The 115343-nt window shown below is 66.0% G+C and carries 101 protein-coding genes, 2 tRNA genes and 1 other RNA gene (1 of these 104 running past the window's edge); 72 read left to right on the plus strand and 32 right to left on the minus strand.

Translation table 11 applies throughout. From position 1 onward, the window contains the following. Positions 1–370: 370 nt before the first annotated feature. Positions 371–447 (plus strand) — tRNA-Met (locus Q7514_RS08665). A gap of 52 nt (positions 448–499) precedes the next feature. On the opposite strand, the gene Q7514_RS08670 is transcribed toward Q7514_RS08665, so the two are convergent. The 4 genes from Q7514_RS08670 to hisN all read right to left on the minus strand — a co-directional run bounded on the left by Q7514_RS08670 (position 500) and on the right by hisN (position 5951). Beyond that, a complete protein-coding gene (locus tag Q7514_RS08670) occupies positions 500–2089 on the minus strand; it encodes an acyl-CoA synthetase (protein ID WP_330133087.1) in 1590 nt (529 codons plus the stop codon). Positions 2090–2382: 293 nt separating this feature from the next. After that, positions 2383–3594: an acyl-CoA dehydrogenase family protein gene (locus tag Q7514_RS08675; protein ID WP_330132844.1), complete on the minus strand. Its 1212-nt coding sequence runs from the start codon at positions 3592–3594 to the stop codon at positions 2383–2385. 29 nt (positions 3595–3623) lie between these two features. Further along, entirely contained in the window at positions 3624–5015 is a 1392-nt protein-coding gene (locus tag Q7514_RS08680; protein ID WP_330132845.1) for an acyl-CoA dehydrogenase family protein, read from the minus strand. Between the two features lie 147 nt (positions 5016–5162). Beyond that, the gene (gene hisN, locus Q7514_RS08685) at positions 5163–5951 is read right to left on the minus strand and encodes a histidinol-phosphatase (protein WP_330132846.1); all 789 of its coding nucleotides are present in this window, start codon (positions 5949–5951) and stop codon (positions 5163–5165) included. Between the two features lie 39 nt (positions 5952–5990). On the opposite strand from hisN, the gene prfB reads away from it, so the two are divergent. From prfB to ssrA, 8 genes are all read left to right on the plus strand, one after another. Continuing rightward, on the plus strand, positions 5991–7109 hold the full coding sequence (prfB, locus tag Q7514_RS08690) for a peptide chain release factor 2 (protein WP_330132847.1): 1119 nt from the start codon (positions 5991–5993) through the stop codon (positions 7107–7109). 126 nt (positions 7110–7235) lie between these two features. Then, the gene (locus Q7514_RS08695; RefSeq protein WP_330133088.1) at positions 7236–8054 is read left to right on the plus strand and encodes a mechanosensitive ion channel family protein; all 819 of its coding nucleotides are present in this window, start codon (positions 7236–7238) and stop codon (positions 8052–8054) included. Beyond that, on the plus strand, positions 8051–8497 hold the full coding sequence (locus Q7514_RS08700; RefSeq protein ID WP_330132848.1) for a hypothetical protein: 447 nt from the start codon (positions 8051–8053) through the stop codon (positions 8495–8497). The genes Q7514_RS08695 and Q7514_RS08700 overlap by 4 nt, the downstream gene beginning before the upstream one ends. A 31-nt stretch (positions 8498–8528) precedes the next feature. Next, entirely contained in the window at positions 8529–9218 is a 690-nt protein-coding gene (gene ftsE / locus Q7514_RS08705) for a cell division ATP-binding protein FtsE (RefSeq protein WP_330132849.1), read from the plus strand. Positions 9219–9274: 56 nt separating this feature from the next. Further along, positions 9275–10180 (plus strand): permease-like cell division protein FtsX, encoded by a 906-nt coding sequence (ftsX, locus tag Q7514_RS08710; protein ID WP_330132850.1) that lies wholly within the window; start codon positions 9275–9277, stop codon positions 10178–10180. A gap of 68 nt (positions 10181–10248) precedes the next feature. After that, positions 10249–10722, plus strand: a complete 474-nt coding sequence (smpB, locus tag Q7514_RS08715) for an SsrA-binding protein SmpB (RefSeq protein ID WP_054717540.1) — start codon at positions 10249–10251, stop codon at positions 10720–10722. An 8-nt stretch (positions 10723–10730) separates the two neighbouring features. After that, the gene (locus tag Q7514_RS08720) at positions 10731–11573 is read left to right on the plus strand and encodes an EamA family transporter (RefSeq protein ID WP_330133089.1); all 843 of its coding nucleotides are present in this window, start codon (positions 10731–10733) and stop codon (positions 11571–11573) included. Between the two features lie 124 nt (positions 11574–11697). Further along, positions 11698–12068: a transfer-messenger RNA gene (gene ssrA, locus Q7514_RS08725) on the plus strand. A 237-nt stretch (positions 12069–12305) separates the two neighbouring features. On the opposite strand, the gene Q7514_RS08730 is transcribed toward ssrA, so the two are convergent. Next, positions 12306–13004 (minus strand): excalibur calcium-binding domain-containing protein, encoded by a 699-nt coding sequence (locus Q7514_RS08730; protein ID WP_330132851.1) that lies wholly within the window; start codon positions 13002–13004, stop codon positions 12306–12308. A 240-nt stretch (positions 13005–13244) separates the two neighbouring features. Between Q7514_RS08730 and pgm the strand changes: the two genes are divergently transcribed. The 8 genes from pgm (at position 13245) to Q7514_RS08770 (ending at position 21034) form a co-directional block, all read left to right on the plus strand. Beyond that, the gene (gene pgm, locus Q7514_RS08735) at positions 13245–14873 is read left to right on the plus strand and encodes a phosphoglucomutase (alpha-D-glucose-1,6-bisphosphate-dependent) (RefSeq protein ID WP_330132852.1); all 1629 of its coding nucleotides are present in this window, start codon (positions 13245–13247) and stop codon (positions 14871–14873) included. 70 nt (positions 14874–14943) lie between these two features. Further along, the gene (locus tag Q7514_RS08740; RefSeq protein WP_330132853.1) at positions 14944–16179 is read left to right on the plus strand and encodes an MFS transporter; all 1236 of its coding nucleotides are present in this window, start codon (positions 14944–14946) and stop codon (positions 16177–16179) included. Between the two features lie 25 nt (positions 16180–16204). Next, positions 16205–16735 carry a MauE/DoxX family redox-associated membrane protein gene (locus Q7514_RS08745; protein ID WP_330132854.1) on the plus strand — a complete coding sequence of 177 codons (531 nt, stop codon included), beginning with the start codon at positions 16205–16207 and terminating at the stop codon, positions 16733–16735. Then, positions 16732–17481: a DsbA family protein gene (locus tag Q7514_RS08750; RefSeq protein ID WP_330132855.1), complete on the plus strand. Its 750-nt coding sequence runs from the start codon at positions 16732–16734 to the stop codon at positions 17479–17481. Before Q7514_RS08745 ends, Q7514_RS08750 begins: the two co-directional genes overlap by 4 nt. Positions 17482–17606: 125 nt before the next feature. After that, positions 17607–17679: transfer RNA gene (locus Q7514_RS08755), tRNA-Ala, on the plus strand. 145 nt (positions 17680–17824) lie between these two features. Then, a complete protein-coding gene (locus tag Q7514_RS08760; RefSeq protein WP_330132856.1) occupies positions 17825–18778 on the plus strand; it encodes a LysR family transcriptional regulator in 954 nt (317 codons plus the stop codon). A gap of 232 nt (positions 18779–19010) precedes the next feature. Continuing rightward, entirely contained in the window at positions 19011–19982 is a 972-nt protein-coding gene (locus Q7514_RS08765) for a putative oxygenase MesX (protein WP_330133090.1), read from the plus strand. A gap of 26 nt (positions 19983–20008) precedes the next feature. Continuing rightward, entirely contained in the window at positions 20009–21034 is a 1026-nt protein-coding gene (locus tag Q7514_RS08770; RefSeq protein ID WP_330132857.1) for a methionine synthase, read from the plus strand. Here Q7514_RS08770 and Q7514_RS08775 read toward each other — a convergent pair. Then, positions 21031–21966 (minus strand): SDR family NAD(P)-dependent oxidoreductase, encoded by a 936-nt coding sequence (locus Q7514_RS08775; RefSeq protein ID WP_330132858.1) that lies wholly within the window; start codon positions 21964–21966, stop codon positions 21031–21033. The two genes, Q7514_RS08770 and Q7514_RS08775, sit on opposite strands and share 4 nt — an antisense overlap. Before the next feature lie 87 nt (positions 21967–22053). Between Q7514_RS08775 and Q7514_RS08780 the strand changes: the two genes are divergently transcribed. Next, a complete protein-coding gene (locus Q7514_RS08780; RefSeq protein ID WP_330132859.1) occupies positions 22054–23061 on the plus strand; it encodes an AraC family transcriptional regulator in 1008 nt (335 codons plus the stop codon). On the opposite strand, the gene Q7514_RS08785 is transcribed toward Q7514_RS08780, so the two are convergent. Then, positions 23056–23931: a LysR family transcriptional regulator gene (locus Q7514_RS08785; protein ID WP_330132860.1), complete on the minus strand. Its 876-nt coding sequence runs from the start codon at positions 23929–23931 to the stop codon at positions 23056–23058. The genes Q7514_RS08780 and Q7514_RS08785 overlap by 6 nt on opposite strands. 70 nt (positions 23932–24001) lie before the next feature. On the opposite strand from Q7514_RS08785, the gene Q7514_RS08790 reads away from it, so the two are divergent. Further along, positions 24002–24367 (plus strand): YybH family protein, encoded by a 366-nt coding sequence (locus tag Q7514_RS08790; RefSeq protein WP_330132861.1) that lies wholly within the window; start codon positions 24002–24004, stop codon positions 24365–24367. On the opposite strand, the gene Q7514_RS08795 is transcribed toward Q7514_RS08790, so the two are convergent. Then, positions 24346–25875, minus strand: a complete 1530-nt coding sequence (locus Q7514_RS08795) for an AMP-dependent synthetase/ligase (RefSeq protein ID WP_330132862.1) — start codon at positions 25873–25875, stop codon at positions 24346–24348. The genes Q7514_RS08790 and Q7514_RS08795 overlap by 22 nt on opposite strands. A gap of 63 nt (positions 25876–25938) precedes the next feature. Between Q7514_RS08795 and Q7514_RS08800 the strand changes: the two genes are divergently transcribed. Then, positions 25939–27216, plus strand: coding sequence for a helix-turn-helix transcriptional regulator (locus Q7514_RS08800; protein ID WP_330132863.1), 1278 nt, complete (start codon positions 25939–25941; stop codon positions 27214–27216). 43 nt (positions 27217–27259) lie between these two features. On the opposite strand, the gene Q7514_RS08805 is transcribed toward Q7514_RS08800, so the two are convergent. After that, positions 27260–29044 carry a cutinase family protein gene (locus Q7514_RS08805; RefSeq protein WP_330132864.1) on the minus strand — a complete coding sequence of 595 codons (1785 nt, stop codon included), beginning with the start codon at positions 29042–29044 and terminating at the stop codon, positions 27260–27262. 244 nt (positions 29045–29288) lie between these two features. On the opposite strand from Q7514_RS08805, the gene Q7514_RS08810 reads away from it, so the two are divergent. The 3 genes from Q7514_RS08810 (at position 29289) to Q7514_RS08820 (ending at position 32163) form a co-directional block, all read left to right on the plus strand. Further along, a complete protein-coding gene (locus tag Q7514_RS08810; RefSeq protein WP_330132865.1) occupies positions 29289–30374 on the plus strand; it encodes an S-(hydroxymethyl)mycothiol dehydrogenase in 1086 nt (361 codons plus the stop codon). Beyond that, positions 30371–31009 (plus strand): MBL fold metallo-hydrolase, encoded by a 639-nt coding sequence (locus Q7514_RS08815; RefSeq protein WP_330132866.1) that lies wholly within the window; start codon positions 30371–30373, stop codon positions 31007–31009. The genes Q7514_RS08810 and Q7514_RS08815 overlap by 4 nt, the downstream gene beginning before the upstream one ends. 131 nt (positions 31010–31140) lie before the next feature. Continuing rightward, positions 31141–32163 carry a CobW family GTP-binding protein gene (locus Q7514_RS08820; protein ID WP_330132867.1) on the plus strand — a complete coding sequence of 341 codons (1023 nt, stop codon included), beginning with the start codon at positions 31141–31143 and terminating at the stop codon, positions 32161–32163. Between the two features lie 46 nt (positions 32164–32209). Here the strand turns inward: Q7514_RS08820 and Q7514_RS08825 are convergent, their stop codons facing one another. The 4 genes from Q7514_RS08825 to Q7514_RS08840 all read right to left on the minus strand — a co-directional run bounded on the left by Q7514_RS08825 (position 32210) and on the right by Q7514_RS08840 (position 36537). Next, positions 32210–33652 (minus strand): DEAD/DEAH box helicase, encoded by a 1443-nt coding sequence (locus Q7514_RS08825; RefSeq protein WP_330132868.1) that lies wholly within the window; start codon positions 33650–33652, stop codon positions 32210–32212. 284 nt (positions 33653–33936) lie between these two features. Next, a complete protein-coding gene (locus Q7514_RS08830; protein ID WP_330132869.1) occupies positions 33937–34353 on the minus strand; it encodes a molybdenum cofactor biosynthesis protein MoaE in 417 nt (138 codons plus the stop codon). Then, positions 34346–35347 (minus strand): bifunctional molybdenum cofactor biosynthesis protein MoaC/MoaB, encoded by a 1002-nt coding sequence (gene moaCB, locus Q7514_RS08835; protein ID WP_330132870.1) that lies wholly within the window; start codon positions 35345–35347, stop codon positions 34346–34348. The genes Q7514_RS08830 and moaCB overlap by 8 nt, the downstream gene beginning before the upstream one ends. Then, entirely contained in the window at positions 35344–36537 is a 1194-nt protein-coding gene (locus Q7514_RS08840; protein ID WP_330132871.1) for a molybdopterin molybdotransferase MoeA, read from the minus strand. The genes moaCB and Q7514_RS08840 overlap by 4 nt, the downstream gene beginning before the upstream one ends. Before the next feature lie 88 nt (positions 36538–36625). On the opposite strand from Q7514_RS08840, the gene moaA reads away from it, so the two are divergent. Beyond that, positions 36626–37684 carry a GTP 3',8-cyclase MoaA gene (moaA, locus tag Q7514_RS08845; RefSeq protein WP_330132872.1) on the plus strand — a complete coding sequence of 353 codons (1059 nt, stop codon included), beginning with the start codon at positions 36626–36628 and terminating at the stop codon, positions 37682–37684. After that, a complete protein-coding gene (locus Q7514_RS08850) occupies positions 37677–37952 on the plus strand; it encodes a MoaD/ThiS family protein (protein WP_330132873.1) in 276 nt (91 codons plus the stop codon). Before moaA ends, Q7514_RS08850 begins: the two co-directional genes overlap by 8 nt. Positions 37953–37955: 3 nt before the next feature. Here Q7514_RS08850 and nadE read toward each other — a convergent pair whose 3' ends face one another. Further along, positions 37956–38795, minus strand: a complete 840-nt coding sequence (gene nadE, locus Q7514_RS08855; protein WP_330132875.1) for an ammonia-dependent NAD(+) synthetase — start codon at positions 38793–38795, stop codon at positions 37956–37958. 144 nt (positions 38796–38939) lie between these two features. Here nadE and Q7514_RS08860 point away from each other — a divergent pair, with 144 nt between their 5' ends. Then, on the plus strand, positions 38940–39488 hold the full coding sequence (locus Q7514_RS08860) for a nucleosidase (protein ID WP_330132876.1): 549 nt from the start codon (positions 38940–38942) through the stop codon (positions 39486–39488). Between the two features lie 23 nt (positions 39489–39511). Here Q7514_RS08860 and Q7514_RS08865 read toward each other — a convergent pair whose 3' ends face one another. Together Q7514_RS08865 and Q7514_RS08870 are read right to left on the minus strand one after the other, a co-directional pair. Further along, positions 39512–40306, minus strand: a complete 795-nt coding sequence (locus tag Q7514_RS08865; protein WP_330132877.1) for an META domain-containing protein — start codon at positions 40304–40306, stop codon at positions 39512–39514. A 92-nt stretch (positions 40307–40398) separates the two neighbouring features. After that, positions 40399–41022 carry a TetR/AcrR family transcriptional regulator gene (locus tag Q7514_RS08870; RefSeq protein ID WP_330132878.1) on the minus strand — a complete coding sequence of 208 codons (624 nt, stop codon included), beginning with the start codon at positions 41020–41022 and terminating at the stop codon, positions 40399–40401. A gap of 108 nt (positions 41023–41130) precedes the next feature. On the opposite strand from Q7514_RS08870, the gene Q7514_RS08875 reads away from it, so the two are divergent. Next, entirely contained in the window at positions 41131–41694 is a 564-nt protein-coding gene (locus Q7514_RS08875; protein ID WP_330132879.1) for an NAD(P)H-dependent oxidoreductase, read from the plus strand. Between the two features lie 111 nt (positions 41695–41805). Here the strand turns inward: Q7514_RS08875 and fepB are convergent, their stop codons facing one another. Further along, on the minus strand, positions 41806–42840 hold the full coding sequence (gene fepB / locus Q7514_RS08880) for a Fe2+-enterobactin ABC transporter substrate-binding protein (RefSeq protein WP_330132880.1): 1035 nt from the start codon (positions 42838–42840) through the stop codon (positions 41806–41808). A 181-nt stretch (positions 42841–43021) separates the two neighbouring features. Here fepB and Q7514_RS08885 point away from each other — a divergent pair, with 181 nt between their 5' ends. From Q7514_RS08885 to nrdF, 7 genes are all read left to right on the plus strand, one after another. Next, the gene (locus Q7514_RS08885) at positions 43022–43600 is read left to right on the plus strand and encodes a 2Fe-2S iron-sulfur cluster-binding protein (RefSeq protein ID WP_330132881.1); all 579 of its coding nucleotides are present in this window, start codon (positions 43022–43024) and stop codon (positions 43598–43600) included. Continuing rightward, positions 43597–44598, plus strand: coding sequence for an FAD binding domain-containing protein (locus Q7514_RS08890; RefSeq protein ID WP_330132882.1), 1002 nt, complete (start codon positions 43597–43599; stop codon positions 44596–44598). The genes Q7514_RS08885 and Q7514_RS08890 overlap by 4 nt, the downstream gene beginning before the upstream one ends. Further along, complete coding sequence (locus Q7514_RS08895; RefSeq protein ID WP_330132883.1) at positions 44595–46685, plus strand: xanthine dehydrogenase family protein molybdopterin-binding subunit; 2091 nt, start codon at positions 44595–44597, stop codon at positions 46683–46685. The genes Q7514_RS08890 and Q7514_RS08895 overlap by 4 nt, the downstream gene beginning before the upstream one ends. A gap of 328 nt (positions 46686–47013) precedes the next feature. After that, positions 47014–47244 carry a redoxin NrdH gene (locus Q7514_RS08900; protein WP_054714035.1) on the plus strand — a complete coding sequence of 77 codons (231 nt, stop codon included), beginning with the start codon at positions 47014–47016 and terminating at the stop codon, positions 47242–47244. 80 nt (positions 47245–47324) lie between these two features. After that, complete coding sequence (nrdI, locus tag Q7514_RS08905) at positions 47325–47777, plus strand: class Ib ribonucleoside-diphosphate reductase assembly flavoprotein NrdI (RefSeq protein WP_330132884.1); 453 nt, start codon at positions 47325–47327, stop codon at positions 47775–47777. A gap of 94 nt (positions 47778–47871) precedes the next feature. Continuing rightward, positions 47872–50028, plus strand: a complete 2157-nt coding sequence (nrdE, locus tag Q7514_RS08910) for a class 1b ribonucleoside-diphosphate reductase subunit alpha (protein ID WP_330132885.1) — start codon at positions 47872–47874, stop codon at positions 50026–50028. Positions 50029–50075: 47 nt separating this feature from the next. Next, positions 50076–51077, plus strand: coding sequence for a class 1b ribonucleoside-diphosphate reductase subunit beta (gene nrdF, locus Q7514_RS08915; protein WP_330132887.1), 1002 nt, complete (start codon positions 50076–50078; stop codon positions 51075–51077). Positions 51078–51166: 89 nt separating this feature from the next. On the opposite strand, the gene Q7514_RS08920 is transcribed toward nrdF, so the two are convergent. The 3 genes from Q7514_RS08920 to Q7514_RS08930 are packed head-to-tail and all read right to left on the minus strand — an operon-like array spanning position 51167 to position 53802. Next, a complete protein-coding gene (locus Q7514_RS08920) occupies positions 51167–51643 on the minus strand; it encodes an NUDIX hydrolase (protein ID WP_330132888.1) in 477 nt (158 codons plus the stop codon). A gap of 19 nt (positions 51644–51662) precedes the next feature. Then, the gene (locus Q7514_RS08925; RefSeq protein ID WP_330132889.1) at positions 51663–52760 is read right to left on the minus strand and encodes an HtaA domain-containing protein; all 1098 of its coding nucleotides are present in this window, start codon (positions 52758–52760) and stop codon (positions 51663–51665) included. Then, positions 52744–53802 carry an iron-siderophore ABC transporter substrate-binding protein gene (locus tag Q7514_RS08930; RefSeq protein ID WP_330132890.1) on the minus strand — a complete coding sequence of 353 codons (1059 nt, stop codon included), beginning with the start codon at positions 53800–53802 and terminating at the stop codon, positions 52744–52746. Before Q7514_RS08930 ends, Q7514_RS08925 begins: the two co-directional genes overlap by 17 nt. 324 nt (positions 53803–54126) lie before the next feature. On the opposite strand from Q7514_RS08930, the gene ctaD reads away from it, so the two are divergent. The 3 genes from ctaD (at position 54127) to Q7514_RS08945 (ending at position 58074) form a co-directional block, all read left to right on the plus strand. Further along, positions 54127–55896, plus strand: coding sequence for an aa3-type cytochrome oxidase subunit I (gene ctaD / locus Q7514_RS08935; protein ID WP_132470877.1), 1770 nt, complete (start codon positions 54127–54129; stop codon positions 55894–55896). A 188-nt stretch (positions 55897–56084) separates the two neighbouring features. After that, positions 56085–57317, plus strand: coding sequence for a phosphoserine phosphatase SerB (serB, locus tag Q7514_RS08940; RefSeq protein WP_330132891.1), 1233 nt, complete (start codon positions 56085–56087; stop codon positions 57315–57317). Beyond that, positions 57292–58074, plus strand: a complete 783-nt coding sequence (locus Q7514_RS08945) for a peptidyl-tRNA hydrolase (protein WP_408016060.1) — start codon at positions 57292–57294, stop codon at positions 58072–58074. The genes serB and Q7514_RS08945 overlap by 26 nt, the downstream gene beginning before the upstream one ends. 76 nt (positions 58075–58150) lie before the next feature. On the opposite strand, the gene glgX is transcribed toward Q7514_RS08945, so the two are convergent. After that, entirely contained in the window at positions 58151–60373 is a 2223-nt protein-coding gene (gene glgX / locus Q7514_RS08950; protein ID WP_330132892.1) for a glycogen debranching protein GlgX, read from the minus strand. 42 nt (positions 60374–60415) lie between these two features. On the opposite strand from glgX, the gene Q7514_RS08955 reads away from it, so the two are divergent. From Q7514_RS08955 to Q7514_RS08975, 5 genes are all read left to right on the plus strand, one after another. Beyond that, complete coding sequence (locus tag Q7514_RS08955) at positions 60416–61249, plus strand: ABC transporter ATP-binding protein (RefSeq protein WP_330132893.1); 834 nt, start codon at positions 60416–60418, stop codon at positions 61247–61249. Positions 61250–61292: 43 nt separating this feature from the next. Beyond that, positions 61293–62129 (plus strand): NUDIX hydrolase, encoded by an 837-nt coding sequence (locus Q7514_RS08960; protein ID WP_330132894.1) that lies wholly within the window; start codon positions 61293–61295, stop codon positions 62127–62129. Between the two features lie 68 nt (positions 62130–62197). Next, positions 62198–62977, plus strand: coding sequence for an enoyl-CoA hydratase-related protein (locus Q7514_RS08965; RefSeq protein ID WP_330132895.1), 780 nt, complete (start codon positions 62198–62200; stop codon positions 62975–62977). A gap of 52 nt (positions 62978–63029) precedes the next feature. Then, on the plus strand, positions 63030–64007 hold the full coding sequence (locus tag Q7514_RS08970) for a class I SAM-dependent methyltransferase (RefSeq protein ID WP_330132896.1): 978 nt from the start codon (positions 63030–63032) through the stop codon (positions 64005–64007). Next, positions 64008–65165 (plus strand): THUMP-like domain-containing protein, encoded by a 1158-nt coding sequence (locus tag Q7514_RS08975; RefSeq protein WP_330132897.1) that lies wholly within the window; start codon positions 64008–64010, stop codon positions 65163–65165. It begins immediately after the preceding gene. Positions 65166–65189: 24 nt separating this feature from the next. Here Q7514_RS08975 and Q7514_RS08980 read toward each other — a convergent pair whose 3' ends face one another. Then, positions 65190–66497 (minus strand): outer membrane protein assembly factor BamB family protein, encoded by a 1308-nt coding sequence (locus Q7514_RS08980; protein WP_330132898.1) that lies wholly within the window; start codon positions 66495–66497, stop codon positions 65190–65192. A 117-nt stretch (positions 66498–66614) separates the two neighbouring features. On the opposite strand from Q7514_RS08980, the gene Q7514_RS08985 reads away from it, so the two are divergent. Both Q7514_RS08985 and Q7514_RS08990 read left to right on the plus strand, forming a co-directional pair. Further along, the gene (locus Q7514_RS08985) at positions 66615–67379 is read left to right on the plus strand and encodes an acyltransferase (protein ID WP_330132899.1); all 765 of its coding nucleotides are present in this window, start codon (positions 66615–66617) and stop codon (positions 67377–67379) included. Positions 67380–67404: 25 nt separating this feature from the next. Beyond that, on the plus strand, positions 67405–68910 hold the full coding sequence (locus tag Q7514_RS08990) for an amidase (RefSeq protein ID WP_330132900.1): 1506 nt from the start codon (positions 67405–67407) through the stop codon (positions 68908–68910). 21 nt (positions 68911–68931) lie between these two features. Here the strand turns inward: Q7514_RS08990 and Q7514_RS08995 are convergent, their stop codons facing one another. Genes Q7514_RS08995 through Q7514_RS09005 form a run of 3 tightly spaced genes read right to left on the minus strand, consistent with a single transcriptional unit; the run spans position 68932 to position 72583 of the window. After that, positions 68932–70179, minus strand: coding sequence for a glycosyltransferase family 4 protein (locus Q7514_RS08995; protein WP_330133092.1), 1248 nt, complete (start codon positions 70177–70179; stop codon positions 68932–68934). 20 nt (positions 70180–70199) lie between these two features. Next, positions 70200–71723: a glycoside hydrolase family 57 protein gene (locus Q7514_RS09000; protein WP_330133093.1), complete on the minus strand. Its 1524-nt coding sequence runs from the start codon at positions 71721–71723 to the stop codon at positions 70200–70202. Between the two features lie 26 nt (positions 71724–71749). Beyond that, a complete protein-coding gene (locus Q7514_RS09005) occupies positions 71750–72583 on the minus strand; it encodes a class I SAM-dependent methyltransferase (RefSeq protein ID WP_330133094.1) in 834 nt (277 codons plus the stop codon). A 175-nt stretch (positions 72584–72758) separates the two neighbouring features. Here Q7514_RS09005 and Q7514_RS09010 point away from each other — a divergent pair, with 175 nt between their 5' ends. The 8 genes from Q7514_RS09010 to ligA all read left to right on the plus strand — a co-directional run bounded on the left by Q7514_RS09010 (position 72759) and on the right by ligA (position 81927). Beyond that, the gene (locus tag Q7514_RS09010) at positions 72759–73544 is read left to right on the plus strand and encodes an electron transfer flavoprotein subunit beta/FixA family protein (protein ID WP_054718638.1); all 786 of its coding nucleotides are present in this window, start codon (positions 72759–72761) and stop codon (positions 73542–73544) included. A 48-nt stretch (positions 73545–73592) separates the two neighbouring features. Further along, positions 73593–74549, plus strand: a complete 957-nt coding sequence (locus Q7514_RS09015; protein ID WP_330132901.1) for an electron transfer flavoprotein subunit alpha/FixB family protein — start codon at positions 73593–73595, stop codon at positions 74547–74549. 136 nt (positions 74550–74685) lie between these two features. After that, complete coding sequence (locus tag Q7514_RS09020) at positions 74686–75507, plus strand: GNAT family N-acetyltransferase (RefSeq protein ID WP_330132902.1); 822 nt, start codon at positions 74686–74688, stop codon at positions 75505–75507. Then, positions 75504–76370, plus strand: a complete 867-nt coding sequence (locus tag Q7514_RS09025; RefSeq protein ID WP_330132903.1) for a lysophospholipid acyltransferase family protein — start codon at positions 75504–75506, stop codon at positions 76368–76370. The genes Q7514_RS09020 and Q7514_RS09025 overlap by 4 nt, the downstream gene beginning before the upstream one ends. A 42-nt stretch (positions 76371–76412) precedes the next feature. After that, positions 76413–77648, plus strand: a complete 1236-nt coding sequence (locus tag Q7514_RS09030; RefSeq protein WP_330132904.1) for a cysteine desulfurase family protein — start codon at positions 76413–76415, stop codon at positions 77646–77648. Further along, entirely contained in the window at positions 77645–78763 is a 1119-nt protein-coding gene (mnmA, locus tag Q7514_RS09035) for a tRNA 2-thiouridine(34) synthase MnmA (RefSeq protein ID WP_330132905.1), read from the plus strand. The genes Q7514_RS09030 and mnmA overlap by 4 nt, the downstream gene beginning before the upstream one ends. Positions 78764–78798: 35 nt before the next feature. Further along, positions 78799–79788: a uroporphyrinogen decarboxylase/cobalamine-independent methonine synthase family protein gene (locus Q7514_RS09040; protein ID WP_330133095.1), complete on the plus strand. Its 990-nt coding sequence runs from the start codon at positions 78799–78801 to the stop codon at positions 79786–79788. A gap of 36 nt (positions 79789–79824) precedes the next feature. Further along, positions 79825–81927, plus strand: a complete 2103-nt coding sequence (ligA, locus tag Q7514_RS09045) for an NAD-dependent DNA ligase LigA (RefSeq protein ID WP_330132906.1) — start codon at positions 79825–79827, stop codon at positions 81925–81927. A 12-nt stretch (positions 81928–81939) separates the two neighbouring features. Here the strand turns inward: ligA and Q7514_RS09050 are convergent, their stop codons facing one another. Next, entirely contained in the window at positions 81940–82581 is a 642-nt protein-coding gene (locus tag Q7514_RS09050; RefSeq protein WP_330132907.1) for a hypothetical protein, read from the minus strand. Between the two features lie 186 nt (positions 82582–82767). Between Q7514_RS09050 and Q7514_RS09055 the strand changes: the two genes are divergently transcribed. From Q7514_RS09055 to Q7514_RS09080, 6 genes are all read left to right on the plus strand, one after another. Then, positions 82768–84048: a metal-dependent hydrolase family protein gene (locus Q7514_RS09055; RefSeq protein WP_330132908.1), complete on the plus strand. Its 1281-nt coding sequence runs from the start codon at positions 82768–82770 to the stop codon at positions 84046–84048. 61 nt (positions 84049–84109) lie between these two features. Beyond that, positions 84110–84892 (plus strand): P-loop NTPase family protein, encoded by a 783-nt coding sequence (locus tag Q7514_RS09060; RefSeq protein ID WP_330132909.1) that lies wholly within the window; start codon positions 84110–84112, stop codon positions 84890–84892. 3 nt (positions 84893–84895) lie between these two features. Next, the gene (locus Q7514_RS09065) at positions 84896–86881 is read left to right on the plus strand and encodes a YhgE/Pip domain-containing protein (protein ID WP_330132910.1); all 1986 of its coding nucleotides are present in this window, start codon (positions 84896–84898) and stop codon (positions 86879–86881) included. A gap of 87 nt (positions 86882–86968) precedes the next feature. After that, a complete protein-coding gene (locus Q7514_RS09070; protein ID WP_330132911.1) occupies positions 86969–88351 on the plus strand; it encodes a glutamate decarboxylase in 1383 nt (460 codons plus the stop codon). Positions 88352–88580: 229 nt separating this feature from the next. Then, positions 88581–90803, plus strand: a complete 2223-nt coding sequence (locus Q7514_RS09075) for a helix-turn-helix transcriptional regulator (protein WP_330132912.1) — start codon at positions 88581–88583, stop codon at positions 90801–90803. Positions 90804–90931: 128 nt separating this feature from the next. Continuing rightward, on the plus strand, positions 90932–91891 hold the full coding sequence (locus Q7514_RS09080) for an iron-siderophore ABC transporter substrate-binding protein (RefSeq protein ID WP_330132913.1): 960 nt from the start codon (positions 90932–90934) through the stop codon (positions 91889–91891). A 52-nt stretch (positions 91892–91943) separates the two neighbouring features. On the opposite strand, the gene Q7514_RS09085 is transcribed toward Q7514_RS09080, so the two are convergent. After that, positions 91944–92594, minus strand: coding sequence for an ACT domain-containing protein (locus tag Q7514_RS09085; protein ID WP_330132914.1), 651 nt, complete (start codon positions 92592–92594; stop codon positions 91944–91946). Between the two features lie 348 nt (positions 92595–92942). On the opposite strand from Q7514_RS09085, the gene gatC reads away from it, so the two are divergent. Both gatC and gatA read left to right on the plus strand, forming a co-directional pair. After that, positions 92943–93242, plus strand: coding sequence for an Asp-tRNA(Asn)/Glu-tRNA(Gln) amidotransferase subunit GatC (gatC, locus tag Q7514_RS09090; protein ID WP_330132915.1), 300 nt, complete (start codon positions 92943–92945; stop codon positions 93240–93242). Beyond that, positions 93239–94714, plus strand: coding sequence for an Asp-tRNA(Asn)/Glu-tRNA(Gln) amidotransferase subunit GatA (gatA, locus tag Q7514_RS09095; protein WP_330132916.1), 1476 nt, complete (start codon positions 93239–93241; stop codon positions 94712–94714). The genes gatC and gatA overlap by 4 nt, the downstream gene beginning before the upstream one ends. A gap of 76 nt (positions 94715–94790) precedes the next feature. Here the strand turns inward: gatA and Q7514_RS09100 are convergent, their stop codons facing one another. Next, entirely contained in the window at positions 94791–96197 is a 1407-nt protein-coding gene (locus tag Q7514_RS09100) for an alpha/beta-hydrolase family protein (protein ID WP_330132917.1), read from the minus strand. Further along, positions 96194–96937 (minus strand): hypothetical protein, encoded by a 744-nt coding sequence (locus Q7514_RS09105; protein ID WP_330132918.1) that lies wholly within the window; start codon positions 96935–96937, stop codon positions 96194–96196. The genes Q7514_RS09100 and Q7514_RS09105 overlap by 4 nt, the downstream gene beginning before the upstream one ends. 152 nt (positions 96938–97089) lie before the next feature. Between Q7514_RS09105 and Q7514_RS09110 the strand changes: the two genes are divergently transcribed. From Q7514_RS09110 to Q7514_RS09140, 7 genes are all read left to right on the plus strand, one after another. Further along, entirely contained in the window at positions 97090–98277 is a 1188-nt protein-coding gene (locus Q7514_RS09110; RefSeq protein ID WP_330133096.1) for a sensor histidine kinase, read from the plus strand. Positions 98278–98464: 187 nt separating this feature from the next. Beyond that, on the plus strand, positions 98465–99610 hold the full coding sequence (locus tag Q7514_RS09115; RefSeq protein WP_330132919.1) for a carboxylate-amine ligase: 1146 nt from the start codon (positions 98465–98467) through the stop codon (positions 99608–99610). A 99-nt stretch (positions 99611–99709) separates the two neighbouring features. Continuing rightward, complete coding sequence (locus Q7514_RS09120; protein WP_330132920.1) at positions 99710–102049, plus strand: glutamate--cysteine ligase; 2340 nt, start codon at positions 99710–99712, stop codon at positions 102047–102049. A gap of 84 nt (positions 102050–102133) precedes the next feature. After that, entirely contained in the window at positions 102134–102829 is a 696-nt protein-coding gene (locus Q7514_RS09125) for a response regulator transcription factor (RefSeq protein WP_330132921.1), read from the plus strand. Positions 102830–102999: 170 nt separating this feature from the next. Continuing rightward, positions 103000–104031, plus strand: a complete 1032-nt coding sequence (locus tag Q7514_RS09130; protein WP_330132922.1) for a 6-phosphofructokinase — start codon at positions 103000–103002, stop codon at positions 104029–104031. 27 nt (positions 104032–104058) lie between these two features. Next, positions 104059–105570 carry an Asp-tRNA(Asn)/Glu-tRNA(Gln) amidotransferase subunit GatB gene (gene gatB / locus Q7514_RS09135; RefSeq protein WP_330132923.1) on the plus strand — a complete coding sequence of 504 codons (1512 nt, stop codon included), beginning with the start codon at positions 104059–104061 and terminating at the stop codon, positions 105568–105570. Positions 105571–105595: 25 nt separating this feature from the next. Further along, a complete protein-coding gene (locus tag Q7514_RS09140) occupies positions 105596–106825 on the plus strand; it encodes a cation:proton antiporter (RefSeq protein ID WP_330132924.1) in 1230 nt (409 codons plus the stop codon). Here the strand turns inward: Q7514_RS09140 and Q7514_RS09145 are convergent. After that, complete coding sequence (locus tag Q7514_RS09145) at positions 106792–107937, minus strand: PQQ-dependent sugar dehydrogenase (protein ID WP_330132926.1); 1146 nt, start codon at positions 107935–107937, stop codon at positions 106792–106794. The genes Q7514_RS09140 and Q7514_RS09145 overlap by 34 nt on opposite strands. Before the next feature lie 76 nt (positions 107938–108013). Between Q7514_RS09145 and Q7514_RS09150 the strand changes: the two genes are divergently transcribed. Next, positions 108014–108757 (plus strand): DoxX family protein, encoded by a 744-nt coding sequence (locus tag Q7514_RS09150; protein WP_330132927.1) that lies wholly within the window; start codon positions 108014–108016, stop codon positions 108755–108757. A 67-nt stretch (positions 108758–108824) separates the two neighbouring features. Here Q7514_RS09150 and ilvD read toward each other — a convergent pair whose 3' ends face one another. Beyond that, complete coding sequence (gene ilvD, locus Q7514_RS09155; RefSeq protein WP_330132928.1) at positions 108825–110666, minus strand: dihydroxy-acid dehydratase; 1842 nt, start codon at positions 110664–110666, stop codon at positions 108825–108827. 99 nt (positions 110667–110765) lie between these two features. Next, a complete protein-coding gene (locus Q7514_RS09160; protein ID WP_330132929.1) occupies positions 110766–111284 on the minus strand; it encodes a PH domain-containing protein in 519 nt (172 codons plus the stop codon). Between the two features lie 263 nt (positions 111285–111547). Between Q7514_RS09160 and Q7514_RS09165 the strand changes: the two genes are divergently transcribed. The 4 genes from Q7514_RS09165 to Q7514_RS09180 form a co-directional block, all read left to right on the plus strand. Continuing rightward, positions 111548–113485: an acetolactate synthase large subunit gene (locus tag Q7514_RS09165; protein ID WP_330132930.1), complete on the plus strand. Its 1938-nt coding sequence runs from the start codon at positions 111548–111550 to the stop codon at positions 113483–113485. Next, complete coding sequence (gene ilvN / locus Q7514_RS09170; RefSeq protein WP_330132931.1) at positions 113482–113985, plus strand: acetolactate synthase small subunit; 504 nt, start codon at positions 113482–113484, stop codon at positions 113983–113985. The genes Q7514_RS09165 and ilvN overlap by 4 nt, the downstream gene beginning before the upstream one ends. 50 nt (positions 113986–114035) lie before the next feature. Then, positions 114036–115037: a ketol-acid reductoisomerase gene (ilvC, locus tag Q7514_RS09175; protein WP_330133097.1), complete on the plus strand. Its 1002-nt coding sequence runs from the start codon at positions 114036–114038 to the stop codon at positions 115035–115037. 105 nt (positions 115038–115142) lie between these two features. Next, on the plus strand, positions 115143–115343 hold the 5' end (the start) of the coding sequence (locus Q7514_RS09180) for a SulP family inorganic anion transporter (RefSeq protein WP_330132932.1). It continues 1581 nt past the right edge of the window; only the first 201 of its 1782 coding nucleotides appear in the window; the start codon lies at positions 115143–115145; its stop codon lies beyond the right edge, outside the window.

Below are 115343 nucleotides of genomic sequence, written 5' to 3' on the forward strand. Positions count from 1 at the left end.
GTCGTGATGGGTCGCGCGTGCCTCTGCCCCTCCGAAGGTCTTCGTAGGCACCGGATCCCGCGGGGCAGACTCGGCGGCGGCGGGCCGGTGGTGGTCCGGTGAATTCGAACCGGGACCGACCGTACAAGGGGAGTGGGGAGTCGTCATCCTGCAGAGTTCAACTATCAATGTCCAAAATATGAGATTTCGAGATGGGTTTCCGCAGGTCATCTCCAGAAATCACCTACTCGTCACAAACATGTTATTCATTCGTTATGTGTTGGGGATCATGGCCGAAAAGTGTCCCAGGTCACCGAATGCTCCTTCAAAACCGCGGCCGCCCAGGCGATTTGCCTTTCGTTTCCCCGGTCGTGTAACTTTGTTCCTGCAACGCGGGGTGGAGCAGCTCGGTAGCTCGCTGGGCTCATAACCCAGAGGTCGCAGGTTCAAATCCTGTCCCCGCTACCAATGCGAAGGCCGGTCTTCCGAATGAGGAGACCGGCCTTCGCTTTTCGTTGTTCTAGTCCTGCTCGTCGGGGGAGGAGATCGGGTCCATCTCCTCGAGTGCACGCCGGAGCAGCTTGCCGGTCGCATTGCGGGGAAGCTCGTCGAGGAACACCACCTCGCGCGGCACCTTGTAGCGTGCGAGGTTCGACTTGACAAACGCCTTGATCTCGCCGGGAGCGGGGGTGGCACCGGGAGCCGACACCACGAACGCCCGCAGACGATGACCGAAATCGGGATCCGGGATACCGACTACTGCAACGTCGAACACATCGTCTCGCTCGGCCAGGAGGTTCTCGACCTCCAGTGGATACACGTTCTCGCCGCCGGAGATGATCATGTCGTCGTCGCGGCCGTCGACGAACAAGTAGCCCCGCTCGTCCCAGTGTCCGACGTCTCCGGTCGACAGAAGCCCGCCGATACGTTCTTTGTCGTGACCGTCGGTATAGCCGGCGAAACTCAGCCCGCTCTTGACGAAGATCCTGCCGACCTCGCCCGGTGCGGTGATGCGCCGACCGTCGTTGTCGAACAGTTCGACGTGGCAGGTCACCGGTGCCCGACCCGCGGTGCCGGGCGCGTGCTGGATGTCCTCGGGCATTGCGACGGTTACCACCGCGCATTCGGTCGAGCCGTACAGGTTGTGGAGGACAGGGCCGAACGATTCCTGGGTGCGACGGCAGACGTCGGGGGACAGCGCCGAGCCGGCCGAGAAGATGATCTTCAGACTCGATGTGTCGAACTCGGCGATCGTCGCCGCGCCGAGCTCGAGGATCCGCTGAAGCATTGTGGGCACCACCACCAGGACGTTCGCACGGTGATCCTCGATCGCACGCAGAGCATCGATGGGGGAGAATCGGCGCACCATCACTACGGTCTGCCCGAGTGCCAGAGCGAGCGCCAGCTGTGAGACCCCGGTTCCGTGGAACGCCGGGGCTGCCATCACCATCGTCTGACCCTCGCGCAAGGGCACTCGATCGAGGAACTGCGCCGAGGCGATGGGCGAGGTGCGGCCCCGTGGGGCGCCTTTGGGTGTGCCGGTCGTGCCACTCGTGAGCAGGACGAAGCCGCCGAAGTCCTCCGGAACGGGGACGGCGGATCGATCGAGCCCTTCGATTGCCGCGTCGAGTGTCGGTACGTCGAGAGCCGGATCGTCCTGCCACGACAGGTATCTGCGGACATTCCCAGGGAGTGTCGCGGTGGCGTCCGCGAATTCCGAATCGAAGACCAAGGTCGAGATGCTCTCGCGGGTGGCCACATCGACGAGTTGTCGCGACGCGAACCCGGTATTCATCAGGACCAGCCGGGATCCCAGTTTCGCGGCGGCCAGCATCGTCAGCACGAGGCCTCGGTGGTTGCGCGCCATCACGCCCACAACGGATTCGGCAGTCACTCCGGCAGCACTCCATGCACGTACGAGCGCGTTCGACAGTGCGTCGAGTTCGGCGTAGGTCACGTCGCCGTGTTCGTCGGAGATCGCTACAGCATCGAGACCGCGGACAGCGTGGGCATGGACCGCGCCGGCGAACGGTCCGTACTTGCGGGTGGCGGCCAAGGTCGCCAGGCTCCGATCGACGCGTGGGAAGTGCAGCAGGCCGGAGCGCAGCATGACCGCGACTGCACCGAGCGTGTCGGTGATCTGCCGCGTGCTTGCTCGCCCGCCGGTGATCCGTTCCAGGATGTCCAGGTCGAGCAATGGGCCCCCTCCGTTGCTGTGCACTCGACCACACAGTAGTGGCGAGACAGAGTCCCGGGCAGGTGTTTGCCCGAAGTGGGTGCTCGCCGGTTCGGATCCGATTCGGTGAAGCCCGGCCGGAATCGGCGAAGCCCCCGCCGCACCTGAGTGTGGCGGGGGCTTCGCTCCTCCCCGATGGGCCTCCGAACCGTATTCGAGTATGGCTACTACTTCAGTTCGGAGGACGATTTGCCGAGCACGCGGCGGGCCACGATCAGCTGCTGGATCTGCTGTGTGCCCTCGAAGATGTCGAGAATCTTCGAATCACGAGCCCACTTTTCGAGCAGCGGACGCTCCGAGTAGCCGTAGGTGCCCGCGAGCTCGACGGCCTTGAGTGACACAGCGGTACCGGTGCGACCGGCCTTTGCCTTGGAGATCGACGCCTCGAGCGAATTGGGCTTCTTGTTGTCGGCCATCCACGTCGCTCGCAGCGCGAGAAGGTAGGCGGCTTCCCAATCTGCCTCGAGTGCAAGGAATTCGGCGGCGGCCGCATGCTGGTTGTTCGCCGGAACGTCGTAGTCGACCTCGACACCCGCCTCGGACAGGATGCCGCGCAGTTCTTCGAGCACGGCGCGACCGAGACCGATCGCCATGCCGGCGACGATCGGGCGAGTGTTGTCGAAGGTCTGCATGACCCCCGCGAACCCCTGCTCGACGTTGACCTCGGGCGAGCCGAGGATGTTGTCCTTGGGAATGCGGCAGTCCTGCAGCAGCAGTACCGCGGTGTCGGACGCCTTGATGCCGAGCTTGTGCTCGAGCCGGGCGACGCTCAGCCCGGGGGCGTCGCGCGGGACGACGAACGACTTGATCGCGGCGCGGCCCTTCGACTTGTCCACCGATGCCCACACGACGACGTGCGACGAACGCTCGCCGGAGGTGACGAAGATCTTCTCGCCGTTGAGGACCCACTCGTCGCCGTCGAGAACGGCGGTGGTGGTGACGGCGGCCGAGTCCGAGCCGAAGCTGGGTTCGGTGATTGCCATCGAGGCCCACACCTTGCCGAACCGTTCGAGCTGCTCGTCGGTCGCGACCGCGGCGATAGCCGAGTTTCCGAGGCCCTGGTACGGGATGGACAGCGTCAATCCGACGTCGCCCCAGCAGGTTTCGATGACATTGAGGAGACCGGCCATGTTGCCGCCGTTGGCATTGCTGCCGTCGGAGTCCTTGACCTTGCCTTCGCGGCCGAGCGTTGCGCCTGCCGCGCCCTGGCCGGAATCGTTGAGCGCCTCGACCATGGCCGCCATCGTGTCGAGCTCGACGGGGTACTCATGTTCCGCGAGGTCGTACTTGCGGGAGACGGGTCGGAAGATCTGGGCGGCGACCTGGTGGGCCTGATTCGCGGAAGCCTTGAGCTTCTTGGGAAGTTCGAGATTGATCATCACAGGTTCCTTGTGTGTGTCCGGGCCGCTCAGACGAGGACGACGCCCTCGGCCACGCCGATGGCGCGTAGGTCGCGGTACCAACGCTCGACGGGATGTTCCTTGGTGAAGCCGTGGCCACCGAGCAGCTGGACGCCGTCGAGACCGATCTGCATCCCCTTGTCCGTCGCGAGCTTGCGGGCGAGCGCGGCTTCGCGGGCGAACGAAAGACCCTGCTCGGCGCGTGCAGCACCGCGGAGGGTGACGAGACGGAGGCCGTCGAGCTCGATCTTGATGTTCGCGACCATGAACGCAACCGCCTGACGGTGGCTGATCGGCTCACCGAATGCCTCGCGCTCGTTCACGTACGGCACGACGTAGTCGAGCACGGCCTGGCCGGTGCCGATGGCGAGCGACGCCCAGCCGAGGCGCGACAACCGCACCGCGTCGGCGTACTGCACTGCGCGGACATCCGGGTTGTCGTCGCCGAGCAGTGCCGACTGCGGCACTGCCACATCCTCGAGCAGGAGGCGGCCGAGGCCGGCGGCGCGTAGGCCCATGCTGGGATCGGCTTCGATGACGACCCCCTTGCTCTTCGCCTCGACGATGAAGAAGGACGGCTTGCCGTCGAGTTCTGCTGCCACGATGAACAGTTCGGCGCTACCGGCGGCAGGGACAAGGGCTTTGACCCCGTTGATCCGATATCCGCTCGGGGATCGGACGGCCTTCGTCCGGAGCGCGACCGGATCGAACAGTGCGCGAGGCTCGGCGATGACGACGGATGCCTGCGGAACATCTTCGCCGGCGAACGCGGGCAGATAGGTCTTCTGCTGCTCGTCGGTGCCCCACTCGGTCAAGGCCACGGCGACGCCGCTCGGCGCGAGGATCGGCAACGCAAGACCCATGTCGCCGTGCGCGAGGGCCTCGGCGACGAGGCTGTTGGTGACGACTCCGCGCTCGGCGGCGGCACCGTCGAATGCCTCGGGGACGTTGACGAGCGTGATGCCGAGTTCGGCGGCGCGTGCGAGCAGGTCGGCGGGGGCCGATGCGGCCTCGTCGGCGTCGTCTGCGGCCGGACGCAGAATCTCGGCGGCGAAGTCGCGCACCGTCTCCGCGATCATCTGCTGGTCGTCGGTCGGAGTGAGGTCGAAGTAGTCGGCGTTCTTCGCGGTCGCGAGACGTTCGGGCCCATTGCCGCCGGACACCTTCTTGAACGTGCGGGTCGCGGCGCCGAGGGTCTTGAAGCCGGTCTTGGTGGACTCGTACGTCACTCGGTCGATCGCCTGGCGGAAGTTGTAGCGGTCGGCGAGTTCGGAGCCGGTGATCCGCGTGAGCACGCGCATCGCTGCTCCCATCGCGTCCCGCTTGATCGGGTTGAGGCCGACGGCGGATGTGTCGCGGGGGGTGTTCCGGGCCACACTGTCTTGCTTGCTCATGATCACCAGAAGTTTCTTGTATCGGAGCGGACGGGATCTACCTTACTCCCGAGTAAGGTCGGTGTCTACTTTCAAGTAAGTTCTGGGTGAACGGGTGTGACAACGCTGCCCGCGCCGCAGGTGAACCGCGGCGCGGGCAGCGTCGGACGAGCGTCAGGAGTTCAGCCGCGTGAGGACCTCGTCGTGGAACGCGCCGTTCGTAGCGACAGCACTTCCGCCGTGCGGTCCTGCCGTGCCGTCGAGGTTCGTGAATTCGCCACCCGCCTCGCGGACGAGCACGTCGAGCGCCGCCAGGTCCCACAGCGACACCTCGGGTTCGAGCGCTATTTCGAGCGCGCCCTCCGCCAGGAGGCAGTAGGAGAAGAAGTCGCCGTACGCGCGCACGCGCCACACTTCGTCCGTCAGGTCGACGAACCGGTCGCGGATGTTGCGGTCTTTCCAGCCGGACAGACTCGAAAAGCTCAGCGACGCCGACCCCAGTGAACGGACGTCGGACACCGTGATCAGGCGCGGCTCACTGCCGTCGTGCGACGTCCACGCGCCGAAGCCCGCACAAGCCCACCACCGGCGGTTCAGCGCAGGGGCGCTGACCACGCCCACGACCGGTACTCCGTCGACGAGAAGTGCGATGAGGCTCGCCCACACGGGCACACCCCGCACGAAATTCTTGGTGCCGTCGATCGGATCGACCACCCACTGGCGTCCTTCGAACACCGGATCGCCGCCGAATTCCTCGCCCAGGATCGCGTCGCCGGGTCGCTCGGAGGCGAGGGTGCCGCGGATCAGCCGTTCCACTGCGAGATCGGCGTCGGACACCGGTGTCAGGTCGGGTTTGTCATCGACTCTCAGGTCCAGCGCGCCGAAACGGTCGCGGGTGAGCGCGTCGGCGGCGTCGGCGAGACGCAGAGCGAGGTCGAGATCGGCGGTGTAGTCGGTGGCCATGCGTCAGACGCTAGCGCTTAGCCGGTAGCCTAGAGAATCGTGCATCCTGATGTTTCCGCAGACCTGGCCGAGCTCGCAACGACCCTCCGGACGGTGGAGTCGGTTCTCGATGTGGAAGAGCTGCGTCGCCGTATCGACGAGCTCGAACATCAGGCGGCCGACCCCGACCTGTGGAACGACCAGGAGCATGCCCAGCAGGTCACGAGTCAGCTCTCCCACGCGCAGAGCGAATTGCGCCGTGTCGAAGAGTTGCGGCAGCGTCTCGAGGACTTGCCCGTGCTCTACGAGCTCGCCGAGGGTGAAGAGGGCGACGCCAAGACCTCCGCGCTGGCCGATGCCGACTCCGAGCGCGAGACCCTGCGCATCGATATCGAGGCGATGGAGGTGCGGACGCTGCTGTCGGGTGAATACGACCAGCGTGACGCCCTCGTCAACATCCGTGCCGGTGCCGGGGGTATCGACGCCGCGGACTGGGCCGAGATGCTCATGCGCATGTACATCCGCTGGGCCGACAAGCACGGCTACGGCGTCGAGGTCTACGACACCTCCTACGCCGAAGAAGCCGGCATCAAGTCGGCGACCTTCGCGATCAAGGCGCCGTACACCTACGGCACCCTGTCGGTCGAGATGGGCACCCACCGACTCGTCCGCATCAGCCCGTTCGACAACCAGGGCCGACGCCAGACCTCGTTCGCCGAGGTCGAGGTGCTGCCGGTGGTCGAGACCACCGACCACATCGATATCGATGAGAACGACGTCCGCGTCGACGTCTACCGGTCGTCCGGCCCGGGCGGTCAGTCGGTCAACACCACCGATTCCGCGGTACGACTGACACACGTTCCCACCGGGATCGTCGTCACCTGTCAGAACGAGAAGTCGCAGCTGCAGAACAAGGTCTCGGCGATGCGCGTCCTCCAGGCGAAACTCCTCGAGCGCAAGCGCCAGGAAGAGCGCGCCGAGATGGATGCGCTCAAGGGCGACGGCGGCAGTTCCTGGGGCAACCAGATGCGCTCCTACGTGCTGCACCCCTACCAGATGGTCAAGGATCTGCGTACCGAGTTCGAGGTCAACAACCCGTCCACCGTGCTCGACGGCGATATCGACGGCTTCCTGGAAGCCGGCATCCGCTGGCGGATGGGCGAAGAGCAGAAGGCGTGATCGGGTAGACCCTGCGCGCGTATAGGTTCCCGGCACGGTTCCACCTGCGGGAGAGGAGGAGCCCTGTTTCCCACCGATGTTCTGCTCGACTGGTTGTCTTCCAGTGGGCTCCTGATCGCCCTGACGGTGCTGGGTGCCGTGATCATCGCGCGGTTCGTGACCTGGATGGGCGGCCGGGTCACCCGGCGTATCGACAACCGCTACCAGCAGTCCGACGACCTGGTGCGCTCGGAGGCGACCAAGCATCGGCATTCGGTGGCGCAGGTTGTCACATGGATCGGGATCGCCTTCGTCTACATCATCGCGACGCTCAAGATTTTCGACTATCTCAGCTTGCCGATCGGCTCTCTCGTGGCGCCGGCAACTGTCCTGGGTGCCGCGCTCGGCTTCGGCGCGCAGCGCGTGGTCCAGGACATCCTCGCCGGCTTCTTCATCATCACCGAACGCCAGTACGGCTTCGGCGACACGGTGCAGATCTCGGTGACGGGGTCGTCCGAGGATGCTGTGGGGACAGTCGAAGACGTCACGCTCCGTGTGACGCAGGTACGAAGCGCGGCCGGTGAAGTGATCACGGTGCCGAACGGTCAGATCAACAAGGCCATCAACCTCTCGAAGGACTGGGCGCGTGCCGTGATCGACGTGCCGATCCCGGTCACAGCCGACATCACCGCGGTCAACGAGATTCTCCGAGACGTCGGCGTCGCCGCCTACAACGAGCCGCGTGTGCGTGAACTGCTGCTCGACGAACCGACCGTCATGGGTGTCGAGAGCCTCGAGGTCGACCAGGTCAGCATGCGAATTGTGGCGCGAACCCTGCCGGGGAAGCAGTTCCAGGTCGGCCGCTTGCTTCGCGCCCGCATCGCCGGCGCCCTACGTGCCAAGGGGATCACGGTGAGCCCGCAGCTCGACACCGCGAGCGTCGTCGAACGGTCGGAGGAGCCATGACCGACGATCAGCGCCGTCGCAGGATTCGGATCCCGAGTCACCTGCTCCACGGACGCGTGCGCACCAGCACCCTCGCGCTGTGCACTCTCTGGCTCGTTATGTGGGGGGCGTACCTCACCCTCGGTCAGGATGACTCGAACGCGGGCTCGCCCGCGGGAGCCGTCATGATCTCCGAGACGCCCTATGTGCCGTATGTGCCGCCTGTGCAGACCACCGAGCAGTCGTATCCGACCACCACGACCGAGATCACGCCGACCGAAACGCCGACCGAGACGCCCTCCGTCACGACGACACCGCGCGACACGCCCGCTCCGACGACCGGTACCGAGCAACCCACTGTTACCACGACCGACTCGAATCCTTTCCGATTGCCGCAGATCCCGGGACTCCCGGGATTCGACGGGGAATCGGGTTCGGAGCAGACCGGCGAACCGGGGCAATAGGTCACCATCCGGTAACGGCTAGCATGGCGTCGTGATCCGCCTGGAAAATGTGTCCAAGTCCTACAAGACGTCGACCCGGCCCGCCCTCGACGGTGTGTCCGTCGAGGTGGGCAAAGGCGAGTTCGTCTTTCTCATCGGACCGTCCGGTTCCGGCAAGTCGACGTTCATGCGGCTCCTGTTGCGGGAGGACACACCCACCAGCGGTGAGATCCACGTTGCGGATTTCCATGTCAACAAGCTGTCGGCGCGGCGGGTACCGAAACTGCGGCAGAACCTCGGCTGCGTGTTCCAGGATTTCCGTCTGTTGCAGCGCAAGACCGTGGCGGAGAACATCTCCTTCGCGCTCGAGGTGATCGGTAAGCCCCGTTCCGTGATCGAACGGACCGTGCCCGAGGTCCTCGAACTCGTCGGATTGTCCGGCAAGGCGGGGCGCCTGCCCACCGAACTGTCGGGTGGCGAGCAGCAGCGTGTCGCGATCGCGCGGGCGTTCGTGAACCGTCCGCTGGTGCTGCTGGCAGACGAGCCCACCGGCAATCTCGACCCCGAGACCAGCCAGGACATCATGTTGCTTCTCGAACGGATCAACCGGACAGGAACCACGGTGCTCATGGCCACGCACGATCACCACATCGTGGACGCAATGCGGCGCCGCGTCGTCGAACTCGACCTGGGTCGGGTCGTCCGCGACGAAGCACGTGGTGTGTACGGCGTGGGTCGCTGACCCGGTCGCCCGTTCCGAGACCAGTCCATCCGGCAACCGAAGGACCTTGACTCCCCATGCGCGCCAGCTTCCTGTTCAGCGAGGTCACCACCGGCCTGCGCCGAAACCTCACCATGACCGTTGCGATGATCCTCACCACCGCGATCTCGCTTGCTCTGTTCGGCGCGGGTCTGCTCGTCGTCCAGATGGCAGACAAGACGCAGAAGATCTTCCTCGATCGTGTGGAGATCCAGGTGTTCCTCACCGAGGACATCTCGTCACTCGACCCGGAGTGCGAGCAGGAGCTCTGCAGCACCCTGCACACTGACCTCGAGAACACCGAGGACGTGGTGTCCGTGCAGTACCTCAGCCGCGACGACGCCGTGGCAGACGCGACCGAGCGTGTCTTTGCGGACCAGCCCGAGCTGGCCGAACTGGTCAGCCCCGAGAGCTTCCCGGCATCGTTCAAGGTGAAGATGTCGGATCCGTCGAGCTTCGCGATCATTCAGACCGATTTTTCGGAGCGGCCCGGGGTGGACAGCATCCTCAACCAGCAGGACCTGGTGGAGCGCCTGTTCGGTGTGCTCGGCGGCATCCGTAATGCGGCGTTCGCGATCGCGACCATCCAGGCCGTAGCGGCGATCCTGCTCATCGCCAACACGGTGCAGATCGCTGCGTTCACCCGCCGCACCGAGGTCGGAATCATGCGGCTCGTGGGCGCCACCCGCTGGTACACCCAGCTCCCGTTCCTTCTCGAAGCCGTTGTTGCTGCGATCGTCGGTGCAGCCCTTGCCATCGGCGGGTTGTTCGCTGCGAAGTCCCTGTTCGTCGACGACATGCTCGCCGAGGTCTACGGCGCGAACATCGTCGCGAGAATCACCGACAGCGACATCCTGCTGGTCGCGCCGTTCCTGGTGCTCGTCGGCGTGGGCATGGCTGCGATCACTGCGTATGCGACGCTGCGCCTCTACGTGCGTGAATAACGATTTGTGTGGGTTCCTATGCTGGACTGTGTTCCTCTTCGACCGCTGTGAACCTGAAAGGCCTGCACGTGAAGGAAAAGGGCCGGAAGGTCATCGCCACGAACCGTAAGGCGCGGCACAACTACGCCATCCTCGACACTTACGAGGCGGGTATCGCGCTTGTCGGTACCGAGGTGAAGGCCCTACGGGAAGGTAAGGCGTCACTCGTCGACGCGTTCGCGACGGTCGACGACGGAGAGGTCTGGCTGCGTGGGTTGCACATCCCGGAGTACGGGCACGGCACCTGGACCAACCATGCCCCGCGTCGAACCCGCAAGCTGCTGCTGCACCGACGCGAGATCGATGCACTGGTCGGCAAGACCCGCGAGGGCAACCAGACGTTGGTCCCGCTGTCGATGTACTTCTCCGACGGCAAGGTCAAGGTCGAGCTGGCGCTCGCCAGGGGTAAGCAGGACTACGACAAGCGACAGGATCTCGCACGACGTACCGCCGAACGTGAGGTGACCCGCGAGCTCGGCAGGCGCGTGAAGGGAATGCGCTGACCGCGGTACTGCTGGCCCTCGTGGCCGCGGTCGGCTACGGCGTCAGTGATTTTCTCGGCGGTGTGGCTTCGCGACGTGCCACGGCACTGTCGTTCGTCGTGGCGTCCTATCCGCTGTCACTCCTGATCGCCCTGGTGATTGCGCCCTTCGCGGGCGGTGAGGTCACCGCTGTGTCCGTCGGATGGGGTGCCGCGTCAGGCCTCTTCGGGGGATTTGCGGTCTGGTGGTTCTATCGGGCCCTCGCATCCGGTCCGATGTCGGTGGTGTCGCCGGTGACTGCGCTGCTCGTGGCCGGCATCCCCGCTCTCGCGGGCATCGGGGCGGGGGAGCGGCCGGGGCTGCTCGCGGTGGTCGGAATCGTCGTCGCACTCGTGGCGGTCGTGCTCGTCAGCCGGGAGTCACAGGAGACCGTCGGTGGCGACGACCACCCGGCCTTCACCGTTCGTGTCGCGGGACTCACCGTTGCGGGCGGTGTCGCGTTCGCGCTCACGTTCATCTCGCTCGACCAGATTCCCGAGGGGACGGGTCTCTGGCCGCTGGTGATCCAGCGCCTGTCGGCGAGCGCGGTCGTGTGGGTGGCGGCCGTGGCCGTGCGGCAGTTCTCGGGTCCGCCGCGGATGCTGTATCCGCATGTCGTGGCCGTCGCGTTGCTCGACGTGGTGTCCAACGCCGCGATGATGTTCGCATTCCAGGGTGGGATGCTCTCACTGGTCAGCGTCGTCGGGGCGCTCTATCCCGCGGCCACGGTGCTGCTCGCGCTCGTCGTGCTGGGGGAGCGGCTCGGTCGCGGCCAGTACGCCGGCATGGTGCTCGCGCTTGCGTCGGTCGTGTTGATCACCGTCGCGACCTGAGCTACCCCCACCGGGTCGTCGGGGCATTGTGAGCGGCGTCATCCGGACAATCCTGGAAAAGGGAATGACATCGGGTGCACGTGACGTTAATGTAGGTAGTCCTGCGAACGTCGCAGGCGCGTACGGGGCTGAACGGTTTCGACTACGTACGTTGAGTCAAGGGAAGCGTGTCGGTGCAGGCAAGAGACCACCGTAAGCGTCGCTGCAACCAATTAAGCGCCGATTCCAATCAGCGCGACTACGCTCTCGCTGCCTAAGTAGCGAAGCGTGTCTGTCAGTCCGATCTCGCCCTCGGGTCGGGTACTGGCATCAGCTAGAGGGCTTTACCTACCGGCTCGGTCACGGAGTCGGATGGGACATCCAACAGTGACTGGGATCGTCATCACGGCTTGTTCGCGAGACCGGGAGATCCAAGTAGAGACATAGCGGACTGCACACGGAGAAGCCTTGGCAAGGCGGCGGAGGACCCGGGTTCGATTCCCGGCAGCTCCACCGAAACCCCGGGTGAGAGACCAGATCAGGTCTTTCACCCGGGGTATTTTCATGTGTTCGCGAGGTCGCCGGGTATGGAAGCGACGTGACGGTCGCAGTTGTCGTCGGTGACACCGAGCTCCGTACCAGGGCGGAACGATCGATCAGTTCCGGGCCGCCTTCGCGTTCGATTGGGTGATCTGCGTGCTGATCCCGAACTGGCCGAGGTGCACGTGATCGGTAGTTGCGCTTGTGGCCGCGTCACTCGCAGCCGACACCATCGCCGTCGCGATCGAGATGAGTGCCGTAACCCGGCTGGCCGATCCGCACCGGTGCGGCTCCCGCATTCCGTGCCGCCGTGCAGTTCTTGTAGTACACGCTGGAGGGAGTGTCGGCGACCGGCGGTGGCGTGTACGCGGGCGGCGCTGTGTAGGCGGGTTCGGGTGGCGGCGTGTACGCGGGTGCCCGCTCGGTTGTCGCGGGAGGTGTGTAGGCCGGTTCCGGGGGCACATACGGAGACGCGGTGGTTGTTGTCCGAGGTGCCGCCGGTGCGAGCGCCGGAACTGTCGTGGTCGAGTCGGGCGCGAGGGATGTGGTGGTCGGCGCAGGCGTGGTGGTGCGAGAGGTGGTGGTCGTGCGAGGGGCTGTCGTGGTGGGCGTCGCTTCGGACGTCGTTGTCACTGCGGTCGTGACAGGGCCCTGTTCGTCGGAGGTTCCGCCGGTCAGGGCTGCGACACCGAAGACTCCGACGGCTGCGGCCCCTGCGATCCACGGCCACCGGCGACGTTTGGAGGCGGACGGGGGCGCCGGGTTACCGGGTCGAGCGACGGCGTCGAACATCGTGGTGGGGTCGTCGCTTCCGATGGGACGGGTTTGTTCGGTCCACTGCTGCCCGTCCCAGTATCGTTCGATACGCGGATCGAAATAGGGGTCGGGATGCCAGCCGGCGGGTGGGTTCACGGTTGTTTCCGATCTCGAAAGGTCACTTGGCGAGCTTGTCGTCACTCCCAAATGAACTGTTACAACCGTGGCCACCGGTTACAGGCACGGTCACGGTCTCGGATTCGCCGTGCGACTACCTTCACCGCCTGCGGATGGCGAGCCGACCCACGGTTCCGACGTGAACGACTCAGGATGGCCGCGCGTACCCAACCTCCCGCGGGCAAGATGGTCACCACACACGCTCGACGAGGAGGACCCATGGCGCACGAACGAGCGGGGCAACCCGCAGCACCCGACGATCTGGTCGACCTTGCGCACCTGGTGACTGCCTACTACACGATCCGGCCGGATCCCGAGAACCCGCTTCAGCAGGTGGCGTTCGGCACTTCGGGGCACCGTGGGTCGAGTCTCGACGCGGCCTTCAACGAGCAGCACATCCTCGCCACCACCCAGGCCATCGTCGAGTACCGCGCAGCACAGGGCACGACCGGGCCGCTGTTCCTGGGCCGCGACACACACGCGCTGTCCGAGCCCGCGTGGACGACCGCGCTCGAGGTTCTGATCGCCAACGATGTCGCGGTGGTGATCGATTCGCGCGACCGATACACACCGACCCCCGCGATAAGCCATGCGATCCTGCGCCACAATGCCGGCGACGGCGCATCCGCGGACGGAATCGTCGTCACTCCGTCGCACAACCCGCCCCGCGACGGGGGGTTCAAATACAATCCGCCGCACGGTGGACCCGCCGACGCCGACGCCACCTCCGTCATCGCGGCCCGCGCCAACGAACTCCTCACCGCGGGCCTTTCGGGCGTCACGCGTGTACCGGCAGTCGATGCACTGGCAGCGGCCGGTCGCTACGACTTTCTCGGCACGTACATCGACGACCTTCCGAACATCGTCGATCTCGACGCGATCAGGGCGGCGGGTCTGCGCATCGGCGCCGACCCGCTCGGCGGCGCGTCCGTCGATTATTGGGGCGAGATCGCCGACCGGCACCGCCTCGACCTCACCGTCGTGAACCCGCTCGTCGACGCCACCTGGCGATTCATGACGCTCGACTCCGACGGCAAGATCCGGATGGACTGCTCGTCACCCGATGCGATGGCCTCGCTCATCGGCACCCGCGACAAGTACGACCTCGCGACCGGCAACGATGCCGACGCGGACCGCCACGGCATCGTCACCCCCGACGGCGGCCTGCTCAATCCCAACCACTATCTCGCGGTGGCCATCGACTATCTCTTCCGGAACCGTCCGGGCTGGCCCGAGGGGAGCAAGGTCGGTAAGACACTGGTGAGTTCGTCGATGATCGATCGCGTCGCGTCCGGGCTGGGACGCGACCTGCTCGAAGTGCCGGTGGGCTTCAAGTGGTTCGTGCCGGGCCTGCTCGAGGGCAGTCTCGGATTCGGGGGAGAAGAGAGCGCGGGTGCCTCCTTCCTGCGTCGAGACGGGTCGGTGTGGTCCACCGACAAGGACGGCATCGTGCTCGCGTTGCTGGCCGCCGAGATCACCGCGGTGACCGGTACGACGCCCTCTCGGCGTTACGCCGAACTCGCGGGCCGTTACGGCAATCCGGCCTACGCGCGGGTCGATGCGCCGGCCACGCGAGAACAGAAAGCAATTCTCGCGAAGCTGTCGCCCGAGCAGGTGCGCGCCACCGATCTTGCGGGCGAGAAGATCACCGCGACACTCACCGAGGCACCCGGCAACGGAGCGGCGATCGGCGGGCTGAAGGTGACGACCGAGAACGCGTGGTTCGCGGCGCGTCCGTCCGGCACCGAAGACGTGTACAAGATCTACGCAGAATCGTTCAACGGCGCCGAGCATCTCGCGCAGGTGCAGGACGCGGCGCGCGAACTGGTGTCGTCGGTGTTGGGCTGACCGCTGACGGCGAGGCGCACCGCGGGCTCGAACCGATCACGGTCGTGCGCATCGCTAACATTGCCGCATCATGCGTACACGTGGCGTGGCTCTGCCGCGCGAAATCTGGGTACTCGTTGCGGCGAGCTTTGTCATCGCCCTCGGCTTCGGTCTCGTCGCTCCCGCGTTGCCGCAGTTCGCGCGGAGCTTCGACGTGGGTATCACCGCAGCCACGGTCGTCATCTCGGCGTTCGCGTTCATGCGACTCGCGTTTGCGCCGGCCAGCGGACTGCTTGTGCAGAAGCTGGGCGAGCGGCCCATCTACATCACCGGTGTGCTCATCGTCGCCGTGTCGACCGGCGCGGTTGCATTTGCCCAGACCTATTGGCAGCTCCTGGTCTTCCGCGGACTCGGCGGCATCGGCTCGACGATGTTCACCGTGGCTGCGCTGGGGCTGCTCGTACGCATCGCGCCGCCCGATGCGCGCGGTCGCGTGTCCGCGCTGTATGCGACGAGCTTCCTGCTCGGAAACATCACCGGGCCGCTGCTCGGTGGAGCTCTCGTCGGACTCGGTCTGCGCGCACCGTTCCTCATCTATGCGGTGGCGCTGCTCGTCGCGGCCTCCGTGGTCTGGGTCAGCCTGCGCAAGTCGCACCTTGCGCAACCGGCCTCGGGCGACGGTGCTCCGGTGATGCGTCTGGGCACCGCCCTCCGGTCGTCGACGTACCGCGCGGCACTCACTTCCAACTTCGCCAACGGCTGGGTGGTGTTCGGCGTCCGCGTCGCGATGGTTCCGTTGTTCGTCGTCGAGGCCCTTAACCAGAGCGAAGGAATCGCGGGTGTCGCGTTGACCGCGTTTGCCGTGGGCAACGCGCTCGTGCTGGTCAAGTCGGGCTCATGGTCCGACCGCTACGGGCGGCGCCCGTTCGTCCTCGCAGGCCTCGTCGTCTGCGGTGTGAGCACTGTCGTGATGGGCCTGTCCTCGGACCTCGTGGTGTTCCTGATCACGTCCGTTGTGGCTGGGATGGGATCCGGCCTGATCAACCCGTCGCAGCAGGCCGCGATCGCCGACGTGGTGGGCAGCAAGGCACGCGGGGGACCGGTGCTCGCCACGTTCCAGATGACCTCGGACGTCGGGGCAGTGATCGGGCCGATCGCCGCGGGGATGATCGCCGAACGCTGGTCGTATTCGGTGGCGTTCGGTGTGACGGGGGCAATCATGCTGGCGGCGGTGATTCCGTGGGCCCTGGCACGGGCTCCGCGTCAGGATGCTCCCGCCACAGAACCGGTTGTCGAGAAGCCTGTGACCGGCGAGACGGATCGCTGACCGGTGGGTCTGTAGTGTCGTTGCCGTGTGGATTCGTCTTGTCTCCGCAGCGGCGCGGCTCGGTCTCGCCGCGGTGTGGCTGATCTCCGGCTGGATCAAATTCTCCGACCCGACGCAGACCGTCGTGGCAGTGCGTGCCTATCAGCTTCTTCCCAACGACCTCGTACGACCCGTGGCTGCGGCGCTCCCGATGGTCGAACTCGTTCTCGGCGTCCTACTGCTGGTGGGGCTCGCGGTGCGACCTGCCGCGATGCTGTCCGCAGTCACGCTGGTGATACTCATCGGTGCGATCGTGTCGGCCTGGGCTCGGGGGCTGTCCATCGACTGCGGATGCTTCGGAGGCGGCGGTGTGGCGGAGGGAATCGACGGCGGCGACTACGCCCGGGAGATCGCCCGCGACGTCGGGTTCCTCGCGCTGTCTGTGTGGCTGGTGATATTTCCGCGCGCACCCCTTGCGCTCGGACCGCGTTCCCGGGCCGCTCTCAGGACGAACTCAGACCCCGGTGGCATAGTGCAGCCGGACAATTCACCGATGAACGAAGGACAGCATTCGTGAGTGCGAAGAAGGTCAAGCCGGTCAAATACTCGCCGGAGCCGACGTCGAACAAGTCCACCTACATCCTCGGCGGTATCGCGGTCGTCGTCATTGCGGTGCTTGTGATCGGCGGAGTGCTGTGGCAGTCGGGGAGCACCGATTCCCGCAATGACGGGTACGGCGGTGTCAGCAACGCCGCAGTGGAGGTAGCCCTCGACGACGACGGCACGATCCTGCTCGGGCTGCCGGACGCTGCCACCACCATCGACGTCTTCGAAGATCCGATGTGCCCCTATTGCGCCGAACTCGAACACAAGCACGGCCAGGAACTCGCCCAAGCGATCGACGAGGGCACGGTCGCGGTTCGATACCACATCCTCGCGTTCCTCGACCGGTTGTCGAGCAGCGGCGACTACTCGACGCGAGCGGTCGCGGCGAACCAGTGTGTCGCCGAGACGGGCGACGCAGTCGCATTCTCGGCCTTCCACGCCGCGGTCTTCTCCCCGGACAACCAGCCGGGCGAAGGTGGCGACAGCGACCACAGCAACGAGCAACTCGCGCAGATGGCCCGAGACGCCGGAGCATCCGACGACGCGGTGTCCTGCATTGCCGATGGTGCTCGCGTCGAGCAGGCCGCAGAGTCCGCAGAGGCGGGCCGTCAACTGCTCGCCACGACGGGCGCAGCCGGCACTCCGGCCGTCATCCAGAACGGAACCGTCATCGATGCGCTGGGCAACGACAACTGGGTGGCAGAGCTCGCAGGCTGACTGCAAGGCGGTGACGAGCACTCGAGCTCGTCACCGCCTTGACCAGGCGATTTGTTGGCTCAGAGACCGATGGTGTAGTTTTTCTTTCAGCGCGAGGGGCTCCCCGGACGCCGCAAAGTGAATATGGGGCTATGGCGCAGCTGGTAGCGCACCACACTGGCAGTGTGGGGGTCAGGGGTTCGAGTCCCCTTAGCTCCACAATTGCGAACCCGCTCCGACTCGGTCGGAGCGGGTTTCGTCATCGTTGGGGCGATCTCGAGCGGGTCGTGGCTGACGCGCCCATGGACAGCACACCGGTTGTCCGGAGCATTGGCGAGGTGTACAGGTGCGATAGGTTTTTGCTATGGCACGGGACATCGCGGGAACGGTGCGGGGAATCACCCTTCAGCAGTTGCGGTACTTCGTGGAGGTGGCCGCCGAAGGATCCATCAGTGCCGCGGCGGACCTGCTTTATGTCGCGCAACCGACCATGTCGGCCGCGCTGAAGGACCTCGAAAGTCGCGTGGGACGTACGCTCTTCGTTCGCTCGACCCGTGGGGTGAGGCTCACCGAAGACGGGGCGGAATTTCTCGGGTACGCGCGCCAGGTGGTCGAGCAAGCGGAACTCCTGGAACAGCGGTATCTCGGCCGCGGACCCTCGCGCCGGCTCCTGGCCGTATCAACTCAGCACTACTCCTTCGTCGTCGATGCCTTCGCCCGCATGGTGAAAGCGTCTGAGGCTGCGGAGTACGCGTTCAGTCTTCGAGAGACCCGCACGTGGGACATCATCGAGGATGTTCGCACGCTGCGAAGTGAGCTCGGTGTGCTCTATCGCAACGAGTTCAACGCAAACGTGATCAACAAGCTGATTCGCGAAGCAGGGCTGGTCTTCACGCCGCTGTTTCTGGCGTCGCCGCATATCTTCATCGCCCGCACGAACCCTCTTGCAGGGCGAAAGAGTGTGACGCTGAGTGATCTTGAAGATTTGCCTCGGCTCACGTTCGACCAGGGTGTGAACAACTCCTTCTACCTCGCTGAAGAGATCCTCTCCACCCGCTCATCGAAGCAAGACATTCGGGTGAGCGATCGAGCGACCATCTTCAACCTCATGATCGGTCTGGGTGGGTACACCATCTCCACCGGCATCGTCTCGGACGATCTCGATCCGTCCATCGTCGCTGTTCCGCTCGACGTGGACGATCGCATCGAGATCGGTTGGATCGGTCATGCCTCGGTGACTCTGACCGGCCAGGCTCAGCGATTCGTGGCGGAGATGCGCGACGTCGTTTCGGGGTTTGGAGTTGATCTGCTGGCATAGGGATTACCTATATCCAGCTATCGCAAAAGGTAATTAGGCTATGGCGTCGGGTCTACTTACACTGACTTCCACGCCACTTCGGACAGTCGGCTCCCGGGTGTTCTCGGCCCGAAAGATCGGCCCTGGACGATCGGGGGATTCGGTTGAAGTGCTGCGAAAACTCAGGCAGTGAACTCGTGCGGTGACGCGCTCGTCGCTGCACTCACCGCAAGTATTGGGGCAACTGATCAGCATGACGAACGAGTGTGTTTTCAGTATTGGCACGACGCGCTTCAATGAGGACTACTCCCCGTCGACCAACTCGCGCGGCACGACAAACTTTGCGAATCTCGCACGCGGCGAGAATCGTCGGCAGAATCTGTGCAACGCGGTGACGATGATGAACACCCGTGTCAACGAGTTGGTGCACTGGGACAATCCGCGTGGTGACCGCTACGCACTCGAACTCGACATCGTCTCGGTGGACCTGCATCTCGCGTCGGCCGGGGATGACGCCGCGTTTCCGGTGATCGAAGTGCTCGACGTCGACATCGTCGATACCACCACGGGCGCCCGCACGGAAGGCATCGTCGGAAACAACTTCTCCTCATACATTCGCGACTACGATTTCAGCGTTCGACTCCCGGGGCACCGAGCGACGGGAATCCCCAGCGACTTCGGTGATCTGCACGGGCAGGTCTTTCAGCGTTTTGTCGAATCGGACGAGTATCGCGAACGGTTCTCGCAGCCTCCAGTCATCTGCATCAGCGTTTCGACGTCCAGGACGTACCGTCGGCTCACGAATTGCCACCCGATTCTTGGGGTGGAGTATGTGGCAGATGAGAAGTCGCTCACCGATCAGTACTTCGGGAAGATGGGGCTCAGGGTTCGCTACTTCATGCCTCAGGGGTCCGTCGCTCCATTGGCCTTCTACCACCGTGGTGACCTGCTCAACGACTATTCGTTCCTCGCACTCGCGGGAACGATCGCGACGATGGAGACGTTTCAGAAGATTTATCGTCCCGAGATCTACAACGCGAACACTGCGGCGTCGGAGGTGTACCAGCCGAGTCTCGACAACGGCAACTATTCACTTCCGCAGGTGAGCTACGACCGTGTCGAGCGCACTCGGCTCGCGACCACACAGGGAAGGTTCACCGAGGTGAATCTCATGAAACCGTATGGCGCTGTTCTTGAACGGTGGGCTACCGAGCAATCCGCCTGACCGTCCGAGACCGAAAGGTACCAAAGATGAACACGTTCCTGCCCACCTCGATCGTCGGTAGCCTGCCCAAGCCCTCGTGGCTTTCGGAGCCGGAGAAGCTCTGGTCGCCGTGGAAGTTGCGAGACGACGAACTGCGCGAAGGGAGACTCGACGCCCAGACGCTCGCAGCACATGAGCAGCGTCATGCCGGGCTCGATATCATCAGCGATGGTGAACAGACGCGTCAGCATTTCGTGACCACGTTCATCGAGCACCTGAGTGGCGTTGACTTCGACCGGCGCGAGACCGTGCGAATTCGTGAACGCTACGACGCGAGCGTCCCGACGGTTGTCGGTGCGGTGAGCCGCGAAAAGTCAGTGTTCGCAGCGGATGCGACGCGTCTGCGAGCAGCGACCGACCAGCCGATCAAATGGGCCTTGCCTGGCCCTATGACAATGATCGACACGCTTTACGACGACCACTACAAGAGTCGCGAAATGCTCGCATGGGAGTTCGCAACCATCCTGAACCAAGAAGCAAAGGACTTGGAAGCCGCCGGCGTCGACATCATCCAGATCGATGAGCCCGCGTTCAACGTGTTCTTCGACGAACTGAAAGACTGGGGCGTAGCGGCGCTCGAGCGTGCGACCGAAGGGCTGAGTTGCGAAACTGCCGTTCACATCTGTTACGGCTACGGCATCAAAGCCAACACCGACTGGAAGGCAACGCTCGGGGCCGAGTGGCGCCAGTACGAAGAGTCGTTCCCGCTGCTGCAGCAGTCGTCGATCGACATGGTCTCGCTGGAGAGCCACAATTCGCGGGTGCCCGTCGACCTGATCGAACTGCTTCGGGGCAAGAAGGTCATGCTGGGAGCGATCGATGTGGCGAGCGACACCATCGAGACGCCCGAAGAGGTCGCAGCAACCCTTCGTCGCGCACTCCCGTTCGTTGACGCAGACAAGCTCTACCCGAGTACCAATTGCGGTATGGTGCCACTCGGCCGACGCGTCGCACGAGACAAGATGGTCACGCTCGCCGCTGGGGCCGAACTCCTGCGACGTGAATTGTCCTAGCGACTCCGCCGACCTGGCGTCCCGACGCTCTGATCGACCGTCAGCCCGACCATCCGCGCACTGTCGTTCCACAACGCGCGCGCCACGTCGTCCCTGCGCGCGAGCGTCGACGGATCCGGAAATGTCAGGTGTCCGCTGCGCAGCGCCGCGTAACAGCGGCCGGGTGGAGGAGTGGTCCTGCCGGAGACGAGAGATGCCAGGGCCATTCCCGCAGCGACGCGTGTGTTCATCGTGCGGTCGAACCGTCGCAGTGGAGCGCCGAGGACCGTCCCGAACACCGACCATGCGATACGTCGTGGACGCGGCAGGCTTCGAACCAATCCGGTGCCGAAGACCTGCCCGGGGTCGTACGCCAGCGCCGTGATGTGCCGGGCACGGATGTCGGGATACACGCGCAGCGCTCGGACGGTGAGTACGTTGCACAGTTTCGACGCGCTGTAGGCATGCTGTCCGGCCCGCTGCGGTGTCAGGTGTCGCTCGGGGTCGCGGTCCGGGTGCGCGAGCAGGTCGGCGTCGGCGTGCCGCGGCGCCTCCAACCCGGTGCGGAGGGCCGGGTCGTGTGTTCCACTCGTGGTGATCACGATGCGGGCTTCCTCTGAGAATGAAGGCATCAACAGGCGCACCAGCAGATAGTGCGCGAGATGGTTGACGGCGAAGGTCGCTTCTATGTCGTCGTCGGTGCGCACCGCGTCGGACGGGAGTATCGACCCGGCGTTGAGTGCGAGTACGTCGATACCGGTGTCGCCGAGGCGCTCCTGAACCGCCTCGGCGAATGCACGGACCGAGTCGAGGCACGCGAGATCCACCGGAATGAAATCCGGCGATGCCGTGCGTGCGCCGATGAGCAGGTGCACGTCCGACTCGCGGGACAGTAGATCGACGGCGACCGCCCCGAATCCCGCACTGCCGCCGGTCATCACGATGGTGGTCATAGGATTCTCCTGTCCGTGGTGGGTCGTTCCATGACCAGTCGACGTCGCCTACCGCCAGCGATCCATCCCTGCAGCTCTCGTACCGATGTGCGTGCGTCCACGGAGTCGACGGGCCCGGCGTTCTATGCTGGTCACATCGACCTTCTGACCGATCTGCTCGACGGGGTCCGGGCCCGCGGCGCGGTGCTCTACCGGGCCGGGATGGACCGTGGCTGGTCGATCCGCATCGCCGACGGCGCACCGCTGATGCTCGTCGCGGTGATCGAAGGTCACATGTGGGTGCTCATCGACGACGCCGAGCCGGTTCGAGTCGGGCCGGGCGACGTCGCGATCGTCAGCCTTCGGTCGCCGTACACGGTGGCTGATGAGCCGGGAATCGCGCCGCAACTCGTCGCGCTGCCAGGCGATCGCTACACGACACCCGGCGGGGTCGACGTCACCGAAAAGCTGCAGACCGGTCGGCGAACTGCCTCGGCGACACCGGGCGCGGACACGACGGTCGTCGTGTACGGCACCTACCAAGTTGCAGGGGACGTCGACGACAGGTTGCTCGCGGCTCTGCCGGACGTGCTGGTGGTGCCCGCCGGTGAGGTTCCGGATTGGGTGGTAGGTCGACTCGAGGACGAGGTCGTGCGGGACGAGCCGGGCCAGCAGCTCGTGCTCGACCGGCTGCTCGACCTGACGCTCATCGTCGCGTTGCGAGTCTGGTTCGCGCGGCCGGGCGCCCCGGTGCCCGGGTGGTACCGCGCGCAAGCCGACGCGGTCGTCGGGCAAGCGTTGACGCTGATCCACGAGAACCCCGCTCACCCGTGGACCGTCACGGACCTCGCTGCCGAAGCGGGGGTGTCGCGCGCGTGGTTCGCTCGGCGCTTCACCGAACTGCTCGGCGAATCCCCGATTCGGTATCTGACCGGGCGTCGCATGGCCATCGCCGCAGATCGGCTTCGCGGCACCGACTCCACGATCGCCGGCATCGCCCACGAGGTCGGCTACGCAGACGCGTTCTCCTTCAGTGCGGCCTTCACGCGGACCGCGGGCGTCCGGCCCTCGGACTACAGGAACGCGTACCGCACGGGTCATATCGTGGAGTCATGAGCCGAAGGCGTGTCGCAGATGCGTGAGCAGGACTCCCAGCGCGGGACTTGCCGGGACCGACCAGATCAGCGACAACGTCGCAGGGACCTCGACGTCGTCGATGACAGCGATCGAGAGCCCTGGTCGAGGTGTCACCATCGACTCGCTCAGGATCGCCACGCCGAGGCCCCGCGCGGCGAGATCGACGACCGCATCGGGTGCACTCGCCTGCATCGCCATAGCAGGTTCGATGCTGCGAGCACGGCATGCAATGTCGAGGACCGATCGGATACCGGTTCCGGTGGGCAGGCATACCAGCGGGTGGGACGTGACCTCGGCGAGCCCGATGCCCGGCCGTCGCGCCAGCGGATGATTGTCGGGTACTGCCGCGACCAGCCGGTCCTGGATCAAGAGGATCGACTCGAGGTCGTCGGGAGGGCCGTACGCCGTGCCGACGAGCGCAACATCCATCACGCGTGACCGCACTCGCTCGACGAGGCGATCGGACGAGTCCTCCAGCAGGGCGACCTCGACGCGGGGGTGGGCGCGGTGGAACAGCGACAGTGCGTCGAACAGGGGCGTTACCGTGCACGCGGTGACCATTCCGACAGTCAACTCGCCTCGGATCACCACCCCGACCTCATCGACCGCGGTCTTCACCGACTTCGCGGAATTCAGTGCTGCCCGGGCATGTTCGAGCGCGGCCTTGCCCGCGGTGGTGAGGGTGGCGGTGCGCGCGGAACGCTCGAACAGTTGTGCGCCCAGTTCGCGTTCGAGCCGCCGGATCTGCGCGCTCACGCCGGACTGGCTGATGTGAACCCGTTCTGCAGCGCGGGTGAAATTGCATTCCTCGGCGACCGCGACGAAGTACTCGAGCTGCCTCAGTTCCATAACCGGAGATTCTAGTTCCGATAAGAACAATCTGTTGGACTTCTCGATCGGAGTGCTCGACGCTGGAGGCATGACGCAGAAGATGCAGTACGAGAAGGCTTACCGGCCAGAGGACCTCACCAGGTTCTTCGTCGAACGGTCCAACGCGGGCGACGCGGACGGCGTAGCAGCGCTCTACGAAGAGAATGCAGTGATGGCGTATCCGCCGGGGCAGACGACCGTCGGACGGGCTGCGATCCGGGACCTGTGGGCTGCGGTCCTCGCGAACCGGCCACGATTCGAACCGGAAGAGCCACTTCCGACGCTGGTCAGCGACGATATTGCGCTTACGAGCACGCCTCCCGGCGACGGTGCCGGGGCGCGAGCCCAGGTGGTGCGTCGACAGCCGGACGGCAGCTGGCTACGCCTGCTCGATCAACCGGAATTCCGGAACTGACCGCGCTCGTACAGGCCGGAGACGACCGCGGCGTACCGTGCGAGCACCCGATCGCGGATCGGCCTCCCGGCCTCGTCCCGGTCGTGCGTATCCAACGGCGTGCGGATGACCGCGAACCGGCGGACCTTTTCCCAGCGGTTCAGGGTCGCATTCAACCGGTCGAGGGCGGCATCCACCGCAGGATCCGAGAGTGCGGTGAACACGAGCCCCACACAGTACGGGCGTAATTCGCCGTCGACGACGAGTTCGGCACCCGGCAGCACCGCGCGACACCGTTCGGAGATTGCTGCCGGGCACACGTACTTTCCGGTGCTGGTCTTGAAGACTTCCTTCTTGCGTCCGGTGACCGTGACGAACCCGTCGGCATCGATTCGAGCGAGATCTCCTGTGTGGAACCAGTATTCGGAGTCGAGTGCCGCGGCTGTCTCTGCCGGGTCGTGGTCGTACCCGGTCATCACTCCAGGGCTTCGGATGAGCAGTTCGCCGGCCGCGTCGATGCGAATCCGTGTTCCTGGCAATGGAACACCGACAGTACCCACACGCCGCCTCCCGGGAAGGTTCGCGCATGCGGGTCCGGCGGTCTCGGTGATCCCGTAGCACTCGAGGACGGGGACCCCGCGGCGATCGAAGAGCTCGATCACGTCGCTGCTCAACCGTGCAGAACCTGAGATCACGAAACGCAGTCGGCCGCCGAGATCCTCACTGTCGAGGGCGCAGACCTTGCTGAGCACGTGCGGAACCGATCCGAGAAATGTCGGCCGGGTAACCCGCAGATTGTCTGCCACGCGGTCTGCGCGACCGTCGACTGCGGTGGGGAAGCCGACCTGTATCCCCATCAGCAGCAATGCACGACCGAACACGTGCGCAAGGGGGAGCCACAGCAGCTGGCGGTCGGCTGGGGAGACGATGCCGGTCTGTGCCACCGCGACGGCGCCGTAGGTCGCGGCGCGGTGGGTCAGACACGCACCTTTGGTCCGACCGTCGTCGCACGCCGTATAGATCAGCCAGGCCGGATCGTCCGCGGTCAGTCCTGCGATCCGGCGTGACACCGCTTCGGGGTCCGACGCCAGCAGTGCTCGGCCTTCCGCCGCGAGAGCGTCGAGCCGATCGAGTCGTTGAACGGGACTGCTGAGAACCGGCCGGTCGGCGAACGTGAGCGCAGCGCCGGCCCGGTGGATCTGTGTACGGGCCTCATCGTCCCGGGTCGCCGGATAGATCGGGACCGTAACGGCGCCGGTACAGGCGATGGCGAGATCGGCGAAGATCGCACGGTAGCTCGTGGCGGCGCACATCGCGACCCGTGTGCCAGGAGAGACACCGCGGGCGATCAACCCCGCTGCCAGCGGCACGACCGCGGCGTACACATCGGACCACGTGACGGGGTGCCACCCGTCGCCCTCCGGGTACGTGTAGGCCTCCGTGTCGGGAGAGCGACGCACGCGCTCGAGGAGTAGGTGCGGCACCGTGTCGGGCCCGTTGTGGGTGTTCGTCGCGATACCGGTGCCCATACCCGAACGCCTCCTACCGCGACATGGGATGAATCGGATGATACCGGCCGATATCGTGGGTGCGTGAGTACTGCACCGCCTCGTCCCGACATTCTCATCACCGACACGAGGGACGTACTGGTGGGCCCGTTGACCGAGATCGGTCAGCGCTTCTCGGTATTGATCGATGCCCTCGTTCCGCACAGCGCACTCGTCGTGTTCACACGGGAATGCACAGGGCGGCCCCGCAAGGTGGCGGGCGATCCCACAATCGTCGATCGAGTCACGATCGCGGAGCTCGACCGGATCCGTACAGAGTTGACAGCAGGGGAGATCCGGCGCGGTCCGGCACGGGTTGCGGGGCGAGACCGGGACGTATGCGTGATGCTGGATCGCACCGACACCCTTCTCGTCCTGGTACCACGCGGAGCGCGGGCCTCCGCTGCGTCTCTCGAGCTCGTGCGGTCGCTGTTCACGATCGTCGCGACCGGCATCCAGCTACAGGTACACAGTGCGAGCCCCGCGTACCTTGCGGAATCGAGGGCAGCGTCCGCGGAGCGTGCGCGTACCGTCGCCGAACTCACGGAAGCGCACGCGGTCACCCTGGAAACGATCCTGGCGACCCTGCGTTCGAAGGATCTCGACGACGGTCGTGCCCGCGCCACAGCACGCGAAACCGCGACGGGCGCATTGATCGCATTACGCACGGCCGTCGACGCGCACCGCGAGCTGGCCGAAGAAGCGGTCACGACAGCGTTCGCCCGGATGCACGGCGAATTGCGCTCTCTCGTCCGCCACCGCGACCTCGAATTGGAGATGGCGGCCCCACCCGTCCACGGACGAGCGCTGCCCGGCGAGGTCGCGCACGCCGCCCGCGCGCTGGCCCGCGGAGCGGTCCTCGCCATGTCGGCGCAGAGCGAGGTCACGCGTATCCGGGTCGCGTGGAGCTGCGACGGCGCGCAACTCTGCGTCGATATACGTGACGACGGACGAGGGGAGGTCGACGCAGCAGAACTGGAACGTCAACTACGTGACCGGGTCGAAACCATGGGCGGCACCATCGAATCCGAGTCGACGGACGGATGGGGGTGCCGCGTGAGCGCGGCACTGCCACTGGACCTTCCGGTCCTCGCCACGGGTGGCGCCGCGGCCGATGCGCTGGCCGGGCTCGGCGCTCGCGAGATCGAGGTACTCGAACACCTCGTCGCAGGACGACGTAATAGGGTGATTGCAGAGCGCTTGGGGGTCAGCGAATCCACCGTCAAGTTCCATGTCGCGAGCCTCATGAGAAAACTCGACGTCAGTACCCGCGGCGAGGCAGCGGCGCTCGGTGCGGAGGCCGGTGTCAAAGCCGCGGGCTGACGTCGAGTTCGTGACTCGGGCTCTCTATCTCACAGATCGCAGCTCAGGCCGCTGCGGGTTGCTGCGCAGTTGTGGTGGTCGTCGGCTTCGGTGCCTTGGTTGTCGTAGTGGAGCCCGAGACCTGCTGCTCGGGCGAGGTCACGCTGCCGTCGCCCGCCGGCGGAGCGGGCGTGGTCGTCGTGGGCGCCGGTGTCAGCTCGGGTGCCGGGATGTCGAGTCCTTCCGCCGGCGTGGTCGCGCCGGGAGCAGGGACAGCGAGCGGATCCACCGGTGTTGTGCCGTCGACAGGTGCTGTGCCCTGGGCCGGTGCGGGGACCCCGGCGCCTGGCAACGGTGCGGTGCCCTCGGTCGGGACGGTGCCTTCGGTGGCGCCTGTCGCGGGCACCTCGATCGACGATGTGGTGGTCGTGGTCGGCGTGGTCCCGACCGCGAGAGCCTCGTCACTTGCGATACCGAGTTTCGCGGTGTTCGGGTCGACGTCGGTTTTCACGGTCTCACCGTTCTTCGCTTGCTCGGCGAGATGGGTCAGCCACGCGGCCGCGTACTCGGCGGAGGTCAGCGGCTTACCTTCACCGTTGTCGCGCCAGTAGTCGAAGTGGTGCCCGGTACCGGGACCGAGGGTCTGCTGGTAGGGATCGCTCAATGCCACCTGGAGAGTGTTCTGGTTGTCCTCGATGAAACCGACGACCTCCTTGAGCAGCTTCTCCGGCAGGTACGCCAGGTTGGCGAGCCGGTCGGCCGGGATCGGCTCGTCGGTGCCATCTGTGTCGCCCGCTGAAACATTCTTCACGGCAGGCTCGTTCGGAACATACGCCGGGTCCGACACCTTGATCAGCACGTCGAGGAACGTCTCGTCCGATCGCATCCACTCGTCGTTCGACGAGATGTCCGCGAGGGCTGCAAGAGCCACACCGCTGAGCACCTGGGCGACGTTCATGCCGGTTTCCGGGGTGAGCCCGTCACGCTGCATTGCGTCGATGTTGAGCTGCCGGCCGACGTTGATCGCGAGCTGCAGGAGCGCGATGTTCTCGGGAGCCGAGCAGGTCAGGTCGCCTTCGGAGCAGAACGACGCGACCTTGCCGTCGAGCGCACCGAATCCGCCGCCGGTGCCGGGCAGTGCACCACTTCCTGACGCGCTGTCCTTCCCGTCCTGGTACTTCCGGTCGAATCCGTCAGGGTTGCCGTACTCGTTCTCGGCACCCGGGAACGGTCCTTCACCTGCGCCGCGTCCGGCATCGGCGAGGATCACCACACCGACGACCGAATCAGGATCGATGATGTCGTACGACCCGTCCTCGTTCCGTTGCTGATTACCGATCTCCTGGGCGGCCCGACGTGCGACGTCGGCGCCCTGGCTGTAGCCGACGATGGCGAACTTCGTGTCGGGGCACGAGACCTGGATGGCCTGGATGATCGTTTTGGTGTTCTCGACGCCGCCGTCGACAGCTTCCTCATATGAGTCCATATGAGCCGGGTAGTCGACGTAGACGGCCGCGTAGGATTCGTCGCCCACTGTGTTCCGCGGTGCGTTCACGACCGGGTCGACCCAATGGCTGTGGTAATCGTCCGACAGCGCTGCCGGCAGTACGGTGCCGTCCGGCGTGACCAGCATCTTACTCTGGTCGCGCGGTGCGTCGCCTCTGCCACCGAGTGAGATGGTCACCATGTCGTAGCAGTCCTGCGTCGACGCGACGAGTGCCGGATCGGCAGTGGTCGGCACAGTCGGCTGGGCCACAGCGACCGCGACGATGGCCGCGACGCCGAGCGTGACAGGAGCCAGTACGCCGGCGAGGATCCGGCGTCGGGACGACGAGTTACGAGTTGCCATGGGCAATTACCATTCCGTTCACACCATTCGGAAGAATCCGGGCGGGAATTACGAGCGGGTCACCACACACGTCGCGGAAACTTACTGCGGCGTTACATATCGACGAATGTTCGCAGAAACTTCCGGCTGGTCGTTCGGGTAGGTAGGTCCCGTCCTTCGAACAGGTCCCGAGAGTCGCGGCGGTGGATAGGGTCGTGGAGGAGCCCGATCAGGCTTCCGCCACAGTCACGAAGGAGACATCACCATGTCGCAGACAGTCCGGGGAGTTGTTGCACGCGCGAAGGGTGCTCCCGTCGAGGTCGTGCCCATCGTCATTCCGGATCCGGGACCGGGTGAGGTCGTCGTCGCGATCGCCGCGTGCGGCGTGTGCCACACAGACCTGCACTACCGCGAGGGCGGCATCAACGACGAGTTCCCGTTCCTGCTCGGCCACGAAGCGGCCGGTGTCGTCGAATCCGTCGGCGCGGGCGTCGACTCGGTGCAGGTGGGAGACTTCGTCGTCCTGAACTGGCGCGCCGTGTGCGGTCAGTGTCGCGCGTGCAAGCGTGGCCAGCCGCAGTACTGTTTCTCGACGTTCAACGCCACCCAGAAGATGACCCTCGAGGGTGGCACCGAACTGTCGCCCGCGCTGGGCATCGGTGCGTTCGCCGACAAGACGCTGGTCCACGCGGGTCAGTGCACCAAGGTGGACCCGACCGCCGATCCCGCCGTCGTGGGACTGCTCGGCTGCGGTGTGATGGCAGGCCTGGGTGCCGCAGTGAACACGGGCGGAGTCACGCGTGGTCAGTCCGTCGCCGTGATCGGCTGCGGCGGTGTCGGCGACGCCGCGATCATGGGCGCGCGGCTCGCGGGTGCCGGCACGATCATCGCCGTCGACCGCGACGACAAAAAGCTCGCGTGGGCCACCGACCTCGGTGCGACTCACGTGATCAACTCGACGAGCGTCGACCCCGTCGAGCGCATCCAGGAGATCACCGGTGGCTTCGGCGCCGACGTCGTCATCGACGCGGTCGGGCGTCCCGAGACCTACAAGCAGGCGTTCTACGCCCGCGACCTCGCAGGCACGGTCGTCCTCGTCGGTGTGCCGACCCCCGACATGACCCTCGAGCTGCCGCTGATCGATTTCTTCTCGCACGGCGGGTCGCTCAAGAGTTCGTGGTACGGCGACTGCCTGCCCGAGCGCGACTTCCCGACCTACGTCGATCTCTACCAGCAGGGACGTCTTCCGCTCGAGAAGTTCGTCACCGAGCGCATCGGCATCGACGACGTCGAGAAGGCGTTCGAGACGATGCACCGCGGTGAAGTTCTGCGTTCGGTGGTGGTGTTGTGAGCGCGACGAGTCCCATCAGAATCGATCGGGTCGTCACGTCGGGTGTGTTCGCGCTCGACGGCGGCGAATGGGAGGTCGACAACAACATCTGGCTCGTCGGCAACGACGACGAGGTGGTGGTGATCGACGCCGCGCACACCGCGCAGCCGATCATCGACGCCGTCGGCAATCGCAGGGTCGTGGCGATCGTGTGCACGCACGCGCACAACGACCACATCACGGTGGCGCCCGAACTGTCCGAGAAGCTCGACGCGCCGATCCTGCTGAACCCGGCCGACAACATGCTGTGGGAAGCCACTCACCCGGGGGTCGCGCACGGCACGCTCGAGGACGGCGATCGAATCAGGGTTGCAGGTACGGACATCCAGGCGATCGCGACGCCCGGCCATTCGCCGGGCTCGACCTGCCTGTACGTGCCGGAGGCCGGGGAGTTGTTCACCGGCGACACCCTGTTCTCGGGTGGGCCCGGCGCGACCGGACGCTCGTTCTCGGACTTCCCGACGATCATCGGGTCGATCCGCGACAAGCTGTTCGTCCTGCCGGCGGAGACGACCGTGCACACCGGGCACGGCGACGGCACCACCCTCGGTACCGAATCGCCGCATCTCGAGGAGTGGATCAAGAGAGGTAGCTGACACCCCCGTGCGCGGTTCCGGTAGCACCCGCTACCGGAACCGCGCACCAGTGTGTCGAGGGTGGGTGACTCGGCCGGCGGCGGCACGTCCTAGCATGGGTTGCCCGGGCGAACGACGGTCGAGGAGGACACATGGCGAAACGGAAGATCCCGGTCGTCGTTGTCGCCGGTTTCCTCGGGTCGGGAAAGACCACGTTGCTCAACCATCTGCTGCGCAACACCCGGGGCGCCCGAATCGGGGTGATAGTCAACGACTTCGGTTCGGTCAACATCGACTCGATGATGGTTGCCGGTCAGGTCGACTCGATGGTGTCGCTCAGCAACGGATGTCTGTGCTGCGCGATCGATGTCAGCGACATGGACGCGATGCTCGACAAACTTGCGCACCCGAAATCCGATCTCGACGTCATCGTCGTCGAAGCGAGTGGGCTGGCGGAACCGCGCAATATGATCCGGCTCGTCGTGAGCTCGGAGAACGAGCACATCACCTATGGGGGACTGGTGCTCGTCGTCGACGCATACGAGTTCGACACCACGCGGGAGCGGCATCCCGAACTCGACCAGCACGTTGCGATGGCCGATCTGATTCTGCTCAACAAGACCGATCGCGTCGACACCGACACTCACGACGACCTGCTCGGTCGCCTGTGTGGACTCAATGCGCGCGCGGCCGTGGTCTCGACCGACCACAGTCGGGTCGACCCGGGACTGCTGTTCGATTTCTCCGAACGCGCCGAGCCTCGGCCGGGTGAACAACTGACCCTCGACGACCTCCTGCGCGAACACGACGAGCACGACCATCGGCACCTGCACGACGGGTACGACTCGATCACGTTCGAAAGCGACGCACCGCTGCATCCCCGCGCGCTCGTGGACCTTCTGGAGAACCAGCCCGCGGGAGTCTTCCGGATCAAAGGCTATGTGACGGTCACCGCGGGCCTGCGCTCCACGAGATACCTGGTGCAGACGGTCGGCGACCACATCCGATTCGAACCACCGGGTCGCGGCGACGACGCTCCGGGTACCACCCGGCTCGTCGTCATCGGCGCCGATCTGGATTCCGACGCCGTGCGCGAACAGCTGGGTCGGTGCGTGGCGGATGAACCGGTGTCGGCGGACGCGATGTACGCCGTCCACCGGTTCACGCCACGCTGAAGCATCTTCGCGCGAGGGTATTTCTCGTGCGGCTGCGCTGCGGTGTCTAACGTGCAGCTGCGCTGCGGCGCGGTGCACGACGCTGGCCGCTCCCTGCGGCGCCGCCCTGGCCGGCCGCGGTACGACGACCACCCGTGCCGCCCTGACGTGCAGCGGAACCGTTGCGTGCACCCGAGCCCTGCCGGCCCGAACCGCCCTGGCGTGCGCCACCTTCGCTGCGTACACCGGCGCCCTGCCGGGATCCGCCGGTGCGGCGTGCGCCACCGGAACGTGACGGCCGGTTCGAACCGGACGACGCAGCCTGCTTGGGAGCGGGTGACACGTGCGGTGCGATCTCGCCGACGAGCGCGAGGACGTGCTCGGAGCTGGCCGTGGACTTGACCGGAGTGACGTTGATCGATGCCTTGCGCATGATCGTCGCGAGGTCCTTGCGTTGATCCGGGAGCACGAGGGTCACCACATCACCGGCGCTGCCGGCGCGGGCGGTCCGGCCGGACCGGTGCAGGTAGGCCTTGTGCTCGGCGGGCGGGTCGACGTGCACGACGAGCTGTACATCGTCGACGTGCACACCGCGTGCCGCGACGTCGGTCGCGACAAGGACGCGTGCCTCGCCCGACGAGAATGCCGCCAGGTTCCGGTCGCGTGCGTTCTGCGACAGGTTGCCGTGCAGATCCACCGCCGGGATACCGGAATCGGTGAGCTGCTTGGCGAGCTTGCGGGCCTGATGCTTGGTGCGCATGAACAGGATTCGGCGACCCGTACCCGAAGCGAGGGTGCGGACGAGGTCCTTCTTCGCGTCGACGCCGGCGACGTCGAACACGTGGTGGGTCATCGCGGCGACGGGGGAGTTGGCCTCGTCCACCGAGTGGAGGATCGGGTTGGTCAGGAACTTCTTGACGAGCTTGTCGACTCCGTTGTCCAGTGTCGCCGAGAACAGCAACCGCTGCCCGCCTTTGGCGGTGGCATTCAGGATGCGGGTGACGCCGGGGAGGAATCCGAGGTCGGCCATGTGGTCGGCCTCGTCCAGGACGGTGAGCTCGACTGCATCGAGGCTGACGAAGCCCTGACGCATCAGGTCCTCGAGGCGACCGGGGCAGGCGATGACGATATCGACGCCGCGTCGCAGGGCCTCGACCTGACGGTTCTGGGACACGCCGCCGAAGATGGTGGTGACACGCAGGCCCGCGGTGTGAGCGAGGGGCTCGACCACAGCAGCGATCTGCGTTGCGAGTTCGCGGGTGGGCGCGAGCACGAGGCCGCGGGGGCGCCCGGCAGCACGCGTCGAACCTCCGGAGAGGCGAGCGGTGAGCGGGATGGAGAACGCGAGGGTCTTGCCGCTACCGGTCCGGCCGCGGCCGAGGACGTCGCGACCCGCAAGGGAGTCTGGAAGGGTGTCCGCCTGGATGGGGAACGGGCTGGTGATGCCCGAGTCACTCAGTGCGGCGACGAGAGGACGGGGGACCCCGAGATCGGAAAAGGATGTGGTCATAGAACAGCGCTGCCTTTCACTGCGGCGTGTGTGCACGCATACGGGAGCGATCCCGAGATGGTGCGGTGTGATCGCCGCGAGGAAAGCCGATGCTTGTTCTTGCTTGCGGGCCGGGCACGATCCCGAGCCGCCGGTATCCCACGACGGTGGGTGTCGTCGTGACACCCGAACCGGATCAGCTTACCTCACCCGTCGTCGAATCGGCGTCACCGCATACGAGCAAACGGCACCGTCGCCCCGTCCGAGGCGATGAAGGTGCCGTTCGCGCGGAAGGGAACGGGCGGTCAGCAGACCCCGACCCACTCGGAGATTCCGTCGGCGAACTGCTGCCGCTTCCAAATGGGCACTTCATGTTTGATGCGTTCGACGAGTTCGGCGCATGTAGCGAAAGCCTCTGCTCGGTGCGGCGCGGCGACTGCCGCGACGATGGCGAGATCGCCGATGGTGAGTTCGCCCACCCGGTGGACCGCGGCGACCGGAAGACCGGATTCTGTGGCCACCTCCTCGCAGACCCGCCGCAGGAATGCCTCGGCGTCCGGGTGCGACTTGTACTCGAGCGCTGTCACCGCCTGGCCGCCGTCGTGGTTACGCACCGCACCGGTGAACACCACCACTGCGCCGTGCTCGGGGCCGGCAACCGCATCGTCCACCGCGACGGGATCCAACGGCTCCGACGAAATTCTTGCCAACAGGTCACTCATGGGCTCCGCCTCCGGACACTTGCGCCAACAGATGATCGAGGATCGGGTCGAGTGCGGCGAGCCCGTCCTCGACGCCGCCCGGCGATCCGGGAAGGTTCACCACGACGGTGGACCCGGCCAGACCGGCGACACCGCGGGAGAGCACCGCGTGCGGGGTGACATCGAGCCCGCGACGGCGGATCGAATCGGCAACACCGGGCAGTTCGCGGTCGAGCACCGCAAGGGTGGCCTCGGGTGTGCCGTCGGTGGGGGACGCGCCGGTGCCGCCGGTGGTGATGACCAGGGCAGGGCTGCCGGTGAGTGCGTCGGCCAGCCCCGAGGAGATTCGCGCGTCGGCGTAGATCAGTGGCCCTCGTACCGCGAACCCTCGCTCGGTGAGCCACCGTTCGATGGTCGGGCCTGTCCTGTCGTCGCGCGTGCCCGCTGCCACGCCGGTGGAGGCCACCACGACTACAGCGGAACGCGCTGACACCGGATCGGTTAGCGACGCGTCGGTATGCGCGGATGCCTCGTCCTCGGATGCCTCGTCACGGAACCACCGTCCGCGCTTGCCGCCTTCCTTCGATACCAGACGTACACCGTTGAGTACCGCGGCGGGATCGACGGCCTTGACCATGTCGTGCAGCGTGAGTCCGGCGACGGCCACCGCAGTGAGCGCCTCCATTTCGACCCCGGTGGGGCCGGTGGTCTTCGCGACGGCCTCGATCGTGATCGTCGTGTCGGTGAAACCGAAGGTCACCTTCACGGTCGACAAGGCCAGTTGATGGCACAGGGGAATGAGTTCCCACGTGCGCTTGGCGGCACCGATGCCTGCGATGCGGGCGGTGGCCAGCACGTCTGCCTTGGGCATGTCGTCGGCACGGACGAGTGCGATCACCTCGGCGGTGGTCGCCAGCTCACCTGCGGCGACGGCGACTCGATGGGTGTCGTTCTTCGCTGAGACGTCGACCATGCGAGCGCGGCCCTGATCGTCGAGGTGGCTCAATTCGCTCACAGTGGAAGCACTTTCACGAGATCTCCGGATTCGAGGGTGGTGATGTCGGGGTCGATGTCGAGGAGTGCATCGGCGGTGGCCAGGCCCGCGACGAGGTGGGAACCGTGCCCGGGAAGCGGCGCCACACCGTCACCGTCGAGGCGGGCTCGCAGGAACTGACGACGGCCCGGGATGGATTCGAGCCCGATCGTCAGCGGTCGTGTGCCGGAGGCGATTGCCGGCAGGCCCGCGATCTCGCGCAGCAGCGGGCGGGCGAACACCTCGAACGAGACGAGTGCGCTCACGGGGTTACCCGGGAACGTCAGGATCGGTACACCGTCGACGACGGCGGTTCCCTGCGGTCCGCCGGGTTGCATCGCCACCGACACGAAGGTGCCGCCCCGCGGCTCGAGGGTGTCCTTGACGACCTCGAAATCCCCCTTCGAGACTCCGCCGGAAGTGAAGACCACGTCGGCGACCGCCACCGCGTGGGCGATCATGGCGGCGAACTCCTCGGGATCGTCCTCGCAGTGCGCGATCGAGGTGACCTCGGCGCCGTTCGCGGCGGCGCTGGCCGCAAGAGCGGGACCGTTCGAGTTGTAGATCTTCCCCGGCCCGAGTTCTTCGCCAGGGGTGACGAGCTCACTACCGGTGGAGATCACCGCGACCCGGGGGCGACCCCGAACGGGTACGTCGGTCAGGCCCACCGCGGCGAGGACCGAGATGTGCCGGGCCGCCAGGAGAGTGCCGGCGGGGAGCAGGAGTGCACCGGCGTGCACATCACTGCCGGCTTCGCGCACATACATGCCGGATGTGGTCGTGTGATGCACGGTCACGGTGCCCGCAGCCTCGTCCGTCTCGGTGTCCTCGACCGGAACGACCGCATCGGCGCCGTCGGGGATCGGAGCGCCGGTCATGATCTTGAGAGCGGTGCCTGCAGTCAGGGTGGACGCGGCGTCGCCGGCGGCGATGACGGCCTGCACGGCCAGAGTCGCCGGCACGGCGGCCACCGACGCGGCGTCGACGGCGTAACCGTCCATCTGAGAGTTGCGGAACGGAGGAAGAGAGATCGGTGCGTGGACCGGCTCGGCAAGTGTCCGGTCGAGCGCGCGTGCGAGCGGCACCTGGGCAGGAGGTATCGACCCCAGCGGCTCGAGAAGCGCCGCTACGTGCTGTGCATGTTCCTCCACGGACCGCCTGCCGCCTGTCATGGCGACTACCGTACCGGTGCCCTTGTGGGGCATTCGTATCCCCGGGCGCGTTTCATAGGCATACTGACGATATGAGGCCGGTGATTCTGTGACAGCAGTGGATGTGGGAATGCCGTCCGTGCGCGCGGAAACGGACGACGTATCGGACCGTCCCGATGTGCCCGACCTGCTCGACCGCTTCGGGCGCGTCGCGCGGGACCTACGCGTCTCCATCACCGAGAAATGCTCCCTACGCTGCACCTACTGCATGCCCGAAGAAGGCCTACCCGCCATCCCACGCGAGCAACTGCTCACCACCGCAGAAATCGTGCGCCTGGTCGGGGTCGCCACCGGCCTGCTCGGCGTACAGGAAGTGCGGTTCACCGGCGGCGAACCCCTGATGCGACGCGACCTCGAAGACATCATCGCGGGCTGCCGCCGCATCGCCCCCGGCGTACCGCTGGCTCTGACCAGCAACGCCGTCGGACTCGCACACCGCGCACAAGACCTGCGCGACGCCGGACTGACGCGGGTGAACATCTCCCTCGACACCGTCGACCGTGATCATTTCGCCCGCCTGACCCGCCGCGACCGACTCGATTCGGTACTCGCAGGCATCCGCGCGGCCAAGACCGTCGGATTCACCCGGGTCAAGGTCAACGCGGTCCTCATGCCCGAGACCCTCGACGGCGCCGCCGACCTCCTGCAGTGGTGCCTCGACGAAGGCGTCGAACTGCGGTTCATCGAGGAGATGCCCCTCGACGCCGACCACGAGTGGGCCCGCGCGAACATGGTCACCGCACAGCGTCTGCTCGAGGTGCTCGGTGCCCGCTTCACCTTGACCGAGACACCCCGTGAGGATCCGTCGGCTCCCGCGGAACGGTGGTCCGTCGACGCGGGACCGGCGACCGTGGGGATCATCGCCTCGGTCACCCGGTCGTTCTGCTCGGACTGCGACCGCACGCGTCTCACCGCGGAGGGTACCGTCCGGTCGTGCCTGTTCAGTGATCGTGAAACCGATCTGCGGGCGGCGGTGCGGGGCGGTGCGACCGACGACGAGCTTGCCGCGTTGTGGCGCGGCGCCATGTGGAACAAGTGGGCCGGACACGGCATCGACGCGGCGGATTTCGTTCCGCCGGAACGCAGTATGGGAGCAATCGGTGGTTGATCAGGTGACCGGGATCGAGGTGCGGTACTTCGCCGCAGCAGCAGACGCCGCGGGACGTGAGAAGGAGACGGTCGACCTTGCCGTCGGCTCCGACCTGGCAGCGCTGCGCGCGGCTCTGATCGAGCGTCACGGAGCCGATATGGAACGGGTCCTGTCGGTTGCCGCCTATCTTGTCGAACCGGGACAGGGTGGTGGCGAACTCACCCGCGATCTGACCTACCCCGCGGGAGCGAAGGTGGACGTGCTGCCACCCTTCGCCGGCGGGTAGCGCTCAGCGCCACCAGGAGTCGAGCGGAGTGACCGGTACGGTCCGCTTGTGCCTCGTCGCGAGGAACACACGCTCGACCTTCTCGGCCACCTCCGCTGTGACGTCCAGGCCTTCGAGGTAGTCGTCGATCTCGGCGTAGGTCATGCCGAGTGCGACCTCATCGGGCAGTGCGGGTCGGTCGTCCTCGAGATCCGCGGTCGGGACCTTCTGCCACGTGCTGTCCGGTGCTCCGAGTTCACGCAGGAGCGCTGCGCCCTGCCGCTTCGTCAGGCCCGTGAGCGGGGTGATGTCCACACCGCCGTCCCCGAACTTCGTGAAGAAACCGGTGACGGCCTCTGCCGCGTGATCGGTACCGACCACCAGGTAACCGAGCTCGCCCGCGATGGCGTACTGCAGGACCATCCGCTCGCGGGCCTTGATGTTGCCTCGGACGAAGTCGCGGAGCGTGACGTCGTGTCCGAGGAGTTCACGAATGCCCTGCGCGGCTTCGGTGGCAGTGGCGTCGGCACCGGGCTTGACGTCGACGCGGAACTCGCGGTCGGGCCTGATGAAGTCGAGAGCGATCCGCGCATCGTGTTCGTCGGCCTGTACACCGTAGGGGAGACGGACGGCGACGAACTCGGCCTCGTGCCCGTCGGCGCGCAGTGCCTCCGCCGCGAGCTGCACGAGACGACCCGTCAGGGTGCTGTCCTGCCCTCCGCTGATTCCGAGCACGAAGCCCTTTGCGGGTGTGCTGCGCAGATAGTCCGTGAGAAACCGCACGCGCGCGTCGATTTCGGCCCGCGGGTCGATGGTGGGCCGGACTCCGAGTTCATCGATGATGCGATCGCGAAGATTCTCCATGCGGGAACTCTAGCGGGCACGTCGCCGGTGTGCGACGCGCCACGATACGGTGCGGGAAACTGGTCGTCGGTGCACCGGATGGTGCAGTGCTCTTATTGTCGCCACCCGCGACGAGGCGAAGCATCGGACCGAGAAAGGCAGCACGTGAACGGGATTCTCGTCGTATCCGCAACGAAGGCCGAAGCGGCGCATGTGCCGGATCGGTACGACGTCCTCATCACCGGTATCGGGAAGGTGACAGCTGCCGTGGCAGTCGCTGCGGCGCTCGCGCGCTTCCCCGAGGACGCACGGCCGCTCGTCGTCAACATCGGCACGGCGGGCGCGCTGCACGGTCATCACAGTGGCCTGTACATGCCGTCGACGGTGATCAATCACGACATCAGCAGCAAGGTGCTGCGTAGCCTTGGACACCCGGTCGAGGACGCGCTCTCGGTCGACGGCGGCGACGGCAGCATCCTCGCTACGGGCGACACGTTCGTCTCCGACGCCGAGGTCCGCGACGCGTTGGCCGCGCGGGCCGACCTCGTCGACATGGAAGGATTCGCGATCGCGTCCGCCGCGTCCTACATGGGAGCGGGAGTCCGGCTGGTGAAGTACGTGAGCGACCACGCCGACGACACGGCGATGGACTGGCCGAAGCAGATCGACGCCGCCGGGCGGGCACTCGCGTGGTGGCTCGAGGAGCGGTACTGACAGGGTGCTGACGGTATGGGGGCCTAGCGGGCTCGGTAGCCCACGCCGTCGACACCGTTCGACGCCGTGAGTGTCATCTCCGTGCCGTCGACGACATAGGTGGTCTCACCCGAGAGGACCGCAAGGATGTGGTTCTCGATCTCGGCGAGTGCCGGGTCGACGCACGCGACGCGGGTGGTGGCCAGCAGGCCGAACACGAGGGTGCCGTCGCCGACCTGGGCGGTCCCGGTGAAACGGTTGCATCCGGTGCTGCCCGAGACCTGACCGCCGTCGGTGACCATGAGGGTCACGTCGGCGTTCTCCAGCGCCGCTGACGACATGACCGCGTCGGCGGTGCGCACGGTCGTGGCGAGCCATTCGGTTCCGGTGATCGGCCGGTCGGGGTCCGCGACCTTCTTGTTGGTCAGGGAGACGGTGGTCGCGCCGCCCGTGAGGGTGAGTACGTCTCCGTCGAGGCTCCACTGCGGTGATCCCGAGAGCAGGGTGCTGAGCCAGCCATCGGCTCCGTCGGCAGGGGGTGGGCACGCCATCATCGTGCTCGCGAGATTCGGGGCACTCAGGGTGCCGTCGGCGAGGTCGATCCCACCGGCGAAGCGGTTGCAGCCCGCGGTCGCGGCGAGGTGGCCGGGCTCGGGGAACTCCACGACCAGCGGTCCACCGCCGGGAATCGCGTCGCCGGTCACCTCGGTCGAGATGAACGTACGACCGGTGAGGTTGTCGGCCGAGCCTGATCCGGAGGGGGCGGACGGGCCGGTGCTGCATGCGGAGACAGCGACTGCCACGGAACACAGTGCGAGGACGCCGAGAATGCGAGTCATCCGCTCACGCTACGTGGAGTGTTCTGCGCACGGATACATGTGGTGTGCTTCGTACACTCGGGCTCATGTTGAGTGCTTCGTACACTCGGGCTTCATGTTGAGTACTCCGTACTCGGAAGGCTGTCGCCGGTGACGACCCGATGAGTGAGGTCCGCCCAGTTGTCGGCGAGTTCTTTCAGGGAATAGCCGAGCTCATGCCACTGGTACAGGATCAGCCCGGGGTCGAGTGCCGCCAGCAGTGAGTGGGCGAGCAGGCGGGACCTGGCGCCCATCCCGATCGTGCGCAGCAGCATCTCGAGGTGGATGAGTGAGACCTGCCGGGGCGCGTTGCCGTGGCGGGTCTCGACGGAGCTCTCCGCTGCGCGGAGCAGTTCGCCCTGGACTTCGACGAGTTCGATGCGTGCCCGGCCGAATGCGATCAGCCGCGCGATCGGCTCGGCGTCGGGCCCGAGCGGGGGAGGACCGTACATGCAGGCGTACTGGAACGCGGACTCGCTGTGATCGAGGAGCGCGGCCATGAGTCCCGCCCGTGAGCCGAAGCGACGGAACACCGTGCCTTTGCCGACGCCGGCGCGCGCTGCGACGGCGTCCATGGTCACTGCGTCAGGTCCGCGTTCGGCGACAAGCAGCGCGGCGGCGTCGAGGAGCCGTTGCCGGTTGCGTGCAGCGTCGCATCGCTCCACGCTCTCGCCGGCGATGGGGACCGGTGTGTTCACAAGGTCACACTTTAGCGGACGGGAATAGAAAGTGGACCGTGGTCCGTTTATGCTCGTGTAGTTGCTTCGACACGGACTTCCCCGTCCCCGGACCCAAGGATTTCGAACATGGCCCAGACTCGAGTTCTCGCCCTCGTCGGCAGCCTGCGCGCTGCCGCCGTCACCCGCCAGCTTGCAGAGACCGCCGTTGCAGTGTCCCCCGACGAAGTCGAGGTCACCGTCTACGAAGGGCTCGCAGACGTCCCGTTCTACAACGAAGATCTCGACGGCGAGACCGTCCCTGCCGCCGCTGTTGCGCTGCGCGACGCCGCCGCCGACTCCGACGCGTTCCTGCTCGTCACGCCCGAGTACAACGGCACCCTGTCCGCTGTGTTGAAGAACGCCATCGACTGGCTCTCGCGTCCGTACGGTGTGGGTGCCCTGAGTGGCAAGCCGGTCGCAATCGTGGGCCAGTCGCCGAGTAAGAACGCCGGTAAGTGGGCGCTCGAGGATGCAACCAAGGTTGTGGGAATCGCCGGTGGCAAGGTCGTCGAGGGTGGGTCGCTCACCGTCGGAGAGACCTTCGGCAAGTTCGGTGAGGCCCACGCCAAGGAGCACGCCGAGACCGCGGAGCAGATCGCCGCCGTCGTGACCGCTCTCGCCGACGCGAAGGCAGCTGTGGTCAGCGCCTGATCGCGACCGTCACACACAGCCGGGGCCGGATACCTATGAGGTTTCCGGCCCCGGCTGTGTGCGCGATAGCTGTGTGTGCGATACCGGGACGTTCGCGAACCGTGTCCGGAATCAGCCGAGCGCGTCGACGATACGGTCGACGACGTTGTTCGCGCTGTAGTAGTCGAGGCGGAAGCTGTCGTAGCCCAGCGCGTGGACAGCGTCGTTCTGGACCGACTTCGTATTGGCCAGTGTCGGATCGGCCTTCAGGCGGTCGGCGTCCTCCGGCAGGGCGTTGATGATGAAGGTGGTTCCGCCGGTCAGTGCCAGCGGCAGGTTCTCGGTCGCCACGGCAATGATGTCCGAGCGTCCCGCGGCGGCCGCTCCCGCTGTCTCGGGGACGGACGCGATTTCGAAGCCGAGCCGTGTGGCGAGACGGCCTTGAGCGGACTCGTCTGTGAAGATCCGGGAATCCTCGGGCGAATTGTAGGTGAGGATGCTCACCGTGTTGTCTTCGGCGAGTGCGGGGGCGATCGTGCTCTTCGCCTCGTCGACCTTGCTGTCGAACTCCTCGAGAAGCTCGGCCGCGCGCTCTTCTGCACCGACCGCCTCGGCGACCTGCGTGGTCAGGTCCTGCCACGACTTGTCCGAGTAGTCGTAGACGAGCGTGGGTGCGATCTGGGAGAGGAGTTCGACCTGATCGAGGGTGGAATCGGCACCGCTGGACGAGACGACGATGAGATCCGGTGTCGCGGCGGTGATCGCCTCGAGGCTCGGCTCGCCCTGGTAGAGGATCTCCACGTCTCGCTCGGCTGCGACGTCGGCCCACTGTATGAACAGGCCGTCGTCGTCGGTCACGGTGCTCGGCGGCTGTGCGGCTGTGCCGTACAGCGGGGCATCGAGCGCGAGCAGGGTGCCGGTGAGGGTCACGCTCGTCGACACGATCCGTTCGGGCCGGGCGTCGAGAGTGACGGGACCGTCGGCCGTCTCCACGGTGCGCGGCCACTCGCCGCTCGACTCGCTCGAGTCGGTGGTGGGGGTCGACGCGTCCTCATTCGACTCGGTGTCGGACGAGCACGCCGTCATCGTGACTCCGAGCGCCAGGGCGCCGACGGCTGCCATCAGGCGTGCGCCGCGGGTGCGGCGGCGATGCAATGTTGTGGACAAGATCTTCCTCCTGCGTGGTGATGCCGAAGCGGCATTCGAAAAGGATATTACGGTTAGGGCAGCGTTCCCTAAGTCGTGGGTGGATGTCGCTGCTCGATATCCGCGATTCCGCCGGAGAACGATTGGATCGAGTCGCCGACGGGAATGCAGAGGGCACAGCCCACCGTTCGGAGGTTCATCCATGGCAACGGAGATCGCATCGACCCCGGTCGTGAACGAGTGTGAGCGGAACATAGTGCTCCACGTCGACGGGGCACGGCGCCGCGTCACGGTCGACGTGCGCACCACTGTTCTCGACGCTCTACGCGACCGCCTCGACGTCACCGCCCCCAAGAAGGGATGTGATCACGGCCAGTGCGGGTCGTGCACCGTGTTGCTCGACGGCCGTCGTGTCGTGACATGTCTCGCGCTTGCGGTCTCGTACGACGGGGCGCATATCGTCACCGCCGCCGGACTGTCGTCGGACGGCGAACTGCATCCACTCCAGCAACAGTTCATCGATGACGATGCGTTCCAGTGCGGATATTGCACACCGGGTCAGATCTGCTCTGCGGTGGGCATGCTCGACGAGCTGGAGCAGGGAGATCCCAGCTACGTCACCGACGATCTCGAATCGACTGTTGCTCTCGACGGTGACGAGATCCGCGAGCGAATGAGTGGCAATCTGTGCCGGTGCGGGGCGTATCCGAACATCGTCGCCGCGATCTCCGAGTTCGCGCGCAGCGACACAGGAGCACCGACCGGAAGGCTCGAGGGATGAAGTCGTTGCGCTACGAGCGTGCCGCGGACCCGGCCGGTGCGGTCGCGCTCGTCCATGACAATCCCCACGCGGCATTCCTTGCCGGAGGGACCAATCTCGTCGACAATCTGAAGCTCGGCGTCGAGACGCCGGATCTTCTGGTCGACATTTCGCGTTTACCGCTCGACGACATCGTCGATGTCGCGGACGGCGGTGTGCGGATCGGTGCGAACGTGCGCAACAGCGACCTTGCCGCACACCCGGTCGTGCGTCGCCGCTATCCGATGCTGTCCCGTGCACTGCTCTCGGGTGCGTCGCCGCAACTGCGGAACTCGGCAACCACCGGAGGGAACCTCCTCCAGCGCACCCGATGTGTGTACTTCCGAGACGTATCCACCCCGTGCAACAAGCGTGAACCGGGTAGTGGGTGTTCGGCTCTCGGTGGTTACACCCGGTATCACGCGCTGTTCGGGGCGTCCGATGGATGTGTCGCCACGCATCCGTCCGATATGGCGGTGGCTCTGCTCGCCCTCGACGCCGAAGCTGTGGTTCTCGGACCGGAAGGTGAACGGATCATCCCGATCGAGGAGTTGTACCGCCTGCCCGGCGACACACCCGAACTCGACACCGACCTCGCGCGCGACGACCTCATCGTGGGTGTGCACATTCCTCCGCCGCAGGGCAGCGCGTCGACCTATCGCAAGGTCCGAGATCGCGCCGCGTTCGCATTCGCCCTGGTGTCTGTAGCGGCGGAACTGACGGTGACCGACGGCGCGATCAGTGGGTGCAGGCTCGCGTTCGGCGGAGTCGCCCACCGTCCGTGGCGGGCGCATCGTGCCGAGGACGCGCTGTTGGGACACCACCCGAGTGATGCCGTGTTCGCCGCAGCGGTGGACGCCGAACTCGCCCACGCGCAACCCCTCGACGGCAACGAGTTCAAGGTGGTGCTGCTCCGGCGCACCGTCGTCGCGGTCCTGCGAGGGCTTGCCGACCGGATTTCTCGTGAGGAGTCTGCATGAACCGCATCGAGGACCGTGCGATCGGTACGTCGACAGCGAGGCTGGACGGATCCGGAAAGGTGACGGGAACCGCGCCGTACGCATACGAGCATCGCGTAGCGGATCCGGCGTATCTCGTTCCCGCGACCGCAACGATTGCGCGCGGCCGGGTCCGGAAGATCGATACCACAGCGGCACGGGCGGTTCCCGGTGTGCTTGCTGTGCTCACTGTCTTCGACGCTCCGCGGCTGACAGCGGATGCGGAAGGTGAGTACGTGGTCCTTCAGAGCCCCGATGTCGCATATCGAGGGCAGATGATTGCCGCAGTGGTCGCCGAGACGCCAGAAGTGGCCCGGCAGGCGTGCGATGAGTTGACGATCGAGTACGAGCCGCAACCACACGACACCGGGTTCCGGCGCGATCACCCCGCGATGTATGCACCGGAGAAGGCCAACGGCGGATACCCGGCCGACAGCGAACGGGGAAACGTCGACGCTGCCTTCGGTAGTGCCGATGTGGTTGTGGACGAATGGTATTCGACCCCGGAGGAGCACAACAACCCTCTCGAACCCCACACCGTGGTGGCATTGTGGGAGAACGACGAGTTGACGCTCTACGATTCGACTCAGCATCCGCACGGGGTGGTCGAGGCGCTCGCGCCGGTCCTCGGGATCGACCCATCGAGGATCCGGGTGATATGCCCGTACATCGGCGGCGGATTCGGCTCGAAAGGCGCGCCTCATGCACACGACGTGCTCGCGTCGATGGCCGCACGTGTGATACCGGGGCGCGCGGTGAAGTTCGCGGTGACGCGGCAGGACATGTTCGGCTACGTCGGCTATCGGGCGCCGACTGCGTCGCATGTATGCATGGCCGCCGATCGTGACGGGACGCTCACAGGACTGATCCACGAGGCGTACACGCAGTCGTCGCACGTCTCGGAGTTCGTCGAGCAGGCCGCGGTATCGGCGCGGAGCCTGTACCGGGTACCGAACCTGAGGACTACCCACCGGGCGGTGGCCTTGGACGTGCCCGCGCCGTTCTGGATGCGGGCGCCCGGGGAAGCCCCCGGTATGTACGCCGGGGAGGTTGCGATGGACGAACTCGCGGAGGCCTGCGGAATCGACCCGATCGAACTGCGGATCCGCAACGAACCCGAAGTGGATCCGGAGACCGGGAAGCCGTGGTCGTCGCGGAGACTGGTCGAGTGCCTCCGCGAAGGTGGCCGACGGTTCGGCTGGGATCCGGACGACCGCGCGCCTGGGCTCCGGCGTCACGGGCGGTGGCTGACCGGGACGGGAGTCGCGGTCGCAACCTATCCGCACATGGTCAACCCCGGCTCGGAAGCGTCGATCCGACACGAGGGGGACGACCGGTTCGTCGTGCGTATCGGCGCCGCCGATCTCGGAACAGGTGCATGGACGGCCCTGACTCTCATCGCTGCGGATGCTCTCGGGTGCCGAGCCGACGACGTGCGGGTCGAAATCGGTGACAGCGCACTGCCCAATGCAACGGTCGCCGGTGGTTCGTCGGGGACTTCGTCGTGGGGGACCGCGATCATGACGGCGGCGGAGGAGTTCCGGAAGCGATTCGGCGATCGTCCCGAGGACGGCGCGGAAATCGCTGCGGCTGCAGGCGATAATCGGGAGCTTGAACACTACCGCGCACAGTCGTACGGCGCGCATTTCGCGGAGGTCCGCGTCGATGCCGATACCGGTGAGATCAGGGTGCCCAGGATGCTGGGGATGTTCTCGGTGGGGAGGGTGATCAATCCACGCACCGCCCGCTCGCAGTTCATCGGTGGGATGTGTTTCGGGATCTCGATGGCGCTGTTCGAGGAGAGCGTCCGTGACAGCCGTTTCGGACACGTCGTCAATCACGATCTGGCCGACTATCACGTGCCCACTCACGCCGACATCGGCAACATCGACGCCGCGTGGCTGGACGAGGACGATCTGCGGGCCACTCCGACGGGATCACGTGGTGTCGGTGAGATCGGCATCGTCGGAAGCGCGGCGGCTGTTGTCAACGCCCTGTGGCATGCGACGGGAGTCCGGGTGAGGAAACTGCCGGCGCACCTGGAGGATGTGTCCGGAGCGCTGCCCTGACCGTTCCGTGACGCGGCCCACCGGAACTTGTCGGTGGGTCGCGTCACACTGTGTGGAACCGCACCTCGACGACGGTTCTCGACACGCCGCAGACGCGTCCGATCCGCGGTGCGAAAGTGAGGCGACCTGGGAATATCAAGAATGTAACTCACAACATCCTGGGTTCTATGTATCTGTCGGGCACAAGGTGTAGTGTCGAGACCGTTGGAAGCCCATACGGCACGGATCTCTCGGGGAAGTGAGATCGGGCCGGGTTCGATGGGTATTCGAGCATCGCGCAGCAGTCAGTCGTCCGGCCCGTCACGGCCGTGTTGAAGAGGGGAATCCCATGAACATCACCGTCTACACCAAGCCTGCCTGCGTCCAGTGCAACGCCACCTATCGAGCCCTCGACAAGGCCGGAATCGAATACTCGGTCGTCGACATCTCCGAGAACCCCGAAGCCCGCGACTACGTCATGGCTCTGGGCTACCTCCAGGCACCCGTCGTCGTGGCGGGCGAGGATCACTGGTCGGGTTTCCGCCCCGATCGCATCAAGGCTCTCGCCGTCGCTGCCTGATCCCGCACGGATCACGACAGCAGTACGGAACGGTACGACGGGCCGGCCTTCGCAATCGACCGAAAAGTTGGTGAGTACCGATGACCTCGCAGGGGTCCACCCCGGGGACGTCCCTGGTGTACTTCTCGAGCGCGTCCGAGAACACCCACAGGTTCGTACAGAAACTCGGGATTCCGGCCGTCCGGATCCCGCTGCACGACCGTGAGGGTGCGTTCGAGGTCGACGACCCATTCGTGCTGATCCTGCCCACGTACGGGGGCGGCACCACCATCACCGGCCGCGACACGAATTTCGTGCCCAAGCAGGTGATCCGCTTCTTGAACAACGAGCGCAACCGGAACCTGATCCGTGGCGTGATCGCGGCGGGGAACACCAACTTCGGTGAATCGTTCTGTTTCGCGGGCGACATCGTTTCGCGAAAGTGCAAGGTGCCGTATCTGTATCGGTTCGAACTGATGGGCACGGCAGACGACGTCGAGCGTGTCCGGGATGGTCTCGCGCAATTCTGGGGGCAGAGCCTCCGGACGGCATAACGCACAGGCGGGCCTCGGCCCGCAGTTCTCGAGTACCGCGCGCCTGCCGGCTGCGCGGCTGATTTCATACCTTCCGATATGTAGGGGCAGCACTGTGACCATTACCGATCCCGCTCGGACCACGAGCGCCGCGGCAGACGAGTCGCTCGACTACCACGCACTCAACGCGATGTTGAACCTGTACGGCCCGAACGGCGAGATCCAGTTCGACAAGGACGTGGCCGCCGCGCGCCAGTACTTCCTGCAGCATGTCAACCAGAACACCGTCTTCTTCCACAACATCGACGAGAAGCTCGACTACCTCGTCGAGGAGAAGTACTACGAGCCCGAGGTCCTGGACAAGTACTCGCGCGAGTTCGTCAAATCACTCTTCCAACAGGCCTATTCGAAGAAGTTCCGATTCCCGACGTTCCTCGGTGCGTTCAAGTACTACACGTCGTACACACTCAAGACGTTCGACGGCAAGCGTTACCTCGAGCGGTTCGAGGATCGTGTGTGCATGGTCGCGCTGACCCTCGCCGACGGCGACGAGATCCTTGCCCGACACCTCGTCGACGAGATCATCTCCGGTCGATTCCAGCCGGCGACCCCCACGTTCCTGAACTCCGGCAAGAAGCAACGCGGCGAGCCCGTGTCGTGCTTCCTGCTGCGTATCGAGGACAACATGGAATCGATCGGTCGCTCGATCAACTCGGCGCTGCAGCTGTCGAAGCGCGGCGGCGGAGTCGCTCTGCTGCTCAGTAATATTCGCGAGCACGGTGCCCCGATCAAGAAGATCGAGAACCAGTCCTCGGGCGTCATCCCGATCATGAAGCTACTCGAGGATTCGTTCTCGTACGCCAACCAGCTCGGCGCACGGCAGGGTGCCGGCGCGGTGTACCTGCACGCCCATCACCCCGACATCTACCGATTCCTCGACACCAAGCGTGAGAACGCCGACGAGAAGATCCGCATCAAGACCCTCTCGCTCGGCGTCGTGATCCCCGACATCACGTTCGAGTTGGCGAAGCGGAACGAGGACATGTACCTGTTCTCGCCGTACGACGTCGAACGTGTCTACGGCAAGCCGTTCGCCGACATCGACGTAACCGAGAAGTACTACGAGATGGTCGACGACAAGCGCATCCGCAAGTCGAAGATCAAGGCCCGCGAGTTCTTTCAGACGGTCGCGGAACTGCAGTTCGAGTCCGGCTACCCGTATGTGATGTTCGAGGACACCGTCAATCGGGCGAACCCCATCGCGGGTAAGATCACCCACTCGAATCTGTGCTCCGAGATCCTCCAGGTCTCGACGCCGTCGGAGTTCAACGACGACCTGTCCTACAGCCATGTGGGAAAGGACATCTCGTGCAACCTCGGCTCGCTCAACATCGCGAAGACCATGGACTCGCCGGACTTCGCGCATACCATCGAGGTCGCGATCCGTGGCCTGACCGCGGTCTCCGATCAGACGAGCATCGCGTCGGTGCCGTCGATCGAGAAGGGCAACAACGAGTCCCACGCCATCGGACTCGGCCAGATGAACCTGCACGGCTACCTGGCGCGCGAGCGCATCTACTACGGCTCGGCCGAGGGTATCGACTTCACGAACATCTACTTCTACACGGTGCTGTTCCACGCGCTGCGCGCATCGAACCGGATCGCTATCGAACGCGGCACCCATTTCAAGGGGTTCCCGGAGTCGAAGTACGCGTCGGGTGAGTTCTTCGACAAGTACACCGAGCAGGCCTGGGAGCCGGAGACGGATCGCGTTCGCGCCCTGTTCGCCGACGCAGGCGTGACCATCCCCACCCAGAGCGATTGGCGCGAGCTGAAGGCGTCCGTGCAGGAGCACGGCATCTACAACCAGAACCTCCAGGCCGTCCCGCCGACCGGATCGATCTCGTACATCAACAACTCCACCAGCTCCATCCACCCGGTGGCGTCGAAGATCGAGATCCGCAAGGAAGGCAAGATCGGTCGCGTCTACTACCCCGCGCCGTACCTGACCAACGACAACCTGGACTACTACCAGGACGCGTACGAGATCGGGTACGAAAAGATCATCGACACCTACGCGGCGGCCACCCAGCACGTCGACCAGGGCCTGTCGCTGACACTGTTCTTCAAGGACACCGTCAGCACTCGCGATGTCAACAAGGCCCAGATCTACGCGTGGCGCAAGGGAATCAAGACTCTGTACTACATCCGCCTGCGGCAGCTTGCGCTGGAGGGGACTGAGGTGGATGGTTGCGTCTCCTGCATGCTCTGAACCACCCGGCAGCTCCCGTCCCACGACGACATTCAGGTAGGTAACCGATGACCTCTGTATCGCATTCACCCGCAGACGGGGCCCGGATCAAGTTGATCGACCGCGTGTCGGCGATCAACTGGAACCGCGTTCCCGACGAGAAGGATTCCGAGGTGTGGGATCGCCTCACCGGCAACTTCTGGCTGCCCGAGAAGGTGCCGGTCTCCAACGACATCCCGTCGTGGGGCACGCTCACCGAATACGAACAGCAGCTCACCATGCGCGTGTTCACCGGCCTGACCCTGCTCGACACGATCCAGGGCACCGTCGGTGCCGTGTCGCTGATCCCCGACGCGGTCACGCCGCACGAGGAAGCGGTGCTGACGAACATCGCGTTCATGGAGTCGGTGCACGCCAAGAGCTACTCGCAGATCTTCTCGACGCTCTGCTCGACCCGCCAGATCGACGATGCGTTCCGGTGGTCGGAGGAGAACGAGCACCTGCAGCGCAAGGCGCAGATCATTCTCGACTACTACCAGGGCGACGATCCGCTCAAGCGCAAGGCCGCCTCGACGCTGCTCGAGTCGTTCCTGTTCTACTCGGGCTTCTACCTGCCGATGTACTGGTCTTCGCGGGCCAAGCTCACCAACACTGCCGACGTGATTCGCCTGATCATCCGGGACGAGGCGGTGCACGGCTACTACATCGGTTACAAGTACCAGAAGGGCCTCGAAAAGGTTTCGCAGGCAGAGCGCGACGAGCTCAAGGAGTGGGTCTTCGATCTGCTGCTGGAACTGTACGACAACGAGACCCACTACACCTCGGACCTGTACGACGAAGCGGGGCTGACCGAGGACGTCAAGAAGTTCCTGCGCTACAACGCCAACAAGGCGCTGATGAACCTCGGCTACGAGGCGCTGTTCCCGAAGGACGAGGCAGACGTGAACCCGGCGATCCTGTCGGCATTGTCCCCGAACGCCGACGAGAACCACGATTTCTTCTCGGGGTCGGGCAGCTCGTACGTGATCGGCAAAGCTGTCGTCACCGAAGACGAGGACTGGGACTTCTGATTCCCGTGTAGAAGCCCCACATACGGACATGCACCCCCTTCCTGGAAGCGGGTGCATGTCCGTATCGGTTGCAAGAGTCCCGAGGGCTGTCAGGGGTAGCGGAACCACGCTTCCCTGCGGTCCGCGAGCGCTTTCCCCAGGAGCAGCGCTGACGTTGCAGCGAGAAGCGTCGGCAACTCGTCCGGCGCGAACCACGCCACCTCGAGATTCTCGTCGTCGCCGACCCGGGCGGACCCGCCGGTCGCGCGCATCACGAACGAGACGTCCAGATATTGCGCGACGTCTCCGTTGGGATAGGTGATCGGCTCGGTGACGTCGACGCTCGTGAGCCGGAGTATCTCGGCGTGGACCCCGGTTTCCTCCGCCACTTCGCGGACCGCCGCAGCGGCCGGCTCCTCACCGGGCTCGAGAATGCCCGACACCACCGCCCACTTGCCGTTGTCGGCGCGGCGGGTGAGCAGGACGCGCCCGTCATCGTCGAGGACGATTGCGCTCACCCCGGACAACCACAGCGGGTCATGGCCGACGTGAGTGCGGAGGGCAGCGACGAAATCAGGGATGGGCATGCGTGTCTATCCCAACGCCTCAGAAGTGGAACGACACCGGGGAGGCGGCCTGCCCCGAGTACGGGAGCAGGACGGTCGGCTGCAGCGGCACCGCAAACTGGGCCGGCACGTCGCTCCACTCGGTGCGTCCACCCTCGGCGGGTGTATCGAGCCGGGCGAGCGTGACGCGGCTCATCGAGTCGGTGCCCACCTGATCGCCGGTCGAGGACTCCGCGGTGAGGTAGGTGCCATCGGCGGTGAACTCGATCCACGGATTCGCGAGCGCGATCTCGAGCAGATGGAAGCGTGTGAACGACACGACCGTGCCTCGGTACTCGATGCGTCCGAAGCCCGTGGTCGTGTCGATCCGTGCCTCGGAGAGCTCGAAGGTCATCGTCCCGTCGTCGCGGACCGAGGCGCCGTCGCTGCCGACGACCGAGCCCTGCGTAGTTCCCGTGACGAGGTCGCTGTATCCGGGTGCGAATCCCCACACGAGATCCTGGGACGGTGCCACCGGGGCGTTCGGTCCGGGGGAGGGATCGAAGTTCACCGGCACCGCCAGCTCCTGCTCGGCGTTGACGGCATCGGCCGCTCCGAAGGTGTAGATGCCGTACCGGGCATCATCGGGAACGGTCTCGGGGGCGTCGATGGTGATCGTTGCCGCGAACGAACCGTCGTCGGCGAGCGGAACCCATTGCTGCCGCACCGTGCGGCGCATGTCGAACGGCCGATCCGGAACCTGGTTCAGGGCACGCTCCGACAACACCCACGCATTGGTGGAGCGCACCGTGGCGCGACTCTCGGTGGGTGCGTCCTCGGACGGGCGCCAGTGCTCGGAGAAGCCGCCGAACGAGACGAAGGTGCCATGCGGAACACCGGGCGGCACCGGAAGGGGCAGTCCGCCGGTGCGGTTGGCCTCGGGGTCGAACCCGGTACCGCGGACGACCACCGTGTCGCCTTCATGGACGGGAGTGTCGCCGAGAGGAGTCACACCGTCGGCGGCGAACACCTCGATGTCCGGGTGGACGACAGGCTGGGCGGTAGCCGGTGCGACGACCAGTGTGCCCAGCGTGAGTGCGCCCGCGAGCGTGATCCCGATCCGGCGGATACCTGCGGTGATGTCAGTTCGAATAGCCATTGAGCGAGTCCCTCAGATCTGTGAGTACTGCGTGGGCCGCGACCGGGCCGGGCGTGGACCACACCTCGTCCGAGACGGAGAACAGCCGGTTGTCGGTGACGGCACCGAGATCGAGCCACTCGTCCCGCTTCATGTACTCCGTACCCCGATCGAGGCCGTCCGGTCCGTCGAATCGGACGAAGATCACATCTCCGTCGGCAGGCGATGGGTCCTCGGTGTCGAGTGGTCGGTATGCGCGACCGTCCTCGACCCCGAACCGCTGGGGGGCCGGTCTCGCGGCCCCCAGGTCGGCAAGGACCTGACCGGGGAATGACGCGGTGCCGTCGATGGTGGGTCCGTCGCCGGTGAAGCGCACGAGAGACGCTTGTGTCTGCGACGAGGTGAGTTCGCGACCGAGTTCACTCGCTGCGAGGGAGTACTCCTCGAGCACCCTGCGTGCCGCCTCGGACCGGCCCAGCGACTCGCCGACGCGCTCGAACTGTTGCCGCCAGAACACCTGGTCGGAACCGACGACGACGGTCGGTGCGACGGACGACAACGAATCGTAGAGTCCTGTGTCGGCCGCTGCGCCGACGATGAGATCCGGTCGGGCCTGCTCGATCGCAGCGAGATCGGGGGAGCCGGCCGAACCGATGGCGGGAATCTCCGAGACACCCGTACCGAGGTATTCGGGGCGTTCGTCCGGGGCGATGCCCACGCCGACGACCCGCTCCCACAGTCCCAGTGCGCACACGGCGTCGAGTGACGCCGCGTCGAGGACGACGATCCGCTGCGGATCGTTCGGGACCTCGGACACGCCGGCGGTGTGGATGACACCGTGCGTGCTGCCGGCGGGCAGACCGGGGTCGGTGGGGCTCGGCAGCGCGCACGCCGTCGTCGTGTCGCGTTCGATACCGACCACCGCGGCGCCCGCGATGCGGGTGGTGGTGCGCACGATCTCGGAGGCCGGGTCGTCGGCCGGAGCCGAACAGCCGGCGAGCGCGAGGGCGGCCGTGGTGGCGGCGAGAGCGACGATGCGGACACGGTGCGCGGGCAATTCCACCACTTCCTGTCGAGGGGACGAATCAGACTATCGCTTGTGCAGATCGGCCCCGGCGATCCTGCCATAGTGAGCCGCGCGGAAACGCGCCTCCGCGCGACCGATTCCGACGCGACGTGATGTGTGTCACTCGGATGTGCGTGACGGGCGCGATGCGGCGATTCGCTCGTGCACCGATCGCTGCTTCGGCGGTAGTGTGACGCCCGAGTACGACAGCGAGTAGGACCCGGTTAACGAGTGGTGCGCGCACGGTCTACGATTCGATGAGCGCAAGCCAGAGAGACCGTTCGCCTCCAGCCCGAGTCGAGCGCGCATTCAGGAGGATTAGTGACTGCCGTAGCGCCCCAGCCAGTCCCAGAGATAGCTGCAGCAAGGCCATACCCGCCGCGGCAGGGACCCAAGGGTTCGTTCATCTACAAGATGATCACGACCACAGATCCCAAGGATCTGGGGATCATGTACTTGATCACCTCGGTGTCGTTCTTCCTCATCGGTGGCCTTATGGCCCTGCTGATGCGCGCCGAGCTCGCGGTTCCGGGCCTGCAGTTCCTGTCGAACGAGCAGTTCAACCAGCTGTTCACGATGCACGGCACGATCATGCTGCTGATGTACGCGACCCCTGTCGTGTTCGCATTCGCGAACTACATCCTGCCGTTGCAGATCGGCGCGCCCGACGTGGCGTTCCCGCGACTGAACGCGTTCAGCTACTGGCTGTACCTGTTCGGCGCGACGATCGTGATGCTCGGCTTCGTGACCCCCGGCGGCGCTGCAGACTTCGGCTGGACGGCGTACACGCCGCTCACCAGTGAGCTGCACTCCCCGGGCGTCGGCGCAGACTTCTGGATCCTCGGCCTCGGCGTCATGGGCCTGGGCACCATCCTCGGTGGTGTCAACTTCATCACCACCGTCGTGTGCCTCCGTGCCCCCGGCATGACGATGTTCCGGATGCCGATCTTCACCTGGAACATCCTGATCACCAGCATCCTGATCCTGCTGGTCTTCCCGCTGCTGACCGCCGCGTTCATGGGCCTGTTCGTCGACCGTCACCTCGGTGGCCACATCTACGACCCGGCCACCGGTGGTGTGCTCCTGTGGCAGCACCTGTTCTGGTTCTTCGGCCATCCCGAGGTCTACGTCATCGCGCTGCCGTTCTTCGGCATCGTCTCCGAGATCTTCCCGGTCTTCAGCCGTAAGCCGATCTTCGGTTACACCGGTCTGGTGTACGCGACGATCGCCATCGCGGCCCTGTCGATCGCGGTGTGGGCGCACCACATGTACGCCACCGGCGCAGTGCTGCTCCCGTACTTCTCGTTCATGACGTTCCTGATCGCGGTGCCGACGGGCGTGAAGTTCTTCAACTGGATCGGCACCATGTGGCGGGGCCAGATCACATTCGAGACACCGATGCTGTTCTCGGTCGGGTTCCTGATCACCTTCCTCTTCGGCGGCCTGTCCGGCGTCATCCTCGCGAGCCCGCCGCTGGACTTCCACCTGCACGACACCTACTTCGTCGTCGCGCACTTCCACTACGTGGTGTTCGGCACCGTCGTGTTCGCCACCTACGCCGGCATCTACTTCTGGTTCCCGAAGATGACGGGCCGGATGATGGACGAGCGTCTCGGCAAGTGGCACTTCTGGCTCACGTTCGTCGGTTTCCACCTGACGTTCCTGGTGCAGCACTGGCTCGGCAACGAGGGCATGCCCCGCCGCTACGCCGACTATCTCCCGACCGACGGGTTCACCAACCTGAACATCGTGTCGACGATCGGTGCCTTCGTCCTCGGCGCCTCGACACTGCCTTTCATGTGGAACGTCTTCAAGAGCTACCGATACGGCCAGGTCGTCACGGTCGACGACCCGTGGGGCTACGGCAACTCGCTCGAGTGGGCCACCAGCTGCCCGCCGCCGCGCCACAACTTCACGGAGCTGCCGCGGATCCGCTCGGAGCGCCCCGCGTTCGAGCTGCACTACCCGCACATGGTGGAGCGGATGCGCGCCGAAGCGCATGTCGGACCGGGTAGCCACAAGCACAACGTGAATGTGCTCGAGGGCGCGGATCGAACTCCCGGCGACCACCCGCGCGCCGGTGAGAGCTAGACGCACCACCCCTCCGAACCGGTAACGAAGACCCCGCCCACGACCACGGGCGGGGTCTTCGTCGTCCGGGTGCGAAGCCGGTTCTCGCGCGCCGAACCCCCGCACGTCGGGGGCGCACGCGACTGCAACAATGGGTGCGCACGTGCTTCGACCCGTGCACGATTCGACTGACGAAGATCGGAGACGTAGTGGCGTCTGAGACCACTGTGCTCGTGACGGTGACGGGCCCGGACCATCCCGGTGTGACCTCGGTGCTGTTCGCGGCGTTGAGCCGCCACGACGTGGACCTGCTCGATGTCGAGCAGGTCGTCATCAAGGGGCGGCTCACGCTCGGCGTAGTGGTGGTATGCCCCGGCGACCCCGAAGCCCTGCAGGACGAGGTCGAGGCGGCCATGGCCACCATCGGCATGAACGCCGATGTCGAGGTCGGGGCCCGCCCCGAGAACGGCCGCGCAGTCTCCACCCATGCCGTCGTCGTGCTCGGCAGCCCCGTCAGCGCCCGAGCCATGCGCTCCGTCGGCCGCACGCTCGCCTCGCTCGGGGCGAACATCGACTCGATCCGCGGTATCGCCGACTATCCGCTCACCGGCCTCGAATTGATGGTCACCGCCACCGACCAGGGCGCCGACGCCGACGAAGCATTGCGCAAGGCGCTCGCGGAACTCGCGGCGGGACTCGACGTCGACATCGCCGTCGAGCGCGGTGGCCTCGCGCGCCGCTCCAAGCGCCTGATCGTGTTCGATGTCGACTCGACACTCGTCCAGGGCGAGGTCATCGAGATGCTCGCCGCCCATGCCGGAGTCGAGGACAAGGTCCGCGCCGTCACCGAAGCGGCGATGCGCGGGGAGCTCGATTTCACCGAATCGCTCGAGCAGCGCGTGGCCACTCTCGAGGGGCTGCCCGCCAGCGTGATCGACGAGGTCGCCGAGCAGATCGAATTGACGCCCGGTGCACGCACCACGATCCGCACGCTGCGTCGTCTCGGATTCCGCTGCGGCGTCGTCTCGGGCGGATTCCGTCAGGTCATCGAAGGACTCGCGCATGATCTCGAACTCGACTTCGTGCGCGCCAACACCCTCGAGATCGTCGACGGCAAGCTCACCGGCAAGGTCATCGGCGATGTCGTGGACCGCGCGGCGAAGGCGCGGGCGCTCCGGGAATTCGCCGATGACGCCGGCGTCCCGATCGAGCAGACCGTGGCAGTCGGCGACGGTGCCAACGACATCGACATGCTCAGTGCAGCCGGCCTCGGTATCGCCTTCAATGCGAAGCCCGCATTGCGTGAGGTCGCCGATACCGCGCTGTCCTACCCGTACCTGGACGCCGTTCTTTTCGTCCTGGGCGTGACGCGCGAGGAGATCGAAGCAGCCGACCGCGGCGACGGAACGCTCCGGCGTGTCCCGATCGAGCACGGTGCCTGAGCCGCATCCGGTCTTCGCCGATCCCGGATTCGAATCCAGGCACGGCGTACTCGCCCGCGGGTACGGTCACCGGGAGGATCCGGACGATCCGTCCGCGGTGCTCGCGATGCCTCTCGTGCTGCACATTCCCAAAGCCGAGCCTCCCGCCCGGAGCGCGCTGCTCGAGGCCGCGGCCGTCGCGACGGTTGCACTGTGCCTGGACCCTCGGGTCGGTGCCGGGGAGGACGGTGCAGCGGGTGAGTGGCAGGACGCGTTCCTCGCGTGGAACGACGCCCGGATCCGCAAGGTGAGCCGCCGTGCCCGCGGGGCGCACTGGCGTGCTGCGCAGGACGTCGACGGCGTGACCGTCGACCGTGACGGTGCGCAGGCCCGCGCGCTCGTCCCGGGCCCCGTCGGCCGACTCGATCCGCGGATCGCGCGGTTGCAGATCGGCGGCACGGACCTCCCGCACGACGACCCGGGCGATGTCCCCGACGGCGTGCCGGTCCTGTGGGTCAACGCAGCACTCGGGATGACCGTGGGCAAGGCCGCCGCACAGGTCGGCCACGCCTCCATGCTGCTGGCCGGCGCGCTCGACGTCGACTCGGCGCGGGCGTGGGCGGCGACAGGTTTTCGGTGTGCGGTTCGTGATGCGGATCGCGACCGGTGGGCCGAACTCGTCGTCATGGCCGCCGAAGGCACCGGCGTCCCGGTGCGCGACGCCGGCTTCACCGAGGTCGAACCCGGCTCGATGACCGTGATCGTCACTGCGTCCTGATCGTCACTGCGTCCTGATCGTCACTGCGTCCTGATCGTCACTGCGGGCTGACGACCGCCGTCCACGACCGGGGTCGTCAGCCCGCGATCCGGAACACCAGCACAGTCGGGCCCGTCAGAGAGAACGACGAGCCCACGCGATATGCCGCGGACTCGACCGGACGCCCGTCGACTGCGGATGAATCGAACACACATCGGATGTCGCCGTGGTACCACTCGGGGCCCGCCAACGTCACGCTCGTCGCATCACCGGCGTGCAGGACGAACAGACCGCTGCTGTCGGGTAACGGTTTTCCCGTCGGCGTCACCGTTCCCAGCTCCGATCCGTCGAGCCATGCCTGCACCGTGTGGCGGTCGTCGTCGTGCCAGTCGGCATCCTGCAGTTCGATGCCGTCGCGTCCGAACCACACCAGATCGGGATAGCCGACGGTGCGGGCCCGGCCGTCGAAGAATCGACGTTGCCGGAGTACGGGTACCCTTCGCCGCAGTTCCAACAGAGCACGGACGAACTCGATGCGTTCATGATCGGCGTGTTCCCAGTCGAGCGGCCAGGCCTCGGACACCGGCGTCCCGGCAGGAACGCAGTACGCGTTGTTGTTGCCGCCCTGGGAGTGTCCGAACTCGTCGCCGGCGAGCAGCATCGGGGTTCCTGTCGAGAGCAGCAGTGTGGCAAGCAGGGCGCGGACGTGACGGGCGCGCGCGGCGAGGACCGCGGGGTCGCCGGTCGGTCCCTCGATGCCGTGGTTCACCGACTCGTTGTGGTCGGACCCGTCCCGGCCCTCCTCACCGTTCGCATCGTTGTGCTTGTGCGTGAACGAGACTGCGTCGGCGACGGTGAACCCGTCGTGCGCGGTGACATAGTTGATCGACATCCACGGCTGGCGCTCATGGCGTCGATACAGGTCCTCCGACCCTGTCAGGCGCGACGCGATCTCACGCACTCCCGAATTTCGTGCCCAGAAACGTCGAGTGGCGTCGCGGTAGCGATCGTTCCACTCCGACCACTGCACACCGAACCGGCCGAGCTGATAGCCCTCCGCTGTCGCATCCCACGGTTCCGCGATGAGTTTGCGGTCGGTGAGCACGGGGTCGGAAGTGATGGCGGTGAACAACGCGGCGCGCGCATCGAACGCGCCGCCGTCCGGACGTCCCAGCGCACTCGCAAGATCGAACCGGAAGCCGTCGACGCCCATGTCCGTCGCCCAGTAGCGCAGGCTGTCACACACCATCCGCACCGCGATCGGCGACGCACCGTCGACGGTGTTGCCGCAGCCCGTCAGATCGATGTCGTGGCCGTCGTCGTCCAGAAGGTAGTAGCCGGGAGCGTCGAGCCCCCGCCACGACAGGCTCGGTCCCGCGACAGACCACTCGCACGTGTGGTTGAAGACCACGTCGAGGATCACCTCGATTCCCGCGTCGTGCAGTGCTGCGACCATCGCGCGGAACTCTGCGATCTCGTCGCCCGGTGTCACCGCGTAACCGGGGTGTGGTGCGAAGAACGACGCGGTCGAGTACCCCCAGTGGTTGCGCATTCCCCGGGCCCGGACCGGGGGTTCGGTCATGAACGCATTCACCGGCAGGAGTTCGACCGCGGTGACACCGAGGTGCACGAGGTAGCCGATCACCGCCGGGTGGGCCAGTCCGAGATAGGTACCCCGAAGCGCGCTCGGCACGCCGGGATGCACGGCCGTGTACGAACCGACGTGCAGTTCGTAGATGACGGTGTCCTCCCACGGAGTCCGCGGTCGCCGATGCTGTGCCGTATCGCTCGGGGCCGTATCGCTCGGGGCCGTATCGCTCGAGGCCGTATCGCTCGGGGCCGTATCGAAGGAGGCGGCCGCGGTGACGACGGACAGTGGCGTGTGCCCGAGCGAATCGGCGGTGGACATCGAGCCGAAGGGATCGTCGTCGTACGCGAGCAGTCGGGCTGCGTCCGCGGAGTCGTTCCGCAGATCGGTACCCGTGACCCGACGGCCCCACGGATCGAGCAGGATCTTGTGCGGATTGGTGCGGAGGCCGTCGTGCGGACGCCACGGCCCGTACGCGCGATAGCCGTATCGCCGACCGGGGCCGACCCCGGGGACTGTGCCGTGCCAAATACCGAATGTGCGATCGGGCAGGTCGACACGGTGTTCCCGACCGTCGCCGTCGATCAGGCACACCTGCAGCCGGTCGCAATGGGGAGCGTGGACGGCGAAGCGGGTACCGCCCTCGACCGGCGTCGCGCCGAGCGGGAACGGCGACCGATCGGGCTCCGCGGCGTAGTCGGACTGGGCGTGCACACGAGTGGATGACGACACGAAGGAGATCCTGCCGTGTCCCGAGTCCGGGCGTGAGCGAAGATGGACGGCGTGGCACAACCTGATCCCGATCTGCTCATCGAATTCGAAGACGTTTTGGTGCGGCGAGGTGGAAATGTCCTCGTCGGGCCCGTGACCTGGAAGGTGGAACTCGACGAGCGTTGGGTGGTGCTCGGCCCGAACGGCGCGGGTAAGACGTCGTTGCTGCGCGTCGCAGCCGCCGAGGACTTCCCGACGTCCGGCACCGCGCACGTGCTGGCCGAGACATTCGGCCGCACCGACCTGTCGGAACTGAGGCCTCGTATCGGACTGTCGTCGTCCGCGCTCGCCAATCGCGTCCCCCGCGACGAGTTGGTCGTCGATCTGGTGATCTCTGCCGGGTACGGCGTGCTGGGCCGGTGGCGGGAGAAGTACGACGACATCGACACCTCGCGCGCGGTGGAGATGCTCGAGAGTCTCGGCGCCGAGCACTTGGCCGGGCGCACCTACGGAACGCTCTCCGAAGGGGAGCGCAAGCGGGTCCTCATAGCCCGCGCCCTCATGACGGATCCGGAACTGCTTCTGCTCGACGAACCGGCTGCGGGCCTGGATCTCGGTGGACGCGAAGAGTTGGTAGCGCGGCTCGCGACACTCGCAGCCGACCCGGACGCGCCGGCAACGGTCCTCATCACTCACCACGTCGAAGAGATACCGCCGGGCTTCACCCACGCGATGCTCCTCAAGGAGGGCGGGGTCGTTGCGCAGGGTCTGATCGACGATGTGATCACAGCGGAGAACCTCAGCGCTGCGTTCAGCCAGTCGATCACCCTGGAGAAGGTCGACGATCGCTTCTTCGCCCGCCGCACGAGCGAGCCCGGGCGGCACCGCCGCGGGTGAGACCGGGCGGGTTCGCGCGGGCCGGATCGATTAGGCTCCGGCCATGCCTAACGAACGCTCAACAACCGCCTTCGACCCCGAATCCGTGCCGGTGAAGGACGCGTCCACTGTCATGCTCGTCCGGGACTCGGCACGGGGGGTCGAAGTCTTCCTCCTCCAGCGTGTAGTGGGTATGGACTTCGCGGGCGGCATGACCGTGTTCCCGGGCGGCGGTGTCGACAGAAGCGACAGTGAGGCTTCGGTGCGGTGGACCGGGCGCGATGTCCAGTGGTGGGCGCAGCGCTTCGATGTCACACCGGCGCGGGCGCAGGCGCTGGTGCTGGCCGCGGTGCGGGAGACATTCGAAGAGTGTGGTGTCCTGCTCGCCGGGCAGGACCCCGAGTCGGTGCTGGCCGACACCGCACCCCACGCGCAGGCGCGCGGGCAACTCGAGGCCCGCGAACTGTCCTTCGGCGATTTCCTCACCCGCGAAGGACTCGTCCTGCGCGCAGATCTACTGCGCCCGTGGGCGCGCTGGATCACCCCGCTCGGTGAGCGGCGGCGCTACGACACGCACTTCTTCGTGGCCGCCGCCCCGGAAGGGCAGAACGCCGACGGCGAGACCAGCGAGGCCGAACACGTGCTCTGGCAGACCCCCGCAGAATCACTCGAACACTGGAGATCCGGTCGGTCGGTGTTGCTTCCCCCCACCTGGGCTCAGCTCACCGAGCTGTCGAAGTACGCGACGGTTGCCGAGATCCTGGCGGCCGAACCGAAGATCCCCACGATCCTGCCGATCATGAGCCGGACCGACACCGGGATCCACATCGCGTTCGACGGCGACGAGGGCTACTACGACGGCGGCGGCCCGCATCCCTGGGCGAATCGTGACGACATCTGACCCGGCTCGTCGAGGCGGCCACCGGCCTTGTCGAGACGGCACACCCGGGGACCTCTAGTCTGTGACGCATGGCTGAATTCGTGACACTCGAGGTTTCCGACGGCATCGGCACGATCCGGCTGGACCGCCCCCCGATGAATGCCCTGAACCGTCAGGTCCAGGAGGAGATCCGGGACGCCGCGCGTGAAGCCACCGTGCGCGACGATGTCAAAGCCGTGATCGTGTACGGCGGCGAGAAGGTCTTCGCCGCCGGTGCCGACATCAAGGAAATGGCCGACCTGAGCTACGTACAGATGAGCAAGATCATCGATGATCTGCAGTCCGCTCTCGGTGCTGTCGCCGATATCCCGAAGCCCACCGTAGCGGCGCTCACCGGGTACGCGCTCGGCGGCGGTCTCGAACTCGCACTCGGCGCGGATCGCCGTATCGCCGGCGACAACGTCAAGGTCGGTACCCCCGAGGTGCTGCTCGGGATCATCCCCGGCGGTGGCGGAACCCAGCGCCTCGCGCGTCTCGTCGGGCCGTCGAAGGCCAAGGACATCGTCTTCACGGGTCGCTTCGTCGGGGCCGACGAAGCCAAGTCGATCGGGCTCGTCGACGAGGTCGTCGCACCCGACGCGGTGTACGACGCTGCTCGCACCTGGGCCTCCCAATTCACCAAGGGCGCGGGCCGCGCACTCGCTGCAGCGAAGGCCGCGATCGATCAGGGACTGGACACCGATCTCGACACCGGCCTGAAGATCGAGCAGCACGTCTTCGCCGGGCTGTTCGCTACCGAGGACCGTACGATCGGTATGAAGTCGTTCATCGAGAACGGGCCCGGCAAGGCCGAATTCCTGGGCAAATAATCGCCGGGACGGGCCACTTGTCGAGAGCTTACTGCCGGGTAGGATCTCCGTCATGACTGCAAGCAGGACCGACGGGACCGATCCCGCGCCGAACCCGCACGCTACCGCCGAACAGGTCGCGGCTGCTCTCGAGGACTCCAAGCTCGCTCAGGTGCTCTATCACGACTGGGAAGCCGAGACCTACGACGAGAAGTGGTCGATCTCCTACGACGAACGGTGTATCGATTACGCTCGCGGTCGCTTCGACCTGGCGGCCGGTGAGCAGCAGTTGCCGTACGCGCGCGCCCTGGAACTCGGTTGCGGCACGGGCTTCTTCCTGCTCAACCTGATGCAGGGCGGGGTCGCGAAGAGCGGGTCGGTCACCGACCTGTCGCCCGGCATGGTCAAGGTTGCGTTGCGCAATGCGGAGAACCTCGGGCTCGATGTCGACGGCCGGGTCGCCGACGCCGAAACCATTCCCTACGAGGACGACACCTTCGATCTCGTCGTCGGGCACGCGGTGCTGCACCATATTCCCGACGTCGAGCAGTCGCTGCGCGAGGTGCTGCGTGTGCTCAAGCCGGGCGGACGGTTCGTCTTCGCGGGTGAACCCAGCACCGTCGGCAACTTCTACGCACGGTGGCTGGGTCGCATCACCTGGGAGGCGACCACCACTGTCACCAAGCTTCCGTTCCTGAGCGACTGGCGTCGCCCACAGACCGAACTGGACGAGTCCTCGCGCGCTGCGGCGCTCGAGGCGGTCGTCGACCTGCACACGTTCGATCCTGCGGATCTCGAGAAGCTCGCCACCTCGGCGGGCGCAGTCGAGGTCAAGGCCTCGAGCGAAGAATTCGCAGCCGCACTGCTCGGTTGGCCGGTCCGCACCTTCGAGGCCGCGGTTCCCGAGGAGAAGTTGGGCTGGAACTGGGCCAAGTTCGCGTTCGGTGGCTGGAAGACTCTCAGCTGGGTCGACGAGAACGTGCTCAAGCACGTCGTCCCGCGCAACTTCTTCTACAACGTGATGATCACCGGCGTGAAGCCCGGCAAGTAGTTGGGTTACGAGTTCACGCTCGCCGATGTCGAGTATCTGACGTCGGACAAGGGCGTCGCAGCATTGTCCGCTGTCGACGGCCGGGAACTGTCGACGCGTACGCGCCTGTCGGATATCGGCTGGGCGCGTACGCGTTTCGGCGATCGTGCGGCGCCGCTCGTCGAGACGGTGCTCGCTCGCCGAAAGGCCGCAACCAAACTCGAGGGCGCGCACGGGTTGTTGCTGACCGACGACGCGGTGCAACAGGCGACCCCGTCGCCGGTCGCCGCTCACCGAGCGCGCCGGCTCGCAGGGCGGCAGGTTCACGACGTGACCTGCTCGGTGGGAGCGGAACTGGCCGCGCTGGTAGGGACGGCCACCACCGTCGTGGGGAGCGACCTCGACGAGGTGCGCCTCGCGATGGCGGCCCACAATGTTCCCGCGGCCCATCTGGTGCGAGCCGACGCGCTGCGGCCGGTGACACGCGGAACCACGGTGATCGCCGACCCGGCGCGCAGGTCCGGCGGGCGGCGCACTCACGATCCCGCCGCGCTGCAGCCCCCGCTGCCCGACCTTCTCGATGCCTATTCAGGCCGTGACCTCGCCGTGAAGTGTGCTCCGGGTCTCGATTTCGGCAAGCTCGGCTGGGACGGCGAGGTCGAGATCGTGTCGCTCGATTCGGGTGTGCGTGAGGCCTGCCTCTACTCGCCTGGACTGAGTGAGCCGGGGATCCGCCGTCGCGCCACCGTTCTGAGGTCGGACGGGCCGACTTTCGAGGTCACCGACGAAATGCCCGACGACATCCCGGAGCAGGCGCCCGGGCATTGGATCGTCGACCCGGACGGCGCGATCGTGCGCGCGGGTCTGGTACGGCACTACGCCGCGACACACGGTCTGTGGCAGTTGGATCCGCGCATCGCCTATCTCACCGGCAACGCACTTCCCGATGGAGTGCGTGGCTTCCGAATTCTCGAGCAGCTGAAGTACTCGGAGAAGAGCCTTCGGCAGGCACTGACTCACCACGAGTGTGGTTCGGCCGAGATCCTGGTGCGCGGGGTCGACGTCGACCCCGCGCAGCTACGCCCGCGATTGAAGCTGCGCGGCGACCGCGCGCTCAGCATCGTGCTCACCCGCGTCGGCCGGACACCTGTGGCGTTCGTGTGCACACCGAGCCGCTGAGATGCTCGCGGTGCACACGGGCACTCAGTCCTCGGAGCCGTCCAGCACGTACATCTCGCCAGACAGGGTAGTGGCGACAAGCTGACCGTCCGGTCCGACCGCCGTCCCCACCGAGAATCCGGTTGCGTCGGGGAGGGGCTCCTCGTCGAGGGTCCGACCGTCGGCCACGTCGAACACGAGCGCAGTGAGGCCGTCGTCGCTCTGGGTGACCGTGTAGCCGCGACCGTTCGCCGTGAGTGCCGGGACACCGGCCTGCCGGACATCGTTGCGGTCCCACGCGGCCTCGACGCCGTCGCCGGTGTCGCGCAGGGCGGTCAGGGCACCGGAAGTGCCGCCGGCCGACATCACGAGCAGCCCGTCATCGGCGACTGCAGGGCCTGTCGCCGGGGTGTATCCGAGATCGTGATTCCACCTGGGCTGTCCCGTCTCGGCATCGATGGCCCACAACGCGCCCTCGCCGTCGTGGACGTAGACGGTGGTGGCATCGGCCGAGAGCGCCGGACTTGTCGTGGCGCCGCCCGGAAGATCGACGTTCGACCATTCCTCGGTGACCACAGGGTTGTCGCCGCCCGGGTATCGCAGAGCGACCAGCGCGGCGCGGTCGGCGCCGGGGCGCCACACGGTCGTGAAGATCCGGCCGGTGTCCTGGTCGATGGCGGGGGTGGTCGCGACGGGGCAGTCGGGGGAGCCGCCGAAGCATCCGGCCAGGCCGTGGTCGGGATCCTGACGCGGAATGTTCGTGCCGTCTGCGACCCCGGGGATCGGGACCAGATCGAACAGGGGTGCACGGAGCATCCCGGTCTGCGGATCGACGATGTTGACCTGACCGAAATGGGTGATCACGACGAGGCTTTCGTCGCCTGCGAACTGCGCCGCGCGCGGGGTACCGCTCACCGGGATGCGCCACCGGCGCTGGCCGTTCTCGGTGAACGAGAACAGGCCACCCGCCTCGCCGACATATACGTTGGCGACGTCGTCCGCCACCGGGCTGACGTCTGCCACCCCTGGACCGAGACGTGTGCACCAGCGTTTACGCCCGTTGTCCATCTGGTACGAGAAGATGTTGCAGCCCGCCTCCGTGGCCGAGGTGATGGTGATCTGGCCGTTCGGTGCCACCGTCGCCGGTGATCCCACAGCGCCACCGGTCGCCCGCGACCACGAGGATGTGACGTCGTCGAGCCCGTCGCTGACGGTCGTGTTGCTGTTGCGCGCGTCCGAATGGCGTCCCGGCCACGCACCGGGCGAGTACGGTCCACCGTTATCGCTACCGCACCCGCTCAACGCCAGTGCTGCCGTCGCCGTCAGCACCGCAGCTCGCCGGGCACCCCGCATCGCTCAACTCCTTCAGGACTGTCGGATTCGACTCGCCAGCGTATCGGGCCGGGTGTTTCACGCTCCGGGCGAGGCAGACCGTAGGCTGTGTGTTCTGACACCGTAGGCTTGCGTGCCATGACGAGCATGTGGGGTGCACCGTTGAGCACCAGGTGGCGTGGTTCGCGGCGTCGTGATCCGGAGCAGGCCCGATTCCTGACCCCGGCGTCGCTGCGATGGGTGTTGAACAACAAGGCGTACACCCCGTGGTACCTCGTGCGATACTACCGGTTGGCCAAGTTCAAGCTGGCGAATCCGCATGTGGTGCTGCGCGGGATGGTCTTCTTGGGGAAGAATGTGGAGGTCCACGCGACACCGGAACTGGCGCGATTGGAGATCGGTAAGTGGGTCCACATCGGCGACGGTAACGCCATCCGGTGCCACGAAGGATCCCTGCGTATCGGCGACAAGGTCGTGTTCGGCAAGGACAATGTGGTGAACACCTACCTCGATATCGAGATCGGCGCATCGACCCTGGTCGCCGACTGGTGCTACATCTGCGACTTCGACCACCGTACCGAGGACATCACCTATCCGATCAAGGACCAGGGCATCGTGAAGAGCCCCGTCCGGATCGGCCCCGACACCTGGATCGCGGCGAAGGTCTCGGTACTGCGTGGCACCCGGGTCGGGCGGGGGTGCGTCCTGGGAGCGCACGCCGTTGTCAAGGGGGACGTCCCCGACTACGGCATCGCCGTAGGATCCCCGGCCAAGGTCGTGAAGAACCGCAAGGACTCGTGGGAAGCCGGCGCAGCCGATCGCGCGGCCTACGTCGCGGCGCTCGAAGACATCGCACGCAAGAAGGCGGGCGACCCACCCGTCGACGTGAATTCTGCGACCTGACCGGCCGGGTAGGAGGGGAACAACCGTGGAGTATGCCGAGTATCGCCGCTGCGACGCGGTGGGGCTCGCGGAACTCGTGACCCGAGGTGAGGTGTCGGCGGTCGAGTTGCTCGACACGGCACTCTCGCGCCTCGACGCTGTCGATCCGACGCTGAACACCGTCGTGCAGCGCCTCGACGAGCGGGCCCGCGTACGAGCCGAGGGACCCCTGTCAGGGCCGTTCGCGGGTGTGCCGTTCCTGGTCAAGGACCTGTTGCAGGATGTGGTCGGAACGCCCACGGGGAGTGGCTCCCGAGCCCTCGCCGAGATTCCTGCGGCTCAGAACTCCGTGCTGGTCGACCGCTGGCTCGATTCCGGGCTGGTGATCTTCGGCAAGACCAATACACCCGAGTTCGGAGCGAAGGGCATCACGGAACCGGAGGCGGGTGGGGTGACCCGCAATCCATGGAACCCGGAGCTCACACCCGGCGGGTCCTCGGGTGGTTCTGCAGCGGCCGTGGCTGCGGGTGTCGTACCCGTGGCGGGTGCCAACGACGGTGGCGGTTCGATCCGGATTCCGGCGGCATGCTGCGGCCTGCTCGGTCTCAAACCAGGTCGGGGCGTGGTGCCCACGGGGCCGGTCGGTGGGGAGCCGTTGCACGGGGCAGTGTCCAACGGTGTGATCAGCCGGACGGTCCGCGACTCGGCCGCGATGCTCGACGTGATGGCCGGCACCTATTCCGCGGCGCCATATGCGGTAGGTGGTATCGCTGGTTCATATGCTGCAGTGGTGAGTACGCCACCGCGGCGCTTGCGGATCGGCTACGCGACCGCCTCTCCGATCGGTACCGGTGTCGATCCCGAGGCCGTTGCTGGGGTCGACCGCGCGGTGGTGTTGCTCGACGAACTCGGGCACCGGGTGGAACCTGCAGAGACCGGAATCGACGAGCGGCGACTCGCGGCCGACTTTCTGACGATGTGGTTCGCGTCGCTCGCGCTCGAGGTCGACGATGCCCGGCGGCGCACAGGGTGTGGACCGGGCGGATTCGAGTTCGACACCCGCATGCTGGCCGAACTGGGCAGGTCGGTGTCGGCGCCGGATTATCTTGCCGCGCATGCCCGATGGGCGGACTACATACGCGACCTCGCCGCGTTCCACGAACGGTATGATCTGCTGCTCACGCCGACCCTGGCGTATCCGCCGGCACGGGTCGGCGAATTGGCCACACCGATGTGGATGCGGGCGCTCGGATCGGTACTCATGACGACCCGGATGGGGCGACTTGCGCGCTGGAGTGGGTTGATCGACAAGGTGATCGACGACAACCTCGGCCGTACCCCCTATACGCAACTGGCGAATATCACTGGGCGCCCGGCTATCTCGGTACCCCTGCATTGGACTGCGGAGGGCGTGCCGTTGGGAGTGCAGTTCGTTGCTCCACTCGGCGGCGAAGCGCTGTTGCTCTCACTCGCCGGCGAACTCGAACAGGCGAGCCCGTGGTTCGACAGGCAGCCACCGTTTTTGCCTGCACCCGAGGTGTACCCGAAATAGCATCGACCGCGGACCGATGGTTCAGCCGCGATCCGGCAGTGGACGCTGCGGGATCGTCGGCCGCGCCATCGGGTGCCGGACCCGGCGTTTCGCGGCTGCGTAGACCTGGACGGTCTCCTCGGCGACCACGCCCCAGTCGAAGTCGTCGGTGAGTCGTTCGCGGGCCGCACGTGCCCGCTCCTGGGCTTCGGCAGGATTGTCGAGGGTCTCGCGGACCGCGGACACGAGGCCTGCGACATCTCCGGGCTGGAACGACAGTCCTGTCGCGCCGTCGACCACGGCTTCACCGAGACCACCTGCGGTGGAGGCGACGAGCGGGATGCCCGCTGCTGCCGCTTCGAGGGCGATGATCCCGAACGGTTCATAGCGGCTCGGCAGCACGATGGCGTCGGCGCCGTGCAGCCATCCGAGAAGTTCTGTGTGGTCGAGGTTGCCCACGAAGGTCACCGACCTCGCGACCCGGTGCAGGCGAGCCTGTTCGCGTAGCCACTCGAACTGTGTGCCCTCACCGGCGACGACGAGCGTGGTGCCCGGATGCGAGCGTCGGATCTTCGGCAACGCCGCGATCGCGTCCTGCACACCTTTCTCGTACTCGAGCCTGCCGACGTACAGCAGTTGTGCAGGCACGGCCCGAGGTTGTCGTTCCCGATACGACCAGGTGGTGATATCGATGCCGTTGCGGATCACCGATATCTTGGGCAGCGCGGGGCCGTACAGCTCGGTGACTTCGTCGCGCATGGATGCCGAACACGTGATGAGCGCATCCGATTCGTTGGCCAGCCACCACTCGACCGAGTGCACCTGCCGGTTGATGCGACCCGACAGCCATCCGCTGTGACGGCCCGCTTCGGTGGCGTGGAGGGTGGAAACCAGTGGGACGTCGAAGTATTCGGCGAGTGCGATCGCCGGGTGCGCGACGAGCCAGTCGTGCGCATGCACGACGTCGGGCTGCCAGCCGTCGCCGATTCCGCCGCGGCTGAGCCCGACTCCCGCGCGGACCATCGCGTGTCCCATCGCGAGGGTCCAGGCGAGCATGTCGGTGCCGAACTCGAAGTGCGGCGCGTCCTCGGCCACCGCGACGACGAGGACGCTCTCGGAGATGTGGGTGATCGTCGGGTGGGTCGATGCGTCGGTACCCGTGGGGCGGCGCGACAGCACCACCACCTCGTGCCCGATTGCGGCGAGCTCTGTCGCCAGATGATGGACGTGCCGGCCGAGCCCACCCACCACGACCGGGGGGTACTCCCAGGACACCAGGAGGATCTTCAGTCGCGGAGCGATCGTCGATGTCACAGGGTGCCTCCGTGTCGTCCGGGAAGACGTCGCGCGTCGAGTCCGGGAAACAGATTGTCGGCTCGGTTCCACGCTTCGGCGAGTCGTGCCGCCGTGGACTCGCGACCTTCGGCGACGGCGGCGGCTATCTCCCGCGTCGCGTGGGCGTGCTTGTGTGCGCGGTCTCGTGCGTAGCCCGCCGCGGTGTCCTTGCTGACCATGAACGCCCAGTCGCTGGAGACGGTCATCAGTGCCTCACGCAGAATCTGGTCGTGGACCCGGTTGCGCAGGAGCGGGGCGCTCGATCCGAGTGCGTCGCGGGACTTGTCGACGGTGTCGAGAGCGGTGGCGACGACCTCGTCGTTGAGCTGGACGAGATCGGAGACCTGATCGCCGGCCCACACCCGCCAGTCCTTGCCCGACCCCCAGGACGAGTCCTCGAGATCTACCGCTCCGCCGACGTATCCGCGTTCGCGCGCGTCGGACAGCGTGCCCACTTCGATCCCGGCTTCGGGCAGCGCACGCAGAAGTCGTTCGAGGAAGATCGGTCCCTCGTACCACCAGTGCCCGAACAGTTCGGTGTCGAATGCGGCGACGACGAGGGCGTCGCGGCCGATGCGGGCCGATTCGCTGCGCAGCCGCTGCCGGATGGTGTCGACGAAATCCGCGACGTGCCGATCGAGGGCAACCGACGCGAGGTCGGGGTCGTACGGCGCCTTTTCCTGTGAGGCGACGGTGCGCCCGGTCACGCGGGAGGGCTTGAGACCCGTGTCGTGGCAATAGGTGTGGAAGTCGCGATATGCCGAATGTCCGGGGTATCCGGATTTCGGAGACCAGACCCGGTAGGAGACCTGCAGATCGCGGCCGAAGCACACGACGTCGGAGTCGCGGACGGTGCGTCCGAGTGCGGTGTCTCCGTGCAGTGCCGGTCCGTCGACCATGAAGTGCTCGACACCTGCTGCGGCGTAATCCTTTTCCATACCAGGGGTGAAGCCGCATTCGGGCCCCCAGATGCCACGGGGGGTATGGCGCCATCGCTGGTGTGCGTCGTCGAGTCCTTCGGAAAGCGAGAACGCCCGCAATCGGGGATCGAGCAACGGCTGGAACGGATGCGCGAGCGGTCCGCCGAGCAGTTCGACGGTGTCGGCATCGATGAGTTCGCGAACGATGGGTGATCCGCCGTGCCGCCACCGGGTTTCGAACGTCTCGAGCGCCCGGTCGGCTGCGCGATGCTCACGGGCGCCGAGTGCGCGATAGGACGGTTCGGTCATCCCGGCAGCCTCGTGCGCGCGCAGCTTCCAGTTGCCGAGCCAGTGGTGCATACCGGTGAGACTGTGCGGATCGTCGAGCTGAGCGGCCAGGACGGGTGTGATACCGAGGGTCAGTAACCGTGTGTGTCCCTCGTCGGCGAGGCGGCGCAGGACGTCGACGACGGGCAGATAGGTCGCGGCCCAGGACTGATACAGCCATTCTTCGCCGACCGGCCACCGCCCGTGGTTCGCGAGCCACGGGAGGTGGGAGTGCAGGACCAGGGCGAACATCCCCGGTTCGCGTGTCGCTTCGGATCTCACGGAGCGGGATCCTTCACCGCGATCGCGACCAGGTCGAGGCTGTCGTCGATGTTCTCGGGGAAGAGGGCGAAGTCGTCGGAGGTGATGGCCGCGACATCGGTGGTCAGCTCGTCGGGCCACGGCTCGCCGGCGAGGGCGCGTTCGATCTGCGCGTCGATGAACGACCCGCCGTGCTTGGCGTCGAGGGTGCGCAGAGTGTCGCCGTGGTGGACGCCCGTCATGAGTTCGACGCGGAAACCCGCGTCCTCGAGAAGCTCGGTGAGTTCGGCGGCGTCGAGTTCGCGGGTGTGGAACGGGTTGAGCGGTGTGTCGCGTCCTGGGGAGAAGGTGATGCGATTGGGGGTACTGATGAGCAGTTCGCCTCCGGGCGTCAGGACGCGGTGGCATTCCCGAAGGAACTGCGCTTGGTCCCAGAGGTGTTCGATGACTTGGAAATTCACGACCGCGTCGACCGATGCGTCGTCGAGGGGAAGTTCGGCGAGGTTGCCTTGGCGGATGTCGACGCGCGGGTACCTGGCGCGGATGTGCGCGACAGCGCTCTCGTCGTAGTCGAGTCCGATGACGCGTGTGGCGACGTCGGCGATCATGTCGGCACCGTATCCTTCGCCGGCTCCGGCCTCGAGAACGGTGCGATCGGCGCATCGCTGCAGCATGTCGCGGTAGACCACTTCGTGGCGGCGGAACCAGTAGTTCTCTTCGGCGATACCGGGGACTGTCCGTTCGCCGGTCAGTGGCAGCTGTTGCGCGCCGTCGGCGCGGACGGTGGAGTCACTCACCGCCCCGAGAGTAGACCCACCGCCTGTGGCGTCGGATTCGGTGGTCCAGATCACAGCCATTTCGCTCCTCGTCTGCGGTTATGGTGAACCGTGAATTCCGCTAAGTTACCACCCGGTAACTTAGCGTTTGGTAACCTGACGCACGCGACGTGCGACAGGCACGATCAGTCGGTTCAGGCATCGCCTCTCCGATCCGAAGCAGCTACACACAGGAGGTCGACGTAGACCCATGACGAACATCGTCGTTTTGATCAAGCAGGTCCCCGACACGTGGTCCGAGCGCAAGCTCACCGACGGCGACTTCACTCTCGACCGTGAAGCAGCCGATGCCGTGCTCGACGAGATCAACGAGCGGGCCGTCGAAGAAGCCCTGCTCATCAAGGAGCGCGATGGCGGCGAGGTGACCGTCCTCACTGCCGGTCCCGATCGCGCCACCGATGCGATCCGCAAGGCGCTGTCGATGGGTGCTGACAAGGCCATCCACCTCAACGATCCTGCTCTCCACGGCTCGGACGCCATCCAGACCTCGTACGCGCTTGCTGCGGCGCTCGGTCAGATCGAGGGTGTCGAGCTGGTCATCGCAGGCAACGAGGCCACCGACGGTCGCGCAGGTGCTGTGCCGGCGATCATCGCCGAGTACCTGGGCCTGCCCCACCTCACCCACCTGCGCAAGCTGACCGTCGCCGACGGTAAGGCGTCCGGCGAGCGCGAGACCGACGAAGGTCTCTTCGGCATCGAGGCTCCGCTGCCGGCCATCATCTCGGTCACCGAGAAGATCAACGAGCCGCGCTTCCCGTCCTTCAAGGGCATCATGGCCGCGAAGAAGAAGGAGGTGCAGACGTTCACGCTCGCCGAGATCGGTCTCGACCCGGAGATCTTCGGTGTCGCCAACGCTGCCACCACAGTCACCGGCGTGACGCCGAAGCCCCCCCGTACCGCGGGTGAGCGCGTCGCGGACGAGGGCGAGGGCGGCAACCAGATCGCCACGTACCTGGTCGGCCAGAAGATCATCTGATCGCGCCCCACGGCACACAGCAGACATATCTAGGGAGAGAAGCAAGCAATGGCAGAAGTACTTGTGCTCGTCGAGCACGCCGAGGGTGCACTGAAGAAGGTCAGCGTCGAGCTCATCACCGCCGCTCGTGCACTCGGTGAGCCGTCCGCCGTCGTCGCCGGTCCTGCCGGCACCGCAGACAAGCTGCAGGAAGCCCTCGCCGCGGCCGGTGCCGCCAAGGTCTACGCCGCCGAATCCGACATCGTCGACGGCTACCTGGTGACCCCGAAGGTCGACGTCCTCGCCGCCCTCGTCGAGTCCACCAGCCCCGCAGCGGTCCTCACCGCAGCGTCGGTCGAGGGCAAGGAGGTGTCCGGCCGTCTCGCCGCGCGTATCGGCTCGGGCCTGCTCGTCGACGTCGTCGACGTCAAGGGCGACGGCTCGGCCGTCCACTCGATCTTCGGTGGCGCGTTCACCGTCGACGCCAAGGCCAACGGCGAGGTTCCGGTCATCTCGGTTCGCCCGGGTGCCATCGAGTCCGCTCCGCAGGCCGGTGCCGCAGAGCGCGTCGACGTCGAGGTTCCGGCGCAGGAAGAGAACGCCGTCAAGGTCATCTCGCGTGAGCCCATCGTCGGTGGCGACCGTCCCGAGCTCACCGAGGCGTCGATCGTCGTCTCCGGTGGCCGGGGTGTCGGCAGCGCAGACAAGTTCTCGGTCGTCGAGGAGCTCGCCGACTCGCTCGGTGCCGCCGTCGGTGCGTCCCGTGCCGCTGTCGACTCCGGCTACTACCCGGGCCAGTTCCAGGTCGGTCAGACGGGCAAGACCGTTTCGCCGCAGCTGTACGTGGCGCTCGGCATCTCCGGCGCCATCCAGCACCGCGCCGGAATGCAGACGTCGAAGACCATCGTCGCGGTCAACAAGGACGAAGAGGCCCCGATCTTCGAGATCGCGGACTACGGTGTGGTGGGCGACCTTTTCAACGTCGCACCGCAGCTGACCGAGGCCGTCAAGAAGCACAAGGGCTGACGGGTCCTTCGCGTAGTACTCCGCGCGGCCCCACCCCGGACTCACCGGGGTGGGGCCGCGCGGTTGTTCCACCCTGTTCACGAACGTGACACCGCAGCGCTGCCGTCGTGCAGTACGGCCGCGCTACACCTGCAACATGACCACATCAGCGGTGCTGTCACATACACGACAATTCACGGTTCCGGTGCTGTCCGGTCCGCGATACTCCCTGAGTATCTCCACCGAGGCACACCACCGGGAAGCAGCGCAGCGGCTTCGGCGCCGGGTGTTCGACACCGAACCCGGTTTCACGCTCCCAACGGACGGAAGCGACCTCGACGTCGACCCGTTCGACGAGTTCTGCGACCACCTGCTCGCGCACGAGATAAGGACCGGCGAACTCGTCGGCTGCTACCGGATGCTGCCGCCGCGCGCGGCGTTCGAGGCCGGCGGCTACTACACCGCCACCGAATTCGACCTCTCCGCACTCGACCCCAGCGGTCTGCGTGCCGTCGAGATGGGCCGCGCATGCGTCGATGCCGCGCACCGCTCCGGATCCGTCCTGACCCTCATGTGGGCCGGGATCCTTCGCTACCTGCAACTGACGGGGCACGATCGCGTCATCGGCTGTGTCTCGGTGCCGATGCAGCTGACGCCCGGTGATGCTGCGGGAGTGAACGTCCGCGGCGTGCGCGACGTGGTGCTGGGGCGCCACGGCATCGAACCGGAACGGCGCGTCCGCCCCCTGAACCCGGTGGTGGTCGACGGTCGATGCCTCGACGAGGTCGACGAGCCCGCGCGGGTTGTCATTCCGCCGCTCATGCGCGGATATCTGCGGCTCGGTGCCCAGATCTGCGGTGAACCCGCCCACGATCCTGAATTCGGCGTGGCGGACTTCGTCGCCATGCTGAGCCTGCACGACGCGAACGTCCGCTACCTCGAACGCCTGCGAGGCGCCGCCGAGAGCAACGAAGCATGACCACGCGCGCGCACGCGTGGATGCCCGCGAGTCCCTGCAGCAACGGCTGCCTTCCCTCGACGTCACTCCGGGTCGCATGGCCTACCGTCGTCATGCGGGCCGTCATGGTCGTGATGGTCCTCGCGTGCGCGCCGATCCTCGTGGCGGCCCGGCTCGTCCCGCCCTCCGCACGAGAGGCCCTGCTGTGTGCGGGCGCGCGCTGCCTGCTGCGATGCGTGGGAATGCGCGTCGACGTCACCGACCTTCGTGACAGGCGTGGATACGACGGGGGCCTCCTCGTCGTCGCACCACACGTGTCGTGGACCGACGTGCTGGTGGTCATGGCGGTGGTTCCGGCCGGATTCGTGGCGCGGGCCGACCTCCTCGACTGGGGCGCACTGGGGTCGCTGGCGCGGCGGATGCGGGTGATCCCGATCGAACGCGAACGCCTGCGTGCACTGCCCGGTGTCGTCGACACCGTCAGGACACGGCTGGAATCCGGCGAGCGCGTCGCGGTCTTCCCCGAGGGGACAACCTGGTGTGGTCGGGCATACGGGGGTTTTCGCTCGGCACTGTTCGAGGCGGCCATCGATGCGGAATGCCCGGTACAGCCCATCGGGTTCGCCTACCTCGACCACACCGGAGTCAGGAGCACCGGTCCGGCATTCGTGGGTGAGGAGACGATCGGAGGCTCGATCGCCAGGCTCGTGCGCTCGCGGGGACTGGTCGTGTCGGTGACTGTCGCACCGCTCGAATGGCCGGGTACCGATCGCCGTGACCTCGCTGCCCGGTGCGAGCGGGCGGTGCGACCGGCCGGACAGGTTGCCGTGCCGCACGTGGTCCCGGCAGTGGTTCCGGAGGTGAGCGCACCGTCACCCAGGTGACCGCAACGGTGACCCGATCGGACCGGCTATCCTTGATCGGTCATGACCTTGCCCGCCGCCGGTCCGTCCGGCACCCCGAAGACCGTCTACCTCGACCACGCCGCGACCACGCCCATGCTGCCCGCGGCGATCGAGGCGATGACGCAGGCGTTCGCGACGGTCGGAAACGCGTCGTCCCTGCACGGTTCCGGTCGCGCTGCCAGACGCCGTGTCGAAGAGGCACGCGAGTCGATCGCGGCCGATCTCGGTGCACGCCCATCCGAGGTGATCTTCGTCTCGGGCGGTACCGAGGGCGACAACCTCGCTGTCAAGGGTATCTACTGGGGTCGGCGTGCACAGGATCCGCGTCGCCGCCGCATCATCGCGAGCGCGGTGGAACACCACGCGGTGCTCGATGCGGTCGAGTGGCTCGTCGAGCACGAGGACGCGGATGTGACCTGGCTGGCCGTCGACGAGAGCGGGCGCGTCGATCCGCGCACGTTGCGCCAGGAACTCGAGGCGCACGCCGACGAGGTTGCGCTCGTGACCGTGATGTGGGCGAACAACGAGGTCGGCACCGTGATGCCGATTGCGTCGCTCGCTGCGGTTGCCGCAGAATTCGACATCCCGATCCACAGCGACGCCGTCCAGGCCGTCGCGCACCTTCCAGTCGACTTCGCGGACAGCGGCCTGTCCGCCCTCACCGTGGCCGCACACAAGTTCGGTGGCCCCCAGGGAGTGGGTGCGCTACTGCTCGGCCGGCAGGTGCCGTGTGTTCCACTGGCCCACGGCGGCGGTCACGAACGCGACGTGCGGTCGGGGACCCAGGACACCGCGTCGATCGTGGGTATGGCGACGGCGCTTCGCCATGCGACCACCGAACTGCAGGCACGAAGCGTCGAACTCGAGGTTCTGCGCGACGCGCTGATCGTCGGTGTCGAACGGGTCGTGCCCGATGCGGTGCTCAACGGCCCACGCGGAGCCGGCCGGTTGGCGGGCAATGCACATTTCACTTTCCCCGGGTGCGAGGGCGATTCGTTGCTGATGCTGCTCGACGCTGCCGGGATCGAATGCTCGACGGGTTCGGCATGTACTGCGGGAGTCGCACGGGCGAGCCACGTACTGGTCGCAATGGGATGCGACCCCGCGACAGCTCGGGGGTCTCTGCGATTTTCGTTGGGGCACACCACGACCCGAGGAGATATCGACGCTCTGCTCGCGGCGTTGCCGCAGGTGGTGGAGAGAGCACGCGCTGCCGGAATGGCGAGCGTCGGCGGACGAGGAGGTGACCGGGGATGAGGATTCTTGCGGCGATGAGCGGCGGTGTGGACTCGGCGGTTGCCGCGGCCCGTGCCGTCGACGCAGGCCACGAGGTGGTCGGTGTGCATCTGGCGCTGTCGACGGCGCCGGGAACGTTGCGCACCGGCTCCCGTGGGTGCTGCTCCAAGGAGGATGCCGGCGATGCGCGCCGCGCCGCCGATGTGCTCGGAATCCCGTTCTACGTATGGGATTTCGCTGATCGCTTCAAAGAGGACGTGATCGACGATTTCGTTGCGTCCTATGCCGCGGGGCAGACCCCGAACCCGTGCCTGCGATGCAATGAGAAGATCAAGTTCTCGGCGCTGGCGGATCGCGCCGTCGCCCTCGGTTTCGACGCCGTCGCGACCGGCCACTATGCGCAGCTCGACGGCGGCGTTCTGCGTCGTGCGGTCGATGCGGACAAGGACCAGTCCTACGTGCTGGCAGTGCTGACGGCGGAACAGCTCTCGCGTGCGATGTTCCCCGTGGGCGACACCCCGAAGGGACAGATCCGCGAAGAGGCCGCCGAGCGTGGCCTGGCGGTGGCGAACAAGCCCGACAGCCACGACATCTGCTTCATCCCGTCGGGCGACACCCGCGCATTCCTCGGAGCCAGGATCGGTGTCCGGCCGGGCTCCGTCGTCGACGCAGACTCGGGCGAGGTCCTCGCCGAACACGAAGGTGTGCACGGCTTCACGATCGGACAGCGCAAGGGCCTCGGGATTGCCGGGCCGGGCGCAGACGGGCGCCCTCGCTACGTGACGGAGATCGAACCCGAGACCGGCACCGTGAAGGTGGGTAGTGCCGAACATCTGCAGGTGTCGTCGATCAGGGCCGAACGCGCCGTGTGGACATCGGGTTCCGCGCCGGTCGGTCCGATCGAATGCGTCGTGCAGGTCCGCGCACATGGAGGCCTCGCCGAGGCGGTCGCCGAATCCGTCGGCAGCGTCGACGATGTCGCGAACCTCGACGGAGGCATCGAGATCTCGCTTCGCGAACCGCTCACCGGTGTCGCTGCAGGGCAAGCGGCGGTCCTGTACCGCCCAGATCCGGGAGGCGACATCGTCCTCGGCAGCGGCACGATCGCGGCAACCGGCACGGCCGGAGAACAGTGACGACAGAGCAGGCCGGTACGAACCCCTGGGCGGGGATGGCGACCGGGATCGGATCATGGCCGGGCACCGACGCCAGGGAAGCCTCCGCGGTGATCATCGGAGAACTCCCCGCTCTGCCTCACCTGGTCGAACTCCCGGCGCGTGGGCTCGGGGCCGACATGATCGGCCGGGCCAGCGCAGTGCTCGTCGACATGCATCTCGACGCCACCACCACCGGTTACCGTCTGCGCGGCGGACGCGGCGCGGTCGCCCGCGTTGCCGAGGACCTGCTCGAACAGGACCTCGACGCGTTCGAAGAGGCATGGGAGCTCGCAGGGGCCGGTGCCGATCGCACCGTCAAGGTGCAGTCGATCGGACCGTGGACGCTCGCCGCGCACACCGAACTTGCGACAGGCAAACGCGCTCTCGTCGACCGCGGCGCGGTGCGCGACCTGTCGGAATCTCTCGCGGAAGGTGTCGCACGGCACGCGGCCGAACTCCGCCGGCGCCTCGGCGTCTCGACCGTCGTCCAGCTCGACGAGCCGGCACTGCCGGCCGTGCTCGCCGGGTCGTTGCGGGGACGCACCATGCTCGAAACCGTGCCTGCCGTGCCCGACCCAGAGGTTCAACATGTCCTCGATGTGACTCTCGCCGGACTCGGATCACCGACCGCGGTGCACTGCTGCTCGGGTGGTCTGCCCGCGGACCTGCTGCGCCGTAGCGTGGCCGACGCCGTTTCGTTCGACCTCGCGCAGCTCGCCGCGGCAGATCTCGACGCAGTGGGCGAACTGCTCGATTCGGGTACGACGCTGCTGCTCGGTCTGATACCGACGACCGCGCCGGGGAGGCGTCCGACCTGGCAGGAGCTGGCGGAACCGGCCGTAGCGCTGATCGACCGGCTCGGATTCGCCCGCACCACGTTGCGTTCGGTGTCGGTCACCCCCGCGTGCGGTCTGGTCGACGCCGACCCCACCTGGGCACGGACCGCGCTCCGGTTGGCGAAGGACATCTCCGCCGCTTTCACGGAAGACCCCGAATCACTCTGACGAGTCGGTCGGTCCCCTCGACTACGCTTGCAAGCTGTGAGTGAACCGACGGACGTGGCCCCCGCAGCTCCAGCAGAAGTGCGCGAGCGCTGGCAGCAGCTCGCGGAGGAAGTGCGCGAACACCAATTCCGCTACTACGTGCGCGACGCCCCGATCATCTCCGACGGCGCGTTCGATCAGTTGCTCGGACAACTCAACGCGCTCGAAGACGAGTACTCGGACCTTCGCACTCCCGATTCGCCCACTCAGCTGGTCGGTGGCGGTTTCGCCACCGATTTCACAGCTGTCGATCACCTCGAACGGATGCTCAGCCTCGACAACGTCTTCGACGAGGGTGAACTGCGCGCCTGGCTCGCTCGCGTCGAATCCGAGGCCGGATCGGATCTGCACTACCTGTGTGAGGTGAAGATCGACGGTGTCGCATTGAACCTCGTCTACGAGGACGGACGGCTCGTGCGCGCGGCTACGCGCGGAGACGGACGCACCGGCGAACTGGTCACGCTCAACGCCATGACCATCGACTCTGTTCCGGAACGGCTCACTGCCACAGACGAATACCCGATTCCGTCGGTCCTCGAAGTCCGCGGAGAGGTGTTCTTCAGGCTCGAGGACTTCCAGACGCTCAACGCAAGCCTCGTCGCCGATGGCAAGGCGCCGTTCGCCAATCCGCGGAACTCGGCGGCGGGGTCACTGCGGCAGAAGAATCCCGCAGTGACGGCGAAGCGCCGGCTCGGAATGATCTGCCATGGTTTCGGGCGGATCGAAGGTTTCCGGCCCGAGTCCCAGTCCGAAGCCTACGACGCGCTCGCGGCGTGGGGGCTACCAGTCTCGCCGCACACGCTGCGGGTCACGGGCGCCGACGCGGTGATCGAACGGATGAAGTATTGGGGTGAGCACCGCCACGACATCGAACACGAGATCGACGGACTCGTCGTGAAGATCGACGAGATGGCCCTGCACCGCCGATTCGGCGCGACCTCACGTGCCCCGCGCTGGGCGATCGCGTACAAGTACCCGCCCGAAGAAGTGACGACCAAGCTCCTCGACATTCGGGTCAGCGTCGGGCGTACCGGTCGCGTGACTCCGTTCGCCTACATGGAACCGGTCTCTGTCGCGGGGTCCACGGTGTCGCTCGCAACTCTGCACAACGCGTCCGAAGTGCAACGCAAGGGTGTGCTCATCGGCGATACCGTCGTGCTGCGCAAGGCCGGAGACGTGATTCCGGAGGTGCTCGGGCCGGTCGTCGATCTGCGCGACGGCAGCGAACACGCATTCGTGATGCCCGCCGAGTGTCCGGAATGCGCGACGACTCTCGCCCCGGCCAAGGAGGGCGACGTCGATCTGCGCTGCCCGAACCAGCAGTACTGCCCGGCCCAGCTGCGTGAGCGGGTGTTCCATGTGGCGGGGCGCGGCGCATTCGACATCGAAGCCCTCGGCTACGAGGCGGCGACGGCACTGCTCGAATCCGGGGCGATCGGCGACGAGGGGGATCTGTTCTCTCTCACCGCCGAAGACCTGATGCGCACGTCGATCTTCAAGACCACCAAGGGCGTGCTGTCGAAGAACGGTGAGCGCCTGCTGCAGAACCTCGCGAAGGCGAAGGAGAAGCCGCTCTGGCGCGTCCTCGTGGCTCTGTCGATCCGGCATGTCGGCCCCACAGCAGCACGCGCCCTGGCAACGGAGTTCGGCAGCCTCGACCGTATCCGGGCGGCGTCGCTCGACGAGCTTGCTGCGGTCGAAGGTGTCGGAGGCACGATCGCGACCGCGGTTGTCGAATGGTTCACCGTCGATTGGCACGTCGCGATCGTCGACAAGTGGGCCGCGGCCGGTGTGAGTATGGAGGACGAGCGCGACGAATCCATCCAACGCACCCTCGAAGGCATGTCCATCGTGGTGACCGGCACCCTGGCCGGGCTCTCTCGCGACGAAGCGAAGGAAGCGATCCTCGCCCGCGGCGGCAAGGCCGCGGGATCGGTGTCGAAGAAGACTGCCTTCGTGGTGGTCGGCGACAATCCGGGGTCCAAGGCCGACAAGGCCTCCGACCTGGGCATCCCGATTCTCGATGAAGATGCGTTCCGTGTCGTCCTCGAGCAGGGACCGGCGACAGTGCTCGGCTCGTCGGAGGAATCCGAAGCCTGACACTGCACGGTGTCAAGGGGCCGATGAGGGTGCCGGTGCAGGTGCGTGGGCCCTGCCCAGGAAGACTGCGGATGCCAGAAGGAAGCACAGGGCGCCGACGAACGTTCCGAAGTTCGCGAGGCTCGGATCCAGGGTGTTGCCGCTGCCGAGGACGAACGAGCCGATGGCCGATACACCGAATGCGATCGACCCGAGCATATTGAGCCACACGCTCTGCCAGTTCTTCGACCGTGGTTCCCAGTACGACTTCGAGCGCCACAGGATCAGCACGGCGAGTGCGCTGGAGGCGAGGAAGCACAGCGACCCCTCGAGGTTCGGGTTCCACACCAGGTGCATCTCGCCCTTGACGGTGTGTGCGTGCAGCGCCGCGCCGGTACTCACGTTGAACAGCAAAGTGCCGAGAAACTGAATGATCGCCGAGAGCCACTCGGCGCGAATCCCGACGCCCTGCTTGTCCGAAACGGTTGCGTTGCCGCTCAATATCAACTGTACGAATGCAGCGCCTGTGAAGAACCACGAGCCGACGAAGAACGAGGTATTTGCACCCGCGGTACCGAGCAGGTGCGCAACGCCCGGGGCAGAACCGAGTGCAAAGAGGAAAGCTCCGACAACGAATCCCCACGACTGCATGTGCAGAGTTGGACGGATCAGCATGGCGGCAGTGTAGAACACGGCCGAGCGCGATGCATGGAATACGTTGGAGCGCATTCCAGGTCGAAAGTCCCAGTTCGGGTGCACTTATCCGCCACCGTCGAGCGAGGGTGAACCGGGAGGGTGAATTCTCTCGGCGCAGGGTTCGATCGCGCGCGCGCCGAGAGCATCCGGATTAACGTCCGGCTCATGACGGCAACCCCGGAAACCGGTAAGCGCCTGCTGTTCCGCAATGTTCGCGTGTTCGACGGTCACTCCGGTGATCTGCTCGGCGGCGACGTGCTGATCGACGGCGACAGAATCGCGGCAGTGTCGGACTCGCCGATCGGCGACGAACCGGGCCGAGAAACCATTGTCATCGACGGTGGCAATCGAGTGCTGATGCCCGGGATGAGCGATGCCCACGTGCACCTCGTGGGGAACGCCAATTCCTATGTCGACATGGTGATGGGTTCCGAATCGCATATCGCGCTGAACGGGCTTGCCGAGGCGAAAAACATGCTGCACCGAGGATTCACCGCAGTACGAGACATGGCGGGAGACACCGGCAGCATCAAATCGGTGATCGACCGGGGTCTCTTCGAAGGCCCGCGCATCTATCCTTCTCAGGCTGCCCTCTCGCAGACCAGCGGTCACGGCGACTTCGGTTTCGTCTACCAATGCCCGACCGCATTCGGAGGCGACCAGAGCCGTGCCGAACAAATAGGATTCATGCGGGTCGCCGACGGGGAGGATCAGGTTCTCGCGGGCGTGCGAGAGCAACTGAAGAAGGGTGCCTCGCAGATCAAACTGATGGTGGGTGGCGGCGCAGCATCGATGTACGACCCGCTGTACACCGTGCAGTTCATCGACAAGGAACTCAGAGCTGCGGTGAATGCGGCGGCAGACTACGGCACGTACGTCGCGACCCATGTCTACAATGTCACCGGCATCCGACGGGCACTTGCTGCTGGGGTGAGGTCCATCGAGCACGGCCACCTCGCAGACGAGGAGACCATCGCACTGATCGCCGAGAAGGAAGTATGGCTGTCCATGCAGCCCTTCGCACTCGGGGACCATCACTATCCCGATCCCGATCGTGCAGAGAAGGACCGGGAGATCTGCACCGGTGTGGACCACATCTACGACTGGGCGAAGAAGCACGGCGTCAAGACCGCATGGGGTACCGATCTGTTGCTCGAGCCGCAGATCGCGCCACGGCAGAGTGAGATGGCGGCTCGCCTCGGAGACCATTACACGAACCTCGAGTCGCTGAAGATGTTGACGTCTGGCAACGCTGAACTGTTCCGACTGGCGGGCGAGCGAGATCCCTACCGCCAGGCACAGTTCGGGATGATCCGGAAGGGTGTGTGGGCCGACGTCCTGCTCGTGGACGGCAATCCGCTCGACGACTTGAACCTGCTCGCAGATCCGGGAAAGAACCTGTCGGTGATCGTCAAGAACGGTCAGGTGGTCAAGAACCAACTCTGACCGAGGGAGCCCTCGGGGGCCGCAACGACTCGACGATCGACGCGAAAGTGTGGAATGCGTAGTGGCCGATACATATCTCGATGAATGCGGATCCGAGGATTACGAGCGTCCCGAAGACTCTGCCATCGACGAATCCGCGTGGGCGGAATTCCCTGGCAGTCTCGTCTCGGCCCGGGGGATCGAGCTTCACGGCCCGTGGGGGCACGTGTTCGGTCCTCTCGACCTGGATATCGACGTCGGTGGGGTGACCGTGGTGTCGGGCCAGGCCGGCGCGGCGCGCACCGCGCTGCTGATGGCAATGTGCGGGCGTATGCGGCTCACTCGAGGATCGCTCACCGTCCTCGGATTCGAGAATGAACCGAGGAGGGTGTTCGCCCGATCGGCCATTGCATGTATGGACGAACTAGACGCCGTACAACCCTCGGTGACCGTCCGAGACCTCGTGACCGAGCAGAAGCGCTGGGATTCGCCGTGGTACAAATTCGTTCCACGCGTCGACGATGCCGGTGTGGCCGACATGTGCACGGAGGTCTTCGGTGATGTTCCGCTTCCCGGCCTCAACGCATTCATCGATGATCTGCCGGAGATCCAGCAACTGCTCTTGCGGATCGCGGTCGCCAACACACGAAGGCCCCCGCTTCTGGTGGTGGGGCGCGTCGACAAGATCGCCGACGATGTGGAACGCGGGATCTTGGTGGAACGACTGGTCGCACTCGGGGAACGACAATCTGTGATCACCGCCGACGTGAATCCGGTGAAGCCGGGTTCCGGCATACGGGCGACAGTCGATCTTCACGGACTGCTCGGTCCCGGCGATATCGGCGTCATGACAGAGAGGAGGTGACCGATGCTGGCAGGAGTCTCGCTCGGCAGCGATTCGAAACGGTACTTCCGCGGCACCATGCCGCGCATCGCGATCGCCACCATCGTCCTCATGCCGCTGCTGTACGGCGCCATGTATCTGTGGGCTTTCTGGAACCCGTTCGGTGCGGTCGACAAGATCCCCGCCGCGATCGTCAACAACGACACCGGGATGTCTGCGACCGGTGAACAGGTGGACGCCGGCGATCAGGTCGTCAAATCGCTCATCGCGTCCGGACAGCTCGATCTGGACGAAGTATCGGAGAGCGAGGCCGTCGACGGGCTTGCGAGTGGCAAGTACTACTACACGATCACCATTCCCTCGAACTTCACCGCTGCCGTGGAGTCGCCCAACGGTGACAATCCCGAGAAGGCGAATCTGACCTTCACCTTCAACGACGCGAACAACTATCTGGCCACGGTCATCGGGCAGGACGCGTCCGAGCAGGTCATCAGCCAGGTCAACTCGACGATCGGCGCCCAGGGAGTAGGCCAGGTCCTCACGGGCCTGGAGTCGGCGGGTTCGGGTCTGAAGGAGGCAGCCGACGGTGCCGGCACTTTGGCCGGCGGCGTCGACACGGCAGCGAGCGGTGCAGACCAGCTCAGCTCGGGTGCCACCGAGCTGGCTGACAACATGGTCACCGCACGCGACGGTTCCGCCCAGCTGGCCGCGGGGACCGATGAGCTGGCCACCAAGATCGACGGTGTCACCGAGCCGCTGCTCAACGCACTCGACAGCGGTGAATTGGCGGGTGTCGCGGCTCGGGCCTCGCAGATTCGCGCGGATCTCGTCGAGCTGGAGAACCGGATACCCGAGCCGGTGCAGGCCTCGGCCGGTGCAGCGGTGCAACAGGTCATCGATATTCTCGGGCAGAGCTCCGACCCGATCGTCCAGCAGGCGATCGTCGCATTGACTCCGTTCACTCCGCAGGAGGTGGTGTCCGATACGGAGGCATTGCGCGCAGAGATCGTCCGGTTGCAGGGTGACGCTCGTACACTCGAGTACGAGCTGAACGATCTGAGCAGCCCGCTGCAGAGTGGCCTTGCGATGTTGCAAGGCGGCGGGCTGGCATCCGACATCCGCGAATTGCAGAGCGGTGTGAACGAATTGAACTCCGGTGCAGCCACATTGCATTCAGGTCTGATCGAATTGACCGACGGCAGTGTCCAAATGTCGGACGGCGCCGGGCAACTCTCATCCGGCATGGTGGAGCTTCGATCCGGTTCGCATGAACTGGCGGATGCACTTTCCCAAGGAGCGCAACAGGTGCCGAGCTGGACCGATCAGCAGCGCACTGCAACAGCCGACACGCTGTCGACGCCGGTAGCGCTGCAGCAGGACACCACCAACGAGGCATCGACGTTCGGAACCGGTTTTGCCCCGTTTTTCCTGTCGTTGGCCCTGTTCGTCGGCGGTATCATTACGTGGATGCTGCTCACTCCGCTGCAGTCGAGGCCGACGGTCGGTGGCCTCGGGTTGTATCGGACTGTCCTCGCGTCGTATTGGCCGGCATTGCTTGTGGGTATTCTCCAAGTGATCGTGATGTATACGGTCGTGCATTTCGGTGTGGGCCTCGACGTCAGGCACGTGGCCGGAACGATCCTGTTCCTGATGCTGGTCTCAGCGGCATACCTGGCGATGATCCAGGCATTCAATGCGGTGTTCGGTGTCGCAGTCGGACGTGTCGTCACGCTCGCGTTCCTCATGCTGCAGTTGGTGTCGGCGGGCGGAATCTACCCGGTGCCCACCACGGCGAAGCCGTTCCAGTACATCCACCGGTTCGATCCGATGACCTACACGGTGAACGGTCTCCGGCAGCTCACCGTGGCCGATCAGGTCGATTCGCGCTTATGGATTGCGATCGCGGTCCTCGGGGGCATTCTGCTCGCGTCGCTGTCCGCGAGTGCACTCTCGGTCCGGCGCAATCGCCGCTACACCATGGAAAGGCTCTACCCGCCGATCGAGGTATGACCGGAACGACCGGATCGGACGAAGTCCAGTTTCACAGTTGGAATCGAATCGGACGAGTGTTCGATGCGTCAAGAATCGGAGGAAGAGATGTCAGACCATATTGCCGCTCCCACAGAGACACTCGCGCCCGCATACACAGGTCGGCTCGGAACCGATCCGATACCTGCGTTGCGGCTGCCGGAATCCGAAACCGAACCCGAAGCGGCATATCGGTTCATCCACGACGAGTTGATGCTCGACGGAAGCTCGCGCCTGAACCTGGCGACCTTCGTGACCACGTGGATGGATCCACAGGCAGACCGCCTGATGGCGGAGACCTTCGACAAGAACATGATCGACAAGGACGAGTACCCGGCTACCGCGGAGATCGAGACCCGCTGCGTCAACATGGTTGCCGCACTCTTCCACGCCGAAGGTCTGTCCCCGACGGATCCGACATCTGCGACCGGTGTATCGACCGTGGGATCTTCCGAAGCAGTGATGCTTGCGGGGCTGGCACTCAAATGGCGGTGGCGGCAGGCTCGGGAGGCTGCGGGAAAGGACTCGACCAAGCCGAACCTGATCATGGGCAGCAATGTTCAGGTGGTGTGGGAGAAGTTCTGCCGCTATTTCGATGTCGAGCCGAAGTACCTGCCCATGGAGCCAGGCCGATATGTCATCACTCCGGAGCAGGTCCGCGAGGCCGTCGACGAGAACACCATCGGTGTGGTGGCGATTCTCGGAACGACCTTCACCGGAGAACTCGAACCCGTTCAGGCCATTTCCGATGTTCTGGACCAGGTCGCTGCGAACGGGGGTCCGGACGTCCCGCTGCACGTGGATGCGGCGAGCGGTGGGTTCGTCGTGCCCTTCCTGCATCCGGAATTGAAGTGGGACTTCCAGATCCCTCGGGTCGTCTCGATCAATGTCAGTGGCCACAAATACGGCATGACGTATCCGGGTATCGGGTTCGTGGTCTGGCGCTCCAATGAATATCTACCCGAGGATCTTGTGTTCCGGGTCAACTACCTCGGAGGTGACATGCCGACCTTCACACTGAACTTCTCCCGTTCCGGAAATCAGGTGGTCGGCCAGTACTACAATTTCATCAGGCTGGGTGTAGCCGGGTATCGACAGATCATGGAGTCGTTGCGCGACACCGCGCTGATGCTGTCTCAGCAGATCGCCAAGATCGACAATATGGCGATCATCACGGATGGATCGGCGATCCCGGTGTTGTCGTTCGAGGTCGTCGACGATCCGGGTTTCACCGTGTTCGACATCTCGCATGAACTGCGCGCCCGCGGATTTCAGGTCCCCGCGTACACGATGCCGGCCGATGCCGAGGATGTCGCTGTGCTGAGAGTGGTGCTGCGTGAAGGTTTCAGCCGTGACCTCGCATACAAGCTGGCAGAGGCGATCGAGGATGTGGTCGAGCGACTGCGCGCGGGTGTGGGTAGAGGACACACAGCACGAGGATTCGCACACTGAATCGACGGGACCCAGCGGGAGGGGCGGGAGTCGACGGAGGCGGGTAATTCGGTGATGTCCGTAGCGCTGCGGAATTGTCGGGACGCTGATAAAGTCACGTAAGTCGGATTATCTCGGTCCCGGCGCCTGAAATGTTCTGCTGGGCCGTTGATCTGTGGCGATGTCGGGCGCCCTGTACCGGGGAGGATCACGATCGGTGCCGAAAACATTGCCCTTGTTTCGTAACCGCTTGTTTTCGATTCTGTCGAGTTCCGCGCGTGTGGTCGTGGTGCATGGCAGTCGGTTCTCGGGAAAGACCACTCTGGTCCGTACCTGGCTCATGACCGACCCTGTACCGGATCGTCTTCCCGTCTTCGTTCCGTCACCCTCGCGTGGCGTCACGAGCAACGAGTACTGGGGTCGGGTGTTGACTTCGCTGTGCGCCTACAGTGGCATGCCGCCTCCGATCAGTGGCAGTGACAATTTCGATGCCCTGTATTCGATCCTGACGGATTCGGTACTGACGGCCCAGCGGTGTGCTGTAGTTCTCGTGCTGGACGGTATCGATGAGGTCGATTCGGCGGTGGCATCCATCGAGCGACTTCTCGAATGCGGTGCGGTGTCGCAGGTCATCGTGACCACCAGAACCGCAGGAACGTGGCCCCGGCTCGTCGATTCCTGCCCCGATCGGATGGTGATCTCCTCGGACGTTCTTGCGTTCACCGAGGAAGAACTACTGAAATTCCTGCGGGTGTCAGGGGTTCCGCAAGGGATTCGAGTAGCCCGGTGGATCACCCAGCGGACCGGGGGGCAGGCGGCACTGTCCTCGACCGTCTGCCAGGCGCTCATGGACAGTGGCCTCGAGTTCTCGGAGGCTTCGCAACGGCTCGCCCGTCTCGTCGACACCGCGGTCGACATGCTGGTGTCGAACGTGGTCGCGACCGAGCCTGATCTCGAGCCGATGTCGCAGTCGATACTGAAGTCTGCCGAGGCCGCGACCCTCCCGGTAACGACCGAATCCGTCGGTTTCCTCGACATGCTGGAGTCCGCGGGGATGGTGGAGTCGGTGTTCACCAGCGGCGGATCGGTGCGGAAGTACTCTGACGCCGTCCGTGCATCTCTGGTGCGCTCATCGGTGCTCCGGCGTCGAAGTGGAGTCATGGTTACGTCGACTCCGAACCGGCCGGAGATCCTCGACGGTCCGGCCGTACGGGCGCCTGCGGCTTTCACGGAGGAACATACGGCAGCGATCACGCGCGCGGTGATGCTGCGCATGCGCGGACATTGTGTGGAGGCGGCAGCGATCTGTGATTCGGTTGCCTCCGGAACCTCGCCTGTGTTCGAGGAGTCCGACGATGCTGCGAGGTGCGCCGCCGCGTGCTCCTATCTCCAGATGGGGATCACCTATCTTCTCGCCGACCGCTTGGGCGATTCGACACTCATGCTTCGGCGAGCTCGAAATGCCGGGACCGGCATGTCCGTCGAGCGAGTTGCTGCCGGCACGCTGGCACTCATCCATGCAGTGCGCGGCGCAACGATCGATGCTCAACTGTGGATCGAAGCCGAGCGGCAGCATCTGCAGTACCCGGAGAAGACGGCCGGGGCCCAGGAGAAAACGGCCGGCCTGGTTGCTTCCGCCCTCGTTGCTCTGGACCGCCTCGAGCCCGACGAGGCGTTCACCTTACTCGGCGAGCTCGGTCCTCTCCAAGAGAAGGAAGAGCTTTGGGCCTTCGCGCTGTATGCGAGTGGACAGTATGCGTTGCTCTCGGGCATGTACGCTGATGGACTCCAGTACGTGGAATCCGAGCAACAGTCGTTCGCGGGATTGTCCACCGGTCTATCCGGGCAACTCCTCCTCGCTGTCCGAGCCGATCTCAATCTGGCTCTCGGGCGCGTCGATGTGGCGGCCCGGTTGGTGGGTCGGTCGACCGATCCGCACACAGCTGCAGTTCGTGCTCGGATCTGTTTGCTCACAGGAGATTTCGTCGGAGCCGAAACGATCGTTCATCAATACGGAGAGGACCCGCACTGCCCACTCCGGGTGTCCATGGAGCTGTTCGTGATCGGTGCCGCTGCCGCCTGTGCACGGGGACGTCGGAGCGAGGGGCGCCGTCACATCGCTGATGCCGTTACGCGGTCCCGCCGGACCGGGGCGCTGCGACCGTTCACCGGGATGCCTCCGTCGATGATCAGGGAGGTCGCGGGGCTCGGCATCGAATTGCCGGTCGACCTGAAGCAGCTGGCAGCCGAGTTCGTCACTTTCCGTCCCTCCCGTCAGATTGTGCGACTGACACCGCGTGAGCGGGAGGTGCTCGACGGGCTTCTGTCCGGCGGCAGTATCGGAACGATTGCCAAGTCCCAGTTCGTCAGCCTCAACACAGTGAAAACGCAATTGCGTTCGCTGTACCGCAAGCTGGGGGTGAACTCGCGCAGAGACGCCGTCGCGGTGGCGCGTCGCGTGGTTCTCGTCTGAGGTCGACTGCCGGCAGGGTCGGAGCTGCCTGCCGGCACGTCGGTCGATGCCAGGTAAGGTCATCCTTCATTCTGGCGAAAGGGTAATCCATGTTCCGACTTCGACATCGGGCCCGTGTCGTGCTTGCAATGGGCGCACTCGTGATTGCCGCGAACGTGACGGCCTGTAGTAGCGACGGCAGCGAGGACACAACAGCATCGGCGGGAGGTGACGCGGCGTTTCCGGTGTCGATCGAGCATGTCCACGGCACCACGACGATCACCGAGAAGCCCGAACGCATCGTCACGCTCGGTGTGACCGATGCCGACGTCGTACTCGCCCTCGGGGTGGCTCCGGTGGGGAATACAGGCTATACGTTCTACGAGACCGGACTCGGTCCATGGACCGAAGAGTTGGTCGGCGACGCCGAGCTCACCCGCATCGACTCTGATTCGGAACCGAATCTCGAGCAGATCGCCGGTCTGGTCCCCGATCTCATCATCGGGATATCAGCCGGATACGACGAGGCCGTGTACGACAAGCTGAGTGAGATCGCGCCGACTGTCTCACGACCGGACGGTTTCGCCGCCTACACCGTCGATCGCGAAGTCGCGACCGAGACGATCGCCACCGCCTTGGGCGAAAGCGAACGCGGTGCAGAACTGAACCTGCAGACCGCCGATCGCATCACCGCGACCGTCGAGACCCATCCCGAGTTCGCCGGCAAGACCGGCGTGGCAGTGCTGCCATACGACAATCAGTATGGCGCGTTCCTGCCCGGAGATGCCCGCGGTGCCTTTCTCACCTCGCTCGGCTTCCGGATTCCTGACGCGATCACCAGCCAGGACACCGGCGACAGCTTCTTCGTCGGCGTATCCAAGGAGAATGTGAGCATGCTCGACGGTGACCTGATCCTCGTGCTCGGGGACGACCAGACCACCGACATTGCCGCCGATAACCCCCTGGTCGAGAATTTGAACGCGGCGCAGAACGATGCAATTATCGCCACCACACTCGACCAGCGCGGCGCGATCACCTACAACTCCGTGCTGTCGATCCCATACGCGATCGACAGTCTGGTGCCGCGCCTGTCCGACGCGCTCGCCTGAATCGAGGCACGGTGTCGGTTCGGGTATCACCTGTGCGGTCGAGACCTATCCGCTAGCCGAGCACCGTGCCGATGATTCCCGCGAGATAGCCCATTCGCGCAACCTCGGACGGCCGGAACTCCGGACCACCCGGCCTGCCCAGCATCAGCACACGGTCCGGTCTGCCCAGTGGTGCCGCAGCAAGCATCGTGTCCATGTCGCGCCACAGTTGGGGCACCCAGCCGGCTTCGTGGTCGAGCAGCGTCGGTTTCTCGAGGGGCATCCACGGAGTGTCGGCCGGCCGTGTTTCCGGGGCTCCGGGACTTCCCACGATTCGATACGAGCCCTGCGGGCCGATCCCGACCACAGTCGCCCAGCTCACACGCAGGACTCGGGGGGCGCCGTCCACAAGGACCTGGAGGCGGTCATCGCGCGCTGCCGACACCTGATCGATGAGTTCGAGCTCGCGATGGGTGTCGAGAATGCCTGCGTAGGGACGGATCGAGTCGACCGTGACGCCGTCGAGTGCCTCGGCTGCCGTGATCAGGGTGTCGGGGAGTTTGCCCGGTTCGACGTCGACGACGAGGTCGTCGATCGCGAAGCCGGCACCTCGATCGACAACGTCGAGCGACAGGATGTCCGCGCCGACCGAGCCCAGAGCCAACGCGAGCGCGCCGAGACTACCGGGCCGGTCGGGAAGCTGGACACGCAGCAGGTACGACACGTGCGTCCTTTCCCACATACCTCGCCGACGCGTGAACACCCGCCGGCCCAGGGGTGCAGGTCGCGTCCACTACAGCAGCAATCAGAACCCCCGGCGTCGTCCATCTTTTCACCCTCGAGGCGTGCATAGGGACGCCCGGCAGGGGAATCGCCACATCGCGGAAGAAAAACGCCCGGTCATCGGTGTCGTCTTCACACGAACGCAACAAGGGTTTCTCGCGTACGCAATGCAGCGGGCCGGTACGTGTACCGGCCGAACCGAGTACACGGCCGCGACGGTGGGGCATTACCCTGGACAGGACGTTCGAACGCCAGATGATCCATCACCACTGGAAAGGGGCCACCTACGGTGCCTGCCATTTCCCGTGACGAGGTTGCGCACCTCGCCCGGTTGTCCCGCCTTGCGCTGACCGACGCGGAACTCGACGAGTTCTCCGGCCAGCTCGATTCCATCCTCAGCCATGTCAAGGCGGTGTCCGAGGTGGCCGCGGACGACGTGGCACCCATGGCGAACCCGAATGCCGTCACCAACGTCACCCGCCCCGACGTCGTGGTGCCCGGGCTCACTCCGGACGAGGCGCTCTCCGGTGCACCCGCCGTCGAGGAAGGACGCTTCGCCGTTCCGCAGATCCTGGGGGAGGGCGAATGAGCACCGATCTCACCAAGCTCGACGCCGCGACGCTCGCGTCCCGCATCCACGCCGGCGAGGTCTCCTCGGTGGAGGTCACGAAGGCACATCTCGACCGTATCGTCGAGGTCGACGGTGAATACAATGCGTTCCTGCACGTCGGATCCGAGCAGGCACTCGCCGCCGCAGCCGACGTCGATCGTGCGGTTGCAGCCGGTGAGAAGCCGGCATCTGCTCTGTCGGGTGTCCCGCTCGCACTCAAGGACGTGTTCACCACTACCGACATGCCCACAACCTGCGGGTCGAAAATCCTCGAGGGCTGGGTGTCGCCGTACGACGCGACACTCACCACGAAGCTTCGCCAGGCCGGTATCCCGATTCTCGGCAAGACCAACATGGACGAGTTCGCGATGGGTTCGTCCACCGAGAACTCCGCGTACGGACCCACCCGTAACCCGTGGGACACCACCCGAATTCCCGGCGGGTCGGGTGGCGGTTCCGCTGCTGCACTCGCGTCGTACCAGGCACCGCTTGCGATCGGCACCGACACCGGTGGTTCGATCCGCCAGCCTGCGGCCGTGACCGCGACGGTCGGCACGAAGCCCACCTATGGCACGGTGTCCCGGTTCGGTCTCGTCGCCTGCGCATCGTCGCTCGATCAGGGCGGCCCGTGCGGACGCACCGTGCTCGACACCGCGCTGCTGCACGAGGTGATCGCCGGACATGATCCCCGCGACAGCACTTCGGTCGACGCCGTGGTCCGTCCCGTGGTCGAGGCCGCACGACAGGGCGCGGCCGGCGATCTGAAGGGCGTCAAGGTCGGTGTGGTCAAGGAATTGCACTCCGACAGCTACCAGGCCGGCGTGATCGCGTCATTCGACGCGGCCGTGGAAGTCCTCACGAAGCTCGGTGCCGAGGTCGTCGAGGTTTCGTGCCCGAACTTCGAATACGCGCTCGCGTCCTACTATCTGATCCTGCCATCGGAGGTGTCGTCAAACCTCGCTCGCTTCGACGCCATGCGGTATGGCATGCGCGTCGACGACGGGTCGATGAGCGCCGAGCAGGTCATGGCCGCGACCCGCGCCGCCGGTTTCGGCAAGGAAGTCAAGCGCCGCATCATGATCGGCACCTACGCTCTCTCGTCGGGCTACTACGACGCCTACTACGGCCAGGCGCTCAAGGTGCGTTCGCTCATCGCACAGGACTTCGACAACGCCTACGAGCAGGTCGACGTCCTGGTGTCGCCCACGAGCCCGTTCACTCCGTGGAAGCTCGGCGAGAAGGTCGACGACCCGCTCGCGATGTACCTGTCGGACCTGTGCACACTCCCCACGAACCTCGCGGGGCACTGCGCGATGTCGGTGCCGTCGGGTCTGTCCGCCGACGACGGGCTTCCCGTGGGCCTGCAGATCATGGCTCCGGCACTCGCCGACGAGCGCCTCTACCGCGTCGGCGCTGCATTCGAGACGGCACGCGGACCGATCGTGGCCTGATCACCGACCGACCGACCGGACCGGCCGGCCGGTGTCATGGGCGCACGATCGAGCTTCCCGTTCGCATCGACGCGGCCTACGACACCGCCGGTTCGCACTGCGCCTGCTCAGGCCCATACCGATGCCCATGACCCGCGGCCGAGTCGAGTGAGGTGAACAAGTCGACGGTGGTCTGCAGGAATCCCACCACCGGCAACCACGTCGGTACGGGCGCGTCCTGCACCGCACGCGACAAGTCCGGCGGTGACCACAACAGCGACGGCTGCCACCACACGACAGGATCCGACGTGTTCGCCGACACCGTCGCTCCGTCGGTGCGCACCGATCCGGCCGGCGGACCCGCCCACAGCGCGTCGCAAGGACCCGGTTGGATGTCGTCGAACGCGGCGCTGCCACCGATCGAACCGAGGCTCTGTCCGTATACGTGCAGGTCGGGACGCTGACCGGGAGGCATGGTGGCGATATGCGTGCGCACGGCCGAGACGAGCGCCCGAGCGGACCGGGAGGCTGCGTCGCGATCGAATACGAACGTGACCCAGCTCGGTGTGTCCGAGTACTGCTGCGCCGCGATGGCGACGTCGTCGCCCCAGCGGTCCTCGAATCCCTGCACGGCATTGGCGTCGACCCACCCCGACCCGGTGGGAATCGCGACGACAAGGTGCTCCCGTTCGAACCCGCCGGTGCGTTCGAGTTCGCGGACCGCGAGCGCCGCGCGAGACTGATCGTCCGCGGCTGCAGCCAACCCTACGTAGACCCGCACGGGCGATCCCGAGGATTCGATGGAGACGAAACGTCGTCCCTGTGTGCCGAGACTGTTCCAGTTCACCAGTGAGATGGGGGAGCCGGACATACCGGGGGCGAGCGTGGCCACCGGGGTCGATGCCGATGCCGATGCCGTATCCGGCGACGGCGAGGCAATCGAGGTAGCTCCCCACCCGAGGAGGATTGTTACCGCCGCTAGTGTCGCGACCGAGCGTGCACGACCGGCCATCCGGATCAGGGCACGGATGCCCGCGGCGCCTCCCACGAGAACGGTTGCAGTTACGACGGTTCCGGCGAGCACCTCGAGCCAGTAGCGGAATCCGATCGGCGGCACATCCATGGCAGCACGAAGTGCGTTCTGCCAGTGATGCGCCCACGTCGCACTCACTGCAACCATGGCAGCTGCAACCGCTGCCGCAAGCCAGCCTGCCTCGGCCTCGCACGGACCGTACCGCGCTCGAACCCGATGCGGCACAACACGTCGACCCAGCGCCATGAGTGCCAGTGCGACCGCGATGAGGACCCCGGTGAGGACCCCCTGGGTCAGGGAGGCTCTCGGTAGCAGGGAGGGTGCGAGGGAGACGACAGCCGCGAGTGTCGCGGCCGCAGTGGAGCCGAGACGGGGGCCGAAGGCTTTGTGGGGGAGCAGGATGCGAGAGTGCGGAGAATCCTCGTTCGGGGTACCCGACGCCGGTGCGGGATGGACCAGGTCGATCGTCATCGGTTCGTCCTCCTCAGGAAGGTGCTGCCGGCGACGACCGCCGCGCCGGCCGCAGCCAGATAGGGCATCGGAGATTCCGATTCAGGAAGGCGGTAACCCTGGCGCCACGAGTTGATCTGCACCGCCGCAGAGGCGATACCCGCCATCACGTCGCACCCGGGTTCCACCCCGGCAGTGACATCACCCGTCGCGTCGCTCGCCTCGGCAGTGACATCACCCGTCGCGTCGCTCGCCTCGGCAGTGACATCACCCGTCGCGTCGCTCGCCTCGGCAGTGACATCACCCGTCGCGTCGCTCGCCTCGGTCGTGCACGCGGCGTTGAGGTTCCGTTGCAGGTGCGCATCGAGGTCGCGCCGGGCCTGCGGCCCGAGCTCCCCGCCGGTGTCGCGCGCATACCGGAGTAGGTCGTACCCGAGATCGTGGCTACGGCACGCGGGTTCGAAGACCGAGGGGAGGGCGACGGGTGACGAGCAGTCACCGTCCGGGTCGGTGAGTACACCCTTGGTGGTGTTGCCCGGTTCGATCAACGGTTGGTACCCCATCACCGCGGCGAAGCCGTCCGGGAACGCCGCGAGCGCGCCGGCGGTATCGTCGGCGATCAATGCGGTGACGGTGGCCGCAACTGCCGGATCCTCGGTGGTTGCGGTACTCGCGGGAGACGCGGCGCCGACGCAGAGGGCAGCTCCGGCGCCGAGCAGTACGGCGGTCGCCACGCGGCGTATTGCGGGTCGGTTGATCATGGTTCAGACGCTATGAACGGCACCCACTCCGCCGGATCACGCGCCGGAGTGGTTCCGTGGGGGCGATCTCGGACCGGAGAGTGGCAGCGAACTCACTCTCAGGTATGAGGACAGTCGAGAGACAGGCTCCTAGCGTGGTGGGTGTGAAACCGATGATGCGTGCCGGAATGACCGCCGCAGTGAAGAGCTCCGCGAAACAGGGGCGCGGTAGGTGGCCGACGGTTGTCGCCGTGGTCGTGATGTTGATCCTGTATTCGGTGGCCTGGCCGACGTTGCAGCTCACACATGACGTGTCGCCGCCGCTGATGCCGCTCGTCGCGGGTTTCGCGGTCTTCCCGTTCGTACTCGTGCTCAGTCGCCCGGCGTTGGGCTGGGCCGTCACCGCGCTCGCTGCGCTGGTGATCCCGTTGGCCTTCGACCGGGTCGGGGACTACACCTATCCCTGGCAGGTCGTGCACATCATCGTGATCCTGTCGCTTGTGCTCGCGGTGGCCATCATCGAAGAGATCCGCGTGGTGCTGGTGGTGTGGATCGCGACGGTGCTGCTGTTCTTCGTATACCTTCCGGGCGACGACGGGTGGGGCTGGATGGTGGGCCTCACCGCGATCGTGGTCTTCGGTCTGCTGGTGCGCTGGCTGGTGATCTCGCGGCGGCAATTGGCCCACGAGGAGGAGATCAGCGAACTCGAGCGCGCCCGTCGCGCTGTACTCGAGGAGAAGGCGCGCATCGCTCGGGACCTCCACGACATCGTCGCCCACCACATGTCGATGGTCGTCGTGCAGGCACAGAGCGCCCCCTACCGGCTGACCGACGTCTCCGACGAGGTACGTGCCGAATTCGACTCCCTCGGCGCGACCGCCCGCGAAGCACTCAACGAGGTGCGCAGCCTGCTCGGGGTGCTGCGCAGTGACGGTTACACCCCGGAGAACGAACCGCAACCCGGCGTCGAGCGAATCGGAGAACTGCTTGCCGCGTCGCAACGTGCAGGTGTGCGGCTGAACACCGAGATCACCGGTGAGCCGGTGGGCGTCAGCGGCGGTGTGGGTCTGGCGGTGTACCGGATCCTCCAGGAATCGTTGACCAACAGTGCTCGGCATGCTCCGGGTGCAGCGGTCGACGTCCGCATCCGATGGAGCCCTGGCACAGTGGAGATGGCCGTGACCAACGGTCCGCGTACGGAGGCTGTGTCGGCGATGGTGCCGTCGGATCGGAACGGGGGCAGTGGCATCAGGGGTATGGGGGAGCGCGCAGCAACGGTCGGTGGCCGGCTCGTTGCGCATCCGCGGCCCGACGGTGGATTCGAGGTACACGCGGTGCTGCCGACGGTCGTCGCCGTATGACCTGTCTGCCGTCCTACCCGAACCGCTGCTCTATTTGATGACGGTCGTTCCCGCTGCGGGACGACGGCTTCGGCATCCACGTGTGCGACGCGAGGTGTAGGATACCTCCGAGCTGGGTACCTGCACCAGGTGCGACGTCGCCGGGTTTCGCGACGCCGCAGGCCAGGTGCGGGGAGTGGGAGGCGAGATGTCCACCACGGACGAGCTGTGCACCGTGGGAGTCGAGGAGGAGTTCTTGCTCGTCGACGCCGAGACAGGGGCACCGACCGTCAACAATGCCGTCGTGGTCGCGGAAGCTGCGAAGCACGGACTGGAACTGCAGTACGAACTCGACCGCTGCCAGGTAGAAACGGCCTCGGAGGTCTGTTCCGACGACGAACAGCTCCGCGTCGATCTTGCTACCACCCGATCGATTGCTGCCGACGCTGCACGCCGGCACGGATCACGGTTGCTCGCCGTCGGAGTCCCGGTCCTCGGCTGGCGGGAATTGCCGGTCACTGCGAAACCTCGGTACCTGCGGATGGAGCGCGAGTTCGGGCTCATTGCACGCGAGCAGGGTATATGTGGATGCCATGTCCACGTGGGCGTGCCCGACCGGGAGACGGCGATCCAGGTGAGCAACCACCTGCGTCCATGGCTTCCCACACTGCTTGCGTTGTCGGCCAACTCACCGATCCATCGCGATATCGATACCGGATATGCGAGCTGGCGAACACTGCTCTGGTCCCGGTGGCCCAGTGCCGGACCGCCGCCTTATTTCGAGTCGGCCCAGCACTTCGACCGAACCGTCGAGGCCATGCAGGAGACCGGAAGCATGCTCGACGACGGCATGGTCTATTGGGATGTACGTCCCTCGGCGACGTTCCCCACAGTGGAGGTGCGCGTCTGCGACGTCCCTGCCACCGTGGCCGAATCGGTGCTGCTCGCGAGCCTCATACGGGCCCTTGTTCTCACCGCCCTGCGCGATCTCGACCGCGGACACACAGCGTTCCCGGTGTCACCCGAACTCCTGCGCGCTGCGTACTGGCGGGGCGCACACGACGGTCTCGACGGCGACGGGATCGCGCTACCGAGGTCGGAGCGTCAACCCATCGCGCGCCGGCTCGAATCATTGGTAGCGCATGTAAGCCCGGCGCTCGAAGACCTCGGATCCCACCGTCTCGTCACCGATGGGATCCGTTCGGTGATGTGTTCCGGGAACGGGGCGATGCGTCAGCGCCGCGTCATCGCTGCCGGTGGCGACGTACAGGATGTGGTCGCCGAACTCACCGCCTCGACCGTGTCCGGATGTGGCGCCGTGAAGGAACCGGGCGACCCTTGCTCCACGGGGTAGCCGATACGACTCGACCCGGCACGTGCAGTAGGCGACCTGCGCGGTCCCACAAGGACGAGATCTCGCCCCGGCCGCCCATCTGCGGTCTACGCTCAGAGGGTGCCAGGTCACAGCCCTCGGAAGGTGGGGGTCGAGGAGGAGTTCCACCTCGTCGACCTGAAAACCCGCCGCCGGGCCTCTCGCGCGCCGGAACTGTTGGTGCGGTTACCGGACGAGGTCCGAGTCGGCGAGTTGCAGCGGTGCGTGGTCGAGGTGAACAGCGGTGTATACACCGACCTCGCCGAACTGCGGTCCGACCTGGATCGGCACCGGAAACTGCTCGCTGCTGCAGGCAGCGCCCTCGGGGTAGGTGTGGTGGCCGCGGGCGCAGTGCCCCTTGCTCTGCCCACCGAGATGGAGGTGGCCGGCTCGCCGCGCTCTCAGCGCATGCTCGCCGATTACCAACAGCTCGCACGGGAACAATTGACCTGCGGTGCACAGGTGCACGTCGACCTCGAGAATCGGGACGACGCCGTGCGGGTCGCGACACGTATCGCGCCGTACCTACCGGTCCTGCTGGCCCTGAGCGCCAGTTCGCCGTTCAGCGCCGACGGTGCGGACAGCGGCTACGCAAGCGTCAGGTCGTTGCTGTGGCGGCGCTGGCCCAGCAGCGGTCCGGCAGCCCCCGCTTCCTCGTCGGCCGAGTACGACTCGATGGTCGACGATCTCGTATCGAGTGGCGTGATCGCCGATCCAGGGATGGCGTACTTCGACGTACGTCCGTCGGTGAAGTCGCCGACCCTGGAATTGCGTGTGTGCGACAGCTGCCCACAACTCGACACGGTGCTTCTCGTCGCGGCACTTTTCCGGGCCCTCGTCGAACGAGAGGTGACCGGTCTGCATACCGGAACGGAGGGAGTCGAGATCGCGCCGACCCTCACCCGCGCGGCGCTCTGGAGGGCCGGGCGGTCAGGGCTCGAAGCGGATCTGGTCGACGTGACGGTCCCCGAACCGCGCCCGGCCGCGGACATCGTCGATCACCTCGTGCGCTCACTGCGACCCCAGCTCGAGGATGCAGGTGACTGGGCACTCGTCTCGGAACTTGCCGCAGACGCGATGGCGCGTGGCACCTCGGCGGCGCGGCAGCGCCGTGCACTGGACCGACGAGGACGCTTACCGGATGTGGTCGATCTGCTGCTTGCTGAGACCGTCGGCCACGAAACGTCTCTGTCCGACACCGAGAGGATGATTCGGACGGGCAGTCGGCGCGTCACCGGGCAGCAGCATCGAAATCGCCACGGGCGGCCACCACATCCGATCGGTCCGCCCTCGATCGACGAGCAGCAACTGATCGCCTGGCGCCGGGATCTCCATGCGAATCCGGAGCTGTCCTTCGAAGAACACCGCACCACCGACGTGGTGCGTCGACATCTGATCGGCCTCGGGCTGGCACCCGTCATACTGGCCGGTGGCACCGGCCTGTGGTGCGACGTCGGGCCGCCGACGGGCGAAGCGGTGGCGTTGCGCGCCGACCTCGATGCGCTTCCGATCGCCGAGGCCACCGGCCTGCCCTACGCGTCCACCTTCCCCGGGGTTTCCCACGCCTGCGGCCACGATGCGCACACCACGATGCTCATGGGCGCGGCGACGGTACTCGCGGCGACGACGCCACCGCACCGGGTGCGACTGATCTTTCAGCCCGGAGAGGAAACCAGCCCGGGCGGTTCGCTCAACGCCATCGAGTCCGGAGCACTCGAAGGGGTGTCGAGGATCTTCGCTCTGCACTGCGATCCGCAACTCGAGGTGGGCTCGCTCGCTACGCGCACCGGACCGATCACGTCCTCCAGCGCATCAGTGACCGTGCGTCTGTGGTCGGCGGGCGGCCACACCGCGCGGCCGCACCTGACCGGCGATCTGATTCACGCGACCGCGGTGCTGGTCACCGGGTTGGCCTCGGTACTGGACCGGCGCATCGACGCCCGTACCGCGACGGTACTGACCTGGGGCAAGGTGGACGCGGGGAAGGTCGGCAACTCCGTTCCCGAGGCCGGCGAACTGGTGGGGACTCTACGTAGTGCGTCCCGGGAGACGTGGGCGACCCTCGAGCCGATGGTGGAGCGCACGATCGGTGAACTGCTCGCACCGTACGACGTGCGGTACGAACTCGCGTACCAGCAGGGCGTTCCACCCGTCGTCAACGACCAGGACTGCTCGGCAGAGTTGCGGGAGGCCATCGCGTCGGCGGTAGGACTCGACAACCTGGCCGAGGCCCAGCAATCCAGCGGCGGCGAGGATTTCGCGTGGTACCTCGAACATGTGCCGGGAGCGTTGGGGCGGCTCGGCGTGTGGGACGGCACGAACGACCCACACGAGCTGCACCAGCCGGATTTCGATCTCGACGAGCGTGCCCTCCTGCACGGCGTTCGCACTTTCGTTGCGCTCGCCCGCGGGAACGGGTGAGTGCGAGAGCCGCTCGGTTCCGGACCTCACACTCGCTGGGGCTGCAACAAGATCAACTCGCGAGTGCGGTACTAGGCTGTGGCCGTGACCGAGCCGACCTCCCTCGCCCCAGCGTCCGCACCCACCACGGTGTTCATAGCCGACGACCAGGCCATGGTGCGGCAGGGCTTCGGCGCGCTGCTCGCGGCGCAGCATGACATCAGTGTCGTCGGCGATGCCCCCGACGGGCGCATCGCGGTGACGGAAGTCGCACGGCTGCGCCCCGACGTCGTGCTGATGGACGTGCGGATGCCCGAGATGAACGGTCTCGACGCGGCGCGTCAGATCCTCGCGGACACTCGCGAGCCGAAGACCCGGGTGCTCATGCTCACGACCTTCGACCTCGACGAGTACGTCTACGAAGCGCTGGGCATGGGTGCGAGCGGGTTCATGCTCAAGGACGCACCGGCCGACGAACTCGTTCGCGCCGTTCGCGTGGTCGCCGAGGGACAGGCGCTGCTCGCGCCGACGGTCACCCGCAGATTGATCGCCGACGTCACCAGTCGGCGTGCGCCTGCGCGTGGTCGCGCCCGTGCGCTCGACGTCCTGACCCCGCGCGAACTCGAGGTTCTCGAACTCATCGCACACGGCCTGTCGAATCAGGAGATCGCCGCGAAACTCTTCGTCGCCGAACAGACGGTGAAGACGCATGTCGGAAAGGTGCTCGGCAAACTGCACCTCCGCGACAGGGCGCAGGCCGTGGTCCTCGCATACGAATCCGGCGTCGTCACCCCGGGCTGAACCTTCCCGCGCGGTCGTCGGCTTCCCACATCGGCAGCAGACGAGCTGCTGATGTGGGAAGCCGGCAGGGTCGCGGGAACTGTGGTGATGTCCGATCGACATGCCGTAGGTGCCCTCAGCGGGCAGGATGTCGAGACGGCACGATTCGACGCGGCGGAAGGTTTCGGCGGATGACCAGGATCGGCATTCTCACCAGCGGCGGCGATTGCCCCGGACTCAATGCGGTGATCCGCGGGGCGGTCCTCAAGGGAACCGAGGTGCACGCCCAGGAGTTCGTCGGATTTCTCGACGGCTGGCGAGGGCTGGTGGACGGTGACGTGATCCCCTTGGATCGCAGCCGGGTTCGGGGTCTCGCCCAGCAGGGCGGCACCATCTTGGGTACGAGCCGATTCGGCCCGTATCAGGGGCCCGACGGAGGAGCACAGAACATCCAGGCCACACTCGACCGGCTCGGGATCGACGCCGTCGTCGCGATCGGTGGTGAGGGGACGGCCTCCGCATCGAAACGTCTGTTCGAGGAAGGCATCAGGATCGTCGGCGTCCCCAAGACCATCGACAACGACCTCAGCCGGACCGACTACACATTCGGCTTCGACACGGCCGTCGAGATCGCCACGGTCGCGATCGACCGTCTCCGCACCACCGGCAATTCCCACAAGCGCTGCATGGTGCTCGAAGTGATGGGACGGCACGCCGGATGGATCGCACTGCACTCGGGGACCGCGGGAGGAGCACACGCCATCCTCATCCCTGAGCAACCCGAGAGCCTCGAGCAGATCTGCGAATGGGTCACCAGCGTGCGCGATCGAGGGCGCGCACCGATGGTCGTGGTCGCCGAAGGCTTCACCCTGCCCGAGATGACGGAGGCCCATTCCACGAAGGGTCTCGACGGATTCGACCGGCCCCGCCTGGGGGGGATCGCCGAGGTGCTCGCACCGCTCATCGAAGAGCTCACCGGGATCGAGACACGTGCGACGGTGCTCGGGCACATCCAACGTGGTGGTGTCCCGACCGCGTTCGACCGCGTCCTCGCCACGAGGCTCGGGATGGCCGTCACCGACCTGGTGGCAGACGAGGAATGGGGACACATGGTTGCCCTGCACGGAACCGACATCGCCCGGGTCGGATTCGAGGAGGCGCTCGCCGACCCCAAGTACGTGCCGGACGAGCGCTACCAGGAGATGCGGGTCATCTTCGGGTGATACCGGTCGGCGTCTAAAATCGTGAGCATGACTGCCTCCGTGTCTGCCGACCTGCTCGCCTACGACGACGTGCTCGCGAAGTTCGAGCCAGTGATGGGCATGGAGGTGCACGTCGAGCTGCACACCGCCACCAAGATGTTCTGCCCGTGCCCGACCGAGTTCGGTGCCGAGCCGAACACTCAGGTCTGCCCGGTCTGCCTCGGCCTTCCAGGCGCCCTGCCGGTGGTCAACCAGCAGGCGGTGGAATCCGCGATCCGCATCGGACTCGCATTGAACTGCTCGATCACCCCGTGGGGACGGTTCGCGCGGAAGAACTACTTCTACCCGGACCAGCCGAAGAACTACCAGATCTCGCAGTACGACGAGCCGATCGCCACCGACGGTTACCTCGACGTCGTCCTCGACGACGGCACCACCTGGCGAGTCGACATCGAGCGTGCCCACATGGAGGAGGACACCGGCAAGTCGTTGCACGTCGGCGGCGCGACGGGCCGGATCCACGGTGCCAGTCATTCGCTGCTCGACTACAACCGCGCCGGTGTTCCGCTCGTCGAGATCGTCACCAAGCCGATCACCGGCGCCGGGGAACGCGCACCCGAGGTGGCTCGCGCCTATGTCACGGCATTGCGCGATCTGCTGAAGGCACTCGATGTGTCCGACGTCCGGATGGATCAGGGCTCGATGCGCTGCGACGCCAACATCTCCCTCATGCCGATCGGCGCGAACGAATTCGGCACTCGCACCGAAACGAAGAACGTCAACTCCCTCAAATCGGTCGAGGTCGCTGTCCGGTACGAGATGCGTCGCCAGGCAGCCGTCCTCGTCGCCGGCGGTGAAGTGATTCAGGAGACCCGCCACTTCCAGGAGTCCGACGGCACCACCTCGCCCGGACGCCGTAAGGAGACCGCGGAGGACTACCGCTACTTCCCCGAACCCGACCTCGAGCCTGTCGCCCCCGACGTCGCTTGGATCGAGGAACTGCGCGCGACGCTGCCGGAGCTGCCGTGGCTGCGCCGCGCCCGCATCCAGGCCGACTGGGGTGTTTCCGACGAGGAGATGCGCGACCTCGTCAACGCCGGCGCTCTCGATCTGGTCATTGCGACCGTCGATGCGGGCGCCCCGGCCTCCGAAGCACGCTCGTGGTGGGTTGCGTACCTCTCGCAGCAGGCAAACACCCGCGGTGTCGAACTCGTCGATCTTCCCATCACCCCGCCGCAGCTGGCTCAGGTGATCGCGCTGGTCGCCGAGGGCAAGCTGACGAACAAGCTCGCGCGCAAGGTCGTCGACTACATTCTCGAAGGCGAGGGCGAGCCCGCACAGATCCTCGAGGCGCACCCCGAACTCGTCGTGGTGCGCGACGACGGCAAGCTCCAGGCCGCCGTCGACGAGGCACTCGCCGCGAACCCCGACATCGCCGACAAGATCCGCTCGGGCAAGGTTGCGGCTGCCGGCAAGATCGTGGGCGACGTCATGAAGGCAACCCGTGGACAGGCCGACCCCGCCCGCGTCAAGGAACTCGTGATCGCCGCGTGCAGCTGATCTTGGGTCGCTAATGTAGCGATCCATGGACGCTGCTGTCGCCACCTCGCTCCTCTGGATCACGGTGGCGGCGGTTCTCGCACCGCTCATTGCCGGTGTGCTGCCGCGTCGACTCGTACCCGAGGTCGTGCTGCTGCTCGTCGCCGGAGTCGTGATCGGGCCGTACGTGCTCGAGATCGCGTCGGTCGACAGCGAGATCGAGATGTTGCGCGAACTCGGACTGGGACTGCTGTTCCTGCTTGCGGGCTACGAGATCGACCCCAAGGAACTGACAGGGCGCGGCGGCCGCCGCGCCCTGGTCACCTGGATGGTGTGTTTCGGTGTCGCCGTCGGTGCGGTGACGGTGCTTTCTGCAGCCGGTGTCGTCCATTCCGGTGTCGCCGTGGCAATCGCGCTCACCTCGACGGCACTGGGCACTCTGCTGCCGATCCTCGCCGACCGCGGTCTCGTCGCGACCGAACTCGGCCGCGCAGTACTCAACCACGGTGCTGTCGGTGAGCTGCTGCCGGTGATTGCGATGGCGATCCTGCTGGGAACCCGCGGCGCCGTCGGATCCTTGATCGTCCTGGGTTTGTTCGCGGTCGTCGCGGTGCTCGTTGCCCTGCTCCCACGGTGGGTCCTGCGAGAAGGATCACATTTCCTGCAGTTCGTCCGGAACACCTCGGACACGACTGCGCAGACTCCGGTCCGGTTGGTGATGCTGCTACTCGTTGCACTCATCGCGGTGGCGGCAGTGTTCGATCTGGACGTGATCCTCGGTGCGTTCGCCGCCGGGTTCATCCTTCGCAGGGCAGTTCCGAAGGGGGACGAACAACTCGAGTCGAAGCTCGACGGACTCGCCTACGGGTTCATGATCCCCGTCTTCTTCGTCACCTCCGGAATGGCGATCGACGTGAACGCGGTCGCAGGCGAACCCGTCGTGCTGGTCGCATTCCTCGTTCTCCTGGCTCTCGTGCGAGGGGTGCCGGTGTTCGTCGCGTCGCGTCTCGATCGTGGCGAGGGCGGAACTCGGTTCGACACGTCGGAGCAGATTCAGATCGCGTTGTACTCCACGACCGGTCTGCCGCTCATCGTCGCGGTCACGGGCGTCGCGGTGTCGGCCGGGCACATGTCCACCGCGAGCGCATCGATCCTGGTCGCCGCCGGAGCTATCACTGTGCTGATCATGCCGACGCTCGCCGGGCTGCTACCAGAGCGTCGGGAAATGGCCGGCGCGGACCGTCAGTCGAATCCTCCACCACCGGCGGGGAACTGAATACGGACGACGCGGTCGTCGTTGGGGCCGGGCTCGCCGCCCGACTTGTTGACCGTCGAAACCCACAACAGGCCATCGGGTCCGGCGGACGCACCACGCAGCATCCCGTAGCGATCTTCCAGGGTCACGGTCGGTGCGGCCGTCACAGCGCCTGTTCCGGGATCGATCGACAGCACCGCGACCGCCTTCCCGTCCGTGAGCGACACCGCGAGACCATCGGGGGCAGCGGCACAGCCTGCTACCCCGGGCTTCTCCGGCCAGGTCCAGGCGGGTCCGGCTGCCACTGCGCCGTCCATGCTCACCCTCTGCAACCGGTCTTCGAGCACGGTCCGGTCGGTGACCCACAGGTTGCCGTTCGGATCACGACACACGTCTCCTGCTTCACCGACGCCGGCGAGCGTCACGGTCGGTGCGGCCGTTGCGCCGGGCACGGGCAGCGGAAGCGACAGGAGTTTGCCGGACAGCGACGAAGGATTGTCCGCAGCGGCCGGATCCCCCGCATTGCCGGTGAGGACCGCGAGTTCGGTCGGCGAGACGAATTCGAGCGCACCCGCATTTCCGGTGGCGCCGCGCGGGATCCCGGTGAGGACGTCCTTGGGAACATCGCCGGCCGCGATCCGGACGACCCGGTTATCGGACGGGGTGGTGATGTAGGCGTAGAGCAGGCGGTCCTCGTCGAAGGTGGGGGACAGGACGACATCGTGCAATCCGCCGTCGCCCGAGCCGTCGACCGGCACCGTCGCTACCTCGACGGGTTCCTCGCCGACCGTGACGCTCATGATGCGGCCCGTGCGGCGCTCGGTCACGAGGGCGGAATTGCCGTCGGGAAGGGCGATCAGACCGCCGGTGGTGTCGAGGCATGTCGCAATCACTGCGGGATCGGGATCGACACACGGACCCGGAGGGATGGGCGGTGTGCTCGGCGTGGTCGTCGTGCTCGGCGATTCCTCGGGGCCGACGCCGCCCGCGTCGAACGACGGTGCGGATGTGAACGGTGTGGTGGCTGCGTCGTCGAATCGTGCGCAGGACGGAACGAGGAGCACCCCGATCGCCAAGGCCACCGCGCTCGTACGTAGCTTCCACGAACCTGCCGACCGCGCGCCCCTCGTCATGCAGCAAACGTTACCGGGACGACGCGCGGCGGCGCGTATGCCGGGTACGGGCGGCCCGGAGACCTACCCTGGAATCGTGGCCGACAAGGAAACCGGCGGCAAGCCGGACACAGGTTCGAGTCCCTTCGACGACCCGACGTTGCAGATGCGCCGGGAACGTCCTTCGATGCTCGAATCCGAGGACGATCTCGGCTTCGACAATTCGGCACTCGACAACTCCGGGTACAGCGCGCCCTACGCGGCGCCGACCGAGCAGATTCACCGGCCTGCCGCGGCGGGTCCGGTGGCCACCGGGGAACCGCCCGTCGCCAAAGCTCGGCGCGGATCCCTTGACCTGGGGCTTCTCGTGCTCAGGCTCGCGGTTGGCGGAATCATGATCGTCCACGGGCTCCAGAAGCTGGTGGGTCTGTGGGGCGGTCCGGGTCTTGACGGGTATGAAGAGTTGCTCCGTGAGGCGGGCTACCAGCAACCGGGCATCCTTGCGATCGTCGGTGCGGCCGGTGAGCTCGCGGCCGGAGCATTCCTCGTTCTCGGCCTGCTCACGCCGCTCGCCGCGGCGGCGATCGTGGCGATCATGATCAACGCGGTGTTGTTCAAACACGAGATCGAACCCGGTGTCCAGTTCTTCGCGAGCGAACAGTCGGGAGTCGAATTCGAGGTGCTCCTCGCGGCAGCTGCGGTGTCGCTCACGCTCACCGGCCCGGGCCGGATCGCCGTGGATGGCCCGCGTAAGTGGGCGACCCGGCCGTTCGTCGGGTCGTTCGTCGCGCTGCTGCTCGGTGTCGCGGCGGGCGTGTGTCTGTGGATCTTCGGTCGCTGAGACCGGCCGGACGAGACAGGCCGCCGCGATCGGATGATCACGGCGGCCTGTCCTTGTGCGGAGTGGTCTACGGCACCTGCCGGACCGCTCCCTTGTCTGCGGACGTGGCGAGCGCCGCATAGGCGCGCAGTGCCTTGGAGACGGTGCGTTCACGGTTGACGGGCTGCCACGGGCGCTCGGAGGCCTCCATCTTCGCGCGACGCTCGGCGAGCACATCGTCGTCGACGAGCACCTCGAGCGCGCGGGTGGCGACGTCGATGCGGATCCGGTCGCCATTCTCGATCAGGCCGATGACACCGCCCGACGCCGCCTCGGGGGAGACGTGACCGATGGACAGACCTGACGTACCGCCGGAGAAACGGCCGTCGGTGATCAGGGCGCACACCTTGCCGAGGCCGACACCCTTGAGGAACGAGGTGGGATGCAGCATCTCCTGCATGCCCGGGCCACCGGCCGGTCCTTCGTAGCGCACGACGACGACGTCGCCGGGTTTGATCTTCTTACCCAGGATCACCGAGACCGCTTCTTCCTGGGATTCGACGACGAAGGCGGGGCCCTCGAAGTGGAAGAGGTCTTCGTCGATGCCCGCGGTCTTGAGGATCGCGCCGTCCGGGGCGATGTTGCCGCGCAGCACGACGAGTCCGCCCTCGACTGTGTAGGCGTGTTCGATGTCGTGAATGCAACCGCCGACCGCGTCGGTGTCGAGCGACGACCAGCGGTTGTCGGTCGAGAACGGTTCGGTGGTGCGCACTCCGCCGGGAGCGGCGTGGAAGAGTTCGAGGGCTTCGTCCGTTGCCTTGCCGGAGCGGATGTCCCAGTCGTCGAGCCACTGATCGAAGCTCTCGGTGTGGACGGTGTGCACGTCGGTCTCGAGCAGTCCGCCGCGGCGGAGTTCGCCGAGGATCGCGGGGATTCCGCCGGCCCGGTGCACATCCTCCATGTGGTAATCGGAGTTCGGTGACACCTTCGCCAGGCACGGCACCTTGCGGCTGATCGCATCGATCGTCGAGAGATCGAAGTCGACCTCACCTTCCTGCGCTGCGGCGAGGGTGTGCAGCACCGTATTGGTCGAACCGCCCATGGCGACGTCGAGGGCCATCGCGTTGCGGAACGCAGCGGGCGTAGCGACGTTGCGGGGCAGGACCGATTCGTCCTCGTCACGGTAGTAGCGCAGTGCCGCCTCGACGACGGTGGTACCCGCCCGCTCGAACAGCGCACGACGCGCCTCGTGGGTCGCGAGGGTCGATCCGTTGCCCGGCAATGCGAGTCCGAGTGCTTCGGTGAGGCAGTTCATCGAGTTCGCGGTGAACATCCCTGAGCACGAACCGCAGGTCGGGCACGCACTGCGCTCGACCTCGTCGAGGCCGGCGTCGTCGACAGCTTCGCTTGCAGACGCGGAGATCGCAGTGATGAGGTCGGTGGGTGCCTGAGCCACCCCGTTCACGACGACGGCCTTGCCGGCCTCCATCGGGCCACCGGAGACGAACACCGTCGGGATGTTCAGGCGCATGGCCGCATTGAGCATTCCGGGTGTGATCTTGTCGCAGTTGGAGATGCACACGAGCGCGTCGGCGGTGTGCGCGTTGACCATGTATTCGACCGAGTCGGCGATGATCTCGCGGCTCGGAAGCGAGTACAGCATTCCGCCGTGGCCCATGGCGATTCCGTCGTCGACGGCGATCGTGTGGAATTCACGTGCGACGCCACCGGCGGCCCGTACTGCGCCGGCGACGATGTCGCCGACGTCCTTGAGGTGGACGTGGCCGGGCACGAACTGGGTGTACGAGTTCGCGATGGCGACGATCGGCTTGCCGAAATCGGAATCGGTCAGGCCGGTGGCGCGCCACAAGGAGCGCGCGCCGGCTGCGTTACGTCCGACGGTGGTGGTGCGTGACCTCAACGGGGGCATGGGCTGACTTCCTTGACGGGGCTGGTGGTGCGGCGCGTCGACCTGGTGTGCCCGGCTGTGGCGGTACTGGGGCGCGACACGAACGAATCTACGCCCGTGTTATTTGCTGTCGGGATCCGACTCTGTGTCGGTCGGTGTATCGGATATCACGTCGTCGTCGTTCGATCCTTTTTCCGCTTCGGCGAGCTGTGCCTCCCGGGCCGCCGCGTACGGGTCGGTGATCCGTCCTCCGGAGGCCTCGGCCAGTTGCGGCAGGCGCCCGAAGGTGACGACGGGGAGGGCAACCTCGGTGTCGTCCGTGAGGGTCGCGCGTGCCCAGCCACGCTTGGGGAATCGGATGCCCTTCAGCGAATCCCAGCCGATCTTCGTCGTGGAGAACGTCGCGCGCGCGACGATGCCGTCGGGGCCGACGACGGTGCGCACTCGCAGAACCCACGCGGCGACGAGGAACGGGATCACCAACATCCACGAGAACGCGGCCGGCCATGCCATCGCGGGGGACAGCACCGCGAGGAACAGGAGACCGCACGCGAGGAACGACAGTCGCGAGATCTGAATGACCTGCGTCGTCGGTTCGGTCGTCGGTTCGGGAGTGTGGGAGGATGGGCTCGGTGGCACGGGCTGCTGTGGAGATGACACCTCACCATCTTCTCACCGCAGCCATGGCATCTCACATTCTGGGACAGTGACCGAACCAAGTTGACTGTTGTACTCCACGCGCCTACCGTCGACCGCGTGAATCAGAATGGGTTGCTCGTAATCGGCCGGCGCGTCGTCGCCTGAGCCGCTTATTGCAACTCGCCCACGACGCGCCACCCTCGTACAGCACAATGCTGACGAGGGTTTTTTGTTGCCCGGAGCCAGAATCAGAGGAATTCGTAGTGAGCGCACCAACCGCACGACCTCAACCCTCACCGCGGAAGCCGGGGTCTGCCACCCCGACTGCCGCAGCGGCCGCGACGCAGCCCGCCGGCCGACGCTCGGTAGCCCCCGAGCGGGTCACCGGCGCCCAGGCTGTTGTCCGGGCTCTCGAAGAGCTCGAGGTCGACACGGTGTTCGGTATTCCCGGTGGTGCGATCCTTCCCGTGTACGACCCGCTCTTCGACTCGAAGGGCGTGCGTCACGTGCTCGTCCGTCATGAGCAGGGCGCAGGCCACGCCGCGACCGGATATGCGCAGGCCACCGGCAAGGTCGGTGTGTGCATGGCCACGTCCGGACCGGGCGCGACCAACCTGGTCACCCCGCTCGCCGACGCGCAGATGGATTCGGTCCCGGTCGTCGCGATCACCGGTCAGGTCGGGCGTCCGCTGATCGGTACGGATGCCTTCCAGGAAGCCGATATCTCGGGCATCACCATGCCCATCACCAAGCACAACTTCCTCGTCACCGAAGGTACCGACATCCCGCGCATCCTCGCGGAGGCGTTCTACCTCGCGTCCTCGGGGCGGCCGGGCGCTGTGCTCGTCGATATCCCCAAGGACATCCTGCAGGCGCAGACCACTTTCAGCTGGCCGCCGGAGATGCACCTGCCCGGATACCGTCCGGTCACCAAGCCGCACGGCAAGCAGGTTCGTGAGGCCGCGCGCCTGATTGCCGACTCCACGAACCCCGTCCTGTACGTCGGTGGCGGTGTGATCAAGGCCGATGCGTCGGCCGAGCTACTCGAGCTCGCGGAACTCACCCGTATCCCCGTGGTCACCACGCTCATGGCGCGCGGTGCATTTCCCGACACCCACGAGCTGCACTGCGGTATGCCCGGCATGCACGGCAACGTCGCAGCCGTGGCGGCGCTGCAGAGGAGCGACCTGCTCATCACCCTCGGTGCCCGGTTCGACGACCGCGTCACCGGTCAGCTCGATACGTTCGCCCCCGATGCGAAGGTCATCCACGCCGACATCGATCCGGCGGAGATCGGCAAGAACCGGCACGCCGACGTGCCGATCGTCGGCGACTGCAAGGAGGTCATCGTCGAGCTGCTCGAAGCGGTCCGCGCCGACCTTGCGACGGGCACCACGCTCGAGTACACGAAGTGGTGGGCCTACCTCGACGATCTCCGCAGCACCTATCCGCTGTCCTACGACCGGCACACCGACGGCACCTTGTCGCCGCAGTACGTGATCCAGGCCGTCGGCAAGCTCGCCGGACCCGACGCGATCTACTGCGCCGGAGTCGGCCAGCACCAGATGTGGGCTGCGCAGTTCGTCGATTACGAGAAGCCGCGCACGTGGCTGAACTCCGGTGGCCTCGGCACGATGGGCTACGCCGTGCCGGCCGCGATGGGTGCCAAGATGGGCAAGCCGGAGGCCGAGGTCTGGGCGATCGACGGTGACGGCTGCTTCCAGATGACCAATCAGGAGCTCGCAACCTGCGCGGTCGAAGGTGTGCCGATCAAGGTCGCGTTGATCAACAACGGCAACCTCGGAATGGTGCGTCAGTGGCAGACGCTGTTCTATGAGAAGCGGTACTCCAACACCGATCTGTCCACGCACAGCCTGCGTATCCCCGATTTCGTGAAGCTGGCCGAGGCTCTCGGCTGCGTCGGTATCCGTGTCGAGCGCGAGGAGGACGTCGAGGACGCGATCCGCCAGGCCCAGGCCATCAACGACCGTCCCGTTGTCATCGACTTCATCGTCGGCAAGGACGCCCAGGTGTGGCCCATGGTCGCAGCGGGCACCAGCAACGACGAGATCATGGCCGCCCGCGACATCCGTCCGTTGTTCGACGACGACTCCGCCGACGACCCCACCGTGATCCACGAGACCATCGAGCGCGACCGCGCGCGCAGCGAGCAGGCTGCCGCCGAGGAGGAAACCAAGTGAGCACGAGCCACACCCTCAGTGTTCTCGTCGAGGACAAGCCGGGCGTGCTGGCCCGAGTCGCATCGTTGTTCTCGCGGCGCGGCTTCAACATCGAATCGCTCGCGGTCGGTGGCACCGAGATTCCGGAGATCTCCCGGATGACGATCGTCGTGACGGTCGACGAGTTCCCGCTCGAGCAGGTCACCAAGCAACTCAACAAGCTCGTCAACGTGATCAAGATCGTCGAGCAGGAGGACGAGGCGTCCGTCGCCCGTGAACTCCTGTTGATCAAGGTGCGCGCCGACGCCAGTGTGCGCACGCAGGTCATCGAGACGGTGAATCTGTTCCGCGCCAAGGTGATCGATGTCTCACCCGAATCGCTGACCATCGAAGCCACCGGCACCCGATCGAAACTCGATGCGCTGCTGCGGATGCTCGAACCGCACGGCATCCGCGAGATCGTGCAGTCCGGAGTCGTGGCGGTCGGACGCGGTCCGAAGTCCATCACGGCGACCCGTTAGCCTGAACACACCCATATTTTCTGAAAGAGGTAACCACTGTGGCAGTCGAGATGTTCTACGACGACGACGCCGACCTGTCGATCATCCAGGGCCGTAAGGTCGCGGTCATCGGATACGGCAGCCAGGGACACGCGCACTCGCTGAGCCTGCGCGACTCCGGCGTCGAGGTTCGTATCGGCCTCAAGGAGGGCTCCAAGTCGCGGGCCAAGGCCGAAGAAGCGGGCCTGACCGTCGGCACCCCGGCCGAGGTGTCGGAGTGGGCCGACGTCATCATGGTGCTCGCTCCCGACACCGCGCAGGCATCGATCTTCAAGAACGACATCGAGCCGAACCTGAAGGACGGCGACGCGCTGTTCTTCGGCCACGGCCTCAACATCCACTTCGACCTGATCACGGCTCCGGCAGGCGTCACCGTCGGCATGGTCGCGCCGAAGGGCCCCGGTCACCTCGTGCGTCGCCAGTTCGTCGACGGCAAGGGCGTCCCGGCGCTCATCGCCATCGACCAGGACCCGAAGGGTGAGGGTCAGGCGCTCGCGCTGTCCTACGCCAAGGGCATCGGTGGCACCCGCGCCGGCGTCATCAAGACCACGTTCAAGGAAGAGACCGAGACCGACCTCTTCGGCGAGCAGGCAGTGCTCTGCGGCGGCACCGAGGAACTGGTCAAGACCGGTTTCGAGGTCATGGTCGAGGCGGGCTACGCCCCCGAGATGGCCTACTTCGAGGTTCTCCACGAGCTCAAGCTCATCGTCGACCTCATGTACGAGGGTGGCATCGCCCGCATGAATTACTCGGTGTCCGACACCGCGGAGTTCGGTGGCTACCTGTCCGGTCCGCGCGTCATCGACGCCGGCACCAAGGAGCGGATGAAGGAGATCCTCGCGGACATCCAGTCCGGCGAGTTCACCCGTCGTCTCGTCGCCAACGTCGAGAACGGCAACACCGAGCTCGAGGGCCTGCGCAAGGCCAACGCCGAGCACCCTATCGAGGTCACCGGCAAGAAGCTGCGCGACCTGATGAGCTGGGTCGATCGCCCGATCACCGAAACCGCCTGATCGGTTCGGACTTCTCCCGGAGGCCCGGTACACCTCGAGGTGTACCGGGCCTCCGGTGTCTGCGGACCACCCGCGCCCCGGCCCGTCGGGAGTGATACTGGACGAATGTCGCTCTGGACCGGGCTCTGTCGGTTACCGGGTATCGCCACCGCACGTACGTACCGGCGCGGCTGGCTGAGGAGCGATATCGGCGCCGGACTCGCACTCAGCGCCCTCCTCGTGCCCGCAGGGATGGGATATGCGCAGGCGGCGGGCCTGCCCCCATACACCGGCCTGTACGCGACGATCGTGCCGATGCTGGTGTAC

Source organism: Rhodococcus artemisiae, assembly GCF_036327795.1.
Classification (GTDB): domain Bacteria; phylum Actinomycetota; class Actinomycetes; order Mycobacteriales; family Mycobacteriaceae; genus Rhodococcus; species Rhodococcus artemisiae.

Excerpts from the sequence above, each read along its gene's own strand:
- Q7514_RS08920 (WP_330132888.1), bottom strand. The coding sequence starts at position 51,643 with ATGCCCATCCCTGATTTCGTCGCTGCCCTCCGCACTCACGTCGGCCAT.
- Q7514_RS08960 (WP_330132894.1), top strand. The coding sequence starts at position 61,293 with ATGCCTAACGAACGCTCAACAACCGCCTTCGACCCCGAATCCGTGCCG.
- Q7514_RS09105 (WP_330132918.1), bottom strand. The coding sequence starts at position 96,937 with ATGATCAACCGACCCGCAATACGCCGCGTGGCGACCGCCGTACTGCTC.
- Q7514_RS08980 (WP_330132898.1), bottom strand. The coding sequence starts at position 66,497 with ATGCGGGGTGCCCGGCGAGCTGCGGTGCTGACGGCGACGGCAGCACTG.
- Q7514_RS08895 (WP_330132883.1), top strand. The coding sequence starts at position 44,595 with ATGAACCGCATCGAGGACCGTGCGATCGGTACGTCGACAGCGAGGCTG.
- Q7514_RS09040 (WP_330133095.1), top strand. The coding sequence starts at position 78,799 with ATGGCGACCGGGATCGGATCATGGCCGGGCACCGACGCCAGGGAAGCC.
- Q7514_RS08820 (WP_330132867.1), top strand. The coding sequence starts at position 31,141 with ATGGCGAAACGGAAGATCCCGGTCGTCGTTGTCGCCGGTTTCCTCGGG.
- Q7514_RS08775 (WP_330132858.1), bottom strand. The coding sequence starts at position 21,966 with ATGACCACCATCGTGATGACCGGCGGCAGTGCGGGATTCGGGGCGGTC.
- Q7514_RS09020 (WP_330132902.1), top strand. The coding sequence starts at position 74,686 with ATGACCACATCAGCGGTGCTGTCACATACACGACAATTCACGGTTCCG.
- nrdF (WP_330132887.1), top strand. The coding sequence starts at position 50,076 with ATGACCTCTGTATCGCATTCACCCGCAGACGGGGCCCGGATCAAGTTG.
- Q7514_RS09025 (WP_330132903.1), top strand. The coding sequence starts at position 75,504 with ATGACCACGCGCGCGCACGCGTGGATGCCCGCGAGTCCCTGCAGCAAC.
- ilvD (WP_330132928.1), bottom strand. The coding sequence starts at position 110,666 with ATGCCCCCGTTGAGGTCACGCACCACCACCGTCGGACGTAACGCAGCC.
- Q7514_RS08795 (WP_330132862.1), bottom strand. The coding sequence starts at position 25,875 with ATGGGCACCGGTATCGCGACGAACACCCACAACGGGCCCGACACGGTG.
- ftsX (WP_330132850.1), top strand. The coding sequence starts at position 9,275 with ATGCGCGCCAGCTTCCTGTTCAGCGAGGTCACCACCGGCCTGCGCCGA.
- Q7514_RS08670 (WP_330133087.1), bottom strand. The coding sequence starts at position 2,089 with ATGCTGCGCTCCGGCCTGCTGCACTTCCCACGCGTCGATCGGAGCCTG.
- Q7514_RS08790 (WP_330132861.1), top strand. The coding sequence starts at position 24,002 with ATGACGCAGAAGATGCAGTACGAGAAGGCTTACCGGCCAGAGGACCTC.
- Q7514_RS08825 (WP_330132868.1), bottom strand. The coding sequence starts at position 33,652 with ATGACCACATCCTTTTCCGATCTCGGGGTCCCCCGTCCTCTCGTCGCC.
- Q7514_RS09050 (WP_330132907.1), bottom strand. The coding sequence starts at position 82,581 with ATGCTGATCCGTCCAACTCTGCACATGCAGTCGTGGGGATTCGTTGTC.
- Q7514_RS09065 (WP_330132910.1), top strand. The coding sequence starts at position 84,896 with ATGCTGGCAGGAGTCTCGCTCGGCAGCGATTCGAAACGGTACTTCCGC.
- Q7514_RS08970 (WP_330132896.1), top strand. The coding sequence starts at position 63,030 with ATGACTGCAAGCAGGACCGACGGGACCGATCCCGCGCCGAACCCGCAC.
- Q7514_RS09070 (WP_330132911.1), top strand. The coding sequence starts at position 86,969 with ATGTCAGACCATATTGCCGCTCCCACAGAGACACTCGCGCCCGCATAC.
- Q7514_RS09115 (WP_330132919.1), top strand. The coding sequence starts at position 98,465 with ATGTCCACCACGGACGAGCTGTGCACCGTGGGAGTCGAGGAGGAGTTC.
- Q7514_RS09130 (WP_330132922.1), top strand. The coding sequence starts at position 103,000 with ATGACCAGGATCGGCATTCTCACCAGCGGCGGCGATTGCCCCGGACTC.
- nadE (WP_330132875.1), bottom strand. The coding sequence starts at position 38,795 with ATGGAGAATCTTCGCGATCGCATCATCGATGAACTCGGAGTCCGGCCC.
- Q7514_RS08875 (WP_330132879.1), top strand. The coding sequence starts at position 41,131 with ATGGCCCAGACTCGAGTTCTCGCCCTCGTCGGCAGCCTGCGCGCTGCC.
- Q7514_RS08985 (WP_330132899.1), top strand. The coding sequence starts at position 66,615 with ATGACGAGCATGTGGGGTGCACCGTTGAGCACCAGGTGGCGTGGTTCG.
- Q7514_RS09145 (WP_330132926.1), bottom strand. The coding sequence starts at position 107,937 with ATGACGAGGGGCGCGCGGTCGGCAGGTTCGTGGAAGCTACGTACGAGC.
- Q7514_RS08700 (WP_330132848.1), top strand. The coding sequence starts at position 8,051 with ATGACCGACGATCAGCGCCGTCGCAGGATTCGGATCCCGAGTCACCTG.
- Q7514_RS08925 (WP_330132889.1), bottom strand. The coding sequence starts at position 52,760 with ATGGCTATTCGAACTGACATCACCGCAGGTATCCGCCGGATCGGGATC.
- Q7514_RS09100 (WP_330132917.1), bottom strand. The coding sequence starts at position 96,197 with ATGACGATCGACCTGGTCCATCCCGCACCGGCGTCGGGTACCCCGAAC.
- Q7514_RS09010 (WP_054718638.1), top strand. The coding sequence starts at position 72,759 with ATGACGAACATCGTCGTTTTGATCAAGCAGGTCCCCGACACGTGGTCC.
- Q7514_RS09055 (WP_330132908.1), top strand. The coding sequence starts at position 82,768 with ATGACGGCAACCCCGGAAACCGGTAAGCGCCTGCTGTTCCGCAATGTT.
- Q7514_RS08805 (WP_330132864.1), bottom strand. The coding sequence starts at position 29,044 with ATGGCAACTCGTAACTCGTCGTCCCGACGCCGGATCCTCGCCGGCGTA.
- Q7514_RS08770 (WP_330132857.1), top strand. The coding sequence starts at position 20,009 with ATGAACACGTTCCTGCCCACCTCGATCGTCGGTAGCCTGCCCAAGCCC.
- nrdI (WP_330132884.1), top strand. The coding sequence starts at position 47,325 with ATGACCTCGCAGGGGTCCACCCCGGGGACGTCCCTGGTGTACTTCTCG.
- Q7514_RS09030 (WP_330132904.1), top strand. The coding sequence starts at position 76,413 with ATGACCTTGCCCGCCGCCGGTCCGTCCGGCACCCCGAAGACCGTCTAC.
- Q7514_RS08965 (WP_330132895.1), top strand. The coding sequence starts at position 62,198 with ATGGCTGAATTCGTGACACTCGAGGTTTCCGACGGCATCGGCACGATC.
- Q7514_RS08760 (WP_330132856.1), top strand. The coding sequence starts at position 17,825 with ATGGCACGGGACATCGCGGGAACGGTGCGGGGAATCACCCTTCAGCAG.
- Q7514_RS08840 (WP_330132871.1), bottom strand. The coding sequence starts at position 36,537 with ATGACAGGCGGCAGGCGGTCCGTGGAGGAACATGCACAGCACGTAGCG.
- Q7514_RS08675 (WP_330132844.1), bottom strand. The coding sequence starts at position 3,594 with ATGATCAATCTCGAACTTCCCAAGAAGCTCAAGGCTTCCGCGAATCAG.
- Q7514_RS08865 (WP_330132877.1), bottom strand. The coding sequence starts at position 40,306 with ATGACTCGCATTCTCGGCGTCCTCGCACTGTGTTCCGTGGCAGTCGCT.
- Q7514_RS09110 (WP_330133096.1), top strand. The coding sequence starts at position 97,090 with ATGATGCGTGCCGGAATGACCGCCGCAGTGAAGAGCTCCGCGAAACAG.
- Q7514_RS08830 (WP_330132869.1), bottom strand. The coding sequence starts at position 34,353 with ATGAGTGACCTGTTGGCAAGAATTTCGTCGGAGCCGTTGGATCCCGTC.
- gatB (WP_330132923.1), top strand. The coding sequence starts at position 104,059 with ATGACTGCCTCCGTGTCTGCCGACCTGCTCGCCTACGACGACGTGCTC.
- Q7514_RS08890 (WP_330132882.1), top strand. The coding sequence starts at position 43,597 with ATGAAGTCGTTGCGCTACGAGCGTGCCGCGGACCCGGCCGGTGCGGTC.
- Q7514_RS09000 (WP_330133093.1), bottom strand. The coding sequence starts at position 71,723 with ATGTTCGCCCTGGTCCTGCACTCCCACCTCCCGTGGCTCGCGAACCAC.
- Q7514_RS08740 (WP_330132853.1), top strand. The coding sequence starts at position 14,944 with ATGCGTACACGTGGCGTGGCTCTGCCGCGCGAAATCTGGGTACTCGTT.
- Q7514_RS08900 (WP_054714035.1), top strand. The coding sequence starts at position 47,014 with ATGAACATCACCGTCTACACCAAGCCTGCCTGCGTCCAGTGCAACGCC.
- gatA (WP_330132916.1), top strand. The coding sequence starts at position 93,239 with ATGAGCACCGATCTCACCAAGCTCGACGCCGCGACGCTCGCGTCCCGC.
- Q7514_RS08785 (WP_330132860.1), bottom strand. The coding sequence starts at position 23,931 with ATGGAACTGAGGCAGCTCGAGTACTTCGTCGCGGTCGCCGAGGAATGC.
- Q7514_RS08955 (WP_330132893.1), top strand. The coding sequence starts at position 60,416 with ATGGACGGCGTGGCACAACCTGATCCCGATCTGCTCATCGAATTCGAA.
- pgm (WP_330132852.1), top strand. The coding sequence starts at position 13,245 with ATGGCGCACGAACGAGCGGGGCAACCCGCAGCACCCGACGATCTGGTC.
- Q7514_RS08810 (WP_330132865.1), top strand. The coding sequence starts at position 29,289 with ATGTCGCAGACAGTCCGGGGAGTTGTTGCACGCGCGAAGGGTGCTCCC.
- Q7514_RS09080 (WP_330132913.1), top strand. The coding sequence starts at position 90,932 with ATGGGCGCACTCGTGATTGCCGCGAACGTGACGGCCTGTAGTAGCGAC.
- Q7514_RS09015 (WP_330132901.1), top strand. The coding sequence starts at position 73,593 with ATGGCAGAAGTACTTGTGCTCGTCGAGCACGCCGAGGGTGCACTGAAG.
- ilvC (WP_330133097.1), top strand. The coding sequence starts at position 114,036 with ATGTTCTACGACGACGACGCCGACCTGTCGATCATCCAGGGCCGTAAG.
- hisN (WP_330132846.1), bottom strand. The coding sequence starts at position 5,951 with ATGGCCACCGACTACACCGCCGATCTCGACCTCGCTCTGCGTCTCGCC.
- mnmA (WP_330132905.1), top strand. The coding sequence starts at position 77,645 with ATGAGGATTCTTGCGGCGATGAGCGGCGGTGTGGACTCGGCGGTTGCC.
- Q7514_RS08765 (WP_330133090.1), top strand. The coding sequence starts at position 19,011 with ATGACGAACGAGTGTGTTTTCAGTATTGGCACGACGCGCTTCAATGAG.
- Q7514_RS09140 (WP_330132924.1), top strand. The coding sequence starts at position 105,596 with ATGGACGCTGCTGTCGCCACCTCGCTCCTCTGGATCACGGTGGCGGCG.
- Q7514_RS08885 (WP_330132881.1), top strand. The coding sequence starts at position 43,022 with ATGGCAACGGAGATCGCATCGACCCCGGTCGTGAACGAGTGTGAGCGG.